Below are 115343 nucleotides of genomic sequence, written 5' to 3'. Positions count from 1 at the left end.
GGCTGTAGCGGTGATAGAGCAGCCCGCGCGGCGCCTCCGTCGCGCCATGCCCGGTGCCGGCCCGGGGCGGGACCGGGATCGCCGCCGGCTCCGGCGGCCGGTAGCCCTCGATCAGGCGCAGCGCCTCGGTCACGGCGTACAGCACCTCGACGGCGCGCACCGTGATACTGCGGAACGGGTTGGTGCACACGGGGCCGAGCCCGGCCGCCGTCGCCGCCTCGCGGATCTCCGGGGGCAGCCGGTCGACGTTGTTGGCATAGCGCGCCATCGGGCCGACGAGGTAGCTCCCGCCGTCCGGCTTCATCACGCAATGCAGCGCGGTGGCATGGGCGACCTGTCGTTCCTCGAAGTGGTCGTCGTACGCCGAAACGGCGATGTCGAGGCCCGTGCTGGAGACGATGCGGCCCTCGTTCATGGGGTATTCGTCGGCATGACGCAGCGAGACGAACGTGTAGTCCTGCGTGAAGTCGGGGATATCGAGGGTGCCGGTCCAGCGCACGGTGTCGCGCGCCAGGTCGCGCGCCCGCAGCAATGTCTCGCGCAGGTCCGACAGCTCGCGCCGGGACGGGGCGCGGTGGAAGCCGCCGACGCAGGCGTTGATGGGGTGGATTTCGCGACCGCCCAGCAGGCGCATGACGTCGTTGCCGGCCTTCTTCAGCGCCAGGCCGCGCTCGAAGGCGTCCGGGTGGTCCTTGGCCATCTCGATCGCGCTCGGATAGCCCAGGTAGTCCGGCGCGTGCAGCAGATAGACATGCAGCGTGTGACTGGAGATCCATTCGCCGCAGTAGAACAGCCGGCGCAGGTCGCGCAGCGGGCCGTCCACGGTGACGCCGCAGGCCGCCTCCATGGCGTGCACGGCGCTCATCTGGTAGGCGACGGGGCAGATGCCGCAGATGCGCGCCGTGATGTCGGGCGCCTCGGTGAAGGCCCGCCCGCGCAACAGCCCTTCGAAGAAGCGCGGCGGTTCGAAGATCTTCAGTTTCACGTCCTCAAGGGCGCCGTCGCGAATCCGGACATACAGCGCGCCCTCGCCCTCGACGCGGGCGAGGTAGTCGACCTTGATGGTGCGCGTCTCGGTCCCGCCCACCTGGGGATCCCCCTGGGGATCGTCACCCATGACGCCCCTCCCCGAGCCGGTCCCCGGCCTGCCGGAAGTCCGGGGCCGCGGCGTTGTAGGTCCGGAACAGGCGCTGGATCGCGGCCTCCGCCATACCGAGACCGCGCAACCAGTCCACCAGCGCGGCCGTGTTCGGCGTCTCCATCGGCCCGTAACAGCCGTAGCAGCCGCGACCGTAGGCCGGGCAGATGGCCCCGCACCCGGCCTGTGTGACCGGCCCCAGGCAGGGCGTGCCGTGGGCGACCATGATGCACGGGGTGCCGCGCGCCTTGCACTCGAGGCAGACGCTGCTCGGCCAGACGTTCGGCTTGCGCCCGGCCAGGACCGCGGTGATGACCTCCAGAAGTTGGGTCTTGCTGATCGGGCAGCCGCGCAACTCGAAATCCACAGTGACGTGGTCCGCGATCGGCGTCGACGTTGCGAGCGTGCTGATGTCCTCCGGGCGAGCGTAGACCGTCTCCAGCAGCGCCTGGACGTCGGCGAAGTTGCGCAGGGCCTGGATGCCGCCCGCCGTGGCGCAGGCGCCGATGGCGACCAGGGTGCGCGACTGCTGGCGCACCGCCTGGATGCGCGCCCGGTCCGCCGGGGTGGTGATCGACCCTTCCACGAGGGACAGATCGTAGGGTCCGTCGAGGACCGCGCGGCTCGCCTCCGGGAACGAGGCGATGGTCACGGCCTCCGTCACGGCGCGCAACTCGTCCTCGCAGTCCAGCAGGGTGAGTTGGCAGCCGTCGCACGACGCGAACTTCCAGACGGCGAGTGTCGGTTTGTCGGTCATCACACCTCGCGGATGCCGAACAGGTGTTCGACACGATCGAAGGAAAACACCGGCCCGTCGTCACAGACGAAGAAGGGCCCGTACTGGCAGCGGCCGCACATCCTCACGCCGCACTTCATGTTGCGCTCCATCGAGACGTGGATGGCCCCGGCCGCGACCCCGCGATCCCGCAGGGCATAGGCGGAGAAGCGCATCATGATCTCCGGCCCGCACAGCAGCGCGGCGGTTCGCGCCGGGTCGAGACGCCGGCCCTTCAGCAGTTCGGTGACCACGCCGACGTGGCCCGACCAGTCGCGGTCGCCGCTGTCGACCGTCACGGCGACGTCGATCGCCGCCGCCTCACGCCAGCCGGTCAGGTCCGGTGCGAAGACGATGCTGCGCGGCTGGCGTGTGCCGTAGAGCAGCGCGACCGCGCCGTAGCGGTCCCGGTGGCGCAGCAGGTGGTAGATCGCCGGCCGCAGCGGCGCGAGGCCGAGCCCGCCCGCCATGACGATGACGTCGCGCCCCGTCAGGGCCTCGACCGGCCAGGCGGTGCCGAACGGGCCGCGCAGGCCCAGGGTCTGGCCCGGCCGGACGGCACAGAGCGCCCGTGTGACCGCGCCCACGGCCATGACCGTGAAGGTCAGCTCGCCCGGTCGCGCGGCGTCGCCGCTGACCGAGATCGGCACCTCGCCAAGGCCGAAGACGTAGACCATGTAGAACTGCCCGGGCGCGAAGCCGCAGGCGCCCGCCGGGTCGGCCGCGTCGGCCGGATCCGCCGGCGCGACCCGCAGGGTGGTGCAGCCCGGCATCTCCGCGCGCGTCTCCAGCACGCGGACGGGCCGCGGGTGCAGGGGGGCGGAACGATCAGCCGGTGTCATCCGTGGTCCTGACGTTGCCATAGACATCCAGCATCTGCCGGCGCGTCGCCTGCAAGCGGTCGAGCATGACCTGGGCGAAGCGCTTCATGAGCTGGTAGCCGAGTTCGTGGTCTGCCTCGGCCTTGCCGCGCAGGCAGGCGCCGTCGAGCGCCACGGCGGAGACATGGCTGATCGCCAGGGCATCGAACGCGTTGCGATAGGGCGGGAACAGCCAGGAATAGCCGGCGATGCCGCCGGCACCGACGCGGGCCACCGACAACGGCCCGCCGGCCGGACTGCTGCTCTCGATCGCCACCACCCCGTTGCGGATGAGGTAGAACGTGTCGGCCGCGCCGCCCTCGCGCAACAGGAAGGCGCCGGCCTTGAAATGGACGATGGTGCCGCAGCCGGACATGGTCTCGAACTGATCGTCCGACAGGCCCGCGAAGAACGGGTTCTCGGCCAGCAGCGTGCGGATCGGCTTGATACTGACCATCGGCGTGGTCCTTCTGCTAGGCCTTGGATCCGCGGTCCCGGATCAGCGGCACTTCCGCCGTCAGGTCGATGCCCACCGGGCACCACGTGATGCAGCGCCCGCAGCCCACACAGCCGGACGTCCCGAACTGGTCGTGCCACGTCGACAGCTTGTGGACCAGCCAGTGCCGGTAGCGCGCGCCGATCGTCCGGCGCACACTGCCGCCGTGGATGTACGAGAAATCAAGGGTGTAGCAGGAGTCCCAGGCGCGCCAGCGTTCGGCGTGGTCGCCGGTCAGGTCGGTGACGTCCTCGACCCGCGAACAGAAGCAGGTCGGGCACACCATGGTGCAGTTGCCGCAGGCCAGGCAGCGCCGCCCCAGGGCGTCCCAGCGGTCGCTGTCGTAGGCAGCGGAGAGCAGATCCGGGAGCCCGGCGGTGTCGATCCGGCGCCCCATCTGGTCCCTGGCGCGCTGGGTGCAGGCCGCGGCGGCGGCCAGATGGTCGGCGCCGGCTTCGTCATGCGGCACCTCGGCCAGCAGGGACCGCCCCACCGCGCTGCCCGCGTCGGCAACGAAGGTGTGTGCGTCGCCCTCCAAGACCTCGGTCAGGGCCAGGTCGTAGCCGCTTTCGGCGCGCGGGCCGGTGTCCATCGAGGCACAGAAACAGGTCGCGGCCGCCTGGCCGCACTGCACCACGATCACGAGCGCCCGCTCGCGCCGCCCGGCATAGAGGGGATCGGGATGGCGGGGATCCAGGAAGACCCGGTCCTGCACCTGGATGGCGTGTAGGTCGCAGGGCCGCACCCCGATGAAGGCGAAGGGCCGGGTGTCGTCGGGGGCGTCGTCGGGCGTGTTGTGGATCGCCCAACCGCCGTCCCGGGTCGCCTCGGCCGCCCACAGCTTCGTTTTCGGCGGGAACAGGTACGGCTTCCAGGCCTGGGGACCGGTGGTGAAGCCGAACAGGGCGGCATCGTCGCGCCGGCGCAGCCGATAGGTGCCCGCCTCCTGGTCCTCGGTCCAGCCGGCGGGCAGGTCGGCCACGCCCGTCAGTTCATCGAGCACAAGGGCACCGTCGCGCACCGTCGGTCCCACCGGCACGTAGCCGCGCGCGATCACCGCGTCGAACAGCGCCTGGAGGGCGTCCCGGTCAATGACGCCTGTCGAGCCTGTCTGCGTCATGTCGGTCCGGTCCATCGCCAGTGGAATCGGGCCAGTGCAATCGGGCCAGGGGAGTCGGGCCCGCAGAGTCGGGAACACCCGGCGCCGGCCGGCGGCCAACGCCGCTCCTTCATCCTGCGCCTCCAAGCCGGCCTACACCAACACCTTTCGATGGCGGTCCCACACAGGGCGCGGGGCCGTCGCGCCGTGGGCGCGAGAGTCGGACCGCGTGCGCCGCCCGACCGGACCATCGGACCGAGACGAGTGAGACCTGCGGGTCAGGCCGCGCGTGCGGCCGCCGTGCCCCCGATCGGAGCCGGCGGGCGTCACCGAGTCGGACGCGGAACGGCGCCTCCGGCCGCGCGATCGGCCGTCACCAGGCCGCGCCGGAGACCTCCTTTCCGCGAAAACCCGTCGAACCGGCATCACGCCCCTGAAGCATAGCTTCGGTTGTGGCGCCCCGGGACGGAAGCGCCGCGCTCGGTCCTCGCAAAAAGGATCGGCAACACCCCTTAATTGATATTCATGAAACAGCAAAAAACACAAGACGAAAGCACCATAAGAACCATCGTATTTTTTGCAACGATCACCTTATTAACTATGATTTTCGGTCTATGGCTCCAATTTTGCAAACCGCCCACAACACAAATACTACAAAAATACTAGATATATCAGACCATCTTGATTCTTTCACATGGCGGGCCGGGAACATTTGATTGGACAACCCTAGAAACCGAGTGACAAGCTGGGGCTCTCATAAGATTGTCGAGGCGGGCTTCTCAACCTGCCCTATCAGTGCCGCCGACGCCCATTCAATCCGGAGACCCCGCCATGATCCGCAATGGTGCCCCCTGGATGACCCGTTGCCTTGCCCCCGTCGTGCTGTTGGCGGCCCTCGTCGCCTGGAGCGCCCCCGCGCCCGCCGCGGAAGATGGCGGGACGAGCCGCGCCCCGGTCCTGTCCGAGGCGGACATGGCCGATCTGCGGGCCCTCGACGCGGAGGTGGCGATCGGTGTGCCGCACCGCCTCGACCTGGGCAACCCGCTGCACTACCGCGTGACCATGGCCGCCTTGCGCCGCGGCGGGGAGACCCCCGAACGCTCACCGTATCTGTTCCAGAGCCTGCGGGAGACCCACGAGCGCCGGGCAGCGCGCCTCGAAGCCGCGGGCACGCCCGCGCCGCAGGCCACGCTCGCGGCCGTCGTGGCGGAAACGGGCACGCCCCAGGACCTCAACTTCATCGCCACCTTCTCCGAGGACAACGCGGCGGCCGCCCTGGCCATGGCCCGCGGCGAAGACGACGCCCCCGTGGGCTATCAGGCCACGGGGATCTCGTCGGTCGTCAACGGCACGACCACCACCTCCATCGTCATGGAGCTGTACGAGGCCGACAGCGGCCACGTCTACGCCACCCAGTCGGAGACCCAGTACGGCCAGGGGACCGATTTCCGCGTCCAGGTGGAGGGCCAGGTCCCCCCCGACGCCGGCAGTCCCACGACCCGGGCCCAGGGGCTGTTCGTCTACTATCCGAAGAGCAGTGCGGCGGCGGCCGCGGACACGGAACCAGTGGTCTACGTCCAGACCTTCCAGGACACCCTGAATCCGACGCAAGCCTGCATGGAACAACCGAACTATTGCGTTCGGAACAATGCGGGCCAGTGCACCGGGTCCTACGAGACGAGCTGCACCAACACCAAGGCCAACGAAACACCGATCAAGATTTGCTGGTACCGGGGCAGTCAGCAGGAGTGCGACTACTGGAACTCCACCTCGCACCCGACCGACTTCGTGTTCCCGCTCTCCGGCTCCGTCTCCTATCCGAACACGGTGGTCTCGCCGCCGGCCGGCGTGGTCACCATCTACATCCAGAACCCGAACGGTGGCGGTTGTAACGTCTACTACAAGCAGGGCGAGGTCCTCGATCCTCAGTACTGGACCGTCGACGACAAACAGATCTCCTGGAACTACCCGGCGGCGGCCTTTCCCAACAACCGCGACTGCATCCAGTACTACGACGCCACCACCGCCTATCTGTGGGTCACCGCCTATGTCGCCCTGAACGGCTCGGGCGGCGGCGAACCGCCCCCGTTCGGCACGATCAACTTCACCAGCGACCGCTCGCAGATCGGCGTTCCCGGCGTGTCCATCGTGCCGCCGCTGACCATCCTGCAAGGCTGCCTGGCCGCCGGCACCCCGATCGCCCTGGCCGACGGCGGCGAGCGCCCCGTGGAGGCCTTCACCGCGAACCAGCAGGAGCGGGTCAAGACCGCCCACGGCCAGACGCGGCTGGTGCGCGGCACCACCCAGGGGCGCGAGCCCCATCCCATGCTGCGGATCCAGACCGACGCCGGCCACGACGTGCTGATGACCCGCACCCATCCGGTGATCCTGGCCGAGGGCGTGCCGGTGCAGGCCCGCGCGCTGCGGGTCGGCGACCGGGTCACCACCCTGGAGGGCTCGGCGACGGTGACCGCCATCGCCCCCGAGACCTACGAGGGCGTGGTCCACAACCTCACCGTCGAGGAAGGCGGCCGCGCGGGCACCTTCTTCGCCGGCGGCATCCTGACCGGCGACGCGGTCATGCAGCAGTCGCTGACCACCATCGCGAACCGCACGCTGGCCCGCTCCCCCGCGCAGATCCGCGAGAGCCTGCCCGAGGTCTGGCACCAGGATTTCGACAACCACCAGTGACGCCCGCGCCGGCGGCGCCCCCCCGGCCTCCCGGACCGCCTCCCGGACCGGGCCGGTCGCCCTGCCGATCCGCGTTCCGGCCCCCTTGTCCGGGCCGTCCAGGCCCTCTCGGAGGATCCCATGGCCGCCACCGATCAAGACCAGACCGATCCGAACGATCCCAAGATCACGTCCGCCATCTACGACGGTGCGAGCGTCCGGGCCGCCTGGACCCCGTCCCAGGACACGGGTGTCACGGGCTACGTCATCCTCCTGGCCTACCTGGGCGGCGGCGACACCGTCATCACCCACGAGAGCGATCCGATCCCGGGGCGGACCACGAACCGGGGCACCCTGACGCTGCCCGAGCCGCTCAACACGGATGTGGCCTATCAGGTCGTGGTCCGCGCCCTGTGGGACGACACCCCGGGACAGGCCAGCGCCCCGGTCATCCTGCCGACCGCGCGCCCGGCCCTCGTCTCCGCCCTGTATGACGGATCGGACATCCACGCGACCTGGGCGCCCTCGTGGCAGGCCGCGGTCGGCTACGAGATCGTGGTCTTCTCCACCGACAGCGGCCTGACCTACAGCACCCCCGTCGCCGGGATGGACACCACCGCCGGCGTCATCACCGCCGCGCAGATGGGCGGGGGGCTCGACGCCGCGCAGCAGTGGGTCATCACGGTGGCCGCCGTCGGGGAGGGGAACGCGTCGGCGCGCGCCGACCTGGCGGCCTTCCCGAAACCCCTCGCCTGCCCGACCCTGGAGGCGAGCAGCCTCTACCGCCAGGGCACGGCGATCGTCGCGCGCTGGTCCGCGCCCCCGGCGCAGGGCGTCGACTCGGTGCGCCTGAGCGCCATCGGGGTCAACTCCGGCACGGAACACGCCATCACCCTGGCCGCGAGCGCGACCAACGGCACCCTGGCCCTGCCCGCCCCCCTGCCGGAGACCGAACCCGTCCTGCTGCGGGTCGCCGCCGTGGGCGCGGCGGGGGCGGGCGTGTCCGCGCCAGGCACACCCCTCATCGCCACCCTGCCGAGCATCAAGGGCGCCACCTACGACGGCCAGACCATGGCCCTGACCTGGCACATGGCCGCCAACGCGGCGGTCAGCGGCTTCACCCTTCAGGTGTTCTCGCAGACCACCGGCCAGGCCATGACGGCCAGCGTCTCCGGCGGCACCGCCACGCACGGGACCATCCCGCTGGGCGGCCCACTCGCCGACGATCAGACCTGGTTGGCCCAGGTCATCGCCACGGGCGAGGGCATCGGCGCGGAGGGCATCCTGGTGCCCGTGGTGACCGGCACGGCGGCGGTGACCAGCGTGACCAGCGCGCCCGACAACACCACGCTGGATGTGTGCTGGACCGCGCCGGGCTCGACCGTGCCACCCGAGTACACCCGGCTCACCCTGCACGCCGACGGCACCCCCGTCGCCGCGGTCCGCGCGGCCGGCCTGTCGGCCACCCTGCCTGTGCCGGCCGCGGTCCAGGGCGTGGCGGACGGGGCCCCGCCGGCCCTGACCGTCGCGCTGGCGCCCGGCGCCGGCGCGGCCCTGAACACCGCCGCGCCGCCCGTCGCGGCGGTGGCGGCCGCCCCGTCCGTGACCGGCTTCGCGGTCGACGCCCTGACCGGCACGGCCACCCTGCGCTGGGCCGGCCTGGACGGCGTCTCGGGGTACCGGATCGACCTGCCGGGGGGCGCGCGGCTCTACGCCGACGACACCACCGCGCCGCTGCCGGCGGGGATCCTGGCGGCCGGCGGCGCTCCGCCCCGGGTGACCGTCCGGGCCGCCGTCTCCGAGGACGGCCGCGCGGTCCTGGGCCCGGTCTCGGCGCCCTTCACGCTGGCCCACGCGCCACCGGACGGCGTGTCGGCCCGCTACGACGGCGCCACGCTCACCGTGGACTGGGACCCGGTGCCGGCCGCCGCCTCCTTCACCGTCACGGTGTTGCAGACGACGGACGGCACGACCACGCGCGACGGCGATCCCTTCACCGCCCCGGCGGGGGCCACCGGCGGACGCTGGCCCTACACCCCGTCGACCCCTTCGGCGACGCATACCGTGGTGGTCCAGGCCAACCAGCCGGTGGAGACCGCCGACAACCTGGGTCCGCCGAGCGCCCCCGTGGCGTTGTTCAGGCCCGCCTTCGTGCCCTCGGCCGCGGCCGCCTCGGTGGCCTTCCCCCATCTCTACCCGGCGGCCCGGCTGGCCACCGCCCTGGCCGGCGGCACCCCCGGGGCGCCCATCACGCTCTTTGTGCCCGACGTGGGCAACGGCACGCCGCTGTCCGGCCTGCCCGTGACCGCCGGCCCGTTTTCCCTGGCGACGAGTTCGGCTGCGCCGGCCTATCCCTATGCCCTGACCATCGCCGTCGGCGGCGACGGCCCGGACGACCCCTCGCCCTGGTCGTTCGGGGCGGAACCGATCCGCGCCGACCTGCGCGCCGCCTATGTGGACTTCCTCAAGGCCCTGGAGAGCGCGGGCGCCGCCCCCTGGGGCATCCTGGCGATCCAGGATGCCCTGTCCCGGACCCTGCCGCAGACCTTCGCGGAGGTCCTGTACTACGGCTACGGCCTGACGGTCCCGTCGGCGGACACCGGCGCCACCCTGGGCTCGGTGGACCTGCGTCCGGGCATGGTCCTGCGGGTGGCCGCGAGCCCCTATCAGGCCATCTCGGAGAGTTCCTCGGCCCTGCGCTGGAGCAACGGCTATGTCGCCGGTCCGGTGGTCGACTACGAGGTCGGCCAGTTCATCGACAGCGCCGGCGGCATCACCACGGGCTGGGACAGCTTCTTCGGCCAGCTGGTGGCCGGGGGAGCCCTGTCGGTCAATCCCCCGCCGTCGCACGACACCACCGAGCAGATGGGGGGCGTGGCCGATGCCGCGGACCTCTATTTCCCCGCCTTCGTCGCCCCCTTCTACCGGCTGTTCGCGCCCACCACCCTGCCCGGGGCCAGCGATCCGACGCCCACGGACACCCCGACCAACGTCACCCTGGCCGCGGCGAGCAGCTTCACCGCGCTGACCACCGCCGGGAACACCCCGGGCGGCGCCGATCCGGTGGCCTACTTCCGGGGCCGGGCCATGCCCCGCCCCTGCCTGCGGGTGACCCTGGACGGCGCCCCGATGGTGGTGCCGGTGGGAACCACCGTCGCCAACCTGCTCGCCCAGCGCGGCCAGGCGCCGTTCGCCGCGCCCGGACCGGTCACCGGCCTGACCCTGACCCGCAGCCTGGGGGCCGCGGTTCTCGACCCCACCGCCCCCGCCACCGCCGATCAGCGGTGGCCGGTGCGCCTGGACTGGAGCGGGCTGGGGGCCTACGGGCCGGGGTGGACCGCCCTGTCCCTGCCCCTGCTGCCGGGGGATTCCGTGACCACGAACCTGCCCTGACCACGGCGGCGAGGGCGCGGCCATGACCACCCCTTCCTTCGACCGGATCGCCCCGGGCCTCTATGCCCTGAGCACGCGGGCCGAAAGCGGCCTGCCCGACTACTGGGCCGGCTATGCCGCCAGCACCGACGACGCGCTGGGCGACCAGGCCACGCTTGCCGAGACCTGGGCGGACGTGGGCGGGCTCTACCTGTTCCTGGACAGCGCGCCCGCGGACCCCGACGGGTTCCTCGCCGCCCTGCGCGCGCTGCTGCCCCGGCTGTCGCCCCGGGGCTGGCTGCGCCTGCTCTGGCTGGCCAACCCCAACGCCCCCGCCCAGGCCTGGACCACCCAGGGGATCGACGCCCTGCCCGCCACCCCGGGCGAGCCGGCCGGCCCCTGGCGCAGCGTGCGCGATGCCCGCTTCCAGCTCGGATCGTACGCGGTGGCGGTGGGCGGCGGCGCCGTCCTGACGGCGGGCGCGGACGCCATCGCCGTGACCGATCCCCGGCTCGCCTTCTCGGCCCCGGGCGGCGTCTACCCGGCCACCGGCGGCGCGGGCAGCCTGCCCCTCAGCGGCGCCCACCTGGGCGGCCTGACCTTCCCCGTCGCGGCCCACCAGGGCGAGACCGGCGCCGGCGACGACCCGGACCGGCTGGGGGTGATGCTGCGCTACGGCGAGGTGGAGGCGGCGAGCCCCACGGCGGCGGTGTCCATCGTCGACATGCCGCTGTTGCAGCAGACCAACGCCGTGACCTTCACCCTGTCGGTGTCGTTCGATCCGCTCACGCCGCTGCGGCCGGAGCGCACCGCACTGACCTTCGACGGCGGGGCGGAGACCCCGCCGGTGTTCACGTTCGCCCAGCGCACCGATACCGGGCATCCGACCCAGGTCACGCCCCTGGCCGCCAACGGCGCCCTGCCGGGCGCCCGCCTCAGCTTCGGCCGGACGCCGCTGTTCCACGCGCCCGAGGCGGCCAGCGCCGCCTATGTCTACCACCTGGCCCCCGACGGCCAGTTCGCACTCTCCGCCCCAGAGGCCGCCGGCGGCCAGGGGGCGCGGATGATCCTGGGCACGTCGGGCGCGGAATGCGTCGTGCTGCCGGACGACGAGGGCTCGATCCTGCTGTTCCGGGGCAACGGCGCGGCCTACGTGCCGCCGGTCACCCCCGATGCGCCGGCCGGCGAGGTCGAACGGGTCCTGCTCACCGACCTGGGCACCACGGCGCATGCCACGGTGCTGCCCGCCACCCCCGGCGGACCCGGTCGGGACTACCTGGCCCAGCCGCTGCGGTCACCGCTGTTCGACGCGGAGTCCGCGCCGGCCGCGGGGTTCCTGTCCTACCTCGCCATGGTCGCGGCACGGCTGCCCGCGCTGCACGACAGCCTGGAGTCCCCCCCGCCGGCCTGGCCCATGGGGGTCTACGCGCGCATCCCACCAGCGGCCATCGACACCGCCGACCGGATCGAGGCCGCGGCCCTCGCCCCCCGGCGCCGCCAGGCGATCGGCTTGCCAGAGGCGCGGCCGGCGGACAGCCCCGCCGCCGCCGTGCCGGCCGCGCTCGTCTCCGGGCGGGGCGAGGGGGCCGGCGACGCGCCCCTGGGCGTCACCCCCAACGGGCTGATCGCCGTGCTCACCCCGGACCGCAACGCCTGGGCCGGGATGCTGTTCGCCAACATGCCCCGGTCCGCGACCCAGCGCCTGTCCCTGACGGCGGTGGGGCCTCCGTTCCAGGCGGCGTTGCAGGCGAACCAGGTGTTCACGGTGGTCTCCAACGTCGACACCTTCATGGGCGGCTCCTCGGTGGCCTACCAGCTCACCGCCGACACCGCCCTGGCGCGCCTCGCCCAGGCGGGGGTCCCGCCGGCGGAGGCCCAGGCCATCACCCAGGCCCTCGCCGCCCAGACCCCGCCCTATCCCCTGTTCCCCACCGAAGCGGCGTTCGATGCCGTGGTCGCCGCCCCGGCCGGGGACTACCTGGCCCAGGCCCAGGACGCGGCGGGCCTGCTGCGCGCCGACATCGAGGGCTGGACCTTCCAGCTTTCGCCGCGCTCCTGGCGCACCGACCCCCTGTCGCCGACCCTGATGCTGATCAAGTACTGCGCCCGACCGATCACCGACCTGGCGCAGGACCCGGCGGCCTGGGGCTGGAGCGCCGCGGCCCGATCCCCGGAGGGATCGCTCGCCCCCACCCTTGGGGTGCTGGAGGGCATCATCCGGCGCGCCCGCCTCAAGGCCGTGGACCCCGACACGCCAGAGGGCGATCCGCTGGCCCTGTTCTATCACGAGGTGCTGGACAACCCGCGCTGGAACGGCGTGCTGGTCCTGAACGCGCCGGTCGATTTCGCGGGCATGCCGGAGGCGCTGCGCTTCCTGGCCGCGGGCGTGGATCAGGCGCGGTTCTTCGCCCATCACGTCGGCTTTTCCGTGACCCCCTACACCCCCCGGGACGGCGTCATCGACCTGGGCCAGACCGCGGCCTTCGGCCTGATCGACTACAATGATCCGGATGATCTGGTCGCCTCGACCACCATCCCGTTCGGCTTCAAGACCCTGGCCATGCGGGTGCGGTTCGACAACGCGCGGGTGGTGGACTTCTCGGCCCAGGCGGAACTGATGGTCAACCGGCTGTTCGGGTCCTGGCTGGCCAAGGCGGACCGCGCGCGCGGCAACAATCTGATCCTCGACGGCTCCTACCAGCGGGTCGGCGGCCAGCCCAGCTACGCCTTCACGCTGCTGGGCGACAATGTCTACCAGACCGACGGCGCGGCCCTGGTGGGCATCGACGTGCGCGACTGCCGGATGGACACCGCCGCCGCCCCGGTCGACGGGACGCTGACCGCCAACTTCACCCTGTCGGGCCGGCTGACCTTCCTCGCCATCCCCGGGTTCGACCTGTTCTCCTACGGCCCCGGCGAGGCCGGGCTGGAGGGCTATCTGTCGTTCCAGGGTCTGGTGGTTTCGATGGCCTTCCCGCTGAGCGACCCCGCCGACCAGACCTTCTCGGCCGGCGAGGCGGCGATCGCCTTCGACAGCGGACCCGGCGCCTCGCTGGCGCGACCGGAGTCCCTGGCGGCGAACTTCCCGCTGCGCCTCCAGGGCCTGGTGGCCGCGCCCGACCTCTCCGCGCCGGGCGAACCGCCCACCGGCGCCACGCCCGAGAGCCTGGGGTTCACCTCCATTTCCGCGCCCCTGACCCAGACGCCCCTGGCGGCGCCCTGGTACGGCCTCGCCCTGGGCCTGGACATGGGCACCCTGGGGGACCTGAGCGGGGCGATCGGCCTGGACATCACGCTCCTGGCCGCCTGGGGACCCGAGGCGTCGGGCGGCGAGCCAACCGTCTACCTGGGCCTGAAGCTGGGCATGACCAACGCGATCAACGGCAGCCTGCCCCTGCAAGGGGTGCTCAAGCTGGGTTTCCGCAGCTTCCAGTTCGAGACCTACCGGGACGGCGAGGACCGCCTGGCCTACCTGCTGCGCCTGCGCCGCTTCGCCCTCTCGGTGCTCGCCTGGAGCTTCCCGCCCGGCAACAACGAGGTGCTGCTGTTCGGTGCCCCCGGCAATCCCCGCGCCGCCCTGGGCTGGTACGCCGCCTACGCCAAGGAGGACAGCGAGGAGACAAAGAGCCTGCCCCCAACCGGAACCGGGACCGGAACCGGGACCGGGACCCGCACCATCGCCCGCTCCCGGCCGGACCCCGCGCGCCTGGCCCGCGCCGGCCGGCGGACCCCGCCCGTCGTTTGACTCGCCGATCCTCTGACCCGCTCGGGAACGCAACGCGATGAGCTACCAACGCCTCTACTCTCTCGACGTCGGCCAGGGCATGTGCACGTATTTTGAGGAATACGACGAGGAAAACGACGTTGTCGCGAACGCTCTCTTCGACCTGGGCTCCAGCAAGAGCAAACGACGGGCCGGCGGCCCCACCGTCGAGTTCCTCGCCAAGCGCATCAAGGCGCGCAGCGGAGACGACAAGGGCTACCTCGACGCCATGTTCATCTCCCACAAGGACTCGGATCACGTCAATCTGATCTGGTCCCTGCTGGAGGCGCTTCCCGAGATGGAAATCGGCTACGTTTACCATAGCGGCCGCAGCGAATGGTATACCAGCTCAAAGGGAAACGTGCTGACCAAGTTGGGGGAGCGGACGGAGAACGCGGACGAGGATGTCCGCAACTTCCGGGTGGGCTGCTCAAGCTTTCCCAGCCCGAACATCAAGGACTGGGTCAGCGTGTTCGACAGCGACCATGCCTCGGCCTACGTGATCGCCGTGAACACCTCGGAATCGGCCACGTCGCAGGGGAAACTGGTCGAAGAAGTCTACGCCAAGTCCAAGCCCGACGGCGACCTGGCCAACTCGACGTCGCTCGGCATCTACATGAAGATGTTCAACGTCGGCGCCGTCATCTTCGGCGACGCCACCTTTTCGACCTTCCAGTTCGTGAACCAGCACTTCCTGGAACACAAGGTCTGGCTCCAGGACACCTTCATGCTGCTGGCGCCCCACCACGGCAGCCGCCTGACGACCTTCGGCCTGTCCTCGACCAATGGCGCCATCAGCGAGGAAGCCCGCAAGGTCGTGAACACCTTCGCCTCGCTGACCTACGGCGCCACCATCGTGGTCAGCGCGGACACCAAGCATTCTCACCCCTCCCTGGAAACGATCAACGCCTTCCTGACGTTCGCCGACCACAGGGGCCCGTGGTGGTCGGACGAGTCCCTGTCCCCCTACCACCTGGTCTCGGCATACTTCGATGTTCCGGTCTCGGACACCATCGACACGCCGTACAAGAACTATACGTTTCTCTCGAATGAGAACTACTATACCAACCTCTATTATGCTCTCAACACTATCAAGGGCAACTTCATCTTCCCGCCCTATAGTGAAGTCACAATGCCCTCCGATGTTTCGTTCACCGAGGGCATGAACTGGGGATACCAGATCGACGCCCAGTCCTCGGTCAACACCCGCAACATCCCGATGGCGGGGATTCCCAGCAACCGCCTGCCCAAGACCACCGCGCAACTCCATGCCCTGTTCCAACGGGAGACCATCGCCCCGTCCCGGGGGGCACCCGCCCCCGGCGGCCTTGCTGGTCCCGTGCCGGCCGGCGCCGCCCGCCCGCCGGCCCGCCCCGCGCGCGCGATCCGTCGGCTGGAGCCACGGCGATGACCCACCCCCGCACCACCGTTCGCGGTGCCCGCCCCGTCCCCGGTTCCGAGAGGTAGCCCATGTCCGTCACGACGGTATACGCGGCCCTGAACGCCGCCCTCTCGGCCGGGACCATCGACCTGTGGAGCGCGTCCGCCGACACCGCTCTGGCGCCGCTGCGCGGCGTGCTGGGGCTGTTCGGCATCACCGACGCCTATACGCTGTCGGACGCAACCCTGACGCAGGGCCTTGAGCGGGTGACGCTGACCGGATCGGGCCGGTTCGGCCAGCCCGGCGACCCGCAGGGCATGCGGTTCCCGGTGCAGGGCCGCCTGCTCTACACCGAGGGGGGCGACAGCGGCGGCGTCTTCCAGCTCTCCTTGACGGTCACCAGCCCGGGGTGGACCTTCTCGGGCTTTTTCAATCCCGCCGCCCTTCCCGCCAGCCAACGCACCGGCGACAGCGCGCTCGGCCCGGTCATCTGGGGGCCGTCCATCCTGGCCGACCTGGCGCTGCTGTCGCCCGTGTTCCAGGCCGACAGCCGTCCGGACGCCACGCTGACCCTGTCGGGCCGCCTGCCGGAGGCCCCCGTCTTCGGGCCCGCCCTGGACATGCTCGCCCCCTGGCCGCTGGCGCTGGACGGGTCCCTGACGATGCCGCCGGACTGGGAGACCCCGCCGGTCCTGGACCTGGTGGCCCGGGCCGCCGGGTCGGCGACCCTGGCCGTCGGCTCCCCCGCCCAGGCAAACGACGGTCCCGGCGGCCTGTCCCTGTCGGATCTGGGCCTTGAGTTCATCGTCCGCGACGACCTGGACGCAACCGACTGGGGGCGGACCCGCTTCTCCGTGGTCAACCTGACCGGCACCGTCAGGCTGGGATCGGGGGCCGACGCCCTGGTCGCCCGCCTCTACACGCCCCTGCTCGTCGCCGGTCCCCAGTGGCGGCTGACGGCGCTGTTCGACCCGGACTCGGCGTCCGTGGTTCGGGGCATGGCCCAGTTGACGACCATCTTCGGCCTGCCCGCCCTGCCCCTGCCCGACAACTTCCCGCTGATCGAAACCTTCAAGTTCCGCGAGGTGAACCTGACCTTCACCACACCGGCGGGGGGCCTGGTCCCGGACCTGCGGGATCTGGCGGTGACCATCGTCTCGGACCGCGCGTGGTCGCCCCCGATCCCCTTCGTCACCCTGCGCAACGTCGGCACCCGCTGGCTGTGGGCCTGGGGCGCGGTGCGCGGGTCGGACAGCGTGGTCCGGTCCACGGGCACGGTCAGTGGCGCCGTCTTCGGCACCCTGCGCTTCTCCGGCGATGGCGACGGCGACAGCGGTAGCGACGGCCACGAAGGCCACGCGCCCCCGGGTCCCGGAGCGGGCACGACCGCCGCCAAGGTCGACATCGACGTCGCCGTCAGCCTGCCCGAGCTGCTGATCCAGGGCGAGATGCGCGAGGGCGACCGCATTCCCATCGGCGCGGCGTTCACCTACTACTTCGGCGCCCCGGGACCCGCCGTCGGCGGCCTGCACGCCGCCACGGTGACGGAGCTGGGCTTCGCGGCCGACCCCATCGCGCAGAACTACTCGGGCCATACCCAGGTCGTGTTCACGGACGCCGACACCGGGGATCCCGTGCTCACCCAGGGCTGGGCCATCGACCTGGTGGTCATCACCCTGGTCCTGGAGGAGGTGGAGTTCTGGATCGCCAGTCAGAACGGCCAGGTCGGCGGCGGCCTGTCGGGCGTCTTCTCCTTCGTCCCCAGTGATCCCCCCGACGACTACGAGAGCCCGCGCCTGATGCTCTCGGCCGCGTACCCGGTCCAGGACCCGGAGACGCCGGTGGGCTGGGTCTTCGAGGGCCATTTGTACCAGGGCACCGTCATCGACCTGACGGACGTGGTCGCGCGCTTCCTGGGCCTGGGCGCCGCGCCGGCCTCCGTGCCCCACCTGACCGTCGACCGCCTGGACGTACGGTTCGCCACGGAAGGCCGGTCCTATGCCCTCGGCGGCACCATTTCCGGCCGCTGGACGCCCGAACTCTTCGGGACCCCCCTCAAGGTCTCGGCCTCGGCCAGCATCGACATCGCCCGCGACGGGTCGGCGCCGGCCGAGACGCCCGCCCACGGCCGCCTGGGCGGCACGTTTCAGATCAACCGCATCGCGGTCGAGGTGGGCATGGACGTGGGCGTGGACGAGCCCACCTACCTGCTCAAGGTCTGCGTCGACACCCTTTGGGTCCAGGCGGTCACCGCCTGGCGGGGCGAGACGGGCAGCGAGACCAACCCGCGCCACCAGGTGGTCTCGGTCCAGCTCGGCGGGGCCACGCTGGGCGACATGCTGGAATACCTGGTCAACCTGGCAGCCCCGACCATCGGGTTCCAGCTCGACGCCCCCTGGGACATCCTCAAGCGGGTGGAGTTGTCCAGCTTCGTCCTGACCCTGGACCCCACCCGCAACGTGGTCGAGTTCGTCTACCGGGCCGAGGTCGACCTGGGCTTCGGGTCCCTGTCGTCCATCGGCGTGCGCTACAGCCACGGCGGCGCGGGCAAGGTGGAGCTGATCCTGGAAGGCGCCCTGCTCGGCCAGGACTACACCGGCGACGATGCCCTGGCCTGGGACGTGGTCAACGACCCGCCGCCCGCCGTGCCGGGCACGGGAACGGGGCTGGTCGACCTGCGCTACCTGGGCCTGGGCCAGCGCATCCGCATCCAGGACCCGCCGGACACCGTGGCCGGGACCCTGGCCGAACTGAAGGCCTTCATGAAGCCCGTGGACAATCCGGGCAACCTGCCCGGCCCCACCGGCAAGATCGCCTATTCGGCGGACAGTCAATGGCTGATCGGCCTCGACATCGGCCTGATGGCCGGAACCGTGGATCTAGGCTTCCTGTTCAACGATCCCATCCTGTACGGGCTGTCGGTGGGCCTGAACGGGGAGAAGGCCGGGTCGCTGGCGGGGCTGCGTTTCGAGATCCTGTACAAGAAGATCTCGGACGACGTGGGCATGTTCCGCGTCGAACTGCGGCTGCCGGACGCCTTCCGGACCTTCCAGATCGGCGTCGCCTCCATCACCCTGGGGACGGTGGTCGTCGAGGTCTACACCAATGGCAACTTCAAGGTCGACCTGGGCTTCCCATACAACCAGGATTTCACCCGCTCCTTCTCGGTGCAGGCCTACATCTTCATCGGCCGCGGCGGGGTCTACGTCGGTCTTCTTGACGGCGTGACCTCCAGCCAGGTGCCGCGCATCACCAACGGCACCTTCGCGCCGGTGCTGGAACTGGGCGTGGGCCTGGCCGCCGGGGTGGGTCGCGAGATCCGCGCCGGCATCCTCGCCGGCGGCGCCTACGTCGAGGTCCAGGTGATCTTCCAGGGCGTGCTCGGCTGGTTCAACCCGGCCAGCGCGGGCCAGCCCCCGGCGCAGTACTTCCGCGCCCTGGGCATCGCGGCCATGCACGGCAAGGTCTACGGCTACGTCGACTTCAAGGTCATCAAGGTTTCCGTGACCCTGGAGGCCTATGCCCAGGTCGCCGCCCTGTTCGAAGCCTACCGGCCGACCACGTTCGAGATGCTGGTGTCGGTCGACGCCCAGGCCAAGGTGAAGGTGCTGTTCATCAAGGTGTCCTTCAATTTCCACGTCGAGCTGGAGCTGACCTACGTCCTGGGAACGACCGAACAGACGCCCTGGATCGTGGCCCCGGGCGGCGACCCCGCCCCCTTCCGGGCGGACAGCGCGGCGGCGCGGCTGGGCCTGCTGGGCACCGGCGGAACCCTGGTCCGCGGCGGCAGCGGCTACGCCCGCCGCAACCGGATGCGCCGGCTGGCCGCGTTGCGCGATCATCACCTGCGGCGCGCCCGGGCGAGGCGGGCGCTGGTCCTGGGGCCGGGGCGGAGCCTCGCCGGGGCCTGGGGCTGGGACCCCGATCGCGCCCTGTTCCCGGACGGCGAACCGCGACAGGCCCTGCTGCACCTGCTGCCGACCGTCTCGCTGGGCGCGCCCCCGGTGGACTGGACGACCACGCCCGACCCGCCGGCCGATCCGCTCTACCGGGTGGCGTTCCTGCTGTGCGCCAACTCGGGCGAGACCCCGGAGGCGGCGACCGCGGCGGCGACGTCCCGGCGGTCGGCCCGTCAGCACGCCCTGGCCGCCGACGACGGGGACACCGACACCCTGACCCCGGACCTCTGGGTCAAGGTCCTGCTGCTGTATTGCCTGTACGCGATCCCCGACGGCCCCGCGACGGAAACCGATCCGGTCACCGCCGGCCAGCTCGCCCTGCTGACGGCCGCACTCGACGATCCGGAAACCGCCGACCTGGGCTTCGCCTGGGACATGCTGGACCGCCTGTTCGCGACCAACCTCCACCTGCTGCTGGCCGGGGATCCGGGCGGCGACGCAACCGAGGTGGGCGGCATGGTCGCCCCCCTGCCGCCGGGCCTGACCCGCACGGGCACGCCCGGCGGGACGGTGGACTTCGCCGCCATCAACCCGGTCGGCCCGTGGTACGAATGGGGCGTGGCACGGCGCACGGGGGACTATCTGCCGGTGGGCGGCGCGGCGGGCCCGCGCCCCGCGGTCGACGACCCGGCCGCCTACGAGTCCTATCCCACCTACATCTTCCGCGACTACTGCCTGATGATCGCCAAGGCCGCGGTCAAGGAGGCGCAAGACCTGCTCGCCGTGGCCCGGGTCACGGTGGCGGACGGGGGCGACGGCCAGGGACAGACCCTCGCCGACCTGGCGGGCACGTTCCCCTCGGCGACGGTCGACTATGCCGTCCGCTCCGGCGACACCGTCGAGAGCGTCGCCGACGCGCTCGGCGCCAGCGCCGCCGAACTGACCTTCCTCAATCCGGATCTCGCGCAGCGCCTCGCCGCCGCGCCGGTGGGATCGACGCTGTCCATCGCCCTGGGGGTCGCCCCGGAGGTGCTGGCCCAGGACAACGCCGACCAGGCCTTCGCCCTCGACACCGTCACGCTGGGCAACCTGCCCCACCAGGTGGCGGACGGCGAGACGCTGGACGGCATCGCCGCGCTGTTCAACCTGGACTCCGCCACCGCCCTGTTCACCGGACCGGGGGGCGACCGACCGCTGGGCGCCGCCACGCAGGTGCTGCGGGGCGGCAGCGTCTTCGACCTGCCCGCGCGCATCTGGCAGGCCGGTCCGGACAGCCGCCTCATGGCCGCGGCGACGGCCTATGTCCGCTATGTCCTGCCGTCCCTGGATCCCGCCGCCTGGTACGCCCAGGCGGTGTACGACATAAACCGCGATCTGCTGTCCACCCTGACCGGCAACGACCGCGTGGTGACCTCCCTGGAGATCCCGCCGGGCCACGTGCTCCAGGTGCCCCAGGCCTTCAACGCCGTGTCCCCGACCATGGACTACACCACGGTGGCCGGCGATACCCTCGACCGCATCGCCGCCGCCCTGACGCTGGTCCAGGTCTACCCGGACCGCGCGCCCGAACAGGCGCCGGACTGGCTCGATTTCCTCGCGGGGGTCACCGAGACCGGCGCCAACAGCTACGGGCTGCCGGCCTGGAGCGGCCTGCCGGTCACCCCCGGCGACAGCATGGAGGCCCTGGCGCGGCGCCTGATCCTGGATGCCACCTGGACCCAGGACGGGAGCGATCCGGCGCGCGGCACCTGGACCTATGCCTGGCCGGCGATCCTGGGCTGGGCGGGCGCGGCGCCCATCCTCGCGCCCCTGGCCGTGGTGCCGGTGCCCGGCGCCGTGGCCCGCGCGCCCGAGGGCGGGACGCTGAGCTTCGCGGTCCTGTCGCGGACCTACGGCCTGAGCGTGGCCGACGCCGCCGACCGGCTGGCGGACCGGCCCGGGCTCTACGCCATCGGCACGGACCTCACCGTGACCCAACTGCCGGTCATGACGGTGGCGGGGATCGTCCGGGGCATCCTGGACGGCGAGGCCCTGCCGCGCGTGGTCAACCAGGCCTCGCGCTCGCTCCTGGGCGGGCTGCGCACCCCGCTGCCGGTCGAGCAGGACGGGCACGTGGTCCCCAGCCCGGACCAGACGGCGCCACTGTACGACCTGACCGGTCAGCAGTTCGACCTGGACGTGGACACCGACCCGGACAAGGGAGGGGACCCGGCCCTCTCGCTGACCCTGACGTCCCAGACCGCCTGGGTGACCCTGGTCGACAGCACGGTGTCCGAGGGCGGCGGCACGGCGCCCGCCGGCGCCTTCGGCGCCCGCGCCGCGGCGCCCCGGGGGATGGTGATCCCCACCGCCGCAGCGGCGGAGCTGACCTACGCCTACAGCAACGCCGAGATCATCGCCATGGGACCGGCCACCGCCTACGGGATCCCCGTGGCGGAGCCGCCGGCGGCAATGCCCCTGGCCGAGCGGAGCCCGCGCGCCCATGGCCTGACACACCGCATCGAGGTGCAGACGCCGATCGCGCTGCCCATCCCCGGCATGGACGGCCCGCCGGTCAGCGCCCAGCCCTCGTTGTGGCCGTTCCCCGAGGACCTGCGCGCCCGCGCCCTGGCCGGGTCGACGGTGCCCTACGACCTGCTCGCCACCGCCGAGGGCGAACCCACCGGCCGCGCGGCGGCGACCGTCGCCGAGGCCACCTGGGCCAGCCGGATCCCGGTGCGGATCAAGCAGGTCAACGACGACCTCACCCTGTTCGCCCTGCACGGCGTGGCCGAGGCGGACCGCCCGGTGCTCCTCGCCCTGCGGCAGTGGCTGGCCGACGGCGCCGGCGCGGGCACGGTGGTCCATGTGCTGGCGCGGCCCGCGCCCAACGCCGGCAACGCCGCCGGACTCGCCCTGCTGCCGGGGGCACCCACCGACACCTTCATCATCCAGGCCAACCTCTCGACCGAAACCGTGCCCCGGCCGCCCGACATTGCCGCCGGCCGGACCCGCGCCCTGGCCCGCGGCGACGAGCCGGAGCGGCCGGCGGCCTCGCTGGCGGAGCTGGAGCGCTTCGTCACCCTGCTGTGGGAAGGCAGCGTGGTCGGCGGCGTCGGCTATGCGGTCGGCCTGGAGGCGGGCCTGCCTGCCAGCGCCCTGGACGAGAACGGCATCGCGACCATCGACCTTCTGGTCATCGCCGGATCGCAACAGGACCCGGCGCCGGAGGGGCGCCCCCTGCTGCCGTTCAACACCTGCGCCCTGGTCGCCCCGGGCCTCGAAGCGGCCATCGACACCCTCTACGCGGAGGACCACGGGGAGCAGGACACCATCCTTCAGGCCCTGGTTCCGCCGGGCAGCGCCGGGTTCACCCTGGCGCTCGACGCGCCCCCGGACCAGCCCCCCGGCGGCGGCGATACCGAGGCGGCGGTCCTGCAACTGCGGCGGCTGTTCAGCCTGCTGGGTGTGGCCATCCCGCAGAGCGGGGCCTCACCCTACGTCATGGCGGCTTCGGGGATGCCCGCGCCGCCCGCACCGTCGGAGGCGAGCCCGCCCCCGGCCTGGAAACGCGCGCGCCTCGTGCGCCGGGGCCTGCGCCGCGACCGGCGGACGGCCCTGGAGGCCGAGCCCCTGTGGCGCTATGACCAGATCCTGCCCCTCAGCCGGTTCGCCGGCGCCTCCGCGCTGCCCGCCGTCCCGGGGCTCCCCGATCCCCAGGACGATCCGTACCGAGGCTTCGGCCGCGCGCAGAGCCTGCCGACGGCCACCGCCAGCCTGACGTTCCACGACATCCTGGGCAATCGCACCGGCCCCGCACCGGAGGGCCAGGGCACCGTCGCCATGCCCACCGGCTACACCGACCCCCTGATTGGCGTGGGCGACTGGCCCGCCGTCGTCACCGGGTACACCGTCCAGCGCGAGGGGGATCGCGTCTCGCTCACCGTCTCTGTCGATCCACGCCCCTCAACGGTCATGCCCGGCCCCGCCCAGCCCGGCGACGCGGCCGCGGCGGCCGCCGGCCGCCAGGCCGAGGCCTACGCCAAGTCCTATTACCAACTCGGCCAGACGCTCACCGCCACGGTGACCACCTCGCTGGACACCAGCGCCAACCACGCCGTCGACCCGGCCCTGCTGTGGCGCTTCGCCGCCGCCGCCCAGGCGTTCAACGCCGCCGCCGCCCGGTTGGGCGCCGCCCGGGCACCCGAGGGCGCCACCCTGGGATCCATCGCCACCGAATTCGGTGTGCGGCCCGCAGAAATGGCCCTCGCCAACGCCGACCGGCCCATGGAGGCGCTGTTCGGCAGCGGCGCGTCCGTCGTCGTCCCCGCCTTCGCCGTGTTCGCCGAAAACGACACCGCCGAGACCCTGGCGGGCGCGACCCGGCCCGCGGGCTGGCCCCGGGTGAAGCCCGAGGCGCTGCTCGCGGATCCCGAGAACGGCACCCTGCCCCTGCGGGTCGGCGCCGCCCTGGCGGTCTCGCCGCCGCTCACCCACGGCACCGGCGACGGGTCGCCGTCCCTGGCGGACCTGGCCGACGCCCTGGGCACCACACCGGGTCCGCTGGCGCGCGACAACGCCGCGGCCCCGATCCTGCAGGAGGGGGTCACGTTCTCCGTCGCGGTCTCCGACGACACCGTGGTCACCGTGACCGTCACCGGTCCCGACGGGACACCGCCGATCCGCTCGTTCGACGCCGTCTGCGCCGCCTTCGCCGCCGCGGGCGTCACGGTAACCCCCCTGGACCTGGGCGAGACCCACGCCGACCGTCCGGGCCTGTTCCAGGCCGACGAAACCGTCGCCAGCACCCAGTGGGTGGCGGCCGAGGGAGAGACCCTCGCCAGCACCGGCAGCGGCCTTTCCCAGGCCCAGCTGGCGGCCCTGAACACGGCGACCCCGAACCTGTTCGACATGGGCGCGCTGATCCACCTGGGGGCCTTCAACGACGGCGCCGGGATCACGCCGGAGCCGGACCAGACCCTGCGCCAGTTCGCCGACGCCTACGCCTGTCCGAGGGAACTCCTGCTGGCGGCCAATCCGGACCTGGCCGTTCCGGCGGACGGCCTGTTCGCCATCCCCGGTCTGGCGGTCTGGCCCGCGGATCCCGCCCTGGCGCGCAATCCCTACACCCTGCGGGCCGGCGACACCCTCGACGCCGTCGCGCCCCGCTTCGCCTGGCCCGGCGACGATCCGGCGCTGGCGCTGGCGACGGACAACGCCGCCATGCCCCGGGTCCTGGCCGGGGACACGACCTTGCAGATCCCGGTGGGGGGCGAGACGGTCCCCATCACCACGCCGCCCGACGGGGAGTCCCTGGCCGAAGCCCTGGCCCAGGTCCGCGCGACCGCGCCCGACGCCACCCTGGCCGACCTGGTGGCCGGCATCGGCGCCGACGCCGGCGCCCTACAGCCCGGCGCGCTGCTGATCTGTCCCCCCGCCCGCTTCGCCGGGGCGGCCACGCCGGGGGACATCCCGGACCTGTTCGGCCTCGGCGCCGGCGCCCTCGCCCTGGCCAACGCCGGCACGCCCGGCCTGATCGCCCCGGGGGTCACCGTCCGGGGGCCGGACGGGCTGGTGTCGGTCGAGACCCGGGCCAACGACAGCTTCAACAGCCTGATCGTCCGCTTCGCCGAGGCGGGCGTGCAGGTGGATCCCGCCGCCCTCGCCGAGGCGCCCGCCAACCGGGACATCCCGCTGTTCGCGGCGGGGGCGCTGGCATTGCTGCCGCCGTCCCCGGCACGCATCACCCTGCCGATCGGCGCCAATGGTCCCTATCCCGGCCCCGCCTTCTCGCTGCGCGTCCAGTTGTCCCTGGCCCGGCCCACGGCCCTGGTCAATCCGGACTTCGAGCCGGGCGCCGGCGGCGGTGTCGAACGGGTGGTCTCCGTCATCCCCGCGCCCCAGGGCACGGGCGACGCGGCGGACTCCGGCGGCCTCACCCTCAACGCCTTCATCGCCGCCCTGGTCGACGCCCTGCCCAACCTGCGCGTCGCGACCGGTCGGGCGGCGGACGACCGGCGCGATCTGTGGGCGGTGGACTTCGGCGCGGCGGGCATCCGGTCGCTCACCATCGCCGGCACCACCACGGTGCCCGGCGCCCCGGGGCCGCAGCCGCGGTTCTTTGCCCTCGCCCCCCTGTACACCCGCCCGGTGGGTCGCGAAGGGGTGTCCATCCGCACCCTGCGACCCGATGGCGCGCTGTCGCCGCACGCCGAGGACACCGACTTCCAGGGCATCGACACCCAGCCCTGGGCCACCCGGTTCCTGTCGGACATGGACCGGATCCTGAGCGCCGGGACCGCCGCGGCGCTGTACCGCACGGCGGAGACCCGCGACACCCTGGCCGGCATCGTCACGGTCAAACGCGACCTGGCGGGCGCCATCGCAGAGGGCCTCGCCCCCGTTCTGGAGATCGACGATCCGCAGCAGGCCGCGGGTCAGGCCGCCGCCGCGGCCACCCTGGAGCAGCGGCTGGGGGTCAGCCTGTCCCAGGCCTGGTCCGCCGCCGCCCTGGTCCAGCTCGACCGCACCGTCTCCTCGCCCTGGCAGGACCCGGAGTCCGGGCTCGCCCCGGCCGACCTCTACGGCGGCATCACGGTGACCGGCGACACCGGGACCGACCGCTCCTGGACCATGACCGCCGCCAAGTGCTGGCTCACCGACCGCTCGCCCTTCGTCACCATGCTCCTGAGCGAGGCCGATCCGGCCACCCACCGGGCCGTGACGGCGGACATGGCCTTCGGCATCACCGACATGGAGCGGAACATCGTCACGGCGGGGTTGCCCCAGGGCTACGCGTCCTCCCAGTGGCTGAGCTTCCTGCCGCCCCTGAGCGGCGACCATCGTCCCGCCGCCCTGTCCTCCGACCTGGGCACGGTCTCCGTTCCCATCCCCCTGCGGGTCTTCCCCGCCCTGCCGGAGGCGCGCGGGCAGTCGGCCGCGCCCTCCGCCCTGGACGCGCCGGCGCGTGCCCGGGTGCGGGCGCGGCGACGCCGGGGGACCGTCCGGGCGGAGACCGACGTCCCGCTGGCCGACATGGCGCTGTGGGACCACGCCTTCACCTATGCCCACGAGCACGCCGAGCAGGACGAGGTCACCGTGACCCTGCGCTACAACCTACGGCCCGGGGATCTGCGGGAGGCGCGCGCGGAGACGGAGGATCTGTTCCCGCAGCTCGCGCGTTACATGGCCGTCGCCGACGACCTGTGGGCGATCCTGGACACCCTGGCCGAGACCGACGGCCCCCTGTCCCCCACCCAGCGCACGGCGGCCGGCACCTTCCTCGATCTGGCCCGCCCGATCGCCGACCACTGGACCATCCGCCACCAGCCCGAGCAGGCGCGGCGGAGCCGGGCGGCCGCCGACCTGGCGGCGGAGACCTTCGCGTTCCGGGCGCGGGTGACGGACCGCGACGGCGCCGAGGCGGGCACCCGCGAGGTGGACCACCTGACTCTGACCGCCCTCGAGACCCCCGTCGGCCCGGACGGCGTCTGGCCGCAGGTGACGGCCCGGACGGTGGACGGCCGAGCGGTGTCCCTGGCGCCCGAAACCGTCTCCGAGACCATCACCCGCTACCAGGTGCCGGAGGGGGTCCGGGTTCCCGCCCTCTGGCCCACGTTCACCCTGACCGTCCCCGACCTCAACGTGGCCCGCTGGCAGAACGCCACCGGCTCGATCGCCGTGCGGCGCAACCAGAAACTGCTGGGCCCGGACGGTCCGGAGACCAACGCCGCCTTCGTCTTCCAGACCGACACGGTGGAAGCGGCGAGCGTCGTCACCCCGTTCAACCCGTGGGACGAGCGGGTGCCGCTCCAGACCGGCCCGGAGCCCGAGGGCGTGGCGGAGGCCCTACAGGCTGCGTTCGAAACCCTGTTCGGCGCGGACGCGCTGGACGGGTCGCTGACCGTCACCATGGGGGTCTCCTACGCCTACGAACTGGCGACGGACCCGCTCGATCCGCGCCACGGTCTGATCGAGGAGACCCCGATCTATCTGTACCCGAACCAGCCGTTGACGGATCAAACCGCCGGCGTGATGCAATCGGCCGTGGCGCAGTGGCGCGCGACGGCGGCGCCCGTCGCCCAGGGCGGCGAATGGGTGTTCTCGCTCACCCTCTATTCCGCGCTGGAGGACGACCAGCGCCCGTTGCTGACCGTGGAGCGCCTGTTCCTGCCCCTGGCGCCCGCCCCGTGATCCTGCGAAGACCCGGGCCAGCTCCAGCGGTCCGCCGTCGCGCGGGCAGAACCGCAAGCGGCCGCCGCGCGAGAAGACACCGCGCAATACACGGGACGGGCCGGGCACGACGCGGGACCTGGCGGACACCCCGGACCGGGTGGTGCACTGCCATGCCGATGTCTGCGCCCACTGCGGCACCGCCATCCCCGCGCCGCCCCCATCACCGCGCCCGATCGCTGCCATCGAAGCCGGCGCCTGGACCAATGGCGGCCCGCGCGCCATTCTCTCGGCTGAACACCACGCGCAGCGAAGAGGACCCCCGCCCATGAGCGCCGCCAGCCCCCTCGCCAACTGGGACGACCTTCTGGACTTCGACGGCCAGCTGACCGAGGAGGAGCGCATGGTGCGGGACAGCGCCCGCGCCTACTGCCAGGACAAACTCATGCCGCGGGTGCTCAGCGCCAACCGCGAGGAACGCTTCGACCGCGAGATCATGACCGAGATGGGCGCGCTCGGCCTGCTCGGCCCCACCATTCCGGAAGCCTACGGCGGCGCCGGCGTCAACCACGTCGCCTACGGTCTGATCGCACGCGAGATCGAACGCGTCGACAGCGGTTACCGCTCGGCCATGAGCGTCCAGTCCTCGCTGGTCATGCACCCGATCCACGCCTACGGCACCGAAGAGCAGAAGCAGGCATGGCTGCCGCGCCTCGCGTCCGGCGAGGCCGTCGGCTGCTTCGGCCTGACCGAGCCCGACCATGGCTCGGATCCCGGCGGCATGAAAACGCGCGCCGAGAAGACCGACGGCGGCTACCGCCTCACGGGCGCCAAGATGTGGATCACCAACAGCCCGATCGCCGACGTGGCCGTGGTCTGGGCCAAGTCCGATGCCCACGACGGCCGCATCAAGGGCTTCCTGGTGGAGCGCGGCATGCAGGGGTTCTCGACCCCCAAGATCGAGGGCAAGTTCAGCCTGCGCGCCTCCATCACCGGCGAGATCGTGCTGGACGGCGTCGAGGTGCCGGAGGCCAACCTGCTGCCCGGTGCCGCCGGCCTGGCAGGCCCCTTCGGCTGCCTCAACAAGGCGCGCTATGGCATCGCCTGGGGCGTCCTGGGGGCCGCGGAGTTCTGCTGGCACGCCGCCCGCCAGTACACCCTGGAGCGCACCCAGTTCGGCCGTCCGCTGGCGGCGACGCAGCTGATCCAGAAGAAGCTGGCCGACATGCAGACCGAGATCACCCTGGGCCTGCCCAGCGTGCTGCGCCTGGGCCGGCTGATCGACGAGGGTCGCGCCGTGCCGGAGGCCATTTCCCTCCTGAAGCGCAACAACTGTGGCAAGGCGCTGGACATCGCCCGCGTGGCCCGCGACATGCACGGCGGCAACGGCATCATGGACGAGTACCACGTCATCCGCCACGCCATGAACCTGGAGACCGTGAACACCTACGAGGGCACCCACGACATCCATGCCCTGATCCTGGGCCGCGCCCAGACCGGGTTGCAGGCGTTCACCGGATAGGTCCGCGGCCGATCCGCGAGCGGCGCCGGGAACCGCCGGGCGGATGACGCACTTGTTTCAGGGTCGATGATGGGTCATCTGTTTGTGTCAGAGCCCTTCATCGCCCGGAGACGTTCCCATGACCACGCCCTGCATCATCACCGTCGCCATCACCGGCTCCGTGCCGACCCAGCGCGACAACCCGGCCGTGCCGATCACGGTGAGCGAGCAGGTGGAGTCCACCCACGAAGCCTATGAGGCGGGCGCCTCGCTGGCGCATTGCCACGTCCGCAACGACGACGGCACCACCACCTCCGATCCCGAGAAGTTCGCCCGTCTGATCGAGGGGATTCGGGCGCACTGCCCCGGGATGATCGTCCAGGTCTCCACCGGCGGCCGTTCCGGCACCGGCGAGGAGCGCGGCGGCATGCTGGCCCTGAAGCCGGACATGGCGTCGCTGTCGACCGGATCGTGCAACTTCCCGACCCGGATCTACGAGAACGCGCCGACCTTCATCACCTGGCTGGCCGGCCTGATGAAGGAGTACGGCATCAAGCCGGAGATCGAGGTCTTCGACCTGTCCATGCTGTTCAAGGCGGTCGAGATGGCCGAGAGCGGCGAGATCGTCGGCCCGCTGCACGTGCAGTTCGTGATGGGGGTCAAGAACGCGGTGCCGGTCGACCGCGAGACCTTCGACTTCTATGTCCGCACGCTGCGCCGGCTGGCCCCGGACGCCACCTGGACTGGGGCCGGCATCGGCCGCCACCAGCTCACGTTGCACCACTGGTCTCTGGAGCACGGCGGCCACCTGCGGACCGGGCTGGAGGACAACGTGCGCCTGGACAAACACACGCTGGCCCCCTCGAACGCGGCGCTGGTGCGGCGGGCCGCCGAGGTGTGCGCGCAGTACGATCGCCATCCGGCCACCCCGGCCGAGGCCCGCGCCCTGCTCAAGCTGCCGGCGATGGCCGCGGCGGCCTGACGGCGGCGCGGCAGGCGCCCGGCGCGGCGCGGCGCCATCCGGAGACAGAGCCGAGCCGCGTCCGCGACGCCGATCAGCCCTTGCGGCCGCCCTTGCCGCCGCCTTTGCTGCCCTTGCCGGCGCCCCTCGCCTTGCTCTTGGGGGCGGCGGCGGGCTTGTCCTTGGCCGTGCCCTTGACCGGGTCCTGGGCCGTCCCCTGGGCCGTCCCCTGAGCCGCCGCCGCGGCCGGTTTGGCTATCGTCTTGGTGGCCGGGGTCGCCGCCGGTGCGGCCGGCTTGGGCGCGGGGGCCTGGGCCTGGGACGACGGCGCGGCCGGCTTAGACGCGGGGGCCTGGGCCTGAGACGTCGGTGCGGCCGGCTTGGACGCGGGGGCTTCGGCCTGCGGGGCCGGCGCGGCCGGCTTGGGCGCGGGCGCCTGGGCCTGGGACGTCGGTGCGGCCGGCTTGGACGCGGGGGCCTGGGCCTGGGACGTCGGTGCGGCCTGCTTGGGCGCGGGGGCTTCGGCCTGCGGGGCCGGCGCGGCCGGCTTGGGCGCAGGGGCCTGGGCCTGAGACGTCGGTGCGGCCGGCTGGGGCGCGGGGGCTTCGGCCTGCGGGACCGGCGCGGCCGGCTGGGGCGGGGAAGCCTCCGGCGACGGCGCGGTGGTGCGCGGCGCGACAGCCGCCTCCGGCTGCGACGCGGTGTGCGCGGCGGGCGCCGCCGAGGCCCCAGCCGACGCCCCAGCCGACCCTTCGGGCGCCGCCGCGGCCTGGGCCGCCTGGCTCTCCTGAATCTCGCGCAGCAACGCCCGCTGGCGCAGGGTCACCCAGACCAGCAACCCGATGATGAGAATGGCTTCCACAACGATCATCTTGGCCCCCGACGGCTCGATGTGGCGTCACGCAACACGGTGACGCGATGAGGTGATGAAGTGATGGTGTCCTGCCTTTACGCACCCACATGCCGACATGAGCGCATGGACAAGAGCGCATGCCGACAGAGGCGCGTATCCCGGCCGGATCGGTACGGGCCGCACCCGCCGGTCCCGCCGGTCGCGATGGCGCGCGGCACACCCCCGTCGGCCACGCCTTCCGGCACGCACGACCGCCGGACCCGCCGCGCAGCGGCGTCCGGCGCAGACACCCTACCAAGGGCAGGGGCTTGAGGTTCGCCCTCAGATCCTGCGTTTTCCGCCGGGGCGTCAAGGAAAAATCCGGCCCCCCGGCAAGCCGTGCACGGGCGGTCGCCCCCGCGCCGCCCGCCCCGCCGCCGCCCCGCCGGAGGGCGCCCGTCACGGCGACTCGCTTGCGGCCGTGTCGGGGTGCGGCGCGTAAAGAGACCCCCCGAACGGAGTTCGGGGGGTCTCCCTCCAACGAGAGGCTGGGGGGCAGTCGGGGGGGTGCCTCCCGTCGGATTTCGCTCGCAGCCGAGGCTTGGCGCGGCGTCCCGGACACTTGTCGACGAGACTGCACAGGCACCGGCCGGGGCCGGATCGGCGGAATCCGTCTTTGGTTGCGGGGTCCATCGAGTCCGCACAGGCCAATACTGTCCTGCATCCGGAACCACCCCGCCACTGTCTGAACGCTACCAGTGGAAACCTGAAACGGCAACTGTTTTTTATTGTGCCGCCTTTGCGCAGTCTTCGGGCAGAATTCGTTTCAATTTTTATATACTCTATGCGTAACCTGAAATGTCCGTTCCCGTCGTCGACGCATCGCCGGACCATGATAGCTCTCGAGTCCTAAGCCTGGTCCCGAAAGCGGTCGGGCCGCGCAGCCTGACATGGCAGCGCGGCCCGTTTCTTCTCGCTTTGGTCTTTTCTCCGTGCAGCGACGTCCGCCGCTCCCGAGACCCGAGACCAGGCTGATCCGGCCCCGCGGTGCACGCGGCCGCGACTCATGCATTTCGCGCGGAGTGACGTGATCCGCGCTAGTCGCGGAAGTTGTCGTGGCAGTCCTTGCAGGTGCCGCCCAGCTTCTGCATCAGCGGCCCCATGGCCTGCGGGTCGGCGTCGGCCGCCGCCACCGCCAGTTCGTCGGCGGCGGCACTCATGGCGTTCAGGCCGCCCTCGAAGGTATCCCAGTTCTCCCAGATCGCCGGCAGCGCGGTGGTGTCGGCCATGGAGTCGCGGGTATCGACCTCGAAAGCCGGAACGGACAGCTCGCCGGCGAAGGCGATGGACTTCGCCAGCCGCGCCAGCACCTTGCCGTCGAGCGCGCAGTCGCCCTTCATGAAGCAGCCCAGCGAGCCCATGCTGGCGCCGGCGATCGTCATCACGTCCTTGCGGTGCTGCACGGCCGCGTCGGCGTCGTCGGCGGCCATCGCAGGCTGGGCGCCGAGGCCGGCCACGAGCAGGGCAGCCGCCGTGGCAGTCAGGAGGTTGCGCATGGATGTCGTCTCCCTGTGACATGTCCAAGTGACATGGGTTGACGCCGGGTCCGCCCGAATGGCGCCAGCCGGACCCGGCCGCTCAAGAGCCCTGGAGGGCCGGGCGGGGCGCGCCCGGCGACGTCCACAACAGGGCCCGGTGCTGGAACCCTATGCGAAAGCGGACCCCTGTCAAGCAAACGCATGCCGTGCAGCAGACGGCTCACAACTCGCGCGCCAGAGAGTCCTCGTCCCCCCTGCTCTCCGCGCCGGGATCATCGCCGCCGCAGCGGGGGAGCGCGACGCGGAAACGGCTCCCCGCACCCGGGGCACTGTCGACGGTGATGGTCCCGCCGTGTCGTTCCGCGATGCGCTGCGCCAGCGCCAGCCCGAGCCCCGTGCCCGGGTACTCCTGCGCGGTGTGCAGCCGCTTGAAGATCTTGAACACCGCGGCGTGATCCTCGCGGGCGATGCCGATGCCGTTGTCGGCCACCTCGATGACCTGGGCGTCCTCGGCCGGCTGGGCGCGGACGCGAACCACGGGCGCAACACCGGGCCGGCGGAACTTGACCGCGTTGCTGATCAGATTCTGCATCAGCGAGACCAGTTGCACCCGGTCGCCGCGGACGGTCGGCAGCGGCCCGACCTCCAGGCGGGCGCCGCTGTCGGCGATGACCGCCTCCAGGTTCTTGCGGGCGGCCGCCACCACACCGTCCAGCGGCACCGGACGGAACGGGCGGTCGCCGGCCGAGACGCGGGAGTATTCCAGCAGGTCCAGGACCTGCGCCTGCATGCGCTTCGCGCCCTCTTCGATGAACCCGAGGAACTCGCGGGCGTCGGCGTCCAGGTGGGGCGCATATCGGTAGGTCAGAAGCTGGGCGTAGGCCACCATGCTGCGGACCGGCTCCTGAAGGTCATGGGAGGCGATCGACGCGAACCGCTCCAGCTCCGCGTTGGAGCGGCTGAGGGCATCCACGGTCTGGCGCAACGCCCGCTCGGAGAGGGTCCGCGCCGTCACGTCCTGCGCGGTGCCGATGACCCGCACGACCGCGCCGTCCGCGTCGCGCAGCGCCTTGCCCAGGGCGCGCACCCAACGCTCGGACTCGCCTTCCCTCACGTCCCGCTCCACGATGCGGAAGGTGCAGTCGAAGGTACCGCCTTCTTCGGCGGTCCGGATCGCCAAGGCCCAGGTCTCGTCCCAGTCGTCGGGATGCACCCGCGCCCGGAACGCCTCGACCGGCACGCGCGTGGTGCCGGGCGCGAAACCGTACAACGCCGCCTGATGGCCCACCAGGTCCACGGCGCCGGTGGCGACGCGCCAGTCCCAGATGCCCAGTTCGGCGGACTCCACCGCCAGATCGAGCTGGCGCTTGCTCTCCGCCAGGGCCTCGTGGGACGCATACTCGGCGCTGACGTCCCGGAACACCATCACGATCCCGTGCAGCCGGCCATCGGCATCGCGAATCGGCGCGGCGCTGTCGGCGACGTGGTACCGGGTGCCGTCGCGGGCCACCAGCGAGGTATGGTTGGCCAGCCCCACGGTGCGCCCTTCGGCGATCACCCGGGCAACCGGGGTCTCCACCGGGGCGCCAGTGCGGGTGTTGACCAGGACCATGACCTCGTCGACCGGACGCCCCCGGGCCTCCCGGATCACCCAGCCCGTCAGGCGCTCGGCCTGGGGGTTCATGCGGGTGACGCGGCCGGCCATGTCGGTGGTGACCACGGCCTCGCCGATGGAGTTCAGCGTTACGTCCAGTTCGCGCCGGTGCCGGTCGGTTTCGCGGTAGGTGCGCGCGACCACCATGCCGGCGGTCGAGACACTCGCCACCAGGATGGACTCGACCAGGAACGCCTGATCGTGCCAGCCCTGGAGCACCGCCGGCCCCAGCGCCGCGCCGTCGAGGACCGCCACGACGCCATGGATCACCGGTGTGACGATGGCCTGATACACCAGCAGGACCAGCGCGAGCCAGGCCGCGGCATACACCGCCAGGGACGGCACGCGCGCCACCAGCGCGGCGTGCACCGCGCGCACCACGATCAGGGCGGGCACCTGGATCATCAGGTTGCCGAGGACGGCCGTCGGCAGCGCGAGGACGTGGAACCCCGACAGCGACAGCAGCACCGCCAGCAGGATGGCCAGCCACAGGCGCCGCAACAGCGCGAATCCCATGAAGGCGAAGGCCAAGCGTCCGTCGAGGAAGACGACGGTATGGGGGATGTTGACGCTGACAAAGCTGGCGGCGACGCCCAGGGACCCCAGAACCGTGAACACGATGAGGTCGCGGCGCAGGGAGGCCGGAAGGTCGCCGGGTCCAGGCAGCCCGGCCATCGGTGGCACCGGCGGCGCCGGCGGCGCGTCTTCCCCTGCCTGGTCGGCCGTCATCCGTCCCTCACGCCGCCCGATGCCGCACCGGGCATCGCCGACAGAGCGCAACGACCCGGACCCGCAGCAGTATAAGTCCCGCCGCGCTGTGGGGCCAGTCGTCATGGCCCGCCCCTCTGAGGGGACCACCGGCGCCGGCGCCCGCGGGATGGACCGTCACGCCGCCGTCAGCGCGCCGGCAGCAGCCGCGCCAGCCGTCCGTCGGCGGTGTCGGTCAGGATGTAGATCGCCCCGTCCGGCCCCTGCTCCAGCGCCCGGATGCGGCCCAAAGCGCCCTCCAGCAGGCGTTCCTCCTCGACCACCGTGGTGCCGTCCATCTCCAGGCGCGCGACCAGTTGATACTTCAGGGCGCCGATGAAGACGTCGCCGCGCCAGTCCGGGAACGCACCACCGTCGTAGATCAGCATCCCCGACGGGGCGATGGACGGGTCCCAGTAGTACAGCGGCTGTGTCATCCCGGGCTTGTGCGTGCCCTCTCCCATCGGCGTGCCGCTGTAGTTGATGCCGTAGGTGACGACCGGCCAGCCGTAGTTGGCCCCCGCCTCCGCCACATTGAGTTCGTCGCCGCCACGCGGGCCGTGCTCCTGGAACCAGACGGCGCCGGTTTCGGGATGCACGGCGATGCCCTGGGCGTTGCGGGTGCCGAGCGCAAAGATCTCGGGCCGGGCATCCGGGCGGTCGACGAACGGATTGTCCTCGGGCACGGAGCCGTCCAGGTTCAGGCGCAGCACCTTGCCGGCCAGGTCGTCGAGCGCCTGGGCGCGCGGACGGTCACCGCGCTCGCCGGTGGTGATGTACAGCTTGCCGTCGCCGCCGATCGCCAGCCGGGAGCCGAAATGGCGGCCGCCGCGCGACGACGGCGTGGCGTCCACGATCACCGTCACGGCGCGCAACGTGTGGGCCTCGCGGTCGAACACCGCCCGCACCACCCGGGTGTGGGCCTGACCCCAGCCGGCCGGCTGCGACAGCGACAGGTAGATCCAGCCGGTCTCGGCGTAGTCCGGATGCACCAGCACGTCGAGCAGGCCGCCCTGCCCCGACGCCCACACCTCGGGCACGCCGGCCACCGGACGCGGGTCCAGCGCCCCGTCCACCCACAGCCGCAGGGTGCCGTTTCGCTCGGTGATGAGGGCGGCGCCATCGGGCAGGAACGCCATGCCCCAGGGATACGACAGGTGGTCGGTCAGCACCTCGACGGTAAAGGTCTGCTGCGCCGACTCCACCGTCCGGCTCTCGCCGGCAGACAGTGGCGCGGCCGCCGCCGGTGCCCCCAGGCCGACGAGCGCCGCCAGGAGCGGGATCGCGACCCAGATCGACGGCACGGACCGCGCGGGCGGCGACCTGCGGCGACGCGGCCGGACGCGCGGCGGACGGACGGGTGTCATCGGCGGTCTCCTGCGCAGGCGAGGCCCGGATGGGCCGTGTATCGTCGCGCGGCCCGGAGGGGCCGGTCCTCGTGATGTGGCCGCGCGCCCCGGCCCGCTCAAGGGTGGGGCCCCGGCCACCGACCCGCGAAACCGCCCGGACTGCCCCGGGCTGCCTCGTCCCGATGGAGCAGCCGCACCTCCCCCCTTCGATGCCCGGGTGTCAACAAAGGATGACAATCCGATGCGCACCTCGCCCCCCTCCGCTCGCGTGGTACGGTTCCAGGGTCAGATGGACATGCGGCCGCGAGGGCGCCGCGCTGCGGAGGGGTCCGGGGCGGCGGCGGTAGACCGGCCGCATGGTGGTGGTTCCGATGGTGGTCGGACCTGACGGGGCCCAGGTCGAACGCGGTCCCCTGCCACTGCTCGTCGGGTTGAGCGGTGTCCTCCGTATCCCTAACCTGGACAGACTTCAACGGGACGGTCGCTGTGGGCGGCGCGTCCCGTTCTCTTGTGGAGGCTCCTGTGTGGAGGCTCCTGTATGGAGGTTCCTGGGCGGGCTCCGGTCCCGACCGGGCCATATTCTTCGTTTCCCTGGCCCAACGGCTGTGGCAGAACACCCACGCCGGGACCGCGGTGCCACGACCGAACGGCCGGGCTCCCTTGTGCGCGGGCGCGCGCACCCTTACGTGACCCGCTCAATGCGCCCCCGCGTGTCAATGCGCCCCCGCGTGGCCGCGCGTCGCCCCTGTGTGCCTGGCCGATGCGTGACGGGCCGGCCGGACCGGACCGTCGCGGCGGGACCGGTTCGCCCGCCCGTGCCGTCGGCAGCACGCCGGGGCGCTTCATAGTCTTGACGACAGGCAGACATCGGAACCCCCATGGACGACAGCCTTCCGCGCCCCGCCCTACAGGCCGAGACCCCGGAGCCCGGTCCGGCCGACACGACTGCCCTGACCCTCGGCTTCGGCCTGGACTTCGCCGCCCTGTACGACAAGGGCGGGCTGGCCCGGGTGGACGCGGCCTTTCTCGACCACCTGCGCGGCACCGACGCCGGCCTCGCCGATCGCCTCGCGGCGGCGCGGCAGGCGCCGGACACCCTCGACCGGAAGGCCGAATCCGCGCTGATTCTCGATTTGGCGCCGCATCTTGAGGACTTTCTCGGCCTCCTGTTCGGCATCGGCGCCGCGATCCGGGCGAAGGCGGCGGAGCACGACCGCCTCGCCGTGCTGTTCGCCTGCAAGCGCCTGTTCGTGCAGCGCATCGCCTTCAAGAAGGTCAAGCCGGACGCCGCCGCAGCCCTCGACGGCCCGGCCCTGGAAGCGGATCTGGCCGCGCGCCTGGGCGGCCCGGTGACCGAGACCCGGTTCGCCGACCAGGTCATGGCCTGGATGGAGGACGAGGCCGCCCACGCCGACGACCTCGACCTGGCGATGCGGTTCGCCGCCTGGGCCGGGCTGACGCCGGAAGGGCGCGCCCGCAGTGCCGACGGCGTGCTGTTCAAGCAGCCGAAGAAGAACGACCCGATGGCGCTGATCCCGCTGGAGGCGGACCCCGACGGCGCCCTGCCCCGGGTGCGGCTGCCGGCCCACCACCAGCGCCGGCGCGAAGGCTTCGCCCTGACCGACCCGGGGGCCGATCTGGTCAAGGGCCTCGACGAGGCACACTACTGCATCTTCTGCCACCACCAGGGCAACGACAGTTGCTCGACCGGCCTGAAGGACCGCAAGACCGGCGCCGTCCAGGTCAACGCCCTAGGCCGCGAGATGCTGGGCTGCCCGCTGGAGGAGAAGATCAGCGAGATGCACGAGGCCAAGACGAAGGGGGGCTTCGTCGGCGCGCTCGGCATCATCACCATCGACAACCCGCTGTGCGCCGGCACCGGGCACCGCATCTGCAACGACTGCATGGTCGCCTGCATCTATCAGAAGCAGAAGCGCGACCCGGTGAACATCCCGGAGGCCGAGACCCGCATTCTCAAGGACGTGCTGGCGCTGCCCTGGGGCTTCGAAGTCTACAGCCTGCTGACCCGCTGGAACCCTTTGAACATCCGCCGCCCACTGCCGCGCCCGGACACCGGCAAGCGCGTGCTGGTGGTCGGGCTGGGGCCGGCCGGCTACTCGCTGGCCCATCACCTGATGAACGACGGCCACGATGTCGTGGGCATCGACGGCCTGAAGATCGAACCGCTGGACCCCGCCCTGTCCGGCGTCGATGCGCTGGGCACCCGCGTCCCCTTCACACCGGTGCGCGACGTCGAGGCGCTGCGCGAGCCGCTGGAGAGCCGCGTCATGGGAGGCTTCGGCGGCGTGGCCGAGTACGGCATCACGGTGCGCTGGGACAAGAACTTCCTCACCGTCATCCGGCTGCTGCTGGAACGCCGGGCGGAGTTCGCCATGATCGGCGGCGTGCGCTACGGCAGCACCCTGCCGCCCGAGGCGGCCTATGCGATGGGCTTCGACCACGTCGCCCTGTGCATGGGCGCCGGCAAGCCGACCATCGTCCCGATGGAGAACGGCCTGGCCCGCGGCGTGCGCCAGGCGTCGGACTTCCTGATGGCGTTGCAGCTCACCGGGGCGGCGCGCGCCGACAGCGTCGCCAACCTGCAACTGCGCCTGCCCGTGGTGGTGATCGGCGGCGGCCTGACCGCCGTGGACGCCACCACCGAGGCGCTGGCCTATTACCCGGTGCAGGTGGAGAAGATCCTCGCCCGTCACGAGGCCCTGGTGGCCGAGCGCGGCGAGGCGGCGGTGCGCGCCCGCTGGAGCGAGGAAGAGCGCACCATCATGGACGAGTTCCTGGCGCACGGCCGGGCGATCCGGGCCGAACGCGCGGCGGCCGCCGCCGAGGGCCGCGAGCCCCGGATCCGCGAGTTGCTCCAGTCCTGGGGCGGCTCCGGCATCGTCTACCGCCGCCGCCTGACCGACTCCCCGGCCTACCGCAACAACCACGAAGAGGTGGAGAAGGCCCTGGAGGAGGGCATCACCGTCGCCGAGCTGTGGAGCCCGGTGCGGGTGGAACTGGACCGCTTCGGCCACGCCGAGGGCCTGCTGGTGGAGCACCGCGAGACCGGCGAGCGCCGCACCATCCCGGCGCGCTCCATCATCGTCGCCGCCGGCACCGTGCCCAACACCACCCTGGCGCGGGAGCACGAGGGCCAGTTCGCCCTTGACGGCAAGTTCTTCCAGGCCGTCGACGAGACCGGCGCCCCGGTCTCGCCGGAGCGCCGTGCCAAGCCCGCGAAGGCCGACGTGCTGATGGCGGTGAACGACGACGGCACCTCGATGAGCTTTCTCGGCGACCTGCACCCGTCGTTCGCCGGCAACGTGGTGACCGCCTTTGCCTCGGCCCTGCGCGCCTATCCGGTGATCAGCCGCGCGCTCGACCGCCGCCCCGCCGGGACGGAAGCGCGCGACCGCCTTTTCGCGCGCCTCAACGCGGCGCTGCGCCCGGTGGTGCACAGCGTGGAGCGGCTGACGCCGACCATCGTCGAGGTGGTGGTGCGCGCGCCCCTGGCGGCCCAGGGCTTCCATCCCGGCCAGTTCTACCGCCTGCAGAATTTCGAACGCTTCGCACCCCACGCCGACGGCACCCTGCTGGCGATGGAGGGGCTGGCGCTGACCGGCGCCTGGGTCGACCGCGAGGCCGGCCTGTTGTCCATGATCGTGCTGGAGATGGGCGGCTCGTCCGACCTGTGCGCCCTGCTCAAGCCGGGCGAGCCGGTGGTGGTGATGGGGCCGACCGGGGCGCCGACCGAGATCCCGGCGGGCGAGACCGTGCTGCTGGCCGGCGGCGGCCTCGGCAACGCGGTGCTGTTCTCCATCGGCACGGCGCTGCGGGCGGCCGGCTCGAAGGTGCTGTACTTCGCCGGCTACAAGGCCATGCGCGACCGCTTCAAGGTCGATGATATCCACGACGCCGCCGACGTGGTGGTGTGGTGCTGCGACGAGGGGCCGGGCTTCACGCCGGCGCGGCCGCAGGACAAGGCCTTCGTCGGCAACATCGTGCAGGCCATGGTGGCCTACGGCGACGGCACCCTGGGCGAGACCACCGTGCCACTGTCCGACGTCGACCGGGTGATCGCCATCGGATCGGACCGCATGATGCAGGCCGTGGGCACGGCCCGCCACGACGTGCTGGCGCCGTTCCTGAAGCCGGGCAATCTGGGCATCGGCTCCATCAACAGCCCGATGCAGTGCATGATGAAGGAAATCTGCGCCCAGTGCCTGCAGCCGCACGTGGATCCGGTCACCGGCCGGCAGACCATCGTGTTCTCGTGCTTCAATCAGGACCAGTCGCTGGACACGGTGGACTTCAAGGCGCTGCACGAGCGGCTGGGCCAGAACACGGCGCAGGAGAAGCTCACCGCGGCCTGGATCGACCGCTGCCTGCACACCCTGGGGGCGCGCGCCGACCAGGCGGCGGAATAGCCGGGCCGGGCGGCCCGGAGCGCGGATGGCGCTCAATGTAGGGCCGGAGCGCGGATCGCGCTCAATGTAGGGCCGGAGCGCGGATCGCGCTCAATGTAGGGCCGGAGCGCGGATCGCGCTCAATGTAGGGCCGGAGCGCGGATCGCGTGACTCCGCCCTGGATGTGTGAGTCGCGGCCGATGGCGGCAAACCGAAATCGCGCCGCGAGCCCGGTGTGTCGTCATCGGCTGCAACGCGAACGACCCCGCGCCGGGGCGCGGGGTCGCACGACAGAAGAGACGGGCGTGGGCGCCGCCGACGTCCGTCCTAGAGGGGAACGCCCGAATACGGACTCGCATGGTGATTTCGAATTCGCGCGTTCCGCTCTGAAACCAACAGATCGCGCCGATTCACGCTCGAAATCGGCCCCACCCCGGTGGTTCCGATTTCGAGCGATCGGCGCTAGTTCTTCGCCTTGTCCACCAGGCGGTTGGCGGCGATCCACGGCATCATGCCCCGCAGCTTCTCGCCCACCTCCTCGATCGGGTGTTCGGCGTTCAGGCGCCGGGTGGCCTTGAACTCGGGCTGACCGGCCTTGCACTCCTGGATCCACTTGCTGGTGAAGCGGCCGGTCTGAATGTCCTCCAGGATCCGCTTCATCTCGGCCTTGGTGTCGTCCGTGATGACGCGCGGCCCCGAGGTGTAGTCGCCGTACTCGGCGGTGTTGGAGATCGAGTAGCGCATGTTGGCGATGCCGCCCTCGTAGATCAGGTCCACGATCAGCTTCACCTCGTGCAGGCACTCGAAGTAGGCCATCTCGGGCGCGTAGCCGGCCTCCACCAGGGTCTCGTAGCCGGCCTGGATCAGGCTGGTCAGGCCGCCGCACAGCACCGCCTGCTCGCCGAACAGGTCGGTCTCGCACTCCTCGCGGAAGCTGGTCTCGATGATGCCGGAGCGGCCGCCGCCGATGGCGGAGGCGTAGGACAGGCCCAGTTCATGGGCGTTACCGGAGGCGTTCTGGGCCACCGCGATCAGGCAGGGCACGCCGGCGCCGCGCACGTACTCGGAGCGCACGGTGTGGCCCGGGCCCTTCGGCGCCACCATGAACACGTCGAGGTCGGGACGCGGCTCGATCAGGCTGAAGTGGATGTTGAGGCCGTGGGCGAACGCGATCGCAGCGCCCTCCTTCATGGTGCCGGCCAGGTGGTCGCGGTACAGGTCGGCCTGCTGTTCGTCGGGGGTGAGGATCATCACCACGTCGGCCCAGGCGCCGGCCTCGGCCGGGGTCATGACCTTGAGGCCCTCGGCCTCCGCCTTCTTACGGCTGGACGAGCCCTCGCGCAGAGCCACGGCCACCTCGGCCACGCCGGAGTCGCGCAGGTTGAGGGCGTGGGCATGGCCCTGGCTGCCGTAGCCGACGATGGCGATCTTCTTGCTCTTGATGAGGTTCACATCGGCGTCACGGTCGTAATACACGCGCATGGTTCTTGGTTCCCTGGGATGATGTCGCGGTAGCGGTAACAGGATGCGGACGCAAGGCCGCGCGGGGGGCGCCGGCCGGCCTACAGCGGCGCGTTGCCGCGGGCGATGGCGGCCACGCCGGTGCGGCTGATCTCGGCCAGGCCGAGCGGCTCCATCAGCTTGATGAAGGCATCGAGCTTGTCGGTCTTGCCGACGATCTCGAAGACGAAGGACTCGTTGGTGCTGTCGACCACGTTGGCGCGGAAGATGTCGGCGATGCGCAGGGACTCCACGCGCTTCTCGCCGGTGCCCACGACCTTGATGAGCGCCAGCTCGCGCGCCACCGACGGCCCCTCCACCGTCAGGTCGGAGACCTTGCGCACCGGCACCAGGCGGCCGAGCTGGGCCTTGATCTGCTCGATCACCATCGGCGTGCCGGAGGTGACCAGGGTGATGCGCGACAGCTTCTCGCCGGGATCGACCTCGGCGACGGTCAGGCTCTCGATGTTGTAGCCGCGCCCGGAGAACAGCCCGATCACGCGCGCCAGGACGCCCGCCTCGTTGTCCACCAGCACGGCGATGGTATGGGTGCGGATGTCCTGCTGCGTCATCATGAGGTAAGACATGACCCTTGTTTTCCTGTTGTCTTGACGCCGGTCGGCGGGACCCGGCCCCGCCCCGGGGGCGCGCTCGGATCTCGCCGGCGGTCCGCCGTCCGCGCCCCGGCCCGGCCGGGCCGGGGGGACGGCCGGATCAGACCAGCACCATGCCGTGATCGGAGACCTTGGTCCCGGCGCCGTCTTCCGGCCCGAGCAGCATCTCGTTGTGCGCCGCGCCCGACGGGATCATCGGGTAGCAGTTCTCCGACGGGTCCACGTGCACGTCCATCAGCACCGGCTTGTCGCTGTCGATCATGGCCGTGATGGCGGCGTCGAGGTCGCCGGGCTTGTCCACCACCAGTCCCAGCCAGCCGAAGCTCTCGGCCAGCTTGGCGAAGTCCGGCAGGGCATCGCTGTAGCTCTCGGAGTAGCGGCTGCCGTGCAGCAGCTCCTGCCACTGGCGCACCATGCCCATGTACTGGTTGTTGAGCACGAACACCTTGACCGGCAGCCGGTACTGCGTCGCCGTGCCCATCTCCTGCAGGTTCATCAGGAACGAGGCTTCGCCGGCGATGTCGATGACCAGCGACTCCGGATGGGCCACCTGCACCCCGATCGCGGACGGGAACCCGTAGCCCATGGTGCCCAGGCCGCCGGAGGTCATCCAGCGGTTCGGTTCCTCGAATTTGTAGAACTGCGCCGCCCACATCTGGTGCTGGCCCACCTCCGTGGTGATGTAGGTATCGCGGTCCTTGGTCAGCTCGTACAGGCGCTGGATGGCGTACTGCGGCTTGATGACGCTGTCGGTGTCCCGATAGGCGAGGCAGTTGCGCGCCTTCCAGGTGTCGATCTGGCCCCACCAGGCGGCCAGCGCCTTCTGGGTCGGGCGCACCTGGCGCGACTTCCAGACCCGGATCATGTCCTCGACCACATGGGCCACGTCGCCCACGATGGCGAGGTCGACGGCCACGTTCTTGTTGATCGACGACGGGTCGATGTCGACGTGGATCTTGCGCGAGTTGGGCGCGAACGCATCCAGCCGGCCGGTCACCCGGTCGTCGAAGCGTGCGCCGATGCAGATCATGACGTCGCAGTCGTGCATCGCCATGTTGGCCTCGTAGGTCCCGTGCATGCCGAGCATGCCCAGGAACTGCTGGTCCGAGGCCGGATAGGCGCCCAGGCCCATCAGGGTGCTGGTGATCGGGAACCCGGTCGAGCGCACGAAGCTGGTCAGCAGCTTGCTCGCGTTGGGACCGGAGTTGACAACGCCACCGCCGATATAGAACAGCGGCTTCTCGGCCGTGCCCATCATCTCCACGGCCTTCTCGATCAGCTTGAAGTCGCCCTTGACCTGCGGCCGGTAGGAACGGTGCTTGACCCGCGCGGCCGGGATATAGGGCGCCTTGCCCATCAGGATGTCCTTGGGCAGGTCGACGACCACGGGCCCCGGCCGGCCGGTGTTGGCGACCAGGAACGCCTCATGGATGGTCCGCGCCAGCTTGTCGGACTCTTTCACCAGGTAATTATGCTTGGTGCACTGACGCGTAATGCCGGTGGTATCGGCCTCCTGGAAGGCATCGTTGCCGATCAGGAAGGTCGGCACCTGACCGGTCAGGCAGACCACCGGGACGGAGTCCATCAGCGCGTCGGTCAGGCCGGTGACCGCATTGGTCGCGCCCGGACCGGAGGTGACCAGCACCACGCCGACCTTGCCGGTCGAGCGGGCATAGCCCTCCGCCATGTGCACGGCGCCCTGTTCGTGGCGGCACAGCACGTGACGGATCCGGTTCTGCTTGAAGAGCGCATCATAGATCGGCAGTACCGCGCCGCCCGGATACCCGAAAATGACCTCTACGCCCTGGTCCGCCAGAGCCTTGAGGACGATATCGGCGCCGGTGAGCTGCGTCTCTGACATGGTGCGCATCCTTCGGTGTCAGACGGAAGGTGTCGGACGGGAGTGGAACAGAAGCCCCGCCGGGGGCGGCTCGGCACGCATGGCGGCTGGCCAACGGGCCGCACGGGCGAGCCGACCCGCTCGCGCCGCCAGACGGCGACGGCGCGGGGGAGCGTCACCGTAGTCCGTGCCCCTTACCCGGTCAACAAAAACCGGCGAACGATTGCAAAGGTTTGCGCCGTCAGTCTTTCCGAAAATTTCACACCATCGGGGCTGGACAAGACGGCGTCGGCCGTCGTCTGGCCCCGCAACCAGGTGCGCTGGCGCTTGGCATACTGGCGGCTGGCCGCCTGCATGCGCGCGACCGCGGTGTCCAGGTCGATCTCGCCGCGCAGGTGGGCGGCCAGATCCGGACCCCCCACCGCCTTCATCACCGGGCGGTCGGGCGGCAGGCCGCGGGCCAGCAGCGCCCGCACCTCGTCCAGCGCGCCGGCAGCGATCATGGCGTGCACGCGGGCGTCGATCGCGGCGCGCAGGGCCTCGCGGTCGGGATCAAGCACCAGCGTCAGGGTGCGGGCCGCCAGCGGCGGCGCCCGGCGCGGTTGCGCCTGCCACCACGCCAGCGAGCGGCCGGTGGCCTCCAGCACCTCCCAGGCCCGCGCGAGGCGCTGGGTGTTGCCGGGGTCCAGGCGCGCGGCCATCACCGGGTCGCGCGCCGCCAGGGCGGCGTGAACGGCCGCGTTGCCCTCGGCGGCGAGGCGCGCGCGGGCGGCGGCGCGAATCTCCGGCGGGATGTCCGGGACGGGCGCCAAGCCCTCGGTCAGGGCCGCCATGTACAGCCCGGTGCCGCCCACCAGCACCGGCACCCGCCCCGCCGCCCACGTCTCGCGCACCGCCTCGGCGGCCATCTCCGCCCAGCACGCCGCCGAGCACACCTCGGCGCCGTCGAGCCCCCCGTACAGGCGATGCGGCACGCGGGCCTCGTCGTCCGGCGTCGGCCGCGCCGACAGGATCCGCAGGTCACGATACACCTGCAGGCTGTCGGCGTTGATCACGGTGCCGTCGAAGGCCTCGGCCAGCGCCAGCGCGAGGGCGGACTTGCCGCTGGCGGTGGGGCCGGCGAGGAGGATCAGGGGGGAGAGTGGGTGGCTCATGCGGGTCAGACTGGCGCGTTGAGGGCGGATCGGCCAGCGCCATATACTGGGCGCAGGGTCCGCCACGCCAGAGCGGAGGACACGCCCATGAGCGACGAGCCCGACACCAGTCTGCTGGTCTATCTCTGCTGGTCTATCTGCGCCGTCTGGACGCGAAGTCCGACGCCATGGGGGAAAAGCTGGAGGAAGCGCTCCTGCGTCTCACCCGGTTGGAGTCTGGGCAGGCTCGCATCCGGCAGGACTTGGGTAGTCACGCCGAGACCGAGGCCCATCTCCAGGCCCAGATCGACCGCCTGCGGGCGGACGTGGACCGCATCAACCGCCGCCTCGACCTGACCAAGGTGTAGAGCCGATTGTTCGAAATCGGAACCGCCGATGCGGTCCGATTTCGAATGTGAATCGGCTCTACATTATTGATTTTACAGCCTATTATCGCGACGAACCGTAATCGCGCCGCGAGTCCGGTTTGTCGCAATCGGCTTCAGGTCGCGGCCGCGGGCGCGCCTCTACTCCTCGTAGGCCTCCAGCCGGGTCAGGGTCCAGCCGTCGCCGTCGCGGCGGCTGTAGTCGGCCTCGACCACCACGCCCTCGACCACGTGCCGGAAGCGCAGGTGCGCGCGGTCGTCGCCCAACTCCAGGGCATCCACCATCAGAATGTTCTGATCGTCCGTCGCCCCCACCCGCACCTCGGCGGATCCCTCGCGGATCACGACCGGGCGGCCGAACAGGCTGAACGGGCCGAGACCCAGGTCGGTCGTGTTATGCACGGTGACCGGCAGCCGGCGGGGCTGCGCCCCGATGTGGAAATAGGGCTGCACGCTTTCGTGCATCACGGCCTGCTCGAACAGCGGCCCCACGGATGCCTGTGTCATGTCGGTCTCCCTCGGCGCCGGACTGCAGGCGGTCACCAGCCCCAGGCCCAGCGCCACTCCAAGTCCCAGCGCGGCCCGCGCCACGACCCGCGCCACGACCCGCGCGGCGGCCGTCGGCGGTCGCGGGTCGCGCCGCCGGGGTGCCCGCGTCCTCACCGCCGGCAGGTCGGCGTACCGCAACTCGCTGGGTGAGCGGCCGTCGCCCTGGTCCTCTTCACCGGACGGTTGACGTCACGGCCGTAGGCGGCCCGTTCGAACGCCTTGCCTTCCTCGCCGGGTTGGTCCTTGCCGTCCTTCCAGTCGCCCCAGTGCACCAGTTCGTGCAGGATCGTCGACTCGACCAGAAGCTGCCAGTCGGGATCCGTCGCGTTGTGTTCGAAGGTATCGGCCACCGCCTTGGCCAGTTCGATGGCGTCGGGATCGGTGCTGCCCCGGAAGCGCCCGTTGGCGCCGGGCATCTGCTCGATCTTCAGGCGCGGCAGCGTGCCGTCGGTCAGCGCCGCCCGGGCCTTCGCGTCGCTCAGTTCGCTGTACTTCAGGAACGCCGCCCAGGTGCGCCGGTTGGTCGTGGCGCGGGCGTAGAGCTGTCGGGAGACGAACTCCTTGAGCTTCGGGTAGCCCGGGGAGAGCGCGTTCAGGATCATGCCAGCCTCCCGCCCCCAGCCTGCTGCCCGCAGCCTCCTGGCCGACGTACCGCCGGGGCTGCCACGCCGGTCCGGTCCGATCCAGCCCGGCACGGCCGTGCCGGGACTCCCCACGGTCCCCTTGATCCGACTATACGCCGCTGCCACGAGACCGCAACGACGACCGGGCCGGCACGCCCCCCCACCGACACCCGCGCCGCCGGGCGCCGCCCGATCCCCGCCGTTTCGGGCGGGGCGGCTCAGATCAGGTTGGGCAGCACGCGGTCCGGCGGCCGGTGACCGTCGGTGAAGGTTTTGATGTTGATGAGCACCTTCTCGCCCATGTCGATGCGGCCCTCGATGGTGGCAGAGCCCATGTGCGGGATGGCGACCACATTGTCCATCGCCAGCAGCTTCGGGTTGACAGCCGGCGCGTGCTCGAACACGTCCAGGCCGGCCCCGGCCAGCTCACCGTTCGTCAGCATGCGCACCAACGCGTTCTCGTCGATCACTTCGCCGCGCGCGGTGTTGACGATGTAGGCCGTCGGATGCAGCAGCCGCAGCCGGCGGCCCGACAACAGATGGTACGTGGCCGGCGTGTGCGGGCAGTGGATCGAGATGACGTCCATGCGCGCCAGCATCTGGTCCAGGCTGTCCCAGTAGGTGGCCTCCAGCTCGGCCTCGATGTCCGCGTGCACGGGGCGGCGGTTGTGGTAGTGGATCGCCATGCCGAAGCCGCGCGCGCGCCGCGCCACCGCCTGGCCGATGCGGCCCATGCCGACGATGCCCAGCCGCTTGCCCCAGATGCGGTGGCCCAGCATGTGGGTCGGCGACCAGCCGGTCCACTTGCCGGAGTGCAGCAGCCGCTCGCCCTCCACCAGCCGGCGCGGCACCGCCAGGATCAGTGCCATGGTCATGTCGGCGGTGTCCTCGGTCAGCACGTCCGGTGTGTTGGTCACCGTGATGCCGCGCTGATGTGCCGAGGCGACGTCGATGTGGTCGACGCCGGTCCCGAAGTTGGCGATCAGGCGCAGATTGGGCCCGGCCTGGGAGAGCACCGCCGCGTCGATGCGGTCGGTGACCGTGGGCACCAGCACATCCGCCTCGGCCATGGCCGCCGCCAGGTCCTCGCGGCTGAACGGATGATCATCCAGGTTAAGCTGGACGCGAAACAGCTCGGCCATCCGCGTTTCGATCGCCTCGGGGAGCTTGCGCGTGACCACAACGAGGGGCTTGGACGTCGGCATGCGGCCTCTTCCTCTCCGGTGAAGGGGGGCGGTCGGGGGGACAGACCCGCAGGTCGGGCAGATGGAGAACGTCGCGTATGTGTAGCCGGTTGCCGGCCCACCTGTCCAGAAACCAACGGCGCGCCCTGGGCGCGGGATCGCGACCCGGGATGCGCTTTACCGTATTTTGGTCACCTTCGCTCGGTCTAAAAGGCGGTCGCCCCCGTCCCCCTGACTCTGTCCCCCCTCACAGGAGCCCGCCATGCTGTCCCGCCGCGCCGCCCTCGCCGCCGTCGCCGCCCTCCCGCTCGCCGCCTGCGCCGCCCCCGGCGACCTGGCCCCGCCCGAGGTCGCCCTGCGCGACGTCCGCTTCATCGAGGCCGGCCTGCTCCAGCAGGACGTCGACCTGCTGCTGTCGGTCACCAACCCGAACACCCGCGACATGCCGATCACCGGCATGCGCGCCGCGGTCGAGCTGAACGGTCGCCCGCTGGCGCGCGGCTACTCCAACGAGACGCTGACGGTGCCGCGGCTGTCCACGCAGACGGTGCCGGTGCGCGCCCAGATCGGCTCCCTGGAGCTGGTCCAGCAGGTGCTGGCCCTGGGCAACCGGGGGACCGTGGACTATGTGTTGAGCGGCGAAGCCTTCGTCGGGCGCTTCCAGAACGAGCCGGTACCGTTCCGCAAGACGGGGTCGCTCAACGTGCTGTCCGGCGGCGGCGTCCCCACCCTGACCACCCGCTGACACGACCCGCCGCGCCGCGTCCGCCGGCGGGTCGTCTCCCGACCCGCACCGGAGGCAGAGGCGATGGATGGAGAGTCGGCGGCGCGGGCGCTCGGCCCGGTCGCGCCCTACGGCGAGAGCTGGCGGCGCAACGCCGTCCTGAGCTGGCTGCTGGAAACCGGCTGGCGCCGCGACTCCCCCGAGGACCTGCTGGCCGGGCTGGGGCCGCTGCTGCGCGACATGGCGGTGCCGGTCGACCGCATCAATCTTGCGGTGCGGCTGCTGCATCCACAGGTGTTCAGCCTGGCGTTCCTGTGGCAGCCCGGCGCCGCGGTCGAGCGGCGCGAGGGGGCCTTCTCCCTGCTCGAACAGGACGCCTTCCTCCTGAGCCCCTTCCGCGACCTGATGGACAATCCGGGCACCACCATCCGGCGCCGCCTCGCGGGGCCGGCGCGCCGACTGGACTATCCGATCCTCGCGGACCTGGCCGCGGAGGGCTTCACCGACTACCTGGCCCTGTCGCTGCCGTTCGGGGACGGGCGCGGCAGCGCGATCACCTTCGCCACGCGCGAGCCGGACGGCTTCCAGGCGCCGGCGCTGGCCGTCATCGACGATGCCATGCCGGTGCTGGCACGCATCGTCGAGATCCAGGCCCTGCGCCACACCTCGCTGACCCTGCTCGAAACCTACCTGGGGCGCCAGTCCGGCGCACGGGTGCTGGACGGCAAGGTGCGCCGCGGCGACGGCGAGACCCTCCAGGCCGTGATCTGGTTCTCCGACCTGCGCGGCTCGACCCCGCTGGCGGAATCCATGGACGCCGGCTGTTTCCTGGAAACCCTCAACGGCTACTTCGACTGCATGGCCGGGGCCGTGCTGGACCACGGCGGCGAGGTGCTGCGCTACATCGGGGACGCGGCGCTCGCCATCTTCCCGTTCGCCGCCGACGACACCGCGGCCGCCGACCCGGCCCCGCCGCGCGCCGCCCTGGAGGCCGCCCTGGACGCCCGCGCCCGCATGGCCGACTACAACGACGAGCGGGCGGGGCTCGCCCTGCCCGCCCTCGCCCATGGCATCGGGCTGCACGTCGGGCGCGTCACCTACGGCAACATCGGCGTCCAAAGACGCCTCGAATTCACCGTGATCGGCACCGCCGCCAACATCGCCGCCCGCATCGAGGGCCTGAGCAAGCGCCTGGGCGAGACCATCGTGGTCAGCGACGCCGTCCGCCGGCGCCATCCGGGACCGTGGCGGGATCTCGGCCACCACGCCCTGCGGGGGCTGGAGGCGCCGGTGCCGGTGTTCGCGCCGGCGTCGCGGTGACGGAGCCCGCCGGGGGTTCGGCCGCGCGCATCGCCTCAACCAGGTCCGCCGCCGACAGCCCGCGCCAGATCATCATGGGAAGGCCCTCCTGTTCCTCGATCCGGGAGCCTCTGGGGTAACGGACGCGGACCAGAATTGCAAACGATTATCATTTGCGCTCCAGCCACACGGGCGCTCATCCGGGCCGACCGCCGGTTCCATTCCCTCCCGGCCTGCCCCACATGCCAGACGGCCGGGCCCTGCCGCCCGGTCCCGCTCATCCCCGACCCCACCCGGAGGCCGCCGCCATGGACCCCGCCACCCGCACCGAGATCGAAGCCGCCGCCTTCCGCGCCCTGGTCGCCCATCTGCAATGGCGCACCGACGTGCAGAACATCGACCTGATGACGCTCGCCGGGTTCTGCCGCAACTGCCTGTGGAAATGGCTCAAGGCCGCGGCCGACGAGCGCGGCGCCGACCTGAGCAAGGACGAGGCGCAGGCGTGGGTCTACGGCATGCCCTATGCCGACTGGAAGGCGCGCCATCAGACCGCGGCCACGCCGGCCCAGCAGCGGGCCTACGAGGAGACGACGCCGCTGCATTCGGCGATCAGTCGGGGTTGACGGCCGCCGCCGCCGCTTGTCCGGAGGCGGCAATCGTTTTTCAACACTCCGGCGGTCTGCTATAGGGATTGGGTCGTGCGGGTGTCGCCTCCGCGACCCCGACCGCCCCACCCCCGCCCGCCGGTGCGCCGGAGGCTCCTGTCATGGCCGACGCTCCCCTGCCCGATCCCCACATCGTCCGCTCCTTCGATGCCGAACTGTCGGCGCTGGACCGCACGCTCGAAGAGATGGGCGCCCGCATCGACGCCAACCTGACCGAGGCCCTGGCGGCCCTCGCCGACCACGACGCCGACCGCGCCGCCGCGGTGTCCGCCGCCGATGCCGCGGTCGACGCCCTGGAACAGCGCGTCAATGAACAGGCCGTGCGCATGCTGGCGCTGCGCCAGCCCAAGGCCGACGACCTGCGCAGCGTGGTCGCGGGCCTGCGCTGCGCGACCATGCTGGAACGGGCCGGCGACTACGCCGCCGGTGCCGCGCGCCGCGGCATCGCCGAGCACGCCCCGCCGCCGGGCCGCAGCGGCGCGTCCGTGCAGCGCATGGGCCGCATGGTGGGCGACCTGATGCGGCGCAGCGTGCGGGCCTACCTGACGCGCGACACCGCGGCCGCGCACGCGGTGTGGCAGGCCGACGCGGAGGTGGACGCGGTGCACTCCAGCCTGTTCCGCGAACTGCTGACCTACATGATGGAGGACCCGCGCGACATCGGCGTGTGCAGCCACCTGCTGTTCGTGGCCAAGAACCTGGAGCGCATCGGCGACCAGGCCACCAACATCGCCGAACTGGCCTGCTACCGTGTCACGGGCGAGACCCTGGGCCACGCCCGCCCCAAGCACGACCTGACGAGCTTCGCCGGCCTGGACGACCGCGCCGCGCCGCCGCACGAGACCTGACGGGACCGCGAGCGAACCGCCGCGACACCCGTCACGACAGCGCGCAATGGCGGGGATTGACGAAGGCCCAGCCGGCCCCGTCGAAGCGCCCGGCGTGCACCGCCTCGGTGCCGCCCGGGCTGACCAGCGTGGCGGTCACCGTGCCGTTCTCGAATTGGGTGCCGTGGATCTGCGTCAGCCCCGGTGCGCCGGCGCGGCCCTGCTCGTCCACGTCGATGGACAGCACGACCCTTTCGCCGCGCCCCAGGCCGTTCAACGTCAGCGTCAGGATGTGGCCGCCGTCCGCGCCGCCCTCGGCCGCCACGATCCTGTCGGCGCCCTCCAGGGTCACGAAGGGATACGCGGTCCCGACCCCGCCGCCGCCGGTTTCGGTGTCGAACACCAGCGCGCCCCCGGCCCCGCGCAGGTCGATGGTCACGGCGGTCACCACCGCCTCGCAGGTGCCAGTGTTCTCGATGTGGAACAGATCGGCGCCCAGGCGCTCCTCGAAGCGCACCGTCAGATCGGCCGGCGTGCGCTCCCGCACGCTCTGGGCCACGGCCGCCGCTCCGATCGCCACCGCCCCCACCAGGCCGAGGACGGCCCCCCAACGCCAGGACCGGGTCATGACCACCTCCCTCGATGGGCAAGCGCGGCGCGAGCGCTCGTCCGACACAGGATCCGACCGCACCCGAACGCCCGCATCGTCCCCAGACAGCGCCGGGGCTTGCCGCCCGTCACGCCGTCCGCGCCACGAACCCCGGAGCCCCCCAGGGTCACGCACGTTAGCGCCGATCGCTCGAAATCGGAACCACCGGGGTGGGGCCGATTTCGAGCGTGAATCGGCGCGATCTGTTTGGTTTCAGAGCGGAACGCCCGAATTCGAAATCACCATGCGATTCCATATTCGGGCGTTCCGCTCTTAGGACAGCCGATCGTCCGAAGTGGGAGTCGCGCACCTCGTCGTGATCCACGACATGATCACGACGGGGTGCGATCCGTGCTAATGGCGCGGCGGGACCAGCGTCACCTCCAGCGAGGCCAGCCCGGCGATGACCGCCTCCAGATGATCGCCGGGACCGCAGGCGCCCACGCCCGACGGCGTGCCGGTGAAGATCAGGTCGCCCGGGCGCAGCTCCCACAGGCCCGACAGGTGATGGATGATCTCCGCCACCGACCAGATCATCTGCGACAGGTCGCCGCTCTGTCGGACCTGCCCGTTGACCGACAGTTGGATGCGGCCCTGCGTCGGGTGGCCGTCCAGGCTCTCGCACGGCGACACCACCCCCACCGGCGCGCCCAGGTCGAAGCCCTTGGCGGCGTCCCAGGGCTCCCCGGCGGCCTTGGCCCGAGCCTGGAGGTCGCGGCGGGTCAGGTCGATGCCGACGGCGTAGCCGTACACCGCGCCCAGCGCGCGCGCCACCGGGATGCCACGGCCACCGCCCTTGAGCGCCGCCACCAGCTCGACCTCGTGGTGCAGCTCTTCCGTGGCGGGCGGGTACGGGATGGTCCCGCCCTCGGGCCGGACGGCATCGGCCGGCTTGGTGAAAAAGACGGGCGGCTGGGTGCGCGGGTCGCCCCCCATCTCGCGGGTATGGTCGGCGTAGTTGCGGCCGACGCAGAACACCCGGCGCACCGGGAAGCGGCCGGTCTCGCCGGCAACCGGCAGGCTCGTGGTGGGGTGCGGAGGAATGACGAAGGTGGACATCGCGGCGCTCCTGGCTACGGCGGATACACCATAGCGGACGGTCCTCCCGGGGGGAATCGCCAACGAGCGCGGGGGCGCGTCGGCACCTCAGGCGCGGGCGCGCGGCGGCGCCGCCGCGGCCTCCTCCGGCGTGCGGGCCTTGATGGCCAGGGCATGCACGCGCTCGCGCAACTCGTCGGTCAGCAGGGCGTTGACCATACGATGACGCTGGACCCGCGACTTGCCGGCGAAGGCCGCCGCCACGATCTCGACGCGGAAGTGGGTTTCGCCCTGGCCATCAAGGGGGGCGTGACCGTGCGCCCCGCCGGCCTCGGCGAGAGCCGCCAGGCGCGGGCCGTGGCTGGCGTGCTTGTGCGAGTCGTCGACGACCCGCAGGGCGGCCGGGGCCAGGCCCTCGGTCAGCTTGGCCTCAATGCGGTCGCGATAGCTGAGGGCGGCAGTCATGGCGGGCCTTCCGGTTCGTTTCGCTCGGCGCGGATATGGCGCCGGCCCGAGCGCGGATCAAGCCATCGAGCGGCCCTGCCCACGCTTGCCAGCGGCCCGGCCCGACACCATAGTAGGGGCATGGTCGCTCACGGACGGAAAACAGGCGCGCAAGGCGCTGCCACCGCCCGGCGCCGCCGGCCCGACCCCGTGATGGAGCTGGACGACTTCGCCGGCTTTGGCGACGGGTTCGCCGCGGCGCCGCGGACCCCCGTGTGCGAGGTGCCCGGATGCGAGGCCGCCGGCGAGTACCGCGCCCCCAAGGACCGCAGCCTCGGCAGCTACTATACCTTCTGCCTGGAACACGTTCGGGCGTACAACAAGGCCTGGAACTATTATGCCGGGATGAACCCGGATGAGATCGAGCAGCAGGTGCGGACCTCGACCATCTGGGACCGGCCGACCTGGCCCATGGGCGGCCGCGGCGGGCACGGCCCGCGACGGTTCGACGCCGACGCCCTGCATGACCCGCTCGGTCTGTTCGCCCACGCCCCGGGCGGCGGCGCGACCGAGCGCGAGACCGCATCACCGTTCCCGCGCGACAGCCGCGAGGCCCGGGCGCTGCGCGAACTGGAGTTGGACTGGCCGCTGAGCCGGGACGACCTGCGGGCGCGCTACCGGACCCTGGTGAAGCGCTTCCACCCGGACGCCAACGGCGGCGACAAGCACGCCGAGGAGCGATTCAAGCGCGTCAACGAGGCGTACAAGGTCCTGCTGGCCGTCGTCGACAGTTGACCCGCGCCGGCCCGACCGCCGGCGGCCCCGCCGGCAACCGACGGCAAAACCGGTTCCCAGCGCGTCGCGCTTTGCAGTACGCTCCGCCCACCTTTTCGAGACCCCGCGAGACGAGGACCCCCATGGACATCCCGGCCGAGCCCCACCTCGACACCCCCGATACCGCGGTTTCGGTGCGCGAGGCCTTCGGCATCGATTCGGACATGCGCGTGCCCGCTTTCTCCCAGAAGAGCGAGCACGTGCCCGACCTCGACCCCAACTACCGGTTCGACCGCGACACCACGCTGGCCATCCTGGCGGGCTTCGCCCACAACCGCCGGGTCATGATCCAGGGCTATCACGGCACCGGCAAGTCGACCCACATCGAGCAGGTGGCCGCGCGCCTGAACTGGCCGTGCATCCGCGTCAACCTGGACAGCCACGTCAGCCGCATCGACCTGGTCGGCAAGGACGCCATTGTGCTGCGCGACGGCCTTCAGGTGACCGAGTTCCGCGAGGGCATCCTGCCGTGGGCGTTGCAGCATGCCTGCGCGCTGGTGTTCGACGAATACGACGCCGGCCGCCCGGATGTGATGTTCGTGATCCAGCGCGTGCTGGAGGTCGAAGGCCGCCTGACCCTGCTGGACCAGAACAAGGTGATCCGCCCGCACCCGTCGTTCCGCCTGTTCGCGACCGCCAACACCGTCGGCCTGGGCGACACCACCGGCCTGTACCACGGCACCCAGCAGATCAACCAGGGCCAGATGGACCGGTGGAACATCGTCGCCACCCTGAACTATCTGGAGCACGACGCCGAGGTGGAGATCTCGGCCGCCAAGCGGCCCGAGTACGACACACCCGAGGGCCGCAAGCTGCTGGGCCAGATGGTCGCGGTCGCCGACCTGACCCGCAACGGCTTCATCAACGGCGACATCTCGACCGTCATGAGCCCGCGCACGGTGCTGACCTGGGCCGAGAACGCCACCATCTTCGGCGACGTCGCCTTCGCCTTCCGGGTCACGTTCCTGAACAAGTGCGACGAGACCGAACGGCCGCTGATCGCCGAATACTACCAGCGCTGCTTCGGGGCCGAGCTGAAGGAAAGCGCGGCCAACCTGACGGTGACGTGAGGGCGGAGGCGCAGCCCCAGTGACCGAGCCCGCGCGAACGGACACCGCCCCGTCCGTGTCAACGGCCATGAGGGCGCGCATACGGTCGCGCCTCCAGGAGGTGGAGCGCACCGAAGATGTGCGCGTTCTCTTCGCCGCCGAGTCCGGGAGCCGGGCCTGGGGCTTTCCGTCACCGGACAGCGACTACGACGTCCGCTTCATCTACGCTCGGCCGCTGCGCTGGTACCTGGGATTGGATCCCGGCCGCGATGTGATCGAGGCGCCTCTTGACGCCCATCTCATCGACCTCGCCGGCTGGGATGTGCGCAAGGCCCTGCGGCTGCTTCTGAAGACCAACCCGGCCCTGTCCGAGTGGCTCCGTTCGCCCATCGTCTATGAGGACTCCGGGACGTTCCAGACCGAAGCGCGCGCCCTGTTCGACCGCCACGCGGCGCCCCGCACCCTGGCCCACGCCTACGCCAGCACCGCCGCCACCAACTGGCGGTCTGGTTTGGCCGATCGAGAGACGGTTCGTCTCAAGAAATACTTCTATGCCATTCGCCCCTGCCTGTGCCTGCGCTGGGTCGTCGAGACCGGCGCGCCGCCCCCGATGGCGCTGGACGCCTTGATGGCAGGTCTGAACGTACCGGCACCGGTCCGGGCCGCGATCGAAGACCTGAAAAAGGCCAAGTCGCGAACCAACGAGTTGGGCACCGGCCCGCGCATCGCCGCTCTCGACCACTGGATCCGCGACGTGCTGGACGATCCCCAGTGGCAACGCTGGGCCGCTCCCGGCCCGGAGCAACAGAGTCGAACGCGGCGCGAGGCGGAGCATCTCTTCCACACCATCATCGGCGCGGCATGACGATGACCCGCCCGTCCCCGGCCGCCCTCGTCGCTCAGGCCGCCAGCATCGTCTCGGCCGCGGTGGCGCTCTCGCCCAAAGCGTGGGCGACGCCGTCGTGGGTCAGCTTGCCCGCCATCACGTTCAGGCCGGCGCGCAGGTGCGGATCGTCGCGCAGGGCCGCCGTCGGCCCCTTGTCGGCAAGCGCCAGCACGAACGGCAGCGTGACGTTGTTGAGCGCATAGGTCGAGGTGCGCGCCACCGCGCCGGGCATGTTGGCGACGCAGTAATGCACCACGCCGTCGACCTCGTAGGTGGGCCGGTCGTGGGTGGTGGCGCGGCTGGTTTCGAAACAGCCGCCCTGGTCGATGGCCACGTCGACCAGCACCGCGCCCGTCAGCATGCGCCCGACCATGGCGCGCGACACCAGCCTGGGCGCGCTGTCGCCCGGCACCAGGACGGCCCCGACCACCAGGTCGGCGGACAGCACCTCCTGTTCGATGGCATCGACGGTGGCGTACAGGGTGCTGATGCGCGCGCCGAACAGCTCGTCGAGGGCGCGCAGGCGCTCCACATTCTTGTCGATGACGGTGACATGGGCCTCCAGGCCCATCGCCATGCGCGCCGCGTTGGTGCCCACGACACCGCCGCCCAGGATCACCACCTTGGCGGCCGGCACCCCGGGCACCCCGCCCAGCAGCACGCCGCGCCCGCCCTGGGCCTTCTCCAGACAGTGCGCCCCGGCCTGGACCGCCATGCGGCCGGCCACCTCGCTCATCGGCGCCAGCAGCGGCAGGCCGCCGCGCGGGCCGGTGACCGTCTCGTAGGCCACCGCGGTACACCCTGATTCCTGCAACGCCCGGGCCTGCGGGGGATCGGCGGCCAGATGCAGGTAGGTGAACAGCACCTGGTCCGGGCGCATCAGCGCGCATTCCGCCGGCTGCGGCTCCTTGACCTTGACGATCATGTCGGCGGCAGCGAAGACCGCCTCGGCCGTGTCCGCGATGGTCGCGCCGGCCTGGCGATAGGCGGCGTCGTCGGCGTCGATGCCGGCCCCCGCCCCGGTCTGGATCAGCACGGTGTGGCCATGGGCGCACACCTCGCGAACCGCCGTGGGCGTGAGGCCGACCCGGTACTCGTGGGTCTTGATTTCCTTCGGCACGCCGATGCGCATGAGACAGAACCCTCCTTACCGCATGGGAAACGATCCAACGAAACCAGCGGCGCGACGCCACGGGCCGCGTCGGCCGCCGGAGGACGCAGTCTATCAACCGGGCACGGCCCCAGGAACCCGGGCGACGGCCGGGCGGCGAACCGCCCGGCGCCGTGCCTCCTCAGGGTCGGATCACACCGCCGCGCTGCGGCGCTACCACCACCAGCAGCCGCCGCTGCCCGGACCCATGCCCTGACCCGGACCCATGCCCTGACCGGGACCCATGCCCTGACCGGGACCCATGCCCTGACCCGGACCCATGCCCTGACCCGGACCCATGCCCTGACCCGGACCCATGCCTTGGCCGCGGCCCATGCCCTGGGCCATCCCCTGGCCCATGCCGCCGCGCGGCGCGATCCGCCACATCGGGCGCAGGCCGTCGTCGCGCAGGTCGAAGGTCTGCCCGGCAACCGTCACCGTCTGCGCCACGTAGGTGTCGGCCGGCATGGCGGCGGTCTTGAACGCGGCCGAGTCGAGCGCAACGCCGGCGTCCAGGGTGTTGAGCAGATCCTGGAGCGCCGCAACGGGGCCAAGGTGCAGGTTCACGGTGCGGCCGTCGGCGGTGTCCAGCAGCACGTGGGCGCCAACGCCTGCGCGACCGGTGGTCGCCTCGCACTGCTGCGTCAGCACCTCCTGAACGGTTCCGGACAGCGCCACCCGATCCACGGCCGCGCCCTGGCGCACCACGCCCTCGGTCTGGCCCATGCCCTTCTGCGCCAGGGCCGGGGTCTGGACGGCGAGCGCGGCAAGGGCGGTGGCTGCGGCAATAACAACGGTGAAGCGTTTCATGGCTGCTCCTCCCACGCGTTGACTGACGATGCGTTCGGTCGTCCACCGGCACCTATCCACACGGCACGCGCCCTGCGGGGCCGACGCCGAACCGCCTTACCGTAGCACGATCGTCGCTCAAACCAGGTGCCCGATCCGATCAACCCAGCCGCAAGATCCGGACAGGACCGCCCGCGCGTCAGCGGTGCTCCGTCATGACCCGGCGCACGGCGGCGGTCCAGCCGGCGTACAGACGCTCGCGGTCGCCGGCCGCCATGGCGGGCGCGAACAGACGGTCGCGGCGCCAGCGGTGGGTGAGGTCGTCGAGACCGTCGTAGAGCCCCACCTGGAGCCCGGCGAGATAGGCGGCGCCCAGGGCCGTGGTCTCGATCACCGTCGGGCGCTCCACGTCGATATCGAGGATATCGGCCAGGAACTGGCAGGCCCAGTCGTTGGCCACCAGGCCGCCGTCCACCCGCAGCGAGACCGGCGCGGTGCCGCTGTCGGCGGTCATCGCCTCCATCAGGTCGCGGGTCTGGTAGCCCTGCGCCTCCAGCGCAGCGCGGGCGATGTGGGCGCGCTGGGTGTCGCGGGTCAGGCCGATGAGGGCGCCGCGCGCCTCGGCGTCCCAGTACGGCGCGCCCAGGCCGGTGAAGGCCGGCACCATGTAACAGCCGGCGGTGTCCGGGACCTCCCGGGCCAGCGCCTCGCTCTCGGCGGCGGTGGCGATGATCCCCAGGCCATCGCGCAGCCACTGCACCGCGGCCCCGGCGACGAAGATGGCGCCCTCCATGGCGTAGGTGGTGCGGCCGCCCAGGCGATAGCCGATCGTGGTCAGCAGCCGGTTGCGGCTCTCCACGAAGGTGTCGCCGATGTTCAGGAGCGCGAAGGCGCCGGTGCCGTAGGTCGACTTGATCATGCCGGGCTCGAAGCAGCACTGCCCGACCACGGCGGCGTGCTGGTCGCCGGCCATGCCGGCCACCGGGATCGGAGCGCCCAGCAGATCGGGCGCGGTGGAGCCGAAGTCGGCGGCGTTGTCCTTCACCTCCGGCAGCATCGCGCGCGGGATGTTGAACAGGGCCAGCAGGTCGTCGTCCCAACGGTGGGTGCGGATGTCGAACAGCAGCGTGCGGGCGGCGTTGGTGGCGTCGGTGGCATGCACGGCGCCGCCGGTCAGGGTGTAGAGCAGCCAACTGTCGACGGTGCCGAAGGCGATCTCGCCGGCCTCGGCGCGGGCGCGCAGGCCGTCGACGTGCTCCAGCAGCCAGGCCACCTTGGAGGCTGAGAAATAGGGGTCGATCAACAGGCCGGTCTTGCGCCGGATCAGGCTTTCGTGGCCGCCGGCGCGCAGCTCGCGGCACATCGCGGACGTGCGGCGGTCCTGCCAGACGATGGCGCGGTGGACCGGCTGGCCGGTGGCGCGGTCCCACAGCACGGCGGTCTCGCGCTGGTTGGTGATGCCGATGGCGGCGACGTCGGCGGCGGCGAGGTCGGCGGCGGCGAGGGCCTCGCGGCAGACCGCCAGGGTGTCGGTCCAGATCTCGACGGCGTCGTGCTCGACCCAGCCGTCGGCGGGGAAGTACTGCGTCAGCTCCTTCTGGGCGCTGGCGACGGCGCGGCCGTCGGCGTCGAAGACGATGGCGCGGGAGCTGGTGGTGCCCTGGTCGATGGCGAGGATGTGGCGGGCCATGGGGACGGGTCCTCGGGTGGGGAGAGGGCGGAGACGGGCCGCGCGGACGCCCGGACCGGGGCCGGGCGTTGGGGTTCGGCCCATGGGGCCTCACCCCAACATGGACGATGCCGCGACCCGCGCCGACGGCCCTGAAACGGACACGTCCGTTTCAGGGCCGAACCGGACAACACTAGTTCGCGTTGGCGTCCTGCCAGCTCTTGACCAGCTCGTCGTAGTCCACGGTCATGCCCTGCGGCTTCTCGTTCTCAAGCATGGCCTTGGGCGCGCCCGGCTGCGACAGCCAGTACTCCGGATCGCGCTCCTCGTTGAGTTCGGGGCCGCACTCGCCCTGGATGCCGGCGCGCTCCAGGCGGCGCAGCACCTCGTCCTGCTGCTCGGCCAGGCTGTCCATGGCCTCCTGCGGGGTCTTGGCGCCGGTCACCGCGTCGGCCACGTTCTGCCACCAGAGCTGGGCCAGCTTGGGGTAGTCGGGCACGTTGGTGCCGGTCGGCGTCCACTGCACCCGGGCCGGGCTGCGGTAGAACTCGACCAGGCCACCCAGCATGGGGGCGCGCTCGGTGAACGACTCGTGGCGGATGTCGCTGTCCCGGATCGGCGTCAGGCCAACGTGGGTCTTCTTCAGCGACACGGTCTTGGAGACCACGAACTGAGCGTACAGCCAGGCCGCCTTGCGGCGGTCCACCGGGGTGGACTTCATCAGGGTCCACGAACCGGCGTCCTGGTAGCCCAGCTTCATGCCCTCCTCCCAGTACGGACCGCGCGGCGACGGCGCCATGCGCCACTTGGGCTCGCCGTTCTCGTCCACCACCGGGATGCCCTCCTTGGCCATGTCGGCGGTGAACGCGGTGTACCAGAAGATCTGCTGGGCGACGTTGCCCTGCGCCGGCACCGGACCGGCCTCGGAGAAGGTCATGCCGGCCGCCTCGGGCGGGGCGTAGGCCTTCAGCCAGTCGATGTACTTGGTGAGCGCGAACACGGCCGCCGGGCCGTTGGTGGCCCCACCGCGCGAGACCGAGGAGCCGACCGGCTTGCAGTCCTCGACCCGGATGCCCCACTCGTCCACCGGCAGGCCGTTGGGGATGCCCTTGTCGCCGGCCCCGGCCATGGACAGCCACGCGTCGGTGAAGCGCCAGCCCAGGGACGGGTCCTTCTTGCCGTAGTCCATGTGGCCGTAGACGCGCTCGCCGTCGATCTCCTGGACGTGCTCGGTGAAGAACTCGGCGATATCCGCATAGGCCGACCAGTTGACCGGCACACCCAGATCGTAGCCGTACATCTCCTTGAACTGGGCCTGCAGCTCCGGGTTCGTGAACCAGTCGTAGCGGAACCAGTACAGGTTGGCGAACTGCTGATCCGGGAGCTGGTAGATCTTGCCGTCCGGCCCGGTCGTGAAGCTGATCCCCATGAAGTCCTCGATGTCGAGGCCGGGGTTGGTCACGTCCGCGCCCTCGCCGTCCATCCAGTCGGACAGCGGCACCACCTGGTCGTAGCGGAAGTGGGTGCCGATCAGATCGGAATCATTGATGTAGGCGTCATAGATGTTGCGGCCCGACTGCATTTGGGTCTGCAGCTTCTCGATGACGTCGCCCTCGCCGATCAGGTCGTGCGTCACCTGAATGCCGGTGATCTCGGTGAAGGCCGGGGCCAGGACCTTGCTCTCGTATTCGTGGGTGGTGATGGTCTCGGAGACCACGTTGATCTCCATGCCGCGGAACGGCTCGGCGGCCTGGATGAACCATTCCATCTCCGCCATCTGCTCCTCCTGGGAGAGCGTCGACGGCTGGAACTCCTCGGTGATCCACTTCTCGGCCGCCGCCATGTCGGCCCAGGCCGGGCCGGCGGCCAGCAGCGCGACGATCGACGTCGCCGCCACCATGGTTGTCCGTCTCATCAGGACAGGTCCTCCCTTGTATGCTCCGTGGCCGCGGCATGGGACACCGGGCGGATCCGGCCGGGCCGCGGCGTGCCGGCCGGATCCTTCGGGGACCGCCCGCCTACACCCAGCGGAACACGCAGGCGGCGTAGACGAGGCACAGCACCAGCGCCCCCCAGAGCGGCGGGCCGAGGACGGCCAGCCAGCCCAGGTTGATGAAGGCGCTGCCCAGCAGGCTGATGAACACGCGGTCGCCGCGCGTGGTCTCAATGCCCAGGATGCCCACCCGGGGCACCGTCGGCCGCACCTGCTGCAACAGCGTGAAGCTCACCAGGATCAGCGCGATGGCGATGAAGAACAGGGCGGTGGGCCAGGTCCAGGCCATCCAGGCGAGGGGGCTCATCGGCAAGGCTCCCGGTTCGGTTCAGGTCACACCCGGCCGAGGGCGAAGCCCTTGGCGATGTAGTTGCGCACGAAGTAGATGACGAGCGCGCCCGGCACGATGGTCAGTGCCCCCGCCGCCGCCAGCACGCCCCAGTCGAGGCCGGAGGCGGAGACCGTGCGGGTCATGGTGGCCGCGATCGGCTTGGCGTCCACACTGGTCAGGGTGCGCGCCAGCAACAGCTCGACCCACGAGAACATGAAGCAGAAGAAGGCGGCGACCCCGATCCCGGGCGCGATCAGCGGCATGAAGATGCGGGTGAAAAAGCGCGGGAAGCTGTAGCCGTCGATGTAGGCGGTCTCGTCGATCTCGCGCGGCACGCCCGACATGAAGCCCTCCAGGATCCACACCGCCAGCGGCACGTTGAACAGGCAGTGCGCCAGCGCGACCGCGATGTGGGTGTCGAACAGCCCGATGGACGAGTAGAGCTGGAAGAACGGCAGCGCGAACACCGCCGGCGGCGCCATGCGGTTGGTCAGCAGCCAGAAGAATAGGTGCTTGTCGCCGAGAAAACGGTAGCGCGAGAAGGCATAGGCCGCCGGCAGCGCCACGCTGACCGAGATGACGGTGTTGAGGACCACGTAGATGGTGGAGTTGACGTAGCCCATGTACCACGCCGGGTCGGACAGGATCTCGGCGTAGTTCGCGAACGTCAGGTCCTGCGGCCACAGGGCGAAGGTCGACAGGATCTCCTCGTTGGTCTTCAGCGACATGCTGACCAGCCAGTAGATCGGCAGCAGCAGAAAGACCAGGTACAGCGTCAGGATCAGCGGCTTGACCGGCACCCCGCCGCCGCGCGTGCGCCGGCGCACCGCGCCCGCCGTCCCGCCGGTCGCCGCGCGCTGCGGGACCGCCGCACCCTCGCGCATCGTGGTCGCGCTCTGTTGCATGGGTCGCTCTCCCTCAGCCGCGCGGCTTGCGGTCGCTGGCGTCGCTGCTGGTCATGACGGTGTAGAACACCCACGACAGCAACAGGATGGTCAGGAAGTAGATGATCGACATGGCCGCCGCCTTGCCCAGGTCGAACTGGCCGATGGCCATCTTGACCAGGTCGATGGACAGGAAGGTGGTGGAGTTGCCCGGCCCGCCGCCGGTCACCACGAACGGCTCGGTGTAGATCATGAAGCTGTCCATGAAGCGCAGCAGCACCGCGATCAGCAGCACCCGTTTCATCTTGGGCAACTGGATGTGGCGGAACACGGCCCAGCGCGAGGCGCCGTCGATGCGCGCGGCCTGATAGTAGGCGTCCGGGATCGACTGCAGGCCGGCGTAGCACAGCAGCGCCACCAGCGAGGTCCAGTGCCACACGTCCATGACCACCACGGTGACCCAGGCGTCGATGGGGTCCTGCGTGTAGTTGTAGTCGATGCCCAGGCTGAACAGCGTCTTGCCCAGCAGCCCGATGTCGACGCGCCCGAAGATCTGCCAGATGGTGCCGACCACGTTCCAAGGGATCAGCAGCGGCAGCGCCATCAGCACCAGCACGACGGCGGTCCAGAACCGGCTCTTGGGCATGCACAGCGCGACCACGATCCCCAACGGGACCTGGATCGCCAGGATCAGGGCCGAGAACAGGATCTGGCGCAGGAAGGCGTCATGGAAGCGTTCGGAGTGGATGATGTCGTCGAACCACTCCAGGCCGACCCAGAAGAACTGGTTGTTGCCGAAGGTGTCCTGGACCGAGTAGTTCACCACCGTCATCAGCGGGATGATGGCGCTGAACGCCACCAGCACCACCACCGGCAGCACCAGGAACCAGGCCTTCTGGTTGACGGGCCGGGTCTGCATGGCTCAGGCCTCCCCCTCGACGCGGTGGTCGTCGACGTAGACGTTGACGTGCGCCGGGTCGAACGACACCGCGGCGGTGTCGCCGTCGATGCGGGCGTCGTCCGGCAGGATCGCGGCCATCGGGTGGCCCTCCAGGCGCAGCCGGGCGATGCGGTAGCGGCCCACGTCCTCGACCCCGGTCACCCGGACCGGCACGCCCCCTGACTCGGCGCCGGCGCCGGCCGGGGCGACGCGCACGAACTCGGGGCGCACGCCCAGTTCCACCTTGCCGTTGCGGGGCGCGTAGGCCCGGGCCAGGGCGATCTCGCTGGCCCCGACGCGGGCGGTGCGGCCGTCGACGGTGCAGGGCAACACGTTCATCCCGGGCGAGCCGATGAAGTAGCCGACGAAGGTATGCGCCGGGCGCTCGAACAGTTCTTCCGGCGTGCCGACCTGCACCACCTCGCCGTCGTGCATCACCACCACGCTGTCGGCGAAGGTCAGCGCCTCGGTCTGGTCGTGGGTGACGTAGATCATGGTGAAGTCGTAGCGCCGGTGCAGCGCCTTGAGCTGCGAGCGGAGCTGCCACTTCAGGTGCGGGTCGATCACCGTCAGCGGCTCGTCGAACAGGATGGCGGCGGTGTCCTGGCGCACCAGGCCGCGGCCCAGCGAGATCTTCTGCTTGGCGTCGGCGGTCAGGCCGCGGGCCTTGCGCGGCAGGTCCTCGGTCATGTGCAGGGCCTCGGCGATCTCGGCCACGCGGGCGGCGATCTCCGGCTCCGGCACGCGCCGGTTGCGCAACGGGAACTCCAGGTTCTGGCGCACCGTCATGGTGTCGTAGATCACCGGGAACTGGAACACCTGGGCGATGTTGCGATCCTCGGGGATGACGGCGGTGACGTCCTCGTCGTCGAACAGGACCTGGCCCTGCGACGGCACCAGCAGGCCGGAGATGATGTTGAGCAGCGTGGTCTTGCCGCAGCCCGAGGGGCCGAGCAGGGCGTAGGCGCCGCCGTCGCGCCAGGTCATGTCCATGGGCTTGAGCGCGTAGTCCGCCCGCCCGGCCGGGTTGGGCCGGTAGGAGTGGGCCAGGGTGCGCAGGTCGATCCGGGCCATGGGGGCGCCGCCTCCCTTTCGAATGCTGTCGCTCAGGCCGCTGCCGCGACGATCGGTTCGGCGGCCAGCCGCTCGTCGGCGTCGAACACCATGCAGCGCCGGGTGTCCAGGTGGACGGTCACGGTCTGCCCGGGCGAGACCTCGTGGATGCCGTGGTCCAGCGCCACCCAACGCTGGCCCAGCGCCTCCACGTGCACGAAGCTCTCCGAGCCGGTGATCTCGGTCACCGCCACCCGGCCGGGCGTGCTCAGCACCCCGGTGGCGGCGTCGCTCGGGCGCAGCGACAGTTCGTGCGGCCGGAAGCCCAGGGTGAAACGGCCGTCGGGCAGGCCGGCGATGCGCTCGCCCAGCGGCACCACGGTGCCGTCGTCGGCGCTGACGGTCGGGCCGTGCTTGGCAACCGGAAGAATGTTCAGCGGCGGATCGCTGAAGGTGCGGGCGGTGATGAGGTTGACCGGGCGGCGGTAGACCTCCAGCGTCGGCCCCATCTGGGTCACCCGGCCCTGGTGCAGGGTGGCGGTGTTGCCGCCCAGCAGCAGCGCCTCCTCCGGCTCGGTGGTGGCGTAGACCAGGATGGCGCCGCTGGCGGCGAAGATGCGCGGCAGCTCGGCGCGCAATTCCTCGCGCAGCTTGTAGTCCAGGTTGGCCAGCGGCTCGTCCAGCAGCACCAGATCCGCCTGCTTGACCAGCGCGCGGGCCAGCGCGGTGCGCTGCTGCTGGCCGCCCGACAGCTCCAGGGGTGTGCGGTCCAGCATGCCCTCCAGGCGCAGCAGGCCGGCGGCGTCGCGCACCTTGCGGTCGATCTCCGGCTTCGGCAGGCGCGCCACCCGCAGCGGCGAGGCGATGTTCTCGTAAACGCTGAGGGTCGGGTAGTTGATGAACTGCTGATAGACCATGGCGACATTGCGCTGGCGCACCGGCACCCCGGTGACGTCGTGGCCGTCGAACAGCAGGCGCCCATCGGTGGGCGCGTCCAGGCCGGCCATCAGGCGCATGAGGCTGGTCTTGCCCGACAGGGTCGGCCCCAGCAGGATGTTGAGCGTGCCGTGCTCCAGGGTCATCGAGACATCGGCGATATGGGTCTCGCCGTCGACGACACTGCTCACCGCGTCCAGGGTCAGCATCCGGTCCGTATCCTCATCCGGTCGAGCCGCCTCTTCTCGGGCGGTCTCGGGGGGCGGCCCTCAGGCCGCGGGTGGGGCCATGCGGGCCCCGTTGTCCGCCATCCAGGCCGCCAGGTCGGCGGCCTCGGCGGCACTCAGGCGCAGACCCAGCTTGGTCCGCCGCCACAGCACGTCGTCGGCGGTGCGGGCGAATTCCCGTCGCATCAGATAGTCCACCTCGCGTTCATAGAGGTCGGCGCCGAAAGGCCGCCCCAGGTCGCGGCGCGACCGCGCCGTGCCCAGCAGCTCGCGCGCCCGGGTGCCGTACAGCCGCGCCAGCCGGCGGGCATGGGCGGACTCCAGGAACGGGTAGGCCCAGCGCAGTTGTGCAACCAGAGTCTCGAAGCCGTCCACTGGGAAATTGCCGCCGGGCAAGGCACGCTCGCGGGTCCACGCCGGCCCCATGAACGGCAGCGCCGGGCGCAGCTTCTCCAGCGCGGCCTCGGCCAGGCGGCGATAGGTGGTGATCTTGCCGCCGAACACCGAGAGCAGCAGCGGCCGCTCGCGGCCGTCGCCGTCCGTGGTCAGCACGTAGTCCCGGGTCGCCTGCTGCGCTTGGCCGGCGCCGTCGTCGTACAGCGGGCGCACGCCGGCATAGGTCCAGCACACGTCCTCGCGCCGGATCGGGGTGCGCAGGTATTCCGCCGCCTCGGTCATCAGGTACGACACCTCGGCCTCGTCGATGGCCACGTCGGTGGGATCGCCCTCGAAATCCAGGTCGGTGGTGCCGATCAGGGTGAAATCGCGCTCGTAGGGGATGGCGAACATGATGCGGCCGTCGCTGTTCTGGAAAATGTAGCAGCGATCGTGATCGTACAGCTTGCGGGTGACGATGTGGCTCCCCTTGACCAGCCGCACCCGCTCGACGCTGTTGGCGCGCACCGCCTCTGACAGCACCGTGGTGACCCACGGGCCGGCGGCGTTGACCAGGGTGCGCGCGTGCACGGTCTCGGGCCGCCCGCCGTCGTCGTCGGCCGGGCGCAGGGTGACCCGCCACAGGCCGCCGGCGCGTTCGGCGGAGACGCAGCGGGTGCGCGGGCGCACCACGGCGCCGTGCTCGACGGCATCGAGCGCATTCACGGTGACGAGGCGCGAGTCCTCAACCCAGCAGTCGGAGTACTCGAAGGCACGCACGTAGTCATCGCGCAGGGACGCGCCGCGCGGGTCGTTGTGCAGGTCCAGCACGGTGGTACCCGGCAGCAGCCGGCGTCCGCCCAGGTGGTCGTACAGGAACAGGCCCAGGCGCAGCAGCCAGAACGGCCGCAGCCCGCGATGGTGCGGCAGCACGAACCGCAGGGGCCAGATGATGTGCGGGGCCGCACGCAGCAGGACTTCGCGCTCCTTCAGCGCCTCCCGCACCAGCCGGAACTCGTAATACTCCAGGTACCGCAGCCCGCCGTGGATCAGCTTGGTGCTGGCCGAACTGGTGCCGCCGGCCAGGTCACCCTTGTCGCACAGGAACACGGACAACCCGCGCCCGGCGGCGTCGCGGGCGATGCCGCAGCCGTTGATACCGCCGCCGACGATGGCGAGGTCGAAGGGCGCGGTCGCGCTGCCGTCCGGCCGCGCGGGGGTGGACGGCCCGGCGGTCGGCCCGGCGGTTGATATGGGGGCGGTCTCAGGCGGCATCGCTCTGCTCCCCGCCGGCACGGCCGCCGGCGGTCTCGTGGATCTCGGTGCCAGCCTCGGCGCACAGGCGACGCAGCTCCGGGTCCTGGAGGCCGTCGGTGACGAAGGCGTCGAGTTGGCTCAGGTGCGCGATTCGCACCGGCGCACGGCGCGAAACCTTCGACGAGTCGGCCACCAGGATACGCCGGCGCGCGTTCTCCAGGATGGCCTGGGTGACCCGCACCTCGCGATAGTCGTAGTCCAGCAGCGTCCCGTCTGCGTCGATCGCCGAGGTGCCGATGATCGCCGTGTCGACCTTGAACTGGGCGATCATGTCCAGCGCCGCCTCGCCGACGATGCCGCCGTCGCTGTGGCGCACCACGCCGCCGACGATCACCACTTCCAGTCCGCGCGCCGGGCGCAGGATGGTGGCGACGTTGAGGTTGTTGGTGATGACCAGCAGGTCGGTGCGATCCACCAGCGCCCGCGCCACCGCTTCGGTGGTGGTGCCGATGTTGATGAACAGCGAGCTGTTGTCCGGGATCAGGCGGGCGGTGCGCACGCCGATGCTGTCCTTGGCCTCGGCCGCGATCAGCCGGCGCGCGTCGTAGCCGACGTTGGCCTTGCCGGTGCGCAACAGCGCGCCGCCGTGGGTGCGCACGAGCTGGTCGCTGTCGCACAGGTCGTTCAGATCCTTGCGGATGGTCTGCGGCGAGACCGTCAGACGCGCCGCCAGATCCTCCACGGTCACGCGGCCGTGCTCGCGCGCCAACTCCAGGATCAGCCGTTTGCGGGACTGGGCGGTGCTCATCCTTTAGCCCTCTGCGGCCCCAGGGACCCGCAAACGGTGGCCCGGACGGGCGCGCCTGTCAACGGAAAACGAAAACGGCGCGCTTCGTTTTAATTGCTGCACTGCGGAAAAGCGAAAGATATGCCCTCAGGGTCGAAACCCGCCGGGCGGCCCGACCGGGCTAGTCGTGGGTCAGGGTCTCGCGCCAGGCCCGCACGGCCGCGATGAAGCGATCGACCGGCACGGACAGCGGCGGCCAGTCCTTGACGTAGTGGTGCTCGATCACGACCGCCTCGGGGCCGAACCCTACGTAGTAGGCGTTGCCGCTGGCCCCCGGCGCCGCCCATCCCTGCTGGGCGGCCGCCGCCCGGGTGGCGAGGAGATCGGCGTAGTCGCGTCCCTTCACCTCGTCGGTCAGGAACTGGGCCAGGCGGGCCATCACGTCGCGGTGGGACTCGTCGGTCTCGGGGGCCATGCGCGGGATCCTTTCATGTCATGTCATGGCGGCGCGGGGATGGGGCATCGGATCGGGTAGGAGGGGGCCTCTCGGTTCCCCTCCTCCCACACCACCGTGCGTACGGTTCCGTACACGGCGGTTCATGGAGACCGCTGGAAACGGTGCCAGTGGTCGATGAGCGGGATCAGGCCGAAAGAGCGGAAGTCGGACGTCGGCACCGCCTGGTTCATGTGGCGGGCCCCGGCGTTCCACCAGGGGCCACGCCCGTTCATGGCCGATTGCCATGCCCGGTCGGGTGCCAGTCCGCGTTGCATCAGTTTGTGGGCGCGGGTGCGTGGCCGTTTCCACTGGCGCCAGAGCACGACGCGCAGTTTTCGGCGCAGCCACTGGTCCAGCTCCTCGAAAATGCCCTTCACCTGCGCCAGCCGGAAGTAGGCCATCCAGCCGCGCAGTTTCGGGGTCAGCTCGTCGATGAGCCGGCCGATGGACCGCCCCCGGCCTTGCCGGAATACGTCCCTGAGCGCGGCCTTGAGCCGTTTCACCGACGCCCCCGCCACTTTGAGGCGCGGGGCGTGGTGATGGGTCATGGTGTAGCCCAGGAAGGTCCGCTTCCACGGACGGTCCACGGCGCTCTTCGCCGCGTTGACCGTCAGCCTCAGCCGCCGGGACAGGAACCGGGTCAGCGAGACCAGCACCCGTTCGCCCGCCGCCCGCGACCGCACATAGATGTTGCAGTCGTCGGCATAGCGGACGAAGGCGTGGCCGCGCCGCTCCAACTCCGTGTCCAGCTCGTCCAGCAGGATGTTCGACAGCAGCGGCGACAGCGGGCCACCCTGGGGCGTGCCCTCCGTCCGCTGCGAGACCACCCCGCCGTCCATCAATCCGGCCCGCAGGTATCGGCCGATCAGGGCCAGAACCCGCGTGTCAGTGACCTTGCGCGCCACCCGTGCCATCAGCACGTCATGGTTCACCCGGTCAAAGAACTTCTCCAGGTCCATGTCCACCACCCAGCGCCGGCCCGCCGCCACATGGCCACGGGCCGCCACAAGGGCCTGATGGGCGCTCCGCCCGGGCCGGAACCCGAACGACGACTCCGAGAACTCCGGATCGAACAGCGGCATCAGCACCTGATGCAGCGCCTGCTGGATCAGCCGGTCGACCACCGTCGGGATGCCCAGGAGGCGCATCCCGCCGCCGTTCGGCTTCGGGATCTCCACCTTGCGCACCGCCGCCGGCTGGTAGCGGCCGGCCAGCAGGTCTTCCTTGAGGGCCGGCCAATGGGCCTTCAGGTGCTCTCCCAGGTCCGCGACGGTCATGCCATCCACGCCCGCCGCGCCCTTGTTGGAGACCACCCTCCGGTAGGCCGCCCACATGTTCTCCCGGCTGACAACCGCGTCCATCAGCCCGGACTCCGCGTCCGGTCGGGAGCCCCCCCGGGCCGCCGCAACCCCCGACACACCCGGCCCATGCTCTCGCGGCTTCCGGCCGCTACCCTCCGGGTGGGAGGCGGGCATCCCGGCCCGCGTTGCTGTGTCTTCAGGGGTCATCGAGGTCCGGGGCTCCGTTCCGGGTCTTCATGTTCGGCCCTTTGCCGGCTGGTCAAACCGGCTCCTATGGCCTCTGCTGACTCCTGCCGCCCCATGCCGACGCCTCTCGGCGCCGGGTGCACACCTGAAATCAGGGGCGGAACGGCAGGCCTCCCAGGGTAAGACGCGCGACCTTCGTCCCACATACCCGCCGCATCTACGCCCAGACCCTCCGGGTGACATCGGGCTTCGGGTCTTCTGGCCCCCTCGCCCAGGGTCTCGGCGCCTCGTATGCGGTTCCTGTTCGTCGGGCCAGGACTTTGCTTACAGCTTCCTTCAGACCCCGCCTCGCGGCGACGCCCTTGCTGTTCGGCTAGCGGTTCCCGTCACCAGGGTCCGCAGGGGACTTCCACCCCCAAGTCGCCCGAACCGCCACCACAGCGGTCCCGGCGGCGCCAGTCACGGCGCTACGCGCCATGCCTGGCGCACCGAAAAGGCGGCAGGACCGATGGTGTGTCGGCCCTGCCGGAGGCTCAGGGAGGACTCGGATCACGGCAGCGGATCACGCCGAAGCGATCAGTTCGGATACGCGGTCCGGATCAGGTTCGGGTTGTTCGGGGCATAGAAGCCCTGGATCGTGAAATCGTTCCCGTTGGTGTCCTGGCAGCTGTTGCCCGACGGACCCCGGAACCCGCCCTGGGGCTGCGCCCCCGCGGGGTTCGCCTGCGCGTTGCGGATGGCCGCGAGGACGTTGGCCTGCGAACAGTGGTCCGGGAACATGGTCGAGACCGCCTTCACGCGCGCGTTCTGCGGCTGGCCCGGCGGGAAGATGTTGAACTGCCGGATATTGTAGACCCCGGGGGTCCCCGTCGCCTGGGTGTTGTTGGTGTGATTGACGGTCACCGGATTCTGACCGCCGGGCCGGCTGTGGAAGCCGACGGCATGGCCGCCGGCGTTGATCTCGCCGCAGAAGATGTGGGCGGCGTCGACGGACGGGTTGGCGCCCTGGGGACCGGGCAGCGGGTTGCACGCCACCTGGGCGGACGCCGGCGCAGCCGCGACGGCCAGGGCCAGCAGGGTCGCACCGGCAACCACGGCGCCCAGGCCGCGGCGGGCAAGAGAAGCATGGATGGTCATGATGGGGCCTCCTTGGGCGAAGACGGCGCGTCGGGTGCCGCCGGCCCCCGCCCTGGCGGGCGATCCGGGACCGGCGGCGTCCGGCGCCGGTCAGGACACGGATATGAGATTGTCCAGGGCCAGGGTGGCGGTGCGCTTGGTCAGGGCGCCGCCGTAGGTGACCTCGACCGCCCCGGTGACGTCCTCCATGTCCATGACGTCGCCGGTCTTGTAGTTGCCGAACAGCACCCAGTAGTTCGGGTGGGGGGTGAAGACGGCCGTCATGTTGGGCGCCGCCTGCAGCACGTAGGTGCCGGCCCCGGACATGCCGACGCCCACCGACGTGCGGTTGGGGGCCACGTTGGCAAGCTGCTGGATGGTCAGCGAGCCCACGGCGCCGTTGCCGCTGGGGTTGGAGAAGCAGGTGGCGCCGTACTCGTCCACGCCGAGCTGGACCAGGTTCTGGCCATAGGGGTCGGCGCTGAGCACCTGCGAGGCATCGAAGTTGATGCCAGGCTTGAGCACGCCGGTCTCAGACCACACAAAGTTGTAGTTGACCGACCAGGTGAACGTCACCTGGGTGTTGGGCGCCGTCGGGCGGGCAAACCAGGCCAGCGAGAAGACGTTGCCCGGGACGGTCGAGGGCGGCGGCTTCTGGAACACCGCGAAGCTGCCGTGCAGGTCGGAGTTGTTGACGCAGGTCAGCGCGTACTGTGTCATGGTCGTGTTCCTCTGGAGTGAACGGATCGGCCCCGCATCGGGTCCGAGGCGCGATCCAGGGTTGGCCCGCGCGCCCGGCGCGGGTCTGGAGTCGGTCGGCGGCGGCCTGGGCCGAGGCGCCGCCGACCGGGATCCCGCCCTCCGACCGGGCCGCAAGGCCCGTGCGGACACACCGGGGGTGTCACCGCACGCCATCGAAGGACCGGCGGGATGGGGTCACGAAGGCCGCGGCCGCCCCGGCGGGGCGGCCGTCCCCCCTCATGGGTTCTGTGTGATGAGGTTGTCCGGGCCGACGACGATGGTCGCGTGGGTGGTCTTGAACTCGACGCTGACCTTGGGGCTGACGTCGCGGACCTGCTCGCCGCCCGGCCGGTCCGGGGTGCCGAACACGACCCCCACGGTCGTGCTCAGGTCCGGCGTCATGATCAGGGTCGCGCCGCTCACCGGCACCGAGACGAGGATGGTCCCGGGCCCCACGATCAACCCCACACGGGACGACCCCGGCACATCGGGACCAAACGTGACGGTGATGCCGGACCCGTTGCCCTGGCCGGTCTCGGTCAGGGTGAAGGCGTTGTCCTTCCAGGCGACGGCAACCGTGCTGCCAGGCGTCACGTCCAGACGGACCGCGCCGTCGGGGGTCTGTCCGGGGGCGACGGCGATCAGCACCAGGGCGTCGGCCCCTCCCGCCCAGCTCAGCGTGGCGGACTCCTGGCCGCCGTCCTTGCCGCCGCTCACGGTCGCGGCCGACACCAGAGGGATGACGGTCTGCGGCTGCGGCGGGGACACGGTCAGCGCCGGCGGATAGACGTTGAAGTATTGCGCGCCGCTGACGGTGGACCGGTTGATGGCTTTCAGGGTGTAGGTCGTGCCCTTGGTTGCGCCCTCGGTTGCACCCTGGGTCGAACCTTGGGCCGCACCTTGGGCCGAACCCTGGGCCGAACCTTGGGTGGGGGGCGCGGCCCCGGTGGCCCCGGCGGGGCGCGTACCGCCGCTGCCGGCGCCACCGGGGCTGCCGGTGTCGTCGGCGGCGGCCTTCGCGGCGGGGCCGGGTCCGGGGCCGGGGCTGCTTGCCTTCGCCTCGCGGGACGCGGGCGGGCCGTTGGCGGGCGGGCCGGAGGGCGTGTCGCCGGTCGGCGGAGAGAGGGAGTCTGTCGGCGCCATGGCATGTGTCCTTGCGCATGTGTCCTTGCGTCGTGCGGGGCCCGGGGCCAGCGCGCGCGGCGGGCCGCGGGGTCGACAGCCTTGCCTTACCCTTGGATGCTAACCGGATCCGACACGCCGAGTCCGGGGGCCAGCGTCCCGGAAACCTGGACACGCATCCCAATCAAAATGCGCGTCTGGCTTTAGCCGACCGCCAGGGTCCGGATCCAGCGCGCCAGGGTGCCGCCGTCCTCCGGTCCGGGCGCCAGGGCCGCCAGCGCGCTGGCGTCGCCGCGCCGGGCGGCCGCCCGCGCCGCCCTGGGCGACAGGCCGAACGCCTGGCGGAAGAGCCGGCTGAAATGCTCCAGGTCCGTGAATCCGTGTTCGTAGGCGATGTCGCCAATGCGCCGGTCCGCCGAGACCGGATGGCTGAGCGCCATCAGGCAGCGCCACAGCCGCCGGCGGCGGATGTAGGCCCGCACCCCGCCCCAGGGCTCGAACTGGCGGTAGAGCTGACTGCGCGACAGATTCAGGTCGCGCATGATGGTGGCCGGCGTCAGCTCGGGCGCCTCCAGATGGTCTTCGATGTAGGCGCGCACCTGACGCCCCAGGTCGCGCCGCACCGACACCGGCGGGAGCGCCACGCCGGCGGTCGCCAGTCCGAGGCAGGTGGCGACCACACCGGCGGCGGCGACGCCGAGCGGCACCGCCTCGGGCAGCCGCAGGCGCGGCGCCTCGATCGTCAGGGCGACCATCTGGCGCGCCAGGATCGCGCCGGTCGCGGTGCGCCGGTCCAGCACCCGTCCGTGCAGGCTCCCAGGCTGTCGCTCCGCCGCCGGCACCGCGACGCGCGGCAGGATCAGGCTGATGGCCTCGTCACACCGGATCTGGAGGGCGGCGGGGGCCGCCAGGTCGAGGATGCCGATATCCATGGCCCGCAGGCCGATCGCCGCGCCGGGCCGAACGGCGACGACGGCGCCGCCGAGCACGAGGTGGATCAACAGATGGTCCAGGTCGTCGCTTTGGATGCGCGTCTCGGACCGGGTATAGCGTCCGCCGTCGACGCGGCTGTGGCAGAGCAGGAAACCCCCGAAGTGGTAGGCCGTAAACGTGGCGGCAAAGGCTCTGTTTTCGGTTAGATCGCAAATATCCATATCGAAGAGCGGCCCGATGGCCTGACGCCACGCCGCGACCCGTTCGGACCGGGGCGCCTCGGCGGTGGAAAAGCGGAAGGCGGGGACCGCCGCGCCGGGCTCCGGGGCGCCATCGGGTCGGCTCGCTAACGCCGAATCAGTCATAATATTCCCTCCTTGGTTGTAGGAGGGTTCAGTGTGCGCGCGGCCTCGTGACCTCATCTAGGGAAGATCGCCCGAAAACGTGTCTTTTGCGCGAGTTCGCGACCAAACACCGGTGCGCGCGCCCGACCGGTTGGCCGGCGGGACAGAGCCCCACTCCCCGGCCGCACCCCGCGCCCTGGCATCGCCGCCGCCCTGCCCTCATGTGTGACGAGACCACCGACATGGATGCGGCACACGGAGGGATGCATGGGTCTGCTGATCGACGGCGTCTGGCACCGCGACGACGAGACCGCCGGCCGCGGCGGCCGTTTCGAACGCCAGGCCAGCACCTTCCGCGACTGGATCAGCGCGGACGGGTCCACCCCTTACCCGGCGGCGGCCGGTCGTTATCACCTCTACGTCTCGCTGGCCTGCCCGTGGGCGCATCGCACGCTAATCGTGCGCCGGCTCAAGGGACTGACGGACGCGGTGGGCGTCTCGGTGGTCGACCCGTTGATGGGGGAGAGCGGATGGACGCTGCCCGAGGGCGCCGACCCCATCAACGGCGCCCGCGCCCTGCACGAGATCTATACCCGGGCGCGTCCGGACTACACCGGCCGGGTGACGGTGCCGGTGCTATGGGACACCCGGACCGGCACCATCGTCAGCAACGAAAGCGCCGACATCATCCGCATGCTGAACCACGGCTTCGGCGCCCTGGCCTCGGGGCCGGACCTGTACCCGGCGCCGCTGCGGGCCGAGATCGACCGCATGAACGCCAAGCTCTACGACACCCTGAACAACGGGGTCTACAAGGCCGGGTTCGCCACCACCCAGGCGGCCTACGAAGAGGCCGTGGCCGCCGTATTCGAGACCCTCGACGCCATGGAGGCACGGCTGGCGCACCAGCGCTACCTGGTGGACGGCGCGATCACCGAGGCCGACTGGCGCGCCTTCACCACCCTGATCCGCTTCGACGCCGTCTATCACGGCCACTTCAAGTGCAATGTCCGGCGCGTCGAGGACTACCCGAACCTCGCCGGCTACGTCCGTGAGCTGTACCAGGTGCCGGGGGTGGCCGCGACGGTCGACCTCGATCAGATCAAGCGGCACTACTACGCCAGTCACCGCCGCATCAACCCGACCGGCATCGTGCCCGTGGGCCCCGCGGTGGACTACGCGACACCCCATGGTCGCGACCGCCTGCGGGCGGCTTGACGCCCGCCGCCCGCGCTGCTTGTCTGTACGCCCGCGCCAGACAGACCCAGGATCAGGCAACAGGCAACAGGCAACAGGCAACAGGCAACAGGCAACAGGCAACAGGCAACAGGCAACAGACAGGGTGCCCCGGCGATGAGCGAGACGACCATCGGTTTCGACGACTTCCTGAAGGTGGACATCCGCGTCGGCCGTATCGTCGCCGCCGAGCCCTTCCCCGAGGCCCGCAAGCCCGCGTTCAAGATGCGCATCGACTTCGGACCGGACATCGGCGAGCGCAAGACTTCGGCCCAGGTCACCGACCACTACACCCCGGAGACGCTGGTGGGCCGCCAGGTGATCGCCGTCGTCAACTTTCCGGCCAAGCAGATCGGCCGGTTCATGAGCGAATGCCTGGTGCTCGGGCTGCCCGACGCCGAGGGCCGGGTGGTGCTGCTCGGCCCCGACCACGCGGTTCCCCTGGGCGGGCGCATGCACTGACCGCGGTCCCGCCCTATCCGGGGATCGCTGGCGCGGTCGAGGGCGCGCAAGAGGTGACGGGGGTTGCGCCCCGATGCCGGCACGGCGCCCCGAGGTCGCCGCGCGACAGACCGAAAGGCGCGCCGCTGTCGTCGGTCGGCCGGCACTCCGCGGCGGCGGCAGCGGACCGGACGACCCCGGCCCATCGTGACTTAGAGCAGATCGCGCCAAAACGGAATCGTGCCGCGATCCCATTTTGGCGCGTGACTCTGCTCTAAAATCAATAATGTAGAGCCGATTCACGTTCGAAACCGGACCGCATCTGCGGTTCCGATTTCGAACAATCGGCTCTAAGGTCAGGCGCCCGCGTCATCCGGCGCCGTTCGGGCGGCGCCGTTCCGCAGATCTTGCGTGCAAGACGACAAAAAAGCCGCCCGGAGGCGGCTCTTTTCTTGTCGCCGATTTGCTCGGCATTGGCGTCCCCTAGGGGATTCGAACCCCTGTTGCCGCCGTGAGAGGGCATCGGCAACAGGCGATGCATAGTAAAAACAATGAGTTAGCGCCATTCTGTAGTAAAGCGATGTAGTAAGGTTTTGGGCTCTCGGCCGTGTGGCCTGACGGCCACGGTCAAACGGAACCATCGCGCTCATGGTGACCCCGAATGCCCGTTTTATCCAGTGCAAAAATCCGAGCGCCCATCGAAGACTCGGCACCACCCGTGTCCCCCCTCTGCCCCCTCTGGGCCACCGCCGGGATGGATCGTCATTGCAGGCTTGTATCTAGGCGGATACACTGCGGGCCATGTACACGATCCTCCGCACGGACGTCTTCGACGCATGGCTGGCGGGCCTGAAGGACCACACGGCCAAGGCCCGCATCCTGGTCCGCGTCCGGTCGGCTGAACGCGGCCATTTCGGCGACTGCAAGTCGGTCGGCGGCAAGGTGTCGGAGATGCGCATCGACGTCGGCCCCGGCTACCGCGTCTATTTCACCCGCCAAGGCAGCGTCGTTTACGTGCTGTTGTGCGGGGGCGATAAGTCATCCCAGGCGCGGGACATCAAGCGCGCCCAGGACATGGCCGCCCATCTGGACGAGGCCCTTCCGGGCGAGGAGTAAGCGATGACGATCAAGACCGCCCCCTTCGACGCGGCCGACTATCTGACCGATGACGAGTCCATCGCCGCGTATTTGACCGCTGCCCTCGAAGACCCCGACCCGGACACCTTCCTGGCCGCCGTGAAGGACGTGGCCCGCGCCCGGGGCATGGCGCAACTGGCCCGCGACACCGGGCTGGGCCGGGAAAGCCTGTACAAGGCGCTGTCCCCGGGGGCCAAGCCGCGCTTCGAGACCGTGGTCAAGGTCGCCCATGCCCTCGGCGTGCGGCTGGAGGCGAAGCCGCTGCATCCGGCCTGATCCGATGGTCCGCGTGCGTCCGAATGGGGTGTACCCCAGTCGGTCACTTTCATCGGACACCTGACCCTAGGGTTTCCGTGTCCGATTTGGGTTGCTTTTGGGTTTTCGGACGGGGTAAGGTCCGTGGTCTAGACCCTATTCGGACGCAAAGGGGGCGATCATGACGGACGTTGGCTACATCCGGGTGTCCACCGTGGACCAGAACACCGACCGGCAGTTGGAGGGCGTGACGGTCGCGAAGACCTTCACCGACAAGGCCAGCGGGGGCAGCAAGGACAGACCGGCCCTGCATGCCCTCCTTGAGTACGTCCGGGAGGGGGACACCGTGCACGTCCACTCCATCGACCGGCTGGCCCGCGACCTGGGGGACCTGCTGTCCCTGTTGCAGACCTTCACCGGCAAGGGCGTGTCCGTGGTGTTCCACAAGGAGCGCCTGACGTTCACCGGAGAGGACAATCCGTTCCAGACCCTTCAGCTTCAGGTGATCGGGGCCGTGGCCCAGTTCGAGCGGGCCATCATCAAGGAGCGGCAGAGGGAAGGGATTGCGAAGGCGAAGAACAGGGGCGTCTATCGGGGCCGGAAGCCCAGCATTGATGTTGCCCAGGTGAAGGCGATGCACCAGGACCGGGGGCTTTCTCCCAGTGCCATTGCCAAGGAACTGGGGATCGCCCGGTCTTCGGTCTATCGGGTTCTGGGGGAGGTGGCACAAGACTGACGTTCATCAAGCGGGCAAGGAACTGGAGGGGGTGGCCGAATTGTCGGCTGCCCCCTTCGTGGTTCTGGGGGTCGAACGACAGCATCCGGTCACCGAGCGCCACCCTAGCGGCTTCCCTAGCGGCTTCGCCGCATTGCCGCATTCTGATGCGCCCCTGACAAACAGGAAACCGGAACCATGAACGACCAAGCCACTGCGTTGACCATCACCCCCATCAATGGCGAACCCCGCATCCTGGACACCGACCTTGCGGTCAAGCTGGGGTATGAGCGGCCCCGTGCGATCCGCCAGATCATCGAGCGTTATATCTCCCACCTGTCCAGCCTGGGATACCTTGCGCCACACCGTGTGGCGCAACTCCGGTCAAACGGTGCCACTCACTTCGTTGACGCCTACTACCTGAACCGCAAGCAGGCCCTCTTCATCATCACCCAGGCGGGACGGCAAACCCGTCGAAATGACGGGTTAGGTCCGGCACGTCACCGTATTTCCCCGGGGAAACACCGGGGTAATCCTAACGTCGCGAAACGCGACCTTTGACGTTCGGAGCCGGGGCCGGGGAAATACCGGGTCCTTACGGCCGGTGGAGCAAGGGGGTGAACGAAACGGTCACCCCTTCGGCTGGCGGCCCGCAGTCCATCAAGATCATCCCCGAGCGGGACGGGGGTGGGTGGGGTGGTGGATGGCCGATCCAATTAAAGCCCACTCTAGAAGAATGGTGCGACCTTCGGACTCCGTGTCCCGCTAGGAAGCCCCAGGAGTGGCCTTCTCCGCTTTCCTGGTGTCATCATAGCCCGGAGAGAGAAGGCCCCTCAGTGGCCCGGAAACGGGCAGGAATGAGGTGGTCTAGGTGTTGTGGGGTGGAGGGGGTGGAGGCTACCATATCTATTACCCCTCACTCTAGGAAGATGGTGCGACATTCGGGCCAGTGTCCCTGAGGTTACCCCTTCCCCTTGGAAGATGATGCCACCTTCGGATCACTGTCCAGCCACTGCGTTCACACCAATTGCAAGCCAGTCTCATTTGCAGAAGGGCGGGCCTCAGGGTGGGTGTATCGGTCCTTTTCCGAAGGTGACAGCACCACCCCAGCACCACCATCGCCCCCTTAAATGACAACCATTCTCAACAAGGAACCTGCCGCCATGCCCACCAGCGAAGCGACCAAGGTCTACCTCAAGCCCACCCCTGGGATCACCCGCAACACCTTCGGCATCACCCCCGCTGATCGCCGGGTGTTGGACAGCATCACCCGGGCCTATGAGACCGAGAAGGGCATCAGCCCGTCCCAGGCCCTGGTCTACTCCATCGCCCTGAACCTCCTGGCCTCCGAGGTCCGCCGCTCCGCTGGCCGGGGAACCCTTCCGCTCCACCCCGATCTTCGCCCCTGTCATCCGTAGGGGCCACCGTCCCCTGTCATCGCCCTCAGTCCCCACCCGGGTCTGGGGGTTTTTCTTTGCCCACACCAACCGGATCACCACCACCATGACCACTCCGACCATCACCGTGATCGACGCCATCATGGGCGCGGGGAAGACCACCTTCGCTCATGCGTCCATGAAGAAGACCGTGGCGGCCCACACCCAGGCCGCTTCGCGGCTTTCCAACCCCACCTGGGACGACTACGCCAGCGAAGCGTCCAGCGAAGCGTCCAACGACAACGGCCCCGTTCCTGCCCCCCGGTTCATCTACGTCACCCCGTTCCTGGATGAGGTCCAGCGGGCCAAGGATGCCTGCCCCGACCTGGACTTCCAAGACCCCCGGTCCATCGACGGTCGCCCGAAGTGGCTACACTTCGAGGCCCTGTTGAAGGACGGCCAGAACATCGCCACCACCCATGCCCTGCTGCCCTTCCTGTCGGACGAGGGCATCCAGGCCATCCGGGATCATGGCTACAGGCTGGTGGTGGACGAGGCCCTGGAGGGCATCGACCTTCACCGCACCCTGACCACCAAGGAGATCGACCACCTGCTTCGGGAACGCTGGATCGTGGTGGACCCGGACACCGGGGCCGTCCGGTGGATTTATGGTGACCACCAGGGTCACCGCTTCGAGGATGTTCAGCGGCTGGCCCGCACCGGCTCCCTGTTCCTGGTGGAAGGGAAGTTCCTGGTCTGGGAGTTCCCCAAGGCGGCCCTGGACGCCTTCCGGGAAATCACCATCCTGACCTACCTTTTCGAGGGCTCCACCCTGTCGGCCTACTTCCGGGCCAATGACTACCCCTATCACGTCCTGGGGATCGACCGGGACGGCACCCTACGGCCACGGGAGGAGGTGAACGAAGGGGCCATCAAGGCGGTGATCCGCCAGCGGCTGACCATCTACGAGGGGCCGAAGAACGCAATCGGTGCCTTCAGGCCGAAGGGTGCCAAGCGGGGCAGTCAGAAGTTCACCGTGGCCCACCTGAGCGGCATGTCGCCCGAGAAGATGAAGACGGTGGCGAACAGCGTCAGGTTCTTCATCGAACGGGACGCCAAGGCCCCGGCGAAGGACGTGGCCTGGACGACCTTCAAGGAGTTCAGGGAACGCCTGACCGGACGAGGGTTCAGCGACCCCGATTGCTTCATCCCGGTCAATGCCCGGGCGTCCAATGACTGGTGCCACAAGACCACCATGATCTACCTCGCCAACAGGTTCCCGAACCCGGTGCTGACCCGCTACATCCAGGACAAGGGCCAGGATCATTCCGCCGACCTGTTCGCCTTGTCGGAAATGCTCCAGTGGCTGTGGCGGGGGTGCATCCGGGTGAAGGATGGCCCGTCCATGACGGTGTTCATCCCGTCCGAACGGATGCGCTCCCTGCTGAAGGCATGGCTGGAGACCGACACCATCCCGGAGCTTCTGGAGCGCCTGGACGGCGGGGTGAGGACGCCAGCTTCCTCAGCGGCCTGATTTTCCATTCACTTTCAACAGCTTACAGACCCCTGCCGTAAAGGGAGGGGGGAGGCTGTCTTGAGGTCAACAGCGCCCTGATCGGCGGTGGTGGAGGCCACGGCTTCGCCGCTCCGCTGGACCACCCCCGGGGCGCTGGCCCTGTCTTCCAACACCGTCATCGGCACGGGCACCGCCCGGCCAGTCAACCAAGGAAACCGACCATGACCCACACCACCGCTTCACTGGACACCATCAACGCTTCGCTGGAACACCTGAAGACCACCGCCCTGACCGTCCCGCCCCTGACGGCCCTGGCCTGGGAGATCAACGACGCACACCAGGAGGTCCAGGACCACGCCAAGGGGATGCTGCTGGCCGCCAAGAGGGCCGGTGAGAAGCTGCTGGAGGCGAAGGAGGAGGGTAAGCGCACCGGCGAAATCCCCCACGGCCAGTTCCAGGCGTGGATCGAGGCGCACTGCCGGTGCAGCTACACGAGCGCCCTCCGTTACATGCAGGTGGCCAAGCGTTTTCAAAAACACCCCGCGGGGTGTTTTTCGGACCTCGCGGACGTGTCCATCCGCCAGTTCCTGGACATCAAGGACAAGCCCAAGCCCACCCCGGCCACCCAGCCCTTCACCCAGGCGGACGCTGAGTACGCCCAGAAGCTCCATGCCATGTCCACCCGTGGCACCGAGCATGAAGCCGCCGTGGCCCAGACCAAGCTGGACACCTTCGCCAAGCAGTTCGGCATGACCGGCGAACAGGTGGTCGAGAAGGCCGAACAGGTGAACCCCACGCCTGAGCCCACCACCCCGCACGAGCGGGGCATGAACGCACTCATCAACGAGCTTGAACGGAAGTTCAGCAAGTTCACACGCAAGCAACTGCTTGCCGTGATTGCGGACCTCATCACGAAACTTGGTGAAACGAAATGACCCACGCGAACAAGATCGAAATCTCCATGAGCGAATACCAGTCGCTTCTGGACATCAAGCGGAAGGCGGAAGCTGCGGGCTTCCTCTCCGACTTCTCCAACACCCTGGCGCGCACCATCGAACAGCGCCTCGCCCACTTCCGCCAGCCCCTGTTTCCGAACCCAACAACCGGGAGGACAGCGTCGTCCGTCCACGGTGTCCTGAAGGCGCTGGCCTGCTGACGGTCGCCATCGGCGATGCCGCTTGGTGTCGTTCCCGGGGGGTCACTGGTGTCTGCCATAGACATCGGGCCGCCCGGGGCGCTCCAGTGTCGGGGACCAAGCCCATCCTGGTCCTGCCCCCACTCGGAAGGCCAGAACCGGTCACACGCCCGCCCATCCCCCATTGAGCATTCCGCCCCATTGCCGGTATGCTCGCCCGACAAACCGTATAGGGGGAGGGAGATAGCCTTGGTCAACGGAGACGTTGCAAAACGCCTGTGGGCAACAGCGGATCAACTGTGGGCCAATACCGGCCTGAAGCCGGGGCAGTTCTCCACCCCCGTCCTGGGGCTGATCTTCCTGCGCTATGCCGAGAAGCGGTTCGCCGAGGCGGAGGCCAAGCTGGGTCCGGTGGGGTCCGGTGGACGCCGCAAGGTGAAGAAGGAAGACTACCACGCCGAAGGTGTCATCTTCCTGCGACCGGAGGCCCGGTTCTCTCACCTCCAGAGCCTGACCGAGGGCGACAACATCGGCCGGGCCATCAACGACGCCATGAAGGCCATCGAGGAGGAGAACCCGGACCTGAAGGGTGCCCTGCCCAGGACCTACACCCAGATCGAAAACTGGGTGCTGGTGGAACTCCTCCGCCTTCTCGGTCCCGTGGACCTGACCGGGGACGCCTTCGGCAAGGTCTATGAATACTTCCTGGGCGAGTTCGCCTTGCGGGAGGGCCAGAAGGGCGGGGTCTTCTACACCCCGGAATCCATCGTCAAGCTGATCGTGGACATCATCGAACCGTACCACGGGCGCGTCTATGACCCCGCCTGTGGGTCGGGGGGCATGTTCGTCCACTCCGCCGACTTCGTCCAACGCCACGGCAAGAGCGCGGTCCAGGACATCAGCATCTTCGGGGTGGAGAAGGACCAGACCACCGTCAACCTGAACAAGATGAACCTCGCCGTGCATGGCCTGTCCGGTCAGGTGGTGGTGGCCAACACCTACTACGAAGACCCCCATAAGGCCGTGGACAAGCTGGGGGGCCGGTTCGACTACGTCATGGCCAATCCGCCCTTCAACGTCTCCGGGGTGGACAAGGAGCGCCTGGAGGGCGACCCCCGCTTCCCCTTCGGCATCCCCAGGCCGGACAATGCGAACTACCTGTGGATACAGCTTGTCTACGCTGCCCTGAACGACCGAGGCCGGGCCGGGTTCGTCATGGCCAACTCCGCCGGGGACGCCCGGGGCAGCGAACAGGCCATCCGCCAGAAGCTGATCGAGTCCGGCGCGGTGGACGTGATCGTCTCGGTGGGGCCGAACTTCTTCTACACCGTGACGCTGCCCTGCACCCTGTGGTTCCTGGACAAGGGCAAGGCCGCGACCGAACGCGGCGACACCGTGCTGTTCGTGGATGCCCGGGCCATCTACCGCCAGATCGACCGCGCCCATCGGGACTTCACCCCCGGGCAGATCGAGGTCCTGGCCAACATCGTGCGCCTGTACCGGGGCGAGGAGATGGAACTGATCCAGGGCAGCTTCGACCTGCTGGCCGAGAAGGGCCTGACCAAGGGGTATGTGGACGTGCCCGGCCTGTGCAAGGTGGCCACCCGGGCGGACATCGCAGCGCAGGGGTGGTCCCTCAATCCGGGCCGCTACGTGGGCGCCGCCGAACGGGAGGCGGAGGACGTGGACTTCGCCGTCCGCCTGGAGGAGTTGAACGAGGAACTGGAGGTTCTGAACACCGAGGCGCGGGAGTTGGAAGGCCGGATTGCCGAGAACGTGGTGGCGGTGTTGGAGGGGGGCAGATGAGAGCGGCTTGGCAAAATGTTCCACTTGGGGAGTTTGTCAGGCTTCAGAGAGGATATGACTTGCCGGAGCGAAGCCGATGCAGGGGGCATGTTCCGGTTGTTGGGTCTGCGGGCATCAATGGTTACCATAATGTAGCTCGGGTTAAAGGTCCGGGTGTAGCCATCGGAAGAAGTGGCGCGTCCTTTGGTAAAGTTAGCTTTGTATCCGATGATTTTTGGCCTCACAATACAGCTTTATTTGTGACAGACTTTCTGGGAAATGACCCGAAATATGTTGCGTATGCGCTCAAAATTCAGGATTTCGATTGTTACAATTCAGGTAGCGCACAGCAATCTCTTAATAGGAACTATTTGTATAGCTGCAAACTTCGAGTCCCACCTCTCCCCACCCAGCGCCGCATTGCCTCCATCCTGTCCGCCTATGACGACCTGATCGAAAACAACACGCGGCGCATCGCCATCCTGGAGGAAATGGCCCGGCGGCTGTACGAGGAGTGGTTCGTTCGGTTCCGCTTCCCGGGGCATGAGGACGCCACCTTCAGGGACACCGAGCTTGGCCGGGTGCCTGAGGGGTGGGAAATCAGGCCGGTGTCTGAAACGTTTGACATCGTCGGGGGTGGCACTCCTTCGAAAAAACAAGTCGAGTACTGGGACGGCGGAACGATCAACTGGTACGCGCCGACGGATTTGACCCGCGAAGGCACGGCCTTCATGGACAAGTCGGGGAATCAGATTACGGAAATAGGGCTGAAGAAAAGCTCCGCCAAGCTGTTTCCTGCTATGTCTGTGATGATGACAAGCCGCGCTACCATCGGAGCTATTTCTATCAACACGACTACGGCATGTACGAACCAGGGATTTATAACGTGTCTGCCGAACAGCAGTTTCCCGCTGTACCTTCTTTTCCATTGGCTCCATGCGAACGTCGAAAAGTTTGTTGGCCTGGGCACTGGAGCGACCTTCAAGGAGATAACAAAGGGTACATTCAAGACCATTCCAGTTTTGGTGCCGCCAAGGCCCGTTACAGAGCAATATCAGTTAAATGTCGCGCCAATGTTTGATTTGGTCCTCCGACTTCAGCGCAAAAACGCCAACCTCCGCGCCCAACGCGACCTTCTGTTACCCAAGCTGGTTTCGGGAGAGATCGACGTAAGCGAGGCCCCGTTACCGACCCGGGAGATCGCCGCCCAATGACCCCGCCGTCTCCCGCCCATGACTACTCCGAGGACACGCTGGTGGAACAACCGGCCATCGCGTTGTTCGAGGCCCTGGGATGGGAGACGGCTACCCTGTATCACGAATGGGCATCGGGGACGTCCAGCATAGGGCGCCGGGCCAGGACCGAGGTGGTGCTGACGGCGCGCCTTCGGGCCGCCCTGGAGCGCCTGAACCCAACCCTGCCGTCCGATGCCCTGGATCAGGCCATCGAGGAGGTGACGCGCGACCGCTCCCGCATGGTGCCGGTCAACGCCAACCGCGAGGTCCACGCCCTGTTGCGGGACGGGGTGAAGGTGCGGGTGACCGATCCGCGCGGCGGAATGGTTACCGAGACCGTGCGCCTGATCGACTGGCGCGACCCGGCCGCCAACGACTTCCTGCTGGCCTCCCAGGTCTGGGTTCAGGGGGAGATGTACACACGCCGCTGCGACCTGATCGGCTTCGTCAACGGCATCCCGGTGCTGTTCGTGGAACTGAAGGCCAGCCACAAGACCCTGAAGGCCGCCTATGACGACAACCTGACCGACTACCGCGACACCATCCCCCAGCTATTCGTCGCCAACGGCTTCGTGATCCTGTCCAACGGGTCGAAGACGGTGATCGGCAGCACCTTCGCCCCCTGGGACCACTTCCACGACTGGACGCGGATCAACGACGAGGGGGAGACCGGCGTGGTCTCCCTGGAGACCGTCATCCGGGGCACCTGCACCCGGGAGCGGCTGCTGGACATCGTCGAGAACTTCACGGTGTTCGAGGAGGCCAAGGGCGGCCTGATCAAAAAGATCGCCAAGACCCACCAATACCTGGGCGTCAACAAGGCCATCGCCGAGGTGGGGCGGGTCAACCAGAGGCCAGAGGGGGAGCCGGGGCGCCTGGGGGTGTTCTGGCATACCCAGGGGTCGGGGAAGTCGCTGTCGATGGTGTTCTTCTCGCGCAAAATCCTGCGCACCGTGCCGGGCAACTGGACCTTCGTCATCGTCACCGACCGGGACGAACTGGACGATCAGATTTACAAGACCTTCGCGGTCACCGGGGCGGTCCAGGGGGTGGAGACCCACGCCACCAGCGGGGCACACCTGAAGGAACTGCTGACCCAGGATCACCGCTTTGTCTTCACCCTGATCCACAAGTTCGGCACCCGGGACGGTGCCGCCTATCCCAAGCTCTCCGACCGGCGGGACATCATCGTCATCACGGACGAAGCCCACCGCACCCAGTACGACACCCTGGCCATGAACATGCGGACAGCGTTGCCCCATGCGGCCTTCCTGGGGTTCACGGGGACGCCGCTGATCGCGGGTGAGGAGCGGACCCGGGAGGTCTTCGGCGACTACATCTCCATCTACAACTTCGCCCAATCCATCGCCGATGGGGCCACGGTGCCTCTGTACTACGAGAATCGCATTCCCGAGTTGCAGTTGACCAACAGTGCCCTCGGGGACGACCTGGAAAAGCTCCTGGAGGACGCGGCCCTTGATGAGGATCAGGAACACAAGGTGCAGCGGGTCTTCGCCCGGGAATACCACCTGATCACTCGGGAGGACCGCCTGGAGGCCATCGCCCGGGACCTGGTGCTCCACTTCACGGGTCGGGGCCACCAGGGCAAGGCCATGATGGTCTGCATCGACAAGGCGACCGCCGTTCGCATGCACGACAAGGTCCGGGCGCACTGGGCGGCCCACCTCGCGGCCCTGAAGGCCACGCTCCCCACCGTGGACGCGGTGGAGCGGGACGCCCTCCAGGCCACCATCGCCCGCATGGAAACGACCGACATGGCGGTGGTGGTCTCCCAGGCCCAGAACGAGGTCTCGGAACTGGCCGAAAAGGGCCTGGATATCAAACCGCACCGCAAGCGGATGATCGAGGAGGACCTGGACGAGAAGTTCAAGGACGCGGACGACCCGCTGCGGCTGGTGTTCGTGTGCGCCATGTGGATCACCGGCTTCGACGTGCCGTCGTGTTCGACGATCTACCTGGACAAGCCGATGAAGAATCACACCCTGATGCAGACCATCGCCCGCGCCAACCGGCGGTATCCGGGCAAGGAAGCGGGCTTGATCGTGGACTATGTCGGGGTGTTTCGGAAGCTCCAGGAGGCCCTGGCCCTCTATGGCGGGGTTCCGGGGGCGGGCAAGGACGACACGCCGATCAAGGACAAGTCCGAGCTTGTGGAGTACCTGAAGCACCTGATCGCCCAGACCCACGCCTTCCTGAATGAACGCGGGATCGACGTTGAAGCGATCAGGGCCGCCGATGGCCTGGACAAGATCGCCCGCCTGGACGACGCGGTGGACACGTTGATCGACTCCGACGACACCAAGAAGGCGTACCTGAACCATGCCCGGGTGGTCTCGCGGGTCTATCGGGCCATCCTGCCGGACACGGTGGCCAACGCGGTCGCCCCCGACGCCGTGCTGATTTCCGTGCTGGCCCAGAAGATCAAGGCCCTGACGCCAGCGCCGGACATCTCCCATGTGATGCAGGACGTGGAAGACCTGTTGGACCGTTCCGTGGCCCCGGTGCCCTACGTGATCGACACGTCATCGGATGAGCCGCTGTTTGATCTTGGTCAGATCGACTTCGAGACGCTCCAGGAGCAGTTCGCCACCGGCCGCAAGAGGACGGAGGCGGAGAAGCTGCGGTCCCTGCTGAACCAGAAGCTGGAGAAGATGGTGGCCCAGAACCCGACCCGGGCCGATTTCCTGGAGCGGTTCCAGCGCCTGATCGACGCCTACAACGAGGCCAGCCTGAACATCGAAGCCTTCTTCCGGGAACTGGTGACGCTGACCAAGGACCTGTCCGAGGAGGACCAGCGGGCCGTGCGGGAGGAGTTGACCGAGGAGGAACTGGCCCTGTTCGACATCCTGACCAAGCCCGAACCCGACCTGACCAAGGCGGAGAAGGCGGAGGTCAAGAAGGTCTGCAAGGCCCTGCTGGAGACCCTGAAGGCGGAGAAGCTGGTTCTGGACTGGCGCCGCAAACCCCAGGCCATCGGTGACGTGCTGCGGACCATCGAGATCGTTCTGGACCAGGGCCTTCCCGAGACCTACACCGAGGCGGTGTACGAGAAGAAGTGCAACATGGCCTTCCAGCACTTTTTCGAGAAGTACGCGGGCAACCGGGCGCCGGTGTATGAGGCGGCCTGATCCTCCGCCCGCCCCCCCCTACACCCCGAACGCCACCGTCTCCACCCACCGCTTCAGGTCGGCCGCGTCGTGCCCGGCGGAATAGACCCGATAGGACAGGCTGACCGGGCGGTGGCCCAACAGGCGCACGGCGATGTCCTCGGGGCAGCCCGACCGCTCCAGGGCGGTGGTGAAGCACTTCCGCAGGGAGTGGAAGGTCTTGCCCTCGGGCAGCGCCAGCGTCTTGCCCAGGCGGCTGAAGCGCACCGACAGCGCCTTGGCGTTCACGTCCTGGGGCACGGTGACATCGGCAAGCCGGGGATGGACGGGGACAATGCGGCGGGCGTTGACCGTCTTGCCGCCCTCCAGGTCAAAGCATTCCACCCCGCCCACCGTATGCCGCTTGGCGGTCAGGCATTCGTTCAACCGAAGGCCGGAGTACAGCGAAACCAGCGCCACCGCGTGCAAGGCCGGATCGGCTTCCAGCGCCGCGAACAGACGCTGGAGTTCATCCCCGGTGAACACTTCGTAGCCCCTGGCCGCGTGCCCACGCTTCCCGGCCGCCTGCTGAAGGCCCCGGAAGGGGTTGCTGGGTGGGTTCTCCTCCAGCCGGTGCGCCCAGTCCCAGAGGTGCGACATGACCGTCACATGGCGCTTCACGGTGTCCCTGGCCTTGCCCTGGGCGACCGTATCCAGCCACTGGACCGCCTGTCGCCGGGTGACGCCGGTCAGGGGGTGATCGCCGTTCCCCTGCGCCCATTGCCGCAGGGAGGCCCGATAGTTCGTCTCGGTGGTGGCGCTGCGCTTCGGGTTGTGGGTCAGGTAGTCGTCCAGAACCTCGGAGGCGACCGGAAGGCCCTGAAGGTGGTCGCGCACGGCCCGCACCCGGGGATCATCCTCGTCCGCGTCTTCGGCCGTCAGGGCATCCATGATCCGCTGAAGGTCCGGGGGCGTGATGTCGTCCCCGTCCGGTGCCGGGGTCACCGATCCCATGCGCTTCAGATGGGCACGCCACGCCTCGTAGGAGGCGTCTGGAGGGCTGTCCGCCTGTCCCTGGAGGTGACGTGCGAAGACGGCTCGCGCCTCCTCCAGGACGTCCCAGCGGCGTTTACGGGCCTCGTTGAGATCGGCCGTGCCCAGCGCCCGTTGATAGACCGGGCTGCCGAAGGCTTTGCGCAATTGGCTGGGGACCGGGATGCGCGCGTACCAGCGACCGCCGATGCGGTAGAGGTAGCGCCGATCCGGTTTGGAGGTGTCCGCCTGGGTGCGGGACCGGGCTCGACTCCGGCCCGGGAGGGAGGGTTCCGGCATGGGAGGATTTCCTTGACAGACCATCTTCTGACAACCGCCGGGAAGGGCCATTGTAGTAAAGGTCTGTAGTAAGGCAACCCCGCAGAAACCCTTAAGTTATGGCGTCCCCTAGGGGATTCGAACCCCTGTTGCCGCCGTGAGAGGGCGGTGTCCTAGGCCTCTAGACGAAGGGGACCCGAGGCCGGACGCGATCGCGTCGGGTCGTGATGGATAGAGGATCCGGCCCCCGCGATGCAAGCGGTTTTTTTTGACGCGCCGTGCGGCCCGGGCCCCGGCGCCGGTCAGGTCCCGTCCCCACTCGCCGCCGACGCCCCAGCACCCCCTCCGTGCCCACGCCTCTCCAGCGCCCGCGTCAGGGCACCCAGGCCCACCAGCGCCGCGCCCAGCCCCAGGAACGACAACGCCCGCCACAACCCGGTGAGCTGGGCCATGTCGACCAGGAACACCTTGAGCGTCACCGCCAGCAGCAGCCCCAGCCCGGCGCGCCGCATCGCCGCCTGGCCCAGGCGCGCCCCGGCGCCCAGCAGCGCCACGGCGAACAGCAGCCACAGCACCGAATAGGCGTAGAGTTCCGCGTCCGCGACCGGGGCCGCCGACAGATCCGATCCGGCGAAGCCGTGCCGCACGCACAGGGTCAGCCACAGGCCCAGCAGCCCGACCGCCACCGGCGCGCCGACCCGCCGCGGCCACGACCCCGCCGGCGCCCGCGCGGCCCACCCCCCGAGCAGGGCGGCCGGCGTCCCGTATAGCGGCAGCAGCAGGTTGATCAGCGGCCACGACCCGACGGGATCCCCGGTGAGCACGGGGTTCCCGGTCGTGACCGGGCCGACCAGCACGGCCAGCGCGGCGCCCCCCGCCAGCACGATCTCCGCGCCCCGAATCGCCGGCCGGTCGATCCGCGCATCGGCGGACCGCCACCCCTGGAGCAGGACCGCGCCAAGCAGCCAGGCGTTGACGTGGGCCGCCCATTCCGCCGCCGTCACCGGTCCGCCGGCAAGCCCCGGCCCGGCCATCAGGTGGCGGACCTGAAGCGACACCAGCAGCACCGCGAGCGCCACCGCCCCGCCCTCCAGCACCATCACCACACGGCCGTCGGCGCGCGACAGGAAGGCCCGTGCCGCCCAGGCGAAGGCCAGCGCGGGCACGCCGTAGCCATAGAGCAGCCAGGTCGCCACACCGCCGGCCGCGATCGGGTAGTCGAGCACATAGGGGTTCAGGACCAGCCGAACCAGCACCAGGGCGGCCATCACCAGCGCGGCGCCGCGCAGGCCCGGCACCCGCCCCAGGCCCAGGCGGCCCTCGACCCAGGCCACCGCCGGCACGGTGAGGGAGAGCGCCACGGTCAACCACGCCTGCTCCAGCGCCAGCGCAGCGGCGATGGCGACGGCCGCCAGCACGCCCACGGCGTGGACGCCCAGCGCGCCCGGCTGCCGGCCCGCCAGCCGCCCCGCCGCCAGCAGCGACAGCCCGCCCAGGGCCAGGGCCAGCGCCGCCCAGGCCAGGTCGATCCCGGCCCCGCCCACACGCCAGTAGGCCACCGCCAGCAGCAGCAGCGGCGTGGCCGTCGCCAGCCCGGCCCAGGCCATGGGCCGGGTCGTGCGCGGGGTCTGCAGATGGGCCCCCAGGGCCACCAGCGCACCGTGAGCCGTGGCGAAGACCAGGAACGCCCGCACGCTGTCCGGCAGCGGCGGGCTCAGCAAGGCGTTCGGCGTCGTCGGCGGCGTGCCGACCAGATCCCAGCCGGCCAGCGTCACCAGCGCGGCCGCCACCGGTGCCGTCGGCGGCCCCCACAGCGCCGGATCACGGCCGCCGATCCACAGGCCGCCGGCCGTCAGCGCCAGCAGGGCGGCCAGCGGCGCCGCCGCCTGGTCGGTCGCCAGCGCCATCAGCGCCAGCAGCGCGGCGGTGAAGGCCCAGACCGCTTCCGTCAGCCGCCGCGTCGCCGCGTCGTCGCGCGGCGCCGCGAGGGCCGCCGGCAGCCCCGCCAGCGGCAGCCCGACCCGGGCCACCGTCGCGATCGCCACCGCCGCCAGCAGGAACAGCGCCAGCACGCCCTCGTCGCCGGGCTTCATCGGGCCGGCCAGGAACAGCACCAGCCACAGCGTGTTGCCGGCCAGAGCCAGGGCGCCGGTCCACGGCCACGGGCGCCAGCGCGGCAGCAGCGCCGCCGCCAGCGTCAGCGCGAGCAGGTATCCGAACAGGGGCTCCGGGGCCGGCGCCGTGGCCTGCACCAGGGCCGGCACGGCGTAGCCGCCCAGCAGGCCGAGCCCGGCCACGAACGGTCCGTGCAGCAGCGCCAGGCCGAGGCCGGCCAGCGCCACCGCCCCCAGCCCCACGAAGGCCACCGGGGCGCCAATCAGGCCATACAGGCCGTGCGCGGCGTACAGGCTGGCGAACAGGCTGGACAGGCCGGCGGCGGTCAGGGCGACGGCGGCGCGGCGCCCGGGCAGGCCGCCCGAATCCGGCGCGCTGCGCTGGCGCACCCACGCGCCCAGGACCAGCAGGCCGAACCCCAGCAGCCCACCCAGGACGCAGCGCAGGGCCTCGGTCAACCAACCCTCGTCGACGGCGTACTTGACCAGGAACGCGCCGCCCAGGGCCAGCGCCACCCCGCCCAGCCAGATCAGCCAGCGCTCGGACAGGGCGCGTTCGACACCCCCCGGCCCGGTGCCGGCGCGGGCGCCACGCCCCGGCGCGGGGGCGGCACCGGAGGCCTCGGTCTCGAACGGCGCATCGCCCTCGGGCGCCGCCGCCGGCCCGGGCGGATGGTCCTCGGCCGGCGTCGCGCCGGTTTCGGGCGCGCGCTCGACCGGCGGCGCCGCGGCGGCTTCGGGCGCGGCCCGACCGGCCAGCGCGGCCTCCAGCCGGGCCAGGCGCGCCGCCGTCGCGCGCTGGTCGCGCGCCACCCCCGCCACCCAGACCAGCGCCCAGATCGCAAGCAGTGGCGGCCCCAGCACCAGCAGGGCGGCCAGCAGGAACAGGCTGTCCATGGCTCCCGGCCCCCCTTCGCCGCGTCGGGTTGCGGCCTCTCAGGATAGCGGCGCCGCGTCGGCCTGTCCCGTGCGCTCGCCGCTACCGCATCAGGTCCTTGATGTACTGCGGCAGGGCGAAGCAGGCACGCTGGATCTCGGGCGTCCAGTAGCGCGTGTGCAGGTCCAGCCCGGCCACCCGATCGGTCACCGTCTCGGCCGAGAGGTCGCGGGTGGCCGGATCCTTGCTGGCCCAGCCCAGGGCCATGAACCCGCCCACGTAGCTGGGCACCGGCACCCCGTAGAAGGCGACGTCGGCGAAGCCGGCGCCGCGCAGCCGGTGCCACGAGGTGGTCACTTCCGCGCCCTGGGTGAACGGCACGCCGTTCTGGGTCACCAGCACCCCGCGCTCGGTCAGGCGGGCGTGGCAGGCGGCGTAGAACTCCTGGGTGAACAGCACCGCGCCCGGTCCCTGCGGGTCGGTGCTGTCGATGATGATGACGTCGAAGGTCTCGTCGGTCGTGCGCATGAAGTCGACGCCGTCGGCGATCACGAGGCGCGACCGCGGATCCTCCAGCGCGGCCTTGCCGATGGACGGCAGCCACCGCTTGGAGAACTCGACCACCCCGGCGTCGATCTCGACCAGCGTCGGCTCGACCTGCGGGTGCTTCAGCGCCTCGCGCAGGCAGCCGCCGTCGCCGCCGCCGACGATGCACACGCGCCGCGCGTCGCCGTGGCCGATGACGGGCACGTGCACCATCATCTCCTGGTACATGTACTCATCGCCCTCGGTGATCTGCACGATGCCGTCCAGGGCCAGCACCCGCCCGAACACCGGCGATTCGAAGATCACCAGATCCTGGTGCTCGGTGCGCTCGCGGTGCACGATGCGGTCGACGGCGAAGACCTGTCGCCATCCGGGGTACAGGGTTTCCTCGAAGCGCTCGGGGCGCGCCGTATCCTCGCTCACAGAACCAGGCCTCGCTTGTTCTCGGCCAGCGTCACGGTCTCCGGGGTGAAGGCCGCGCGCAGCACGGGGATGGACTTGTAGGGATCGGCGGCGCCGCACATGAAGATGTCGAGCGCCGCATAGGACCGCTCCGGCCAGGTGTGAATGCTGATGTGGCTCTCGGCCAGCACCAGCACGCCGGAGATACCGCCGTTCGGCGTGAAGTGGTGCAGGTGGGTATGCAGCAGGGTTGCCCCGGCGGCGCGGGCCGCGTCGGTCAACGCGCGCTCGGTGCGGTCCAGGTCGTCGAGCCCGGAGGCGCCCCACAGGTCGACCAGCAGATGGGTGCCGGCGAAGCGCACCCCGTCGCGTTCGATGAAGTAATCCTTGCCGTTCCCCTCGGGCGATCCGGGCTCAGGCTCAGGGTCAGGGTCAGGACCGGGCACCACATGCAGACCCTCGGCCGGGGTCTCTCGCGAGGCTTCTCCCTGGGCGGCTGTCCCGGGGCGGGTGGCGTCGGGGCGGAAGGCCGAGGTCGCCATGGCTGTCTCCCCTTCCCAGGCCGCGGCGGCGCAGCGGGACGCGGACCTGGTCGCTTTTGAATGGAAGTCGCTTTTGAATGGAAACGGTGCGGAACGAGACCGGGGCCGGCGGCCCGACCTCTGGCGAGAGAGATCTGCCGAATGACAAACGCCGCCCCCATCGTCAGACGGGCGACAGCGGCGCAATCCACCCCGGTTGTGCGGGATCGTCGATCCCGGCGCAAGCCTAAATGTGGGGTGTCGGGCGGTGCGGTCAATGGTCGCCGGCGGGGGCGGCCGGATCGCGGGGCGGTTACTCCACCGCTTCGTAGCGCAGCAGGTTGCCGCGCGGCAGCGCCAGCAGTTCCAGCGTGGTTTCGTCCACGTAGAGCACGCCGTAGCACTGGGGCGCGTCGGCCCCCGGCAGCCGGACCACGACGGTGGGCTCGCCGCCGCCGCCATCCCCGACCGGGCACCGCTCGGCGACCTCGAACGGGCCGGTCTCCATCAGGTCGCCGGCGTGATAGGCCGCGTACAGGTCCTCGTCGAAGCGGATGCGGTTGGCGCGGTCGTCAAGCGAGCGCCAAGTGCCCAGCACCGCCCGATAGGTGGCGGCCAGCGGATCGCCGTTGTCGCCCGGCAGCGCCGCCACCGGACCACCGAACGGGTTGGTCCCGGTCGCCGACCCGGCATCGGCGGCCCCCGTCTCGGCGGCCCCCGTCTCGGCGGCCCCCGTCTCGGCGGCCCCCGTCTCGGCGGTCTCTGTCTCGGCGGTTCCCGTCTCGGGGGCCCTCGTCTCGGCGGCCCCCGTCTCGGGGGCCTGGGGGGGCGCCGCCGCCGGCGGATCGGACGTGGGCGCGACGGCCGTCGCGGGGGCTGCGGGCTCGGGCGGGGCCGCCGGCGTGGCGGGGGAGACGGACGGCAGCGCCGCCGACTGCTCCTCGGGCGCGACCGGCGCGGCGGGCGCGCCCCGATCGTCCGGACCCTCGAAGCTGAGGGGCTGCGCCCCCGGCACCGTGCGCGGGCTCAGCACCAGGGTGAAGGTGGTCGCGGCGGCCCCGGTGTCGATCTCGCGGAAGTCCAGTTCCTCGTACCCGCGGGCGACGCAGTCGGTGTCGCCGGCGATGGTAAAGGCATCGTCCACGGCACAGAACACGTACCCGTCGCCCTCGAACCGCTCATCCGGGTCTTCGGCACGATAGTAGTAGTAGCGCTGCGTCAGGTCGCTCTGAATCGGGGTCGCGCAGTCGCCGGGCTCCAGCTCCCACCAGCCTTCGGACGTCCACAAGCCGTCCTGCATGTAGCCGATGGCGAGCCAGCGGGTGACGTTGGTCTGGTTGCAGACCTCCAGGCCGGCCAGCGCCGGCATCGAGACCACCAGGGTGACGAGGAACCCGGCGGCGCCCAGGACCAGGGCGCGTGGGGCGCGGGGACGGCGGGGGGACCGGTGGGTAGGCCGGTGTTCTGGCCTCGGGGCGGACGAGAATCGCATGACCATGGCACGCTCCATCGCGCAGGCATCGAGGGGACACACTCAGAGTAACAGGCGAGACGTGCGGCCACGAGTGGAATGACGCCACGCGCGATCATCCGGACGGCTTTCGCGGGCGTCGGCGCGCCCCGGCGTGGGTCGGGGTCTTCACCGGCCGGACGGTGCGCGCTATGGTCGGGGGGTTCCGCCTATGTCTCGGAGGTTGTCATCCATGCCCGGCATCGACCCCGCCCGGCCGTTCCTGCCGGTCCGCATCGCGGTCCTGACGGTGTCGGACACCCGCACCCTGGCCGACGATCGCAGCGGCGACACCCTGGTGGCGCGCCTGGAGGGCGCCGGGCACGTGCTGGCCGGGCGGGCGATCGTGGCCGACGACGCCGACGCCATCACCGCCCGGCTGAGCGTGTGGATCGCCGATCCGGCCATCGACGCGGTCATCTGCACCGGCGGCACCGGGGTGACCGGGCGCGACGTGACACCCGAAGCCCTGAGCCGGGTGGTGGAGAAGGAGATCCCGGGCTTCGGCGAGCTGTTCCGGTGGCTGAGCTACCAGTCCATCGGCACGTCGACGATCCAGTCGCGGGCGCTCGCGGGGGTCGCGGGCGGCACGTATCTGTTCGCGCTGCCGGGCTCCACCGGGGCCTGCAAGGACGCCTGGGACGGCATCCTGGCCACCCAGCTCGACAGCCGCTACCGGCCCTGCAATTTCGTGGAGTTGATGCCGCGGCTCCAGGAACACCTGGCCCCCGGGGTGACCCCCGGGGTGGCCCCCGGGGTGGAAGGCGCGGCCGGTCCGACGGACCCCATGCGCCCGGACGTTGCCTGACGGGTCCCGGGACGATGCCGCCGCCGCTCCCCACCACGCCCGTTCCGGCCCTGGTGCTGCCGCAGCAACGCCTGTTGCTGCAACTCGTCGCCATGTCGGGGGACATCGCCGTCACCCACACGGCGCCGTCGTCGATTCTGTGGCGCACGCTCGACGAATGCGTGGCGCAACGCTGGGTGGACCGCACCGAGATCAGCCCGGGCGTCTACAAGGTGACGCTGCGCCCCCGCGGCCGCGCCATCGCCCGCGCCGAGGAGGCTGGCGCGCCCCCCGGCGCCGATACCTGAGGGCGCCGACACCTGAGGGCGACGACTCCCCGGGGTCAGGTCCCGGTGGGGTCCTGGCCCTCCAGGAACGCGGCCACCGCCGGCGTCGCGCGCAGGCCGTCGAGATCGGCCTGGGTGGGAAGCTGAGGCCGGTCGCGCGCGGCGTCGACCATGCACAGAAAGCCCATCGGTCCGTCGCCCCGGGTGCGGAACTGGTGCCAGGTCATGGGCGGGATCTGCACCAGATCGTAGGGGGCGACCCGGTGCACCGCGTCCCCCAGCAGGCACAGCGCCTCGCCGCGCAGGATCATGACCCCGTGGGCGTGCTGGTGGCGCTCCAGGGTGGTGTGACCGCCGGCCTCGACCTCGAAATAGCGCAACTCTCCGGCCAGCCAGGGCTCGGAGAACAGCACCTGGCGGGAGACCGCCTTGAACGGCGCGCTGCCCTCCTCCTTGTAGGGGCGGCACTCCACGCCGGCCCAGCGGAACGGCGCCGTGCTGGGGCGAACGCCGGGCGTGGCGGGGGGAGCGGAGGTCTCGTCGTCGCGCATGGGTTCGGTCCAGGCTTAATCGGCCACGGCCGCCGGGGGCGGCGCTGCGTCGGCACTGAGGGCGGCGACATGGTCGCAGAAGGTCCGCGTCTCCTCCACCAGCCGCTCGCGCGCCAGCAGCAGGCCGCCGCCGATCAGCAGCATGACGTCGGTGCCGTAGCACTCGATCATCTCCGGCACCCGGTCCAGGGTCATGCCGCCGGCCGGCACCGGCAGGGCCGGCTTGAGCGCGCCCCACGGCCGGGTGGCGTGCTGGCCCAGGGTGACGCAGGTCTCGCGGGTGAAGGCGAACCGGCCGCCATGGTTGGTGTAGATCACCGCATCGCCGCCCATCAGGCGGAACAGCGAGCCATGCAGGAACGGCGGGTCAATGCGCGCCGCCCCGGTCATGGTCGGGTGGGTGAAAAAGGCGACCTCGGGGTTCTCGCGCACCAGGGTATGCATGGCGGGCAGGCCCGCGATCATGGGCTGGATCATCACGCAGTCCAGCCCCTCCGCGCGCGCGATCCGCATCTGCTCGCGCAACTGATCGAGGTCGCCGGTCAGGCTGGGGATGTAGCGCGTCGGCACCCCGGTCTCCGCGCTGGCGCGGCGCACCGCGGCGGCGATCACCGGTACCCGCTCCGCATAGGGGCTGTAGTGCTGGTTGGCGAGGCCGTGGTCGTCCTTGATGAAGTCCAAGCCGCCGAGGGCGAAGCGGTAGGCCAGGTCCGCCAGCCCGGGCACCGGCAGCCCCTGAGGCTTCAGCGCCGAGCAGGTCAGCGCCCGGTCGGGCACGCCGACGCGGTCGCGCAGGCCCTGGATGCCGTGCCGGGGGCCGCCGAAGGCCTCCAGGATCTCGGGCGGGAAGATGGCGTCCACCAGCACCGTGTCCGGCTGAATCGAGGTGTTGCCATAGATCATGTTGAGGAGCTGACCGGCCTCCAGCCCCACCGTCTCGGTCGCCAGCCCCAGCGTCACCTCGTACAGACCACGCGACAGCTCGGTGATGTCGCGGACCTCGCCGACGATCTCGTCCAGCACGCGCTGGTCGGTGACGGCCTCCACCGGCATCTCGACCGACTGTTCGACGGCGATGCCACGGGCGCGGGCCTCGATGGCATCGGCCGGGGCGGTGACATGGTAGGTGACGATGATGCGGCTGGTCATGCCAGGCTCCCGTGCGTGCGGCGGTCCCCCCCTCCGGGCGGGGCGGGGGCGCGCATGGTAGCGCAAACGCCGGCGCGGTCAAATCGCGCGAGGGCCGCGCAGGGCCGCACCCGCCGGCGGCGCGCCCCCATCATCCGGATCAGCCGGAACGGGCGCGCCCCAGGATGGCGGCGATGGCGCGCGCCGCCTCGTCATCGGTGAGGTAACCCGCCGGCACGGCGCGGGCGGCCATCTCCGCCGGCGCGGGCGTTGGCTCGGATCCGGCGGTCGAGGCCGGTTCGGCCGGGGCGCCCGGCGGGACCGCCAGACTGACCCGGGTCTCGCCCGCCGCCCCGCTGCGCGGGGCACCCGCCCCTAGCACGGCGGCACGGGCCGTGCCCGCCCCGTCCGGCACCGCTGGCGCGAGCGGCGTCGCGGCGGCCGCCTCGAAGGCGGCCGGGGCGGCCCGGGTCAGCGGCAGGAACGGCACCGCCACCGGCCCGTCGCGAACCGTGACCCGCGGCGCCTCCACGTCCTCAGCGGACGCCGCCGCGGAGGCCGCATCGGCCGCCGGCGGGGTGGTGGCGGCGGGCGCGGCGGACACCGCACCAGGGGTCTCCGGGCGCGCCGGGCGCTCCGGGACCGGCCGTTCCAGCATCGCCGCCACCGCCAGCGCCGACGGACCGGGCAGGGTCAGGCCGCGCGCGGCGCCGGCCTGTTCGACCGCCCGGGTGGCCATCAGAATCTCGGTGATCGCGGATTCCGCCTCGGTCGGCGACAGGCCCGGCCGCGGATCCGCATCGTCGGTGCCCGCCGCATCGGTCGCGGCGGTCGCGGCGGTCGCGGCGGTCGCGGCGGTCCGCACCGGCGCCGCCGCCGGCATCTCCGCCGGCGGCGGGGCATCGCCGGCCACGGTCGGAATCACGGCCACCGTGACCGTTGTCCCGGAGTCGGCGGGGGCGTCGCCCTCCGCCACCAGCGTCGGCCCGGCCGGACCCAGGGCGTCCGGGAGCGGCGCGGACGGGCGCGGCCCCGGCGGGACCGGCGGCCCGGCCGCGGCGAAACGGACGGCGCCCATGTCCTCGTAGCCCGGCGGCACCGGGCGATCGCCGGGGGGCAGCGGAGCCTGTGCCACCGCGGTGTCGCGGCCCATGTCCTCGACCCCCGGCGGCAGCGGCCGCACGCCGGGCGGCAGCGGCGCGCTCAACGCCCCCAGCCGGATGCGGCCCATGTCCTCCGGCGGCGGCGGCGCCGGCTTGACGCCGGGCGGGGTGGGCGGCGGCCCGGCCTCGGCCAGGCGGGCCACGCCGGAGAAGCGGCGCACGGCGTCGTTGATGGTGCCGTCCAGCAGCGTACGCATCTCCTGCAGGGTGCGCGGGCGGCCGTTCTGCCGGAACAGGCCGGGGTTGCTGGCGGCGGCCTCGGGCAGCACCTCCTCGGCCGGCCGGTGCGGGGTGCGCGCGGCGGCGGTGAGGAAGGTCACCGCCCCGCCCGGTCCCAGGAAGTGGGCCAGGTAGATGTCGGCGGCACGCGCCGGACGGCCGAGCGCGCGCTCCAGGTGGTGCTTGTTCTGGCCGGCGTATTCCGCCGCCATGATGGCCGACAGGCGCGGATCGGCGCGCAGCGCCATGACCCGGTCGGACAGTTCCGGGTCGTCGATGACCAGCCGGCCGCGCACGCCGGTGTGGATGCGCTCGGCCACCTCGCCCAGGCCGTGCTTGTCGCCGTGGCGGCGGAGGGTGTCGAGCCAGGTCTGCTCGGTGAACTGGAACAGCCCGCTGGCGGTGCCGCGGCTGTTGACGGCGTCGGGGCGCAGGCCGCTTTCCTGGTTGGCCTTGGCCAGCATGTAGGCGAAGTCCATGCCGGTCTTGCGACTGGCGTCGTGGATGCCGACCAGGACCTCGCGGCCCACGGTGCGCCCGCCGACCTGCACGGTCGCCGCGAGCTGCTGGCCCAACATGGTGGTGTGCGGTCCCGACACGACGCGTCCCCTTGCGGCGGTGACCCCGCCCGCTGCGGGGTCCTTCCGGTGACGGCGCCGCCCGACGACGCCCGCCCGGCCGGACCCGGCGCGGCGCACCGTGGGGATCCGGACTCAGGTCCGGACAGCATGCCGGGCCAAACGTGGAGGAGCCGTTAACGGCCCACTCCCGGATCGGTCCCGGCGGCGCCGCCCGTCCCCTCAGGCCGTGTGCGGGATGATGCGCAACTCGACCCGGCGGTTCAGCTGGCGGCCGGCCTCGGTCTCGTTGGTCGCGACCGGCTGGCGCTCGCCGTGGCCCTGCCAGTACAACCGCGCCGGCTGGATGCCCTGGGTCTTGAAGAAGTCCACGACGGACCGCGCGCGCCGCTCCGAGAGATCCTGGTTGTAGGCGTCGGAGCCGATGGCGTCGGTGTGGCCGTGCACCTGGATGTAGGTCTGCGGGTTGTCGCGCAGGGTCTGCGCGACCTGCGACAGCGGGGCCCGGAAGCCCGGCTTGATATCGGCGGAGTCGAAGGCGAAGGTCACGTTCGCCGGCATGGTGAGCAGCAGGGTGTCGCCCTGACGCTGCACCTGCACGTCGGTGCCGGCCAGATCCTCGCGCAGCGCCTGCTCCTGCGAATCCATGTAGGCGCCCACGGCCCCGCCGGCGAGCACGCCGATGCCGGCGCCGATGAGAGCCGAGCGGGCCACGTCGCCGCCGGCGATGGCCCCCACGGCGGCCCCGGTGGCGGCGCCGCCGAGCGCCCCCACCCCGGCCCCCTGGGCGGTGTGATAGCCGCCGCCCTGGTTCGCACAGCCGGCAAGGACCAGGCCGGCAACGGCGGTGGCGGCGGTGGCGGCAACGATGGATCGACGCATGGGAACCCTCCGCGGTCGGGATTGGGACGGACGCACGCCCGCTCGGGCGCCGATGGTGACGCCGTGGGCGTCTTGACGCAATGCGGCGATCCTGCCAGGGGACCGGCCCGTATGTCTTGCACGCATGCATCCCCCTCGCACCCGTTACCGCCGGAGGACAACGCCCCATGGCGCCGCGCCGTTCCCTCGCCCAGGCCGCCGTGCCGGCCATCGCGGCCATCACGGCCGCCGTGGCCCTGCTCGCCATCGCGGTCGCCCTGTGGCGCCTGTTCGCGCCCATGACCGAGGTGGCGGTCTCCTCCGCCACCGTCGAGCGAACACCCGTGACGGTCTACCGCCCGGCCGACGGCCCCGCGGGGCCGGCGGTGGTGGTGGCGCACGGGTTCGCCGGATCGCGCCAGCTCATGCAGGCCTACGCCCTGGCGCTGGCGCGCAACGGCTATGTGGCGGTGACCTACGACGCGCTCGGACACGGCCGCCACCCGGACCCGCTGGGCGGCAACCTGACGGAGGAGAGCGGCGCCACGGTCTACCTGCTGCGCCAGCTCGACGGCATCGTGGCGTTCGCGCGCGACCTGGCCCCGGACCATGACCGCATCGGCCTGCTCGGGCATTCCATGGCCTCCGACATCATCGTGCGCCAGGCCGGGGCGGACCACGACACCTACGCCGGGCTGGTGGCGGTCTCCATGTTCTCCACCGCCGTGACCGAAGAGGTGCCGCCCAACATCCTGGTCATCGTCGGCGGCCTGGAGCCCCAGGTGCTCAAGGACGAGGCCCAACGGGTGGTGGGCCTGGTGGCGCCGCCCGGCACCACGGCCGAACCCGGGCAGACCTACGGATCGTTCGCGGCGGGCACGGCGCGGCAATGGCGTATCGCGCCGGGGGTCGAGCACATCGGCGTGCTGTACAGCACCGACGGGATCGCCGCCGCGGTGGCGTGGCTCGACCGGGCGTTCGGGCGGGCCGGTGCAGAGGTAACGGTGCCGCCGCCGCGCGGGGTGTGGATCCTGGTGCTGCTGGCGGCGGTGGTGGTGCTGGCCTGGCCGGCCTCGCGTCTGCTGCCGGTGGTGGCGGCGCGGCCGGTGGGGGCGGCGCTGCCCTGGCGCCGGTTGTGGCCGGTGGCGGTGGCGCCCGCGATCCTCACCCCGCTGATCCTGTGGCCGCTGCCGACCGACTGGCTGCCGGTGCTGGTGGGCGACTACCTGCTGATGCACTTCGCGCTGTACGGTGCCCTGACGGGGCTGGGCCTGTGGTGGATCCATCGCCGGTTCCCCGACACCCGGCCCGTGGACCCGCCGCCCACGGCCTGGGGCCGGCTGGCGCTCGCCACCCTCATGGTCGCGGCCTTCGTGATGATCGGGCTGGGCGGCACCATCGAGCTGTTCGTGGCCTCGTTCATCCCGACCGCCGAGCGCGCCCTCTTGGTGCCGGAGATGATGCTCGGTACCCTGCCCTTCTTCCTGGTCGACGAATGGCTGACGCGCGGCCCCGCGCGGGCGCGCGGCGGCTACGCGACGACCAAGGCGCTGTTCCTGCTGTCGCTGGTGCCGGCGATCGCGCTCGACCTGTCGAACCTGTTCTTCCTGATCATCCTGTTCCCGGTGATCGTGCTGTACTTCATCGTGTTCGGGCTGTTCAGCACCTGGAGTTGGCGGCGCACCCACCACCCGTGGGTGTCGGGGCTGGCCAGCGCGTTCGTGTTCGCCTGGTGTGTCGCGGTCACGTTCCCGATCGTGACCGGAGAGTAGGGCGGAGACCGTCCGGGGCGAGGCGCCGCCGCCGGCGCGGGCCTCAGCCCGCCAGCGCCGGCGTGGTGCCGATGTAGCGGTCCTGGTCGATCTGGCGCACCAGGAAATCGGCCACGTCGGCCCGCGAGATGGTGCCCAGGCGCCACGTCTCCGGCTCGACCATGACCCGGTAGCGCCCGGTCCGGCGGCCATCGGTGAGAATGCCGGGGCGGGCAATCACCCACTCGCGGTCGCTGTCACGGATCAACTGCTCCTGGATGTCCTTGTCGTCGTAGGCCCGCTTGAGGAACACCGCGAACGCCAGCCGGTGCAGGCAGCCGCCACGGTCGCGGCTGTCGCCGGCGCCGAACCCGGTCACACAGATCAGGCGCGGCACCCCGGCCTCACGCATCGCCGGCAGCAGCAGCCGGGTGGCGCGCGAGAACAGGGTCACCGGCCGCAGCACCATGCCAGGCCCGGCCGCGATCCCGAGCGCCAGGATCACCGCATCCACGCCGTCGAGCGCCCGGCGCAGGGTCACCGGGTCGAGCGCATCGCCCGCCATCGTCTCCAGGTTCGGATGCCGCACCGGGATGCGCCGCGCCGTCCGGGCCAGCACGCGCACGCGGTGCCCGGCCTCCAGCGCCTGTCGGACGGCCTCCAGGCCGATGCCGCGACTGCCGCCGATCACCAGGACATGAGCCATCCTCTATCCTCCGTCCGCGACGCGGGCGCCGCCGGCGGCCCGCACCTCGCTGTCCAGGCGGCCGGCACACCACAGGAAGAACATGCGGAAGTCCCCGGCCAGCGACCACAGCGGATAGCTGAAGGTGGCCGGGCGGTTGCGCTCGACGGCGGCGTGCCCGAGCCAGGCAAAGCCGTAGCCCGCCACGACGGCCAGCCCCAGCGAGACCGGCTCCAGGGCGATCAGGGCCCGCGCCAGGAAGTACACCGCCACCGCGGTGCCGATCAGGTGCAGCCGGCGCGTCCCCGGCCGCGCGTGCTGGGAGAGATAGAAGGGCCAGAACGCCTCGAAGCTGTCGAAGGTCCGGTCGCGATCCCGCATGACCGCCCCCTGCCCTGTGCCGGATCCGAACGGCCCTGGTCCGCTGGACCCGGGCCGTTGGCAGGCATGTGGGGGTTCGGAGGGCGCCGGGAAAGGTGGCGTCGCCGGACCATCTCAGAGCCGCTTGATCTCGACGCCGTGGCGGCGCAGGGCGTAGCCCACCTGGCGCGGCGTCAGGCCCAGCAGGCGGGCCGCCTTGGCCTGCACCCAGCCGCTGCGCTCCATGGCGGCGACCAGACGCTCGCGGTCCGGGAGGCGGCCGCTGGCGCCGCCACCCTCGCCGCTCCCCTCGTCGACGTCGGCGTCAGTGTCGGCGCCGGCGTCGTCCCGCTCGGGCGCGCGCGGCGGCACCGCTGCCCCGGCGCGGGCGCATGCCCCGCCGCCGTCCGCCCGCAAGGCGGTGGGGGCGGCCAGCCCCCCCACGGCGCGGGTCGGCCCCTCGGTCTCGCGCCACAGCACCGACGACAGGCAGCCGGCCTCGCGGCAGGAGAAGTCCTCGGCGCGGATGACATCGCCACGCACCATGGTGGCGACGCGGGTGATGCAGTTCTCCAGCTCGCGCACGTTGCCGGGAAAGGCGCAGCCGCGCAGCAGCTCCAGGGCATCAGGCGCGAAGCCCAGGTTGTCGCCGTTCTCGGCGTTGAAGCGGTCGAGGAAGTGGCGCGCCAGCGGCTCGATGTCCTCGCGCCGGTCGCGCAGCGGCGGCATCACCAGGGTGACGACGTTGATCCGGTAATACAGGTCGGCGCGGAACTCGCCGCGCGCCACCGCGTCCTCCAGGTTGCGGTTGGTGGCGGCGATGATGCGCACGTCGACGGTGCGGGTGCGCGACGACCCCAGGCGTTCGAACTGGCCTTCCTGCAACACCCGCAGCAGCTTGACCTGGAAGGCGGGGGAGATCTCGCCGATCTCGTCCAGGAACAGGGTGCCGCCGTCGGCGGCCTCGAAGCGGCCCTTGCGCTCGCCGCCGGCACCGGTGAAGGCGCCCTTGTCGTGGCCGAACAGCTCCGCCTCCAGCAGGGTGTCCGGCAGGGCGGCACAGTTGACGCACACGAAGGCCTTGTCGGCGCGCGGGCTGACGCGGTGGATGGCGCGCGCGATCATCTCCTTGCCGGTGCCGCTCTCGCCCCGCAGCATGACGGGGGCGCGGGTGCGCGCCACGTGGCGCACCTGGTCCAGCACCGCGGTCATGGCGGCGCCGCGGCCGACGATGTCGCCGAAGCGGGGGCCGCGCCCGGCCTCGCCGCCCTGGCGGGCGCGCGCCTGCTTCTGCGCCCGGGCGGCGTCGGCCAGCAGGGTGCGGCGATCGGCGGCGACGCGTCGGTGCAGCCGCACCGTCTGCCCCACCAGGTTGCCGACCATGGTCAGGAACTGGAGCTCCGCGTCTACCGGGCGGCCGGCGGCGGCGGTCTGATCGCGCTCCACCGACAGCGTGCCGAGGGCACTGTCCCCCGCGCGGATCGGCACGCACAGGAACGAGACCCGGTCGGTTTCCAGCGCGCCGGCGTGGGCGGCATAGTCCGAGAACCGGGAGTCGTCGGCCATGCGCCGCACCACCAGCGGCACGTTGGACCGCCGGACCTCGCTCGCCACCGCCAGTGGATAGGCACCGGCGCCGGCGCGCGCCACCGACAGCGAGAGGCCGACGGCCGCCACCACGGTCAGCGGTTCGCCCTCCTCGCCCGCCAGGGTGATGGTGCCGCGCCGCATCTCCAGGTAGGATGACAGGACGTTCAGCACGTCGCGCAGCGTCGCATCCAGGTTCAGCGAGGCCGAGAGAATCTTGCTGATCTCATACAGCGTCAGCAGCGCCCGCGACTCCTCCCGCCGTTCGTCGGGCGCGGGATCGGTGGACGGACGCGGCGGGGCGGCGAGCAACGGTGATGCATCCATGGGCGGCGCTCCCGGATGATGTGTGCACCGCACCACAATGCGATGAACATGCCTCAGAATCAATCATCGTTGCAGGCATCGCCCTATATTGCTCATGTTATAGGCATTTTTTAGTCCTGGGCGCGGCCCGGTTGGTCCCATCGCACAGCCTCAGACTGCATGAGACGCAGGACTCCGTCTTTTGGAGCAGGACAGGGCGACTCCGGGTCCCTTCGAAGGTCGCGGCCCCCGAAGCCGTCCCCGAAGCGGCCCCCGAAATGGCCCCCGAAACGGCAACGGGGGCTGTTGTCTGACACATGAACCTGCAGAAACCGGGACTTTGGGGGCTATACCGAAAGATATTGGGATTTCAAACCCCTACCAACAAAATTTGGGTCGATCGGCATGCCGGTGAACCCTGCAGATCTGTGATCTGGCGCCCCGATCCGACATTTGATCCTGCAGATCTGTGACCCGGTTTGAGGGGCCTTTCAGGGATGCCTGGGAGGCCTCTTAAACGGCGGAAAACCGCCTCTTAGGCCAACACCTCATAACATATTTTGGGCCGGCGGAAGGGCGTCGATGCGGCGTCCGAGGGTCGCCGAACTGTGACATGACACAATGTTGCCACAATTCAGATCACAGTTACGTGATTTCAAGCGGTTAGCAGGCACTTCCTCACATACTATACGCCACCGAACTGTGACCTGTTTTTCGGCCGCTAAGGCCCCTGAGCGGGGTCTCGCGGTTCGGGAACCAGTTCGGCCTTCATGGCGCGCAGGAGCGAAGTGATCTCGTCGTCACCGATGCCGGGGTGGCTGTAAAGCAATTCCTTGAGCATGGCGCGCACGAGGGGCGGCGGCCGCCAGGCGGCCTCTCTCTCCGACGCCTGAAGGCGGCGCCCGAGGTCGCGGATATCATCGGAGACGACGCGCTCGACCGCCGCCCGCCTTTGCGCGGCCGCCTCGTCCCCGAACCGAACGTCCAGCAGCATATCGGCCCGCGCCCGCGTGGCGGGCGACAGCCGGTCGTTGCCGGCGATAGCGAGCAGGTCTCTCCGGGCCTGTTCGAGCTGCTCGGCATCGGCGGTATCTAGACGCGATTCGAGGGCGTCCAGGTCCTCATCGGCATTGAGCGGCGCGACGGCTGGGGGCGGCGCCGCCCCCATGGCTTGCTGCTGCCTGGCGGACGAAACGTCGGCTTCCATTGGCCCCCGACCAGTCGCGATCCACTCGACCCGAATACCCGCCGCTTGCGCCAAATGCGCGATGGACTCGAACGATGGCGCGTATTTGCCGTCGATCCAGTTTTGTAGGGTCGATACCGATATACCAGCTTTTTCGGCGGCGGCTGCTCTATTTGGAAAGCGATCCGCCAAAGTCCGCACGCGCCCAGCAATTTCTTGGCATGGTTTGGCGCGAGGTTTTTCGGATTTGGCAGTGGGCTTTGGCATAAGATTCCAGCTTTTTGCTTGATCGACCCCAGAATACTGGGGTACTGTCATTTCGAAGGTAGGTTTTTGACACCGGGTAGCCACCCGGTGCCCGGAGCGGAGGAGAGCATGACGTCGAGCGAGCCCTGGGATCGCTATCGGATCGCGGCCGAGGTGAAGCGCCGGGGGTCAACCCTGGGCGCCATCTCGATCAACGCCGGCCTTGCGGAGCCGGCCTGCCGCAACGCGTTGGTCCTCAAAAGCCAGTCCGCCGAGCGGGCCATCGCCGCGTTTCTGGGCGTGCCCCTCCACGAGCTGTGGCCGGACCGCTGGTTGCCCGACGGCACGCGGATCGACCGACGCCGCAAGGACCACACTACAGACGAACGCACGCGACGTGCAGTCAAAAACGAGAGGGCAGCTTGACATGGGCAGCCAGGTTTTGAGTGCGGACGACCTGTCCGTGATGGAAAACGAGCCGCGCATCCATGATTTGCGGCTGGCGGAACGGCTCGGGTTTCGGCGTCCACGCAAAATCCGGGAGTTGATCCAGCGGAACCTGTCGGAGTTTCACCGGTACGGAGACCTTGCGCCCCACCGTGGGGCGCAACTCCGTTGGAACGGCGGCACCCACGAAATCGACGAGTATTTCCTCAACGAGGGGCAGGCGCTGCTGCTGTGCATGTTCGCCCGCACCGACCGGGCCGCCGACGTCCGCGAGGAGGTGATCACGGTCTTCATGGCGTGGCGGCGGGGCATGGCTCCACCGCCGCCGCCCCAAGTCCCGGACCCCTGGGCCGCGATGTGCGCCCGGCTGGACGCAGTCGAACGCGCGTTGGGCATGGACGACAGCCGGCTGGAGGATCGCGTCACCTATCTGCCGATCTGGTCGGACGGGACACGACCGCGCTTCTGGCACGACCGGGAGGTGCGGGCGTTCCTGATCGAGAAGCACCGCCAGACGACCATCAACCGCGCGCGTGCGGAATGCCTGGAGCGGTTCGGCGCGGCGCGGACACCCAGCCGCACGGCCATTTGGAGGTTCTGGCAGCGCCTGGATGGGGCGCGCGGTCTGGCCGGAGGGCGGGCGTAATGGCGCCGCGCAAGGAGGCCGCGCCAGAGGCCGCAGCACCGGCCGGCGCGTGGCAGGGCGAGCGGCGGGTGGTGCCCCGCACCAGCATTCGGGTGACCGACCGGCTGCGGGTGATCGACGAGGCGTGGGCCGCGACCCTGGCCGAGAGCATCCGGCAACAGGGCCTTGTCGAGCCGCCGGTGGTGCGGCCGGACACGAGCGGCTTCACCCTGGTCGCCGGGGCGCACCGGCACCATGCCATGACCGAGATCCTGGGATGGAGCGACATCCCGGTCGTCGTCGTCGAGATGGACAATCTGCAGGCGCGCCTGGTGGAGATCGACGAGAACCTGTGCCGGCGCGGCCTGGAGCCTCTGGACCGGGCAGTGTTCCTGGCCGAGCGCAAGGCCGTCTATGAAGCCCTGCACCCGGAGGCCGTTCAGGGTGCGGCCGGCGCCGCCGCCAAGCTGCACAAAAATGATGCAACTGCAAAAATTGCAGTTGCAGACGGTGGCCCGGCCATCGGTTTCGCGCGCGAGGTCCGCGAACGCATCGGTTTGAGCGAACGCACCATTTTCCGTGCCGTACAGGTGGCCGGCGGATTGGCGCCGGACGTCCGTCGCCGCATGCAGCGGTGGGCGCACTGGCGCGAGGGCGAGCTGTACGCCCTGTCGAAGCTGCCTCATGCCGAACAGATCGCCGTGGTCGAGGGCCTGCTGGATGGCGCCGGGCCGGATGACCGGCCCGACCTGGGCGCGGCGCTGCGGGCGCGCAAGGGCGAGGGGCCGCAGGACGCGCCGGACGACGGCGGGCTTCAGAAGCTGATGTCGGCGTGGAGCCGCGCCGACAAGCGCGCCCAGCGGGACTTCGTCGCCCATCTCGCGCAGATCGGCGCGCTGAAAACGCAGATCGGCGTCAAGGCGGAAAAGGCCCTGCGGGCCGATGCGGACGCGGGAGGCGACGATGCGGCCTAATGCCGACGGCCCGTCCCTGATCGTCAATTTCAGCGACGGCTCAATCGTGAGCCTGCCCCTCCTGTCCACGCCGGACGGGCTTCATGTGCAGGTCGGGTCGGAGCCCGATGGCCAGGGGCTGACCATGGCTCGCCAATGGGTGAGCGACGTCACCGTTCCTGCGGCACCGGCCCGCGTCTTTGTACAGCGCCTCGGCGCCGGCCCGGCGGAGGGCTGAGGCCATGGGCCGCCGCCGCTCGGGCCGGGATCCCGCCGACCACCACACGCTCGACCTGCTGGCGGACTGGCAGCCGCGCGACCCGGTGGAACGGTTCGCGCCGGCGACGACACAGGCGGCGAACCTGCGAGATCGGATCGCGCTGGCGGTGTCGGCGACCCTGAAGGAGTGCGGACGGCCCCGCGAAGAGATCGCCCAGGCGATGAGCACATACCTGGGTGAGAGGGTCAGCAAGGATATGCTGGACAAATACGCCAGCCAGGGCAGCGAGGGCCACACGATCCCCGCGCACCGGCAGATCGCGCTGTGCAAGGTCACCGGTGACGCGCGCCTCATGCAGCTCGGCGCCGAAGAGGTGGGCCGGGATTGCGTCGATCAGCACTTCAAGCCGTGGATCGAGGTGGGGCAACTGGCGGATGTCAAGGCCGAGGTGGACCGTGCGTATGAGCTGGCGCGGCGCATGGCGCGGAGGGCCGGCCGATGACGACGGCGACCGAACATTGGCTGACCGCCGCCGAGATCGCCGAACTGTCCTTGCCCGGGCTGCCCAAGACCCGCGAGGCCGTGGTGCGGCGGGCGCGCAAGGAGTGGCAATCCCCCGATCGCCAGTGGTCGGAGGGACGCTCGTCCGGCGTGTGGCGGCGGCGGCGCGGCAAGGGCGGCGGTGTGGAGTACCACATCAGCGCTCTGCCGGCCCGGGCGCGCGCGGCGTTCCTGCGGCGCCAGGGAACACCGGCAGCCGCCGCCGAAGCGCCGGAGGCCGCGAACGATGATCCGAAGTGGCGCGAGATGTGGGCGCGCTTCGAGGCCCTGCCCGAGAGCCGCCGGGAGACGGCCCGCCAGCGTCTGGCGCTGATCGATCAGGTCGAGACCCTGGTGCGCGGCGGCATGAGCAAGACGGCCGCCGTCGAACTGGTGGCGGCGCCGGCGGGGATCAGCGCGCGCAGCTACTTCAATTTTGAGAAGCGCACCTGGAACACGCCGCGTGAGCACCGCCTGCCCATGTTGGTGGACCAGCGGTCCGGGCGGGTGACGACGACGGATCTGGAGCCCGAGGCGTGGGCGATGCTGAAGGCGGACTACCTGCGGGCCGAGAAGCCGGCGGTGGATGCCTGTATCGAGCGCCTGCGCCGGGTCGCCGCCGCCCGCGGCTGGTCCCTGCCCAGCACCCGCACCCTTCAACGCCGGCTGGCGGACCTGGATCCGCTGCTGGTGTGCTGGTTCCGCGAGGGGCGGGAGGCGCTGATGCGCCGGTTCCCGGCCCAGCGCCGCGACCGCAGTGCCTTCAAGGCCCTGGAGGCCGTGAACTTCGACGGCCACCGTTTTGACGTGTTCGTGGAATGGGCGGACGGCACCGTCTCCCGGCCCATGATGGTCACCTTCCAGGATCTGTTCTCGGGCAAGGTGCTGAGCTGGCGGATCGACCGCAGCGAGAACGCGACCGCCTTCCGGCTGGCCTTCGGGGACCTGGTCGAGGACTACGGCCTGCCCGAGCACGTCTGGCTGGACAACACGCGCGCCGCGTCAAGCAAGTGGCTGACCGGGGGCACCCCGAACCGCTTCCGCTGGAAGGTGCGGGATGACGATCCGGTCGGGCTGTTCCGGCAATGCGGCTGCGAGGTGCACTTCACCGAGCCCTATCACGGGCAGTCGAAGCCGATCGAGCGGGCGTTCCGCGACATGGCGGAGTACGTGGCCAAGGGGCCGGACTGCAGCGGCGCCTACACCGGGCGGAGCCCCGAGCACAAGCCGCACACCTACGGCCAGCGTGCCGTGCCCATCGACCAGTTCATCGCCATCGTGGACCGGGAAATCCGTCATCACAACGCGCGGCCCGGGCGCAAGGCGGCGGCCTGCCGGGGGCGGAGCTTCGACGAGACGTTCCAGGCCAGCTACGAGGCCGAGGACACCATCATCCGCCGAGCCTCGCCGGAGATGCGCCGCCTGTGGCTGCTGGCCGCCGAGGGCGTCACCTGCCGGGTGCCTGACGGTCGGATCGAACTGTTCGGCAACCGGTACTGGGCGCCCGAGCTGGCCCGGCTGGTCGGGCGGAAGGTGATCGCGCGGTTCGATCCCGAGGCCCTGCACCAGCCCGTTCATGTCTCGCTGCTGGACGGCACGGCCGTCTGCGAGGCCGAGTGCCGCGATGACAGCGGGTATGCGGACACCGAAGCGGTCAAGCGGCAAAAGGCCGATGAAGGTCGGTTCAGGCGGGCGGTCAAGGAGATGGCCGAGGCCGAGAAGCGCATGACGGCCGCCCAGGTGGCGGCGGCGCTGCCAGCGCCGGACGAGACGCCGGACCCGGACGCCAAGGTCATCAGGATCATCGGAAACACCGTCGCGCGGGCGGCGCCCGCCCCGGCGGACGAGGACACCCAGGCGGCGACGGGCGCGGACTTCGACCGCGCCTTCGCGGCGGGGGTGACTGCGCTCGCCGACTGGCGGGCACAGAACGAGTGAGGGGCGCGCCGGGTGCCACCGGACACGCCCCTCGGGACGGATATGCAACGGAGACAAGGATATGAGGGACGGCGACATCATGCAACACGAGACGGACGTGCAGGAAGCCCTGCGCGAGCGCGTCAAGGCGCTCCTGGCCAACGAAGCGATCAGCCAGAAAACCGCCGCGACCGAAGCGGACATCGGCTACAGCAGCTTTTCGGCGTGGCTTTCCAACGCCTACCAAGGCGACAACGCCAAGATGGCGGCCAAGGTCGAGCGCTGGCTGGCGGCGCGCGAGGAGCGCCGCACCGCCTCGGCCGTGCTGCCGCGCGACATCGGGTGGGTCCAGACGGAGAGCGCCGCCGCGATTTTGCAGACGATCCAGTATGCGCACATCGCGCCGGATATCGCGGTCGTGGCCATGGGCGCGGGCTGCGGCAAGACCACCACGGCTCGCCGGTACGCCGAGGCCACCCCGAACGCCTGGCTGGCGACCATGGACCCGACGACGCGCGTGGTCTCGACCGCGCTGGGCGAGATCGCCATTGCCCTTGGGCTCACCGAACGGTCCCCGCAGGGGTATGCGCGCGCGATCTCGTCCTACGTGGCCGGCAAGAATGGCCTGCTGATCATCGACGAGGCCCAACACCTGCAGCCGAACGCGCTGGATGCGCTGCGGTCCATCCATGACAGGACCGGATGCGGTCTCGTGCTGCTCGGAAATGAAACGGTCTACACGCGCCTGGAAGGCCAGGGCCGCGCGGCCGAGTTCGCCCAGCTCTTCAGTCGCGTCGGGATGCGGATGGTCCAGGCCAAGCCCCGGGCTGGCGACGCCACAGCCCTTCTGGATGCGTGGGGGATTGAGGCCAAGGACAGCCGGGATTTCCTGGCGCGGGTCGCCGCCAAACCCGGCGCCCTGCGCGGCATGGTCAAGACCATGCGCGTGGCGGCGATGCTGGCCACCGGTGCCGGCGCCGAGACCCCCGACATCACCCACTACAAGGCCGCCTGGTCGCGGCTGTCCACATCGAGCTGAGGGAGGGCCGCCATGCTGAGCGATGACCTGAGGAGCCTCCACCACGTGCTGTGCGCGACGATCCGCGGCGATCTGCCGCGACCCGACGCGAGCCGGCTCGCCGACTGGGACCGCGTGGTGGCGAACGCCGTCCGCCAGGCGGAGGGTCTCGAATGCGCCGGCGCGCCGGTCGACGGTATCCGCGCCATCGACCGGCTGATGGCCCGGACGGTGGGTGCCGTGCGCGCCGAGCTGGAGGCCACGGCCACCGGCGAGACGCTGCCCCTGACCCGGGCCGACTGCGCCGGCCTGGCGGCGCGCCTGGCGCGGGTCGAGGCCGGGCTGGTGCCGCCGCGGGACAGCGGCTGCGACGTCATTCCCGTCGTCGACTTGTCGGAGGCGCAGCGGCGGGCGCAGACCCGGATCACCGACGGCGAGGTGGTGAGGGCCATGGATCAGGCGCGCCGCACCCATCGCGGGGACCCCACCGCCTGCCCCGACTGCGGGGGGCCGGTGCCGGACGGCGCGGCCCTGTGCCCGCACTGCCAGTGCCCGATGCCCACCCCGGCTGACCACGATCGGCCCGAGGGCGCCGATGCCCGGGACGGCGCGGCATGACCGCCCCGGCCGCCCACCCGCCGCCGGCCCGGCCGCCGTTCGAGGCCGCGGTGGTCATCCGCCTGCCGGGCCAGGCGCCAGGCCGCGCCCTGCGCGGCCGCCTCAAGACGGCGCGGGAGCTGCGCGGCGGCCGGCAGGTGTGGGCCGTCCGCGTGCCCACGCCGCACGCCCGCCACCCCGAGGGCGAGCTGGTCTCGCTGATCGTGGAGCGCACGGACGCCGGCTGGTGCGCGGTGGGCGGCGAGGCCCTGGGCCACGCCATCCGCATCGCCGAGGCCATCGCCGCCGGCGCCGAGGTGCGCGAACCGGTCGGCGTACAGCTCATGGCGGTCACCGCCGGGCTGCTGGCGCTCGTGCAGCCGGAGCCCGGGCCGTGACCGCCGCCCGACGCCTCCATCGCGTCCGGCCGCGTCACATCGTGGTCGACGTCCGCGATCCCGCTGCCCTGACGGTCCGCCTGATCGCCGCCGGCAGCCTCCGCGCGGCGCCGGTGCGGCGGCGGCCGAACACCCTTCGAGCCCTGTTCCATCGCCTTTTCAGGAGGATCTGAGACATGCCGAGCCTCGGCGATATCGAAGCCCTCGCCAAGAGCTACAGCGAGGCCCACGGCAAGCTGGCGGACGAG

90 protein-coding genes and 1 tRNA gene (1 of these 91 running past the window's edge) are annotated in these 115343 nt (G+C 70.7%); 41 read left to right on the top strand and 50 right to left on the bottom strand.

From position 1 onward, the window contains the following. The 5 genes in view from GGD88_RS01480 to GGD88_RS01460 are tightly spaced (at most 16 nt apart) and all read right to left on the bottom strand, a layout consistent with a single transcriptional unit that may run on beyond the window. On the bottom strand, positions 1-1117 hold the 5' portion of the coding sequence (locus GGD88_RS01480) for a Ni/Fe hydrogenase subunit alpha (RefSeq protein ID WP_184431073.1). 215 nt of this gene lie to the left of the window's left edge; 1117 of the gene's 1332 nt are visible here — the first part of the coding sequence; it begins with the start codon at positions 1115-1117; its stop codon lies beyond the left edge, outside the window. Further along, positions 1110-1895: an NADH-quinone oxidoreductase subunit B family protein gene (locus GGD88_RS01475; RefSeq protein WP_184431072.1), complete on the bottom strand. Its 786-nt coding sequence runs from the start codon at positions 1893-1895 to the stop codon at positions 1110-1112. The genes GGD88_RS01480 and GGD88_RS01475 overlap by 8 nt, the downstream gene beginning before the upstream one ends. Next, positions 1895-2755: an FAD/NAD(P)-binding protein gene (locus GGD88_RS01470; protein ID WP_184431071.1), complete on the bottom strand. Its 861-nt coding sequence runs from the start codon at positions 2753-2755 to the stop codon at positions 1895-1897. Before GGD88_RS01470 ends, GGD88_RS01475 begins: the two co-directional genes overlap by 1 nt. Further along, positions 2742-3230 (bottom strand): Crp/Fnr family transcriptional regulator, encoded by a 489-nt coding sequence (locus GGD88_RS01465; RefSeq protein ID WP_184431070.1) that lies wholly within the window; start codon positions 3228-3230, stop codon positions 2742-2744. Before GGD88_RS01465 ends, GGD88_RS01470 begins: the two co-directional genes overlap by 14 nt. A gap of 16 nt (positions 3231-3246) precedes the next feature. Further along, positions 3247-4389, bottom strand: coding sequence for a 4Fe-4S dicluster domain-containing protein (locus tag GGD88_RS01460; protein WP_184431069.1), 1143 nt, complete (start codon positions 4387-4389; stop codon positions 3247-3249). An 810-nt stretch (positions 4390-5199) separates the two neighbouring features. Between GGD88_RS01460 and GGD88_RS01455 the strand changes: the two genes are divergently transcribed. The 7 genes from GGD88_RS01455 (at position 5200) to GGD88_RS01425 (ending at position 30087) form a co-directional block, all read left to right on the top strand. Then, the gene (locus GGD88_RS01455; RefSeq protein WP_221236943.1) at positions 5200-7059 is read left to right on the top strand and encodes a Hint domain-containing protein; all 1860 of its coding nucleotides are present in this window, start codon (positions 5200-5202) and stop codon (positions 7057-7059) included. A 120-nt stretch (positions 7060-7179) separates the two neighbouring features. Next, entirely contained in the window at positions 7180-10431 is a 3252-nt protein-coding gene (locus GGD88_RS01450) for a hypothetical protein (RefSeq protein WP_184431068.1), read from the top strand. 22 nt (positions 10432-10453) lie between these two features. Continuing rightward, positions 10454-14155, top strand: coding sequence for a hemagglutinin protein (locus GGD88_RS01445; protein ID WP_184431067.1), 3702 nt, complete (start codon positions 10454-10456; stop codon positions 14153-14155). A 37-nt stretch (positions 14156-14192) separates the two neighbouring features. Further along, positions 14193-15584 (top strand): ComEC/Rec2 family competence protein, encoded by a 1392-nt coding sequence (locus GGD88_RS01440; RefSeq protein WP_184431066.1) that lies wholly within the window; start codon positions 14193-14195, stop codon positions 15582-15584. A gap of 59 nt (positions 15585-15643) precedes the next feature. Continuing rightward, a complete protein-coding gene (locus GGD88_RS01435) occupies positions 15644-27625 on the top strand; it encodes a lytic transglycosylase domain-containing protein (protein WP_184431065.1) in 11982 nt (3993 codons plus the stop codon). A 307-nt stretch (positions 27626-27932) separates the two neighbouring features. Then, positions 27933-29126: an acyl-CoA dehydrogenase gene (locus GGD88_RS01430; RefSeq protein WP_184431064.1), complete on the top strand. Its 1194-nt coding sequence runs from the start codon at positions 27933-27935 to the stop codon at positions 29124-29126. Positions 29127-29244: 118 nt separating this feature from the next. Continuing rightward, the gene (locus GGD88_RS01425; protein ID WP_184431063.1) at positions 29245-30087 is read left to right on the top strand and encodes a 3-oxoadipate:acetyl-CoA acetyltransferase; all 843 of its coding nucleotides are present in this window, start codon (positions 29245-29247) and stop codon (positions 30085-30087) included. A 73-nt stretch (positions 30088-30160) separates the two neighbouring features. On the opposite strand, the gene GGD88_RS01420 is transcribed toward GGD88_RS01425, so the two are convergent. The 4 genes from GGD88_RS01420 to GGD88_RS01405 form a co-directional block, all read right to left on the bottom strand. Beyond that, the gene (locus GGD88_RS01420) at positions 30161-30937 is read right to left on the bottom strand and encodes a hypothetical protein (RefSeq protein WP_184431062.1); all 777 of its coding nucleotides are present in this window, start codon (positions 30935-30937) and stop codon (positions 30161-30163) included. Between the two features lie 1058 nt (positions 30938-31995). Continuing rightward, positions 31996-32454, bottom strand: coding sequence for a c-type cytochrome (locus GGD88_RS01415; protein WP_184431061.1), 459 nt, complete (start codon positions 32452-32454; stop codon positions 31996-31998). A 202-nt stretch (positions 32455-32656) separates the two neighbouring features. After that, complete coding sequence (locus GGD88_RS01410) at positions 32657-34819, bottom strand: sensor histidine kinase (RefSeq protein WP_184431060.1); 2163 nt, start codon at positions 34817-34819, stop codon at positions 32657-32659. Positions 34820-34986: 167 nt separating this feature from the next. Further along, positions 34987-36204 carry a PQQ-dependent sugar dehydrogenase gene (locus tag GGD88_RS01405; protein WP_184431059.1) on the bottom strand — a complete coding sequence of 406 codons (1218 nt, stop codon included), beginning with the start codon at positions 36202-36204 and terminating at the stop codon, positions 34987-34989. 860 nt (positions 36205-37064) lie between these two features. On the opposite strand from GGD88_RS01405, the gene GGD88_RS01400 reads away from it, so the two are divergent. Further along, positions 37065-40613 carry an FAD-dependent oxidoreductase gene (locus GGD88_RS01400; RefSeq protein ID WP_184431058.1) on the top strand — a complete coding sequence of 1183 codons (3549 nt, stop codon included), beginning with the start codon at positions 37065-37067 and terminating at the stop codon, positions 40611-40613. A gap of 441 nt (positions 40614-41054) precedes the next feature. Here the strand turns inward: GGD88_RS01400 and ilvC are convergent, their stop codons facing one another. From ilvC to miaA, 4 genes are all read right to left on the bottom strand, one after another. Next, a complete protein-coding gene (gene ilvC, locus GGD88_RS01395; RefSeq protein WP_184431057.1) occupies positions 41055-42074 on the bottom strand; it encodes a ketol-acid reductoisomerase in 1020 nt (339 codons plus the stop codon). Positions 42075-42154: 80 nt separating this feature from the next. Further along, the gene (gene ilvN, locus GGD88_RS01390; protein WP_246423493.1) at positions 42155-42679 is read right to left on the bottom strand and encodes an acetolactate synthase small subunit; all 525 of its coding nucleotides are present in this window, start codon (positions 42677-42679) and stop codon (positions 42155-42157) included. A 127-nt stretch (positions 42680-42806) separates the two neighbouring features. Beyond that, positions 42807-44567: an acetolactate synthase 3 large subunit gene (locus GGD88_RS01385; RefSeq protein WP_184431056.1), complete on the bottom strand. Its 1761-nt coding sequence runs from the start codon at positions 44565-44567 to the stop codon at positions 42807-42809. 173 nt (positions 44568-44740) lie between these two features. Beyond that, complete coding sequence (gene miaA / locus GGD88_RS01380; RefSeq protein ID WP_184431055.1) at positions 44741-45700, bottom strand: tRNA (adenosine(37)-N6)-dimethylallyltransferase MiaA; 960 nt, start codon at positions 45698-45700, stop codon at positions 44741-44743. Between the two features lie 167 nt (positions 45701-45867). Here miaA and GGD88_RS01375 point away from each other — a divergent pair, with 167 nt between their 5' ends. After that, a complete protein-coding gene (locus GGD88_RS01375) occupies positions 45868-46047 on the top strand; it encodes a hypothetical protein (protein ID WP_184431054.1) in 180 nt (59 codons plus the stop codon). A 159-nt stretch (positions 46048-46206) separates the two neighbouring features. Here GGD88_RS01375 and GGD88_RS01370 read toward each other — a convergent pair whose 3' ends face one another. From GGD88_RS01370 to GGD88_RS01360, 3 genes are all read right to left on the bottom strand, one after another. Beyond that, on the bottom strand, positions 46207-46572 hold the full coding sequence (locus GGD88_RS01370; RefSeq protein WP_184431053.1) for a hypothetical protein: 366 nt from the start codon (positions 46570-46572) through the stop codon (positions 46207-46209). A gap of 152 nt (positions 46573-46724) precedes the next feature. Beyond that, the gene (locus GGD88_RS01365; RefSeq protein ID WP_184431052.1) at positions 46725-47216 is read right to left on the bottom strand and encodes a hypothetical protein; all 492 of its coding nucleotides are present in this window, start codon (positions 47214-47216) and stop codon (positions 46725-46727) included. A 239-nt stretch (positions 47217-47455) separates the two neighbouring features. Continuing rightward, a complete protein-coding gene (locus GGD88_RS01360) occupies positions 47456-48442 on the bottom strand; it encodes a 2-hydroxyacid dehydrogenase (RefSeq protein WP_184431051.1) in 987 nt (328 codons plus the stop codon). A 241-nt stretch (positions 48443-48683) separates the two neighbouring features. Here GGD88_RS01360 and GGD88_RS01355 point away from each other — a divergent pair, with 241 nt between their 5' ends. The 4 genes from GGD88_RS01355 (at position 48684) to phoU (ending at position 51957) form a co-directional block, all read left to right on the top strand. After that, entirely contained in the window at positions 48684-49166 is a 483-nt protein-coding gene (locus GGD88_RS01355; protein WP_184431050.1) for an LEA/WHy family protein, read from the top strand. A 63-nt stretch (positions 49167-49229) separates the two neighbouring features. Then, complete coding sequence (locus tag GGD88_RS01350; protein WP_184431049.1) at positions 49230-50465, top strand: adenylate/guanylate cyclase domain-containing protein; 1236 nt, start codon at positions 49230-49232, stop codon at positions 50463-50465. Positions 50466-50752: 287 nt separating this feature from the next. Beyond that, positions 50753-51067 carry a DUF1244 domain-containing protein gene (locus tag GGD88_RS01345; protein ID WP_184431048.1) on the top strand — a complete coding sequence of 105 codons (315 nt, stop codon included), beginning with the start codon at positions 50753-50755 and terminating at the stop codon, positions 51065-51067. A 143-nt stretch (positions 51068-51210) separates the two neighbouring features. Further along, complete coding sequence (gene phoU, locus GGD88_RS01340; protein ID WP_184431047.1) at positions 51211-51957, top strand: phosphate signaling complex protein PhoU; 747 nt, start codon at positions 51211-51213, stop codon at positions 51955-51957. A gap of 31 nt (positions 51958-51988) precedes the next feature. Here phoU and GGD88_RS01335 read toward each other — a convergent pair whose 3' ends face one another. The 3 genes from GGD88_RS01335 to GGD88_RS01325 all read right to left on the bottom strand — a co-directional run bounded on the left by GGD88_RS01335 (position 51989) and on the right by GGD88_RS01325 (position 54088). After that, positions 51989-52564, bottom strand: coding sequence for a hypothetical protein (locus GGD88_RS01335; RefSeq protein WP_184431046.1), 576 nt, complete (start codon positions 52562-52564; stop codon positions 51989-51991). A gap of 375 nt (positions 52565-52939) precedes the next feature. Then, positions 52940-53644: a fumarylacetoacetate hydrolase family protein gene (locus GGD88_RS01330; protein WP_184431045.1), complete on the bottom strand. Its 705-nt coding sequence runs from the start codon at positions 53642-53644 to the stop codon at positions 52940-52942. An 87-nt stretch (positions 53645-53731) separates the two neighbouring features. Next, on the bottom strand, positions 53732-54088 hold the full coding sequence (locus GGD88_RS01325; RefSeq protein WP_184431044.1) for a BolA family protein: 357 nt from the start codon (positions 54086-54088) through the stop codon (positions 53732-53734). A gap of 192 nt (positions 54089-54280) precedes the next feature. Between GGD88_RS01325 and GGD88_RS01320 the strand changes: the two genes are divergently transcribed. From GGD88_RS01320 to GGD88_RS01310, 3 genes are all read left to right on the top strand, one after another. Continuing rightward, positions 54281-54862: a J domain-containing protein gene (locus GGD88_RS01320; protein WP_184431043.1), complete on the top strand. Its 582-nt coding sequence runs from the start codon at positions 54281-54283 to the stop codon at positions 54860-54862. Positions 54863-54984: 122 nt separating this feature from the next. Continuing rightward, a complete protein-coding gene (cobS, locus tag GGD88_RS01315; protein WP_184431042.1) occupies positions 54985-55971 on the top strand; it encodes a cobaltochelatase subunit CobS in 987 nt (328 codons plus the stop codon). A 67-nt stretch (positions 55972-56038) separates the two neighbouring features. Further along, a complete protein-coding gene (locus GGD88_RS01310) occupies positions 56039-56815 on the top strand; it encodes a nucleotidyltransferase domain-containing protein (protein WP_184431041.1) in 777 nt (258 codons plus the stop codon). A 34-nt stretch (positions 56816-56849) separates the two neighbouring features. Here GGD88_RS01310 and ald read toward each other — a convergent pair whose 3' ends face one another. From ald to GGD88_RS01225, 17 genes are all read right to left on the bottom strand, one after another. Further along, positions 56850-57968: an alanine dehydrogenase gene (gene ald / locus GGD88_RS01305; protein WP_184431040.1), complete on the bottom strand. Its 1119-nt coding sequence runs from the start codon at positions 57966-57968 to the stop codon at positions 56850-56852. Between the two features lie 192 nt (positions 57969-58160). Continuing rightward, positions 58161-58796, bottom strand: a complete 636-nt coding sequence (locus GGD88_RS01300; protein ID WP_184431039.1) for a hypothetical protein — start codon at positions 58794-58796, stop codon at positions 58161-58163. A gap of 178 nt (positions 58797-58974) precedes the next feature. Beyond that, on the bottom strand, positions 58975-60465 hold the full coding sequence (glpK, locus tag GGD88_RS01295) for a glycerol kinase GlpK (protein WP_184431038.1): 1491 nt from the start codon (positions 60463-60465) through the stop codon (positions 58975-58977). A gap of 172 nt (positions 60466-60637) precedes the next feature. After that, positions 60638-62359 (bottom strand): ABC transporter substrate-binding protein, encoded by a 1722-nt coding sequence (locus GGD88_RS01290; RefSeq protein ID WP_184431037.1) that lies wholly within the window; start codon positions 62357-62359, stop codon positions 60638-60640. Positions 62360-62462: 103 nt separating this feature from the next. Next, a complete protein-coding gene (locus tag GGD88_RS01285) occupies positions 62463-62744 on the bottom strand; it encodes a DUF2160 domain-containing protein (RefSeq protein WP_184431036.1) in 282 nt (93 codons plus the stop codon). Positions 62745-62770: 26 nt separating this feature from the next. Beyond that, the gene (locus GGD88_RS01280; protein WP_246423492.1) at positions 62771-63673 is read right to left on the bottom strand and encodes a carbohydrate ABC transporter permease; all 903 of its coding nucleotides are present in this window, start codon (positions 63671-63673) and stop codon (positions 62771-62773) included. 13 nt (positions 63674-63686) lie between these two features. Further along, on the bottom strand, positions 63687-64571 hold the full coding sequence (locus GGD88_RS01275; RefSeq protein ID WP_184431035.1) for a carbohydrate ABC transporter permease: 885 nt from the start codon (positions 64569-64571) through the stop codon (positions 63687-63689). A 3-nt stretch (positions 64572-64574) separates the two neighbouring features. After that, positions 64575-65666 (bottom strand): ABC transporter ATP-binding protein, encoded by a 1092-nt coding sequence (locus GGD88_RS01270; protein ID WP_184431034.1) that lies wholly within the window; start codon positions 65664-65666, stop codon positions 64575-64577. Positions 65667-65698: 32 nt separating this feature from the next. Beyond that, complete coding sequence (locus GGD88_RS01265) at positions 65699-66790, bottom strand: ABC transporter ATP-binding protein (RefSeq protein WP_184431033.1); 1092 nt, start codon at positions 66788-66790, stop codon at positions 65699-65701. A gap of 60 nt (positions 66791-66850) precedes the next feature. Beyond that, complete coding sequence (locus GGD88_RS01260) at positions 66851-68458, bottom strand: glycerol-3-phosphate dehydrogenase (protein ID WP_184431032.1); 1608 nt, start codon at positions 68456-68458, stop codon at positions 66851-66853. Then, positions 68448-69248, bottom strand: coding sequence for a DeoR/GlpR family DNA-binding transcription regulator (locus tag GGD88_RS01255; protein WP_184431031.1), 801 nt, complete (start codon positions 69246-69248; stop codon positions 68448-68450). The genes GGD88_RS01260 and GGD88_RS01255 overlap by 11 nt, the downstream gene beginning before the upstream one ends. A gap of 160 nt (positions 69249-69408) precedes the next feature. Then, complete coding sequence (locus tag GGD88_RS01250) at positions 69409-69702, bottom strand: hypothetical protein (RefSeq protein ID WP_184431030.1); 294 nt, start codon at positions 69700-69702, stop codon at positions 69409-69411. 122 nt (positions 69703-69824) lie between these two features. Beyond that, positions 69825-71084 (bottom strand): group II intron reverse transcriptase/maturase, encoded by a 1260-nt coding sequence (gene ltrA, locus GGD88_RS01245; RefSeq protein WP_246423491.1) that lies wholly within the window; start codon positions 71082-71084, stop codon positions 69825-69827. Positions 71085-71786: 702 nt separating this feature from the next. Further along, positions 71787-72347: an EndoU domain-containing protein gene (locus tag GGD88_RS01240; protein ID WP_184431028.1), complete on the bottom strand. Its 561-nt coding sequence runs from the start codon at positions 72345-72347 to the stop codon at positions 71787-71789. A gap of 90 nt (positions 72348-72437) precedes the next feature. Further along, the gene (locus GGD88_RS01235) at positions 72438-73046 is read right to left on the bottom strand and encodes a hypothetical protein (protein WP_184431027.1); all 609 of its coding nucleotides are present in this window, start codon (positions 73044-73046) and stop codon (positions 72438-72440) included. 258 nt (positions 73047-73304) lie between these two features. Then, positions 73305-74210 (bottom strand): hypothetical protein, encoded by a 906-nt coding sequence (locus tag GGD88_RS01230; protein ID WP_184431026.1) that lies wholly within the window; start codon positions 74208-74210, stop codon positions 73305-73307. A 182-nt stretch (positions 74211-74392) separates the two neighbouring features. Further along, positions 74393-75487 carry a helix-turn-helix domain-containing protein gene (locus tag GGD88_RS01225; RefSeq protein WP_184431025.1) on the bottom strand — a complete coding sequence of 365 codons (1095 nt, stop codon included), beginning with the start codon at positions 75485-75487 and terminating at the stop codon, positions 74393-74395. Between the two features lie 246 nt (positions 75488-75733). Between GGD88_RS01225 and GGD88_RS01220 the strand changes: the two genes are divergently transcribed. From GGD88_RS01220 to GGD88_RS01160, 13 genes are all read left to right on the top strand, one after another. Beyond that, positions 75734-76684, top strand: a complete 951-nt coding sequence (locus tag GGD88_RS01220) for a glutathione S-transferase family protein (RefSeq protein WP_184431024.1) — start codon at positions 75734-75736, stop codon at positions 76682-76684. A gap of 135 nt (positions 76685-76819) precedes the next feature. Beyond that, a complete protein-coding gene (locus GGD88_RS01215; RefSeq protein WP_184431023.1) occupies positions 76820-77164 on the top strand; it encodes a tRNA-binding protein in 345 nt (114 codons plus the stop codon). 780 nt (positions 77165-77944) lie between these two features. Continuing rightward, positions 77945-78259 carry a type II toxin-antitoxin system RelE/ParE family toxin gene (locus tag GGD88_RS01210; protein WP_184431022.1) on the top strand — a complete coding sequence of 105 codons (315 nt, stop codon included), beginning with the start codon at positions 77945-77947 and terminating at the stop codon, positions 78257-78259. 3 nt (positions 78260-78262) lie between these two features. Beyond that, positions 78263-78556, top strand: a complete 294-nt coding sequence (locus tag GGD88_RS01205; protein WP_184431021.1) for an addiction module antidote protein — start codon at positions 78263-78265, stop codon at positions 78554-78556. A 160-nt stretch (positions 78557-78716) separates the two neighbouring features. Further along, complete coding sequence (locus GGD88_RS01200; protein ID WP_184431020.1) at positions 78717-79271, top strand: recombinase family protein; 555 nt, start codon at positions 78717-78719, stop codon at positions 79269-79271. 177 nt (positions 79272-79448) lie between these two features. Beyond that, positions 79449-79811: a hypothetical protein gene (locus GGD88_RS01195; protein ID WP_184431019.1), complete on the top strand. Its 363-nt coding sequence runs from the start codon at positions 79449-79451 to the stop codon at positions 79809-79811. 602 nt (positions 79812-80413) lie between these two features. Continuing rightward, positions 80414-80668, top strand: coding sequence for a hypothetical protein (locus GGD88_RS01190; RefSeq protein WP_184431018.1), 255 nt, complete (start codon positions 80414-80416; stop codon positions 80666-80668). Positions 80669-80753: 85 nt separating this feature from the next. Next, a complete protein-coding gene (locus GGD88_RS01185) occupies positions 80754-82160 on the top strand; it encodes a hypothetical protein (RefSeq protein WP_184431017.1) in 1407 nt (468 codons plus the stop codon). Positions 82161-82363: 203 nt separating this feature from the next. Further along, on the top strand, positions 82364-83077 hold the full coding sequence (locus tag GGD88_RS01180; RefSeq protein WP_184431016.1) for a DUF3102 domain-containing protein: 714 nt from the start codon (positions 82364-82366) through the stop codon (positions 83075-83077). Further along, entirely contained in the window at positions 83074-83298 is a 225-nt protein-coding gene (locus tag GGD88_RS01175) for a hypothetical protein (protein ID WP_184431015.1), read from the top strand. Before GGD88_RS01180 ends, GGD88_RS01175 begins: the two co-directional genes overlap by 4 nt. 228 nt (positions 83299-83526) lie before the next feature. Continuing rightward, on the top strand, positions 83527-85083 hold the full coding sequence (locus tag GGD88_RS01170; protein WP_184431014.1) for a type I restriction-modification system subunit M: 1557 nt from the start codon (positions 83527-83529) through the stop codon (positions 85081-85083). Further along, complete coding sequence (locus tag GGD88_RS01165; RefSeq protein ID WP_184431013.1) at positions 85080-86276, top strand: restriction endonuclease subunit S; 1197 nt, start codon at positions 85080-85082, stop codon at positions 86274-86276. Before GGD88_RS01170 ends, GGD88_RS01165 begins: the two co-directional genes overlap by 4 nt. Continuing rightward, positions 86273-89446 carry a type I restriction endonuclease subunit R gene (locus GGD88_RS01160; protein ID WP_184431012.1) on the top strand — a complete coding sequence of 1058 codons (3174 nt, stop codon included), beginning with the start codon at positions 86273-86275 and terminating at the stop codon, positions 89444-89446. The genes GGD88_RS01165 and GGD88_RS01160 overlap by 4 nt, the downstream gene beginning before the upstream one ends. An 18-nt stretch (positions 89447-89464) precedes the next feature. On the opposite strand, the gene GGD88_RS01155 is transcribed toward GGD88_RS01160, so the two are convergent. The 6 genes from GGD88_RS01155 to GGD88_RS01130 form a co-directional block, all read right to left on the bottom strand. Beyond that, positions 89465-90736, bottom strand: a complete 1272-nt coding sequence (locus GGD88_RS01155; protein WP_184431011.1) for a DUF6538 domain-containing protein — start codon at positions 90734-90736, stop codon at positions 89465-89467. 99 nt (positions 90737-90835) lie between these two features. Beyond that, positions 90836-90911 (bottom strand) — tRNA-Glu (locus tag GGD88_RS01150). A 106-nt stretch (positions 90912-91017) separates the two neighbouring features. Further along, a complete protein-coding gene (locus GGD88_RS01145; protein ID WP_184431010.1) occupies positions 91018-93726 on the bottom strand; it encodes a DUF2339 domain-containing protein in 2709 nt (902 codons plus the stop codon). A gap of 82 nt (positions 93727-93808) precedes the next feature. Continuing rightward, a complete protein-coding gene (gene speE, locus GGD88_RS01140) occupies positions 93809-94675 on the bottom strand; it encodes a polyamine aminopropyltransferase (RefSeq protein ID WP_184431009.1) in 867 nt (288 codons plus the stop codon). Further along, complete coding sequence (speD, locus tag GGD88_RS01135) at positions 94672-95196, bottom strand: adenosylmethionine decarboxylase (protein WP_184431008.1); 525 nt, start codon at positions 95194-95196, stop codon at positions 94672-94674. Before speD ends, speE begins: the two co-directional genes overlap by 4 nt. 292 nt (positions 95197-95488) lie before the next feature. Continuing rightward, positions 95489-96673, bottom strand: coding sequence for a DUF1036 domain-containing protein (locus GGD88_RS01130; protein WP_221236942.1), 1185 nt, complete (start codon positions 96671-96673; stop codon positions 95489-95491). Between the two features lie 205 nt (positions 96674-96878). Here GGD88_RS01130 and moaB point away from each other — a divergent pair, with 205 nt between their 5' ends. Both moaB and GGD88_RS01120 read left to right on the top strand, forming a co-directional pair. Beyond that, entirely contained in the window at positions 96879-97493 is a 615-nt protein-coding gene (moaB, locus tag GGD88_RS01125; protein WP_184431007.1) for a molybdenum cofactor biosynthesis protein B, read from the top strand. A gap of 14 nt (positions 97494-97507) precedes the next feature. Further along, on the top strand, positions 97508-97780 hold the full coding sequence (locus GGD88_RS01120; RefSeq protein WP_184431006.1) for a hypothetical protein: 273 nt from the start codon (positions 97508-97510) through the stop codon (positions 97778-97780). 35 nt (positions 97781-97815) lie between these two features. On the opposite strand, the gene GGD88_RS01115 is transcribed toward GGD88_RS01120, so the two are convergent. The 4 genes from GGD88_RS01115 to GGD88_RS01100 all read right to left on the bottom strand — a co-directional run bounded on the left by GGD88_RS01115 (position 97816) and on the right by GGD88_RS01100 (position 102280). Next, entirely contained in the window at positions 97816-98310 is a 495-nt protein-coding gene (locus GGD88_RS01115; protein WP_184431005.1) for a cupin domain-containing protein, read from the bottom strand. A gap of 15 nt (positions 98311-98325) precedes the next feature. After that, positions 98326-99459 carry a RuBisCO large subunit C-terminal-like domain-containing protein gene (locus tag GGD88_RS01110; RefSeq protein ID WP_184431004.1) on the bottom strand — a complete coding sequence of 378 codons (1134 nt, stop codon included), beginning with the start codon at positions 99457-99459 and terminating at the stop codon, positions 98326-98328. A 139-nt stretch (positions 99460-99598) separates the two neighbouring features. Next, a complete protein-coding gene (locus GGD88_RS01105; protein WP_184431003.1) occupies positions 99599-101419 on the bottom strand; it encodes a hypothetical protein in 1821 nt (606 codons plus the stop codon). A 201-nt stretch (positions 101420-101620) separates the two neighbouring features. Further along, complete coding sequence (locus GGD88_RS01100; protein ID WP_184431002.1) at positions 101621-102280, bottom strand: YiaD family glycine zipper/OmpA-like lipoprotein; 660 nt, start codon at positions 102278-102280, stop codon at positions 101621-101623. Between the two features lie 167 nt (positions 102281-102447). Here GGD88_RS01100 and GGD88_RS01095 point away from each other — a divergent pair, with 167 nt between their 5' ends. After that, positions 102448-104031 carry an alpha/beta hydrolase gene (locus GGD88_RS01095; RefSeq protein WP_184431001.1) on the top strand — a complete coding sequence of 528 codons (1584 nt, stop codon included), beginning with the start codon at positions 102448-102450 and terminating at the stop codon, positions 104029-104031. Positions 104032-104074: 43 nt separating this feature from the next. Here GGD88_RS01095 and GGD88_RS01090 read toward each other — a convergent pair whose 3' ends face one another. The 4 genes from GGD88_RS01090 to GGD88_RS01075 all read right to left on the bottom strand — a co-directional run bounded on the left by GGD88_RS01090 (position 104075) and on the right by GGD88_RS01075 (position 108335). Then, positions 104075-104716 (bottom strand): NAD(P)-dependent oxidoreductase, encoded by a 642-nt coding sequence (locus tag GGD88_RS01090; RefSeq protein ID WP_184431000.1) that lies wholly within the window; start codon positions 104714-104716, stop codon positions 104075-104077. Positions 104717-104719: 3 nt separating this feature from the next. Next, positions 104720-105076: an Mpo1-like protein gene (locus GGD88_RS01085; protein WP_184430999.1), complete on the bottom strand. Its 357-nt coding sequence runs from the start codon at positions 105074-105076 to the stop codon at positions 104720-104722. A 114-nt stretch (positions 105077-105190) separates the two neighbouring features. After that, on the bottom strand, positions 105191-106969 hold the full coding sequence (gene nifA / locus GGD88_RS01080) for a nif-specific transcriptional activator NifA (protein ID WP_184430998.1): 1779 nt from the start codon (positions 106967-106969) through the stop codon (positions 105191-105193). 700 nt (positions 106970-107669) lie between these two features. Next, positions 107670-108335, bottom strand: coding sequence for a helix-turn-helix domain-containing protein (locus GGD88_RS01075; RefSeq protein WP_184430997.1), 666 nt, complete (start codon positions 108333-108335; stop codon positions 107670-107672). A 174-nt stretch (positions 108336-108509) separates the two neighbouring features. Between GGD88_RS01075 and GGD88_RS01070 the strand changes: the two genes are divergently transcribed. The 9 genes from GGD88_RS01070 (at position 108510) to GGD88_RS01030 (ending at position 115095) form a co-directional block, all read left to right on the top strand. Then, entirely contained in the window at positions 108510-108806 is a 297-nt protein-coding gene (locus tag GGD88_RS01070; RefSeq protein ID WP_184430996.1) for a helix-turn-helix domain-containing protein, read from the top strand. 1 nt (position 108807) lies between these two features. After that, the gene (locus GGD88_RS01065) at positions 108808-109473 is read left to right on the top strand and encodes a hypothetical protein (RefSeq protein ID WP_184430995.1); all 666 of its coding nucleotides are present in this window, start codon (positions 108808-108810) and stop codon (positions 109471-109473) included. Beyond that, the gene (locus GGD88_RS01060) at positions 109473-110426 is read left to right on the top strand and encodes a ParB/RepB/Spo0J family partition protein (protein WP_184430994.1); all 954 of its coding nucleotides are present in this window, start codon (positions 109473-109475) and stop codon (positions 110424-110426) included. Before GGD88_RS01065 ends, GGD88_RS01060 begins: the two co-directional genes overlap by 1 nt. Before the next feature lie 46 nt (positions 110427-110472). Next, the gene (locus tag GGD88_RS01055; RefSeq protein WP_184430993.1) at positions 110473-110643 is read left to right on the top strand and encodes a hypothetical protein; all 171 of its coding nucleotides are present in this window, start codon (positions 110473-110475) and stop codon (positions 110641-110643) included. Between the two features lie 4 nt (positions 110644-110647). Continuing rightward, positions 110648-111127, top strand: coding sequence for a DNA transposition protein (locus GGD88_RS01050; protein WP_184430992.1), 480 nt, complete (start codon positions 110648-110650; stop codon positions 111125-111127). Beyond that, positions 111124-113103: a transposase domain-containing protein gene (locus tag GGD88_RS01045; protein WP_184430991.1), complete on the top strand. Its 1980-nt coding sequence runs from the start codon at positions 111124-111126 to the stop codon at positions 113101-113103. Before GGD88_RS01050 ends, GGD88_RS01045 begins: the two co-directional genes overlap by 4 nt. A gap of 79 nt (positions 113104-113182) precedes the next feature. Beyond that, entirely contained in the window at positions 113183-114121 is a 939-nt protein-coding gene (locus tag GGD88_RS01040; protein ID WP_221236941.1) for an AAA family ATPase, read from the top strand. A gap of 12 nt (positions 114122-114133) precedes the next feature. Then, the gene (locus GGD88_RS01035; protein ID WP_184430989.1) at positions 114134-114718 is read left to right on the top strand and encodes a hypothetical protein; all 585 of its coding nucleotides are present in this window, start codon (positions 114134-114136) and stop codon (positions 114716-114718) included. Further along, the gene (locus GGD88_RS01030; RefSeq protein WP_184430988.1) at positions 114715-115095 is read left to right on the top strand and encodes a hypothetical protein; all 381 of its coding nucleotides are present in this window, start codon (positions 114715-114717) and stop codon (positions 115093-115095) included. The genes GGD88_RS01035 and GGD88_RS01030 overlap by 4 nt, the downstream gene beginning before the upstream one ends. The last annotated feature ends 248 nt before the right edge of the window (positions 115096-115343 follow it).

This window comes from Roseospira goensis (genome assembly GCF_014197795.1).
Classification (GTDB): Bacteria; Pseudomonadota; Alphaproteobacteria; order Rhodospirillales; family Rhodospirillaceae; genus Rhodospira; species Rhodospira goensis.
This window is presented reverse-complemented; position numbering and strand designations above follow the sequence as displayed.

Bases quoted from the DNA above. Each gene is read 5' to 3' on its own strand.
- ald (WP_184431040.1), bottom strand. From the start codon at position 57,968: ATGCGCATCGGCGTGCCGAAGGAAATCAAGACCCACGAGTACCGGGTC.
- GGD88_RS01195 (WP_184431019.1), top strand. From the start codon at position 79,449: ATGAACGACCAAGCCACTGCGTTGACCATCACCCCCATCAATGGCGAA.
- ilvC (WP_184431057.1), bottom strand. From the start codon at position 42,074: ATGCGCGTGTATTACGACCGTGACGCCGATGTGAACCTCATCAAGAGC.
- phoU (WP_184431047.1), top strand. From the start codon at position 51,211: ATGGCCGACGCTCCCCTGCCCGATCCCCACATCGTCCGCTCCTTCGAT.
- GGD88_RS01375 (WP_184431054.1), top strand. From the start codon at position 45,868: ATGGGGGAAAAGCTGGAGGAAGCGCTCCTGCGTCTCACCCGGTTGGAG.
- GGD88_RS01160 (WP_184431012.1), top strand. From the start codon at position 86,273: ATGACCCCGCCGTCTCCCGCCCATGACTACTCCGAGGACACGCTGGTG.
- miaA (WP_184431055.1), bottom strand. From the start codon at position 45,700: ATGAGCCACCCACTCTCCCCCCTGATCCTCCTCGCCGGCCCCACCGCC.
- GGD88_RS01060 (WP_184430994.1), top strand. From the start codon at position 109,473: ATGGCGCCGCGCAAGGAGGCCGCGCCAGAGGCCGCAGCACCGGCCGGC.
- GGD88_RS01475 (WP_184431072.1), bottom strand. From the start codon at position 1,895: ATGACCGACAAACCGACACTCGCCGTCTGGAAGTTCGCGTCGTGCGAC.
- GGD88_RS01410 (WP_184431060.1), bottom strand. From the start codon at position 34,819: ATGACGGCCGACCAGGCAGGGGAAGACGCGCCGCCGGCGCCGCCGGTG.
- GGD88_RS01100 (WP_184431002.1), bottom strand. From the start codon at position 102,280: ATGCGTCGATCCATCGTTGCCGCCACCGCCGCCACCGCCGTTGCCGGC.
- ilvN (WP_246423493.1), bottom strand. From the start codon at position 42,679: ATGTCTTACCTCATGATGACGCAGCAGGACATCCGCACCCATACCATC.
- GGD88_RS01200 (WP_184431020.1), top strand. From the start codon at position 78,717: ATGACGGACGTTGGCTACATCCGGGTGTCCACCGTGGACCAGAACACC.
- GGD88_RS01040 (WP_221236941.1), top strand. From the start codon at position 113,183: ATGCAACACGAGACGGACGTGCAGGAAGCCCTGCGCGAGCGCGTCAAG.
- GGD88_RS01230 (WP_184431026.1), bottom strand. From the start codon at position 74,210: ATGGCGCCGACAGACTCCCTCTCTCCGCCGACCGGCGACACGCCCTCC.
- GGD88_RS01260 (WP_184431032.1), bottom strand. From the start codon at position 68,458: ATGCCGCCTGAGACCGCCCCCATATCAACCGCCGGGCCGACCGCCGGG.
- GGD88_RS01325 (WP_184431044.1), bottom strand. From the start codon at position 54,088: ATGACTGCCGCCCTCAGCTATCGCGACCGCATTGAGGCCAAGCTGACC.
- GGD88_RS01420 (WP_184431062.1), bottom strand. From the start codon at position 30,937: ATGATCGTTGTGGAAGCCATTCTCATCATCGGGTTGCTGGTCTGGGTG.
- GGD88_RS01180 (WP_184431016.1), top strand. From the start codon at position 82,364: ATGACCCACACCACCGCTTCACTGGACACCATCAACGCTTCGCTGGAA.
- GGD88_RS01130 (WP_221236942.1), bottom strand. From the start codon at position 96,673: ATGGTCATGCGATTCTCGTCCGCCCCGAGGCCAGAACACCGGCCTACC.
- GGD88_RS01385 (WP_184431056.1), bottom strand. From the start codon at position 44,567: ATGTCAGAGACGCAGCTCACCGGCGCCGATATCGTCCTCAAGGCTCTG.
- GGD88_RS01115 (WP_184431005.1), bottom strand. From the start codon at position 98,310: ATGCGCGACGACGAGACCTCCGCTCCCCCCGCCACGCCCGGCGTTCGC.
- GGD88_RS01320 (WP_184431043.1), top strand. From the start codon at position 54,281: ATGGAGCTGGACGACTTCGCCGGCTTTGGCGACGGGTTCGCCGCGGCG.
- GGD88_RS01175 (WP_184431015.1), top strand. From the start codon at position 83,074: ATGACCCACGCGAACAAGATCGAAATCTCCATGAGCGAATACCAGTCG.
- GGD88_RS01165 (WP_184431013.1), top strand. From the start codon at position 85,080: ATGAGAGCGGCTTGGCAAAATGTTCCACTTGGGGAGTTTGTCAGGCTT.
- GGD88_RS01455 (WP_221236943.1), top strand. From the start codon at position 5,200: ATGATCCGCAATGGTGCCCCCTGGATGACCCGTTGCCTTGCCCCCGTC.
- GGD88_RS01365 (WP_184431052.1), bottom strand. From the start codon at position 47,216: ATGATCCTGAACGCGCTCTCCCCGGGCTACCCGAAGCTCAAGGAGTTC.
- GGD88_RS01355 (WP_184431050.1), top strand. From the start codon at position 48,684: ATGCTGTCCCGCCGCGCCGCCCTCGCCGCCGTCGCCGCCCTCCCGCTC.
- GGD88_RS01190 (WP_184431018.1), top strand. From the start codon at position 80,414: ATGCCCACCAGCGAAGCGACCAAGGTCTACCTCAAGCCCACCCCTGGG.
- GGD88_RS01435 (WP_184431065.1), top strand. From the start codon at position 15,644: ATGTCCGTCACGACGGTATACGCGGCCCTGAACGCCGCCCTCTCGGCC.
- GGD88_RS01030 (WP_184430988.1), top strand. From the start codon at position 114,715: ATGACCGCCCCGGCCGCCCACCCGCCGCCGGCCCGGCCGCCGTTCGAG.
- GGD88_RS01095 (WP_184431001.1), top strand. From the start codon at position 102,448: ATGGCGCCGCGCCGTTCCCTCGCCCAGGCCGCCGTGCCGGCCATCGCG.
- GGD88_RS01335 (WP_184431046.1), bottom strand. From the start codon at position 52,564: ATGACCCGGTCCTGGCGTTGGGGGGCCGTCCTCGGCCTGGTGGGGGCG.
- nifA (WP_184430998.1), bottom strand. From the start codon at position 106,969: ATGGATGCATCACCGTTGCTCGCCGCCCCGCCGCGTCCGTCCACCGAT.
- GGD88_RS01430 (WP_184431064.1), top strand. From the start codon at position 27,933: ATGAGCGCCGCCAGCCCCCTCGCCAACTGGGACGACCTTCTGGACTTC.
- GGD88_RS01235 (WP_184431027.1), bottom strand. From the start codon at position 73,046: ATGACACAGTACGCGCTGACCTGCGTCAACAACTCCGACCTGCACGGC.
- GGD88_RS01265 (WP_184431033.1), bottom strand. From the start codon at position 66,790: ATGCTGACCCTGGACGCGGTGAGCAGTGTCGTCGACGGCGAGACCCAT.
- GGD88_RS01050 (WP_184430992.1), top strand. From the start codon at position 110,648: ATGGGCCGCCGCCGCTCGGGCCGGGATCCCGCCGACCACCACACGCTC.
- GGD88_RS01280 (WP_246423492.1), bottom strand. From the start codon at position 63,673: ATGCAACAGAGCGCGACCACGATGCGCGAGGGTGCGGCGGTCCCGCAG.
- GGD88_RS01090 (WP_184431000.1), bottom strand. From the start codon at position 104,716: ATGGCTCATGTCCTGGTGATCGGCGGCAGTCGCGGCATCGGCCTGGAG.
- GGD88_RS01290 (WP_184431037.1), bottom strand. From the start codon at position 62,359: ATGAGACGGACAACCATGGTGGCGGCGACGTCGATCGTCGCGCTGCTG.
- GGD88_RS01205 (WP_184431021.1), top strand. From the start codon at position 78,263: ATGACGATCAAGACCGCCCCCTTCGACGCGGCCGACTATCTGACCGAT.
- GGD88_RS01085 (WP_184430999.1), bottom strand. From the start codon at position 105,076: ATGCGGGATCGCGACCGGACCTTCGACAGCTTCGAGGCGTTCTGGCCC.
- GGD88_RS01330 (WP_184431045.1), bottom strand. From the start codon at position 53,644: ATGTCCACCTTCGTCATTCCTCCGCACCCCACCACGAGCCTGCCGGTT.
- GGD88_RS01425 (WP_184431063.1), top strand. From the start codon at position 29,245: ATGACCACGCCCTGCATCATCACCGTCGCCATCACCGGCTCCGTGCCG.
- GGD88_RS01270 (WP_184431034.1), bottom strand. From the start codon at position 65,666: ATGGCCCGGATCGACCTGCGCACCCTGGCCCACTCCTACCGGCCCAAC.
- GGD88_RS01210 (WP_184431022.1), top strand. From the start codon at position 77,945: ATGTACACGATCCTCCGCACGGACGTCTTCGACGCATGGCTGGCGGGC.
- GGD88_RS01035 (WP_184430989.1), top strand. From the start codon at position 114,134: ATGCTGAGCGATGACCTGAGGAGCCTCCACCACGTGCTGTGCGCGACG.
- GGD88_RS01415 (WP_184431061.1), bottom strand. From the start codon at position 32,454: ATGCGCAACCTCCTGACTGCCACGGCGGCTGCCCTGCTCGTGGCCGGC.
- GGD88_RS01155 (WP_184431011.1), bottom strand. From the start codon at position 90,736: ATGCCGGAACCCTCCCTCCCGGGCCGGAGTCGAGCCCGGTCCCGCACC.
- GGD88_RS01070 (WP_184430996.1), top strand. From the start codon at position 108,510: ATGACGTCGAGCGAGCCCTGGGATCGCTATCGGATCGCGGCCGAGGTG.
- GGD88_RS01145 (WP_184431010.1), bottom strand. From the start codon at position 93,726: ATGGACAGCCTGTTCCTGCTGGCCGCCCTGCTGGTGCTGGGGCCGCCA.
- GGD88_RS01360 (WP_184431051.1), bottom strand. From the start codon at position 48,442: ATGCCGACGTCCAAGCCCCTCGTTGTGGTCACGCGCAAGCTCCCCGAG.
- cobS (WP_184431042.1), top strand. From the start codon at position 54,985: ATGGACATCCCGGCCGAGCCCCACCTCGACACCCCCGATACCGCGGTT.
- moaB (WP_184431007.1), top strand. From the start codon at position 96,879: ATGCCCGGCATCGACCCCGCCCGGCCGTTCCTGCCGGTCCGCATCGCG.
- GGD88_RS01400 (WP_184431058.1), top strand. From the start codon at position 37,065: ATGGACGACAGCCTTCCGCGCCCCGCCCTACAGGCCGAGACCCCGGAG.
- GGD88_RS01120 (WP_184431006.1), top strand. From the start codon at position 97,508: ATGCCGCCGCCGCTCCCCACCACGCCCGTTCCGGCCCTGGTGCTGCCG.
- GGD88_RS01465 (WP_184431070.1), bottom strand. From the start codon at position 3,230: ATGGTCAGTATCAAGCCGATCCGCACGCTGCTGGCCGAGAACCCGTTC.
- GGD88_RS01345 (WP_184431048.1), top strand. From the start codon at position 50,753: ATGGACCCCGCCACCCGCACCGAGATCGAAGCCGCCGCCTTCCGCGCC.
- GGD88_RS01220 (WP_184431024.1), top strand. From the start codon at position 75,734: ATGGGTCTGCTGATCGACGGCGTCTGGCACCGCGACGACGAGACCGCC.
- GGD88_RS01225 (WP_184431025.1), bottom strand. From the start codon at position 75,487: ATGACTGATTCGGCGTTAGCGAGCCGACCCGATGGCGCCCCGGAGCCC.
- GGD88_RS01255 (WP_184431031.1), bottom strand. From the start codon at position 69,248: ATGAGCACCGCCCAGTCCCGCAAACGGCTGATCCTGGAGTTGGCGCGC.
- GGD88_RS01275 (WP_184431035.1), bottom strand. From the start codon at position 64,571: ATGCAGACCCGGCCCGTCAACCAGAAGGCCTGGTTCCTGGTGCTGCCG.
- GGD88_RS01470 (WP_184431071.1), bottom strand. From the start codon at position 2,755: ATGACACCGGCTGATCGTTCCGCCCCCCTGCACCCGCGGCCCGTCCGC.
- ltrA (WP_246423491.1), bottom strand. From the start codon at position 71,084: ATGGACGCGGTTGTCAGCCGGGAGAACATGTGGGCGGCCTACCGGAGG.
- GGD88_RS01370 (WP_184431053.1), bottom strand. From the start codon at position 46,572: ATGACACAGGCATCCGTGGGGCCGCTGTTCGAGCAGGCCGTGATGCAC.
- GGD88_RS01185 (WP_184431017.1), top strand. From the start codon at position 80,754: ATGACCACTCCGACCATCACCGTGATCGACGCCATCATGGGCGCGGGG.
- GGD88_RS01350 (WP_184431049.1), top strand. From the start codon at position 49,230: ATGGATGGAGAGTCGGCGGCGCGGGCGCTCGGCCCGGTCGCGCCCTAC.
- GGD88_RS01440 (WP_184431066.1), top strand. From the start codon at position 14,193: ATGAGCTACCAACGCCTCTACTCTCTCGACGTCGGCCAGGGCATGTGC.
- GGD88_RS01110 (WP_184431004.1), bottom strand. From the start codon at position 99,459: ATGACCAGCCGCATCATCGTCACCTACCATGTCACCGCCCCGGCCGAT.
- GGD88_RS01445 (WP_184431067.1), top strand. From the start codon at position 10,454: ATGACCACCCCTTCCTTCGACCGGATCGCCCCGGGCCTCTATGCCCTG.
- GGD88_RS01240 (WP_184431028.1), bottom strand. From the start codon at position 72,347: ATGACCATCCATGCTTCTCTTGCCCGCCGCGGCCTGGGCGCCGTGGTT.
- GGD88_RS01250 (WP_184431030.1), bottom strand. From the start codon at position 69,702: ATGGCCCCCGAGACCGACGAGTCCCACCGCGACGTGATGGCCCGCCTG.
- GGD88_RS01450 (WP_184431068.1), top strand. From the start codon at position 7,180: ATGGCCGCCACCGATCAAGACCAGACCGATCCGAACGATCCCAAGATC.
- GGD88_RS01285 (WP_184431036.1), bottom strand. From the start codon at position 62,744: ATGAGCCCCCTCGCCTGGATGGCCTGGACCTGGCCCACCGCCCTGTTC.
- speD (WP_184431008.1), bottom strand. From the start codon at position 95,196: ATGGCGACCTCGGCCTTCCGCCCCGACGCCACCCGCCCCGGGACAGCC.
- glpK (WP_184431038.1), bottom strand. From the start codon at position 60,465: ATGGCCCGCCACATCCTCGCCATCGACCAGGGCACCACCAGCTCCCGC.
- GGD88_RS01310 (WP_184431041.1), top strand. From the start codon at position 56,039: ATGAGGGCGCGCATACGGTCGCGCCTCCAGGAGGTGGAGCGCACCGAA.
- GGD88_RS01215 (WP_184431023.1), top strand. From the start codon at position 76,820: ATGAGCGAGACGACCATCGGTTTCGACGACTTCCTGAAGGTGGACATC.
- GGD88_RS01300 (WP_184431039.1), bottom strand. From the start codon at position 58,796: ATGAAACGCTTCACCGTTGTTATTGCCGCAGCCACCGCCCTTGCCGCG.
- GGD88_RS01405 (WP_184431059.1), bottom strand. From the start codon at position 36,204: ATGACACCCGTCCGTCCGCCGCGCGTCCGGCCGCGTCGCCGCAGGTCG.
- GGD88_RS01460 (WP_184431069.1), bottom strand. From the start codon at position 4,389: ATGACGCAGACAGGCTCGACAGGCGTCATTGACCGGGACGCCCTCCAG.
- GGD88_RS01065 (WP_184430995.1), top strand. From the start codon at position 108,808: ATGGGCAGCCAGGTTTTGAGTGCGGACGACCTGTCCGTGATGGAAAAC.
- GGD88_RS01045 (WP_184430991.1), top strand. From the start codon at position 111,124: ATGACGACGGCGACCGAACATTGGCTGACCGCCGCCGAGATCGCCGAA.